Source organism: Mesorhizobium loti (genome assembly GCA_014189435.1).
Classification (GTDB): Bacteria; Pseudomonadota; Alphaproteobacteria; order Rhizobiales; family Rhizobiaceae; genus Mesorhizobium; species Mesorhizobium loti_G.
In genome coordinates this window covers 5,001-120,343 of the sequence record CP050293.1, presented here as the reverse complement: position 1 = coordinate 120,343, position 115,343 = coordinate 5,001, and the positions used below count along the sequence as shown (strand labels likewise).

General features: G+C 63.5%; 104 protein-coding genes, 1 tRNA gene, 2 rRNA genes and 3 pseudogenes (2 of these 110 cut by a window edge). 62 read left to right on the top strand and 48 right to left on the bottom strand.

All coding sequences use genetic code 11. The annotated features are described in order from the left end of the window. The 3 genes and pseudogenes from HB777_00575 to amrB form a co-directional block, all read left to right on the top strand. Positions 1–327: the final stretch of a hypothetical protein gene (locus tag HB777_00575; protein QND62547.1), read on the top strand. Its footprint begins 381 nt before the window's first position; the window shows 327 of its 708 coding nt (coding positions 382–708); the start codon falls outside the window, past its left edge; its stop codon occupies positions 325–327. A 26-nt stretch (positions 328–353) separates the two neighbouring features. After that, positions 354–3,356: a hypothetical protein gene (locus tag HB777_00570; GenBank protein QND68597.1), complete on the top strand. Its 3,003-nt coding sequence runs from the start codon at positions 354–356 to the stop codon at positions 3,354–3,356. Positions 3,357–3,511: 155 nt separating this feature from the next. Then, a pseudogene (gene amrB, locus HB777_00565) lies at positions 3,512–5,228 on the top strand (AmmeMemoRadiSam system protein B). A gap of 175 nt (positions 5,229–5,403) precedes the next feature. Here the strand turns inward: amrB and HB777_00560 are convergent. Both HB777_00560 and HB777_00555 read right to left on the bottom strand, forming a co-directional pair. After that, positions 5,404–7,236 carry a hypothetical protein gene (locus tag HB777_00560; GenBank protein ID QND62546.1) on the bottom strand — a complete coding sequence of 611 codons (1,833 nt, stop codon included), beginning with the start codon at positions 7,234–7,236 and terminating at the stop codon, positions 5,404–5,406. Positions 7,237–7,387: 151 nt separating this feature from the next. Next, positions 7,388–8,482 carry a serine protease gene (locus tag HB777_00555; protein QND62545.1) on the bottom strand — a complete coding sequence of 365 codons (1,095 nt, stop codon included), beginning with the start codon at positions 8,480–8,482 and terminating at the stop codon, positions 7,388–7,390. Between the two features lie 349 nt (positions 8,483–8,831). Here HB777_00555 and HB777_00550 point away from each other — a divergent pair, with 349 nt between their 5' ends. Beyond that, complete coding sequence (locus tag HB777_00550; protein ID QND62544.1) at positions 8,832–9,929, top strand: trypsin-like serine protease; 1,098 nt, start codon at positions 8,832–8,834, stop codon at positions 9,927–9,929. Positions 9,930–10,023: 94 nt separating this feature from the next. Here the strand turns inward: HB777_00550 and mgrA are convergent, their stop codons facing one another. The 7 genes from mgrA to HB777_00515 all read right to left on the bottom strand — a co-directional run bounded on the left by mgrA (position 10,024) and on the right by HB777_00515 (position 17,383). Further along, positions 10,024–11,070 (bottom strand): L-glyceraldehyde 3-phosphate reductase, encoded by a 1,047-nt coding sequence (gene mgrA, locus HB777_00545; GenBank protein ID QND62543.1) that lies wholly within the window; start codon positions 11,068–11,070, stop codon positions 10,024–10,026. A 114-nt stretch (positions 11,071–11,184) separates the two neighbouring features. After that, the gene (locus HB777_00540; protein QND62542.1) at positions 11,185–12,327 is read right to left on the bottom strand and encodes a Gfo/Idh/MocA family oxidoreductase; all 1,143 of its coding nucleotides are present in this window, start codon (positions 12,325–12,327) and stop codon (positions 11,185–11,187) included. 11 nt (positions 12,328–12,338) lie between these two features. Continuing rightward, positions 12,339–13,085: a sugar phosphate isomerase/epimerase gene (locus HB777_00535; protein ID QND62541.1), complete on the bottom strand. Its 747-nt coding sequence runs from the start codon at positions 13,083–13,085 to the stop codon at positions 12,339–12,341. 56 nt (positions 13,086–13,141) lie between these two features. Then, entirely contained in the window at positions 13,142–14,233 is a 1,092-nt protein-coding gene (gene ugpC, locus HB777_00530; GenBank protein QND62540.1) for a sn-glycerol-3-phosphate ABC transporter ATP-binding protein UgpC, read from the bottom strand. Between the two features lie 5 nt (positions 14,234–14,238). Further along, positions 14,239–15,171: a carbohydrate ABC transporter permease gene (locus tag HB777_00525; protein ID QND62539.1), complete on the bottom strand. Its 933-nt coding sequence runs from the start codon at positions 15,169–15,171 to the stop codon at positions 14,239–14,241. Next, positions 15,168–16,061: a sugar ABC transporter permease gene (locus HB777_00520; protein QND62538.1), complete on the bottom strand. Its 894-nt coding sequence runs from the start codon at positions 16,059–16,061 to the stop codon at positions 15,168–15,170. Before HB777_00520 ends, HB777_00525 begins: the two co-directional genes overlap by 4 nt. An 83-nt stretch (positions 16,062–16,144) precedes the next feature. Beyond that, positions 16,145–17,383: a carbohydrate ABC transporter substrate-binding protein gene (locus HB777_00515; protein QND62537.1), complete on the bottom strand. Its 1,239-nt coding sequence runs from the start codon at positions 17,381–17,383 to the stop codon at positions 16,145–16,147. 405 nt (positions 17,384–17,788) lie between these two features. Between HB777_00515 and HB777_00510 the strand changes: the two genes are divergently transcribed. Next, a complete protein-coding gene (locus HB777_00510) occupies positions 17,789–18,844 on the top strand; it encodes a substrate-binding domain-containing protein (protein QND62536.1) in 1,056 nt (351 codons plus the stop codon). 24 nt (positions 18,845–18,868) lie between these two features. On the opposite strand, the gene gndA is transcribed toward HB777_00510, so the two are convergent. The 6 genes from gndA to HB777_00480 form a co-directional block, all read right to left on the bottom strand. Then, positions 18,869–20,296, bottom strand: coding sequence for an NADP-dependent phosphogluconate dehydrogenase (gndA, locus tag HB777_00505; protein ID QND62535.1), 1,428 nt, complete (start codon positions 20,294–20,296; stop codon positions 18,869–18,871). Positions 20,297–20,439: 143 nt separating this feature from the next. After that, complete coding sequence (locus HB777_00500) at positions 20,440–22,077, bottom strand: copper resistance protein CopC (protein QND62534.1); 1,638 nt, start codon at positions 22,075–22,077, stop codon at positions 20,440–20,442. Positions 22,078–22,130: 53 nt separating this feature from the next. Continuing rightward, the gene (locus HB777_00495; GenBank protein ID QND62533.1) at positions 22,131–22,649 is read right to left on the bottom strand and encodes a YcnI family protein; all 519 of its coding nucleotides are present in this window, start codon (positions 22,647–22,649) and stop codon (positions 22,131–22,133) included. A gap of 40 nt (positions 22,650–22,689) precedes the next feature. Further along, positions 22,690–23,196: a copper chaperone PCu(A)C gene (locus tag HB777_00490; GenBank protein ID QND62532.1), complete on the bottom strand. Its 507-nt coding sequence runs from the start codon at positions 23,194–23,196 to the stop codon at positions 22,690–22,692. A 129-nt stretch (positions 23,197–23,325) separates the two neighbouring features. Continuing rightward, the gene (locus tag HB777_00485) at positions 23,326–23,682 is read right to left on the bottom strand and encodes a hypothetical protein (protein ID QND62531.1); all 357 of its coding nucleotides are present in this window, start codon (positions 23,680–23,682) and stop codon (positions 23,326–23,328) included. 196 nt (positions 23,683–23,878) lie between these two features. After that, positions 23,879–24,781, bottom strand: coding sequence for a GntR family transcriptional regulator (locus HB777_00480; GenBank protein QND62530.1), 903 nt, complete (start codon positions 24,779–24,781; stop codon positions 23,879–23,881). Between the two features lie 228 nt (positions 24,782–25,009). On the opposite strand from HB777_00480, the gene HB777_00475 reads away from it, so the two are divergent. The 6 genes from HB777_00475 (at position 25,010) to HB777_00450 (ending at position 32,665) form a co-directional block, all read left to right on the top strand. Then, a complete protein-coding gene (locus HB777_00475) occupies positions 25,010–26,515 on the top strand; it encodes an altronate dehydratase (GenBank protein QND62529.1) in 1,506 nt (501 codons plus the stop codon). 61 nt (positions 26,516–26,576) lie between these two features. Beyond that, positions 26,577–27,575, top strand: a complete 999-nt coding sequence (locus HB777_00470) for an aldo/keto reductase (protein ID QND62528.1) — start codon at positions 26,577–26,579, stop codon at positions 27,573–27,575. A 335-nt stretch (positions 27,576–27,910) separates the two neighbouring features. Further along, on the top strand, positions 27,911–28,903 hold the full coding sequence (locus HB777_00465; GenBank protein QND62527.1) for an ABC transporter substrate-binding protein: 993 nt from the start codon (positions 27,911–27,913) through the stop codon (positions 28,901–28,903). Between the two features lie 158 nt (positions 28,904–29,061). Beyond that, a complete protein-coding gene (locus tag HB777_00460; GenBank protein QND62526.1) occupies positions 29,062–30,615 on the top strand; it encodes a sugar ABC transporter ATP-binding protein in 1,554 nt (517 codons plus the stop codon). After that, complete coding sequence (locus HB777_00455) at positions 30,612–31,577, top strand: ABC transporter permease (protein QND62525.1); 966 nt, start codon at positions 30,612–30,614, stop codon at positions 31,575–31,577. The genes HB777_00460 and HB777_00455 overlap by 4 nt, the downstream gene beginning before the upstream one ends. A 68-nt stretch (positions 31,578–31,645) precedes the next feature. Further along, the gene (locus tag HB777_00450; protein ID QND62524.1) at positions 31,646–32,665 is read left to right on the top strand and encodes a zinc-binding alcohol dehydrogenase family protein; all 1,020 of its coding nucleotides are present in this window, start codon (positions 31,646–31,648) and stop codon (positions 32,663–32,665) included. 272 nt (positions 32,666–32,937) lie between these two features. Here HB777_00450 and phnF read toward each other — a convergent pair whose 3' ends face one another. Continuing rightward, positions 32,938–33,687 carry a phosphonate metabolism transcriptional regulator PhnF gene (gene phnF, locus HB777_00445; GenBank protein QND62523.1) on the bottom strand — a complete coding sequence of 250 codons (750 nt, stop codon included), beginning with the start codon at positions 33,685–33,687 and terminating at the stop codon, positions 32,938–32,940. A 120-nt stretch (positions 33,688–33,807) separates the two neighbouring features. Here phnF and phnG point away from each other — a divergent pair, with 120 nt between their 5' ends. From phnG to fosX, 4 genes are read left to right on the top strand one after another with little or no spacing between them, the layout of a single operon-like run. Then, positions 33,808–34,269, top strand: coding sequence for a phosphonate C-P lyase system protein PhnG (phnG, locus tag HB777_00440; protein ID QND62522.1), 462 nt, complete (start codon positions 33,808–33,810; stop codon positions 34,267–34,269). After that, entirely contained in the window at positions 34,269–34,880 is a 612-nt protein-coding gene (gene phnH, locus HB777_00435; GenBank protein QND62521.1) for a phosphonate C-P lyase system protein PhnH, read from the top strand. The genes phnG and phnH overlap by 1 nt, the downstream gene beginning before the upstream one ends. A gap of 2 nt (positions 34,881–34,882) precedes the next feature. Then, the gene (locus HB777_00430) at positions 34,883–35,995 is read left to right on the top strand and encodes a carbon-phosphorus lyase complex subunit PhnI (GenBank protein ID QND62520.1); all 1,113 of its coding nucleotides are present in this window, start codon (positions 34,883–34,885) and stop codon (positions 35,993–35,995) included. Beyond that, positions 35,992–36,411, top strand: a complete 420-nt coding sequence (fosX, locus tag HB777_00425; GenBank protein QND62519.1) for a FosX/FosE/FosI family fosfomycin resistance thiol transferase — start codon at positions 35,992–35,994, stop codon at positions 36,409–36,411. Before HB777_00430 ends, fosX begins: the two co-directional genes overlap by 4 nt. A 2-nt stretch (positions 36,412–36,413) precedes the next feature. On the opposite strand, the gene HB777_00420 is transcribed toward fosX, so the two are convergent. Then, positions 36,414–36,626 (bottom strand): hypothetical protein, encoded by a 213-nt coding sequence (locus HB777_00420; GenBank protein QND62518.1) that lies wholly within the window; start codon positions 36,624–36,626, stop codon positions 36,414–36,416. Positions 36,627–36,691: 65 nt separating this feature from the next. On the opposite strand from HB777_00420, the gene HB777_00415 reads away from it, so the two are divergent. The 9 genes from HB777_00415 (at position 36,692) to phnE (HB777_00375) (ending at position 44,843) form a co-directional block, all read left to right on the top strand. Further along, on the top strand, positions 36,692–37,591 hold the full coding sequence (locus tag HB777_00415; GenBank protein QND62517.1) for an alpha-D-ribose 1-methylphosphonate 5-phosphate C-P-lyase PhnJ: 900 nt from the start codon (positions 36,692–36,694) through the stop codon (positions 37,589–37,591). After that, the gene (phnK, locus tag HB777_00410) at positions 37,588–38,364 is read left to right on the top strand and encodes a phosphonate C-P lyase system protein PhnK (protein ID QND62516.1); all 777 of its coding nucleotides are present in this window, start codon (positions 37,588–37,590) and stop codon (positions 38,362–38,364) included. The genes HB777_00415 and phnK overlap by 4 nt, the downstream gene beginning before the upstream one ends. A 2-nt stretch (positions 38,365–38,366) precedes the next feature. Then, positions 38,367–39,074, top strand: coding sequence for a phosphonate C-P lyase system protein PhnL (phnL, locus tag HB777_00405; GenBank protein ID QND62515.1), 708 nt, complete (start codon positions 38,367–38,369; stop codon positions 39,072–39,074). Continuing rightward, complete coding sequence (locus tag HB777_00400) at positions 39,071–39,688, top strand: acetyltransferase (protein QND62514.1); 618 nt, start codon at positions 39,071–39,073, stop codon at positions 39,686–39,688. Before phnL ends, HB777_00400 begins: the two co-directional genes overlap by 4 nt. Before the next feature lie 86 nt (positions 39,689–39,774). Continuing rightward, positions 39,775–40,491, top strand: a complete 717-nt coding sequence (locus HB777_00395) for a DUF1868 domain-containing protein (protein ID QND62513.1) — start codon at positions 39,775–39,777, stop codon at positions 40,489–40,491. Between the two features lie 111 nt (positions 40,492–40,602). Continuing rightward, positions 40,603–41,460, top strand: coding sequence for a phosphonate ABC transporter ATP-binding protein (phnC, locus tag HB777_00390; protein QND62512.1), 858 nt, complete (start codon positions 40,603–40,605; stop codon positions 41,458–41,460). Between the two features lie 92 nt (positions 41,461–41,552). Then, entirely contained in the window at positions 41,553–42,461 is a 909-nt protein-coding gene (gene phnD, locus HB777_00385) for a phosphonate ABC transporter substrate-binding protein (protein ID QND62511.1), read from the top strand. A gap of 55 nt (positions 42,462–42,516) precedes the next feature. Continuing rightward, a complete protein-coding gene (gene phnE / locus HB777_00380; protein ID QND62510.1) occupies positions 42,517–43,473 on the top strand; it encodes a phosphonate ABC transporter, permease protein PhnE in 957 nt (318 codons plus the stop codon). 2 nt (positions 43,474–43,475) lie between these two features. Next, positions 43,476–44,843, top strand: coding sequence for a phosphonate ABC transporter, permease protein PhnE (gene phnE / locus HB777_00375; GenBank protein ID QND62509.1), 1,368 nt, complete (start codon positions 43,476–43,478; stop codon positions 44,841–44,843). 369 nt (positions 44,844–45,212) lie between these two features. Here phnE (HB777_00375) and HB777_00370 read toward each other — a convergent pair whose 3' ends face one another. The 3 genes from HB777_00370 to HB777_00360 all read right to left on the bottom strand — a co-directional run bounded on the left by HB777_00370 (position 45,213) and on the right by HB777_00360 (position 48,493). Next, positions 45,213–46,064 (bottom strand): sugar phosphate isomerase/epimerase, encoded by an 852-nt coding sequence (locus HB777_00370; GenBank protein ID QND62508.1) that lies wholly within the window; start codon positions 46,062–46,064, stop codon positions 45,213–45,215. A gap of 37 nt (positions 46,065–46,101) precedes the next feature. Next, on the bottom strand, positions 46,102–47,289 hold the full coding sequence (locus HB777_00365) for a Gfo/Idh/MocA family oxidoreductase (GenBank protein QND62507.1): 1,188 nt from the start codon (positions 47,287–47,289) through the stop codon (positions 46,102–46,104). A gap of 148 nt (positions 47,290–47,437) precedes the next feature. Continuing rightward, positions 47,438–48,493, bottom strand: a complete 1,056-nt coding sequence (locus HB777_00360; protein QND62506.1) for a sugar phosphate isomerase/epimerase — start codon at positions 48,491–48,493, stop codon at positions 47,438–47,440. A gap of 400 nt (positions 48,494–48,893) precedes the next feature. Between HB777_00360 and HB777_00355 the strand changes: the two genes are divergently transcribed. The 5 genes from HB777_00355 to HB777_00335 are packed head-to-tail and all read left to right on the top strand — an operon-like array spanning position 48,894 to position 53,144. Further along, a complete protein-coding gene (locus HB777_00355) occupies positions 48,894–49,781 on the top strand; it encodes a sugar phosphate isomerase/epimerase (GenBank protein ID QND62505.1) in 888 nt (295 codons plus the stop codon). Positions 49,782–49,840: 59 nt separating this feature from the next. Next, entirely contained in the window at positions 49,841–51,010 is a 1,170-nt protein-coding gene (locus HB777_00350) for a mandelate racemase/muconate lactonizing enzyme family protein (GenBank protein ID QND62504.1), read from the top strand. A gap of 2 nt (positions 51,011–51,012) precedes the next feature. Then, positions 51,013–51,729, top strand: a complete 717-nt coding sequence (locus tag HB777_00345) for a FadR family transcriptional regulator (GenBank protein ID QND62503.1) — start codon at positions 51,013–51,015, stop codon at positions 51,727–51,729. A gap of 5 nt (positions 51,730–51,734) precedes the next feature. Next, the gene (locus tag HB777_00340; protein ID QND62502.1) at positions 51,735–52,715 is read left to right on the top strand and encodes a hydroxyacid dehydrogenase; all 981 of its coding nucleotides are present in this window, start codon (positions 51,735–51,737) and stop codon (positions 52,713–52,715) included. Between the two features lie 42 nt (positions 52,716–52,757). Next, on the top strand, positions 52,758–53,144 hold the full coding sequence (locus HB777_00335; GenBank protein ID QND62501.1) for a hypothetical protein: 387 nt from the start codon (positions 52,758–52,760) through the stop codon (positions 53,142–53,144). A gap of 18 nt (positions 53,145–53,162) precedes the next feature. Here HB777_00335 and HB777_00330 read toward each other — a convergent pair whose 3' ends face one another. After that, a complete protein-coding gene (locus HB777_00330) occupies positions 53,163–54,458 on the bottom strand; it encodes an amidase (protein ID QND62500.1) in 1,296 nt (431 codons plus the stop codon). A 106-nt stretch (positions 54,459–54,564) separates the two neighbouring features. Here HB777_00330 and HB777_00325 point away from each other — a divergent pair, with 106 nt between their 5' ends. Next, the gene (locus tag HB777_00325; GenBank protein QND62499.1) at positions 54,565–54,912 is read left to right on the top strand and encodes a GFA family protein; all 348 of its coding nucleotides are present in this window, start codon (positions 54,565–54,567) and stop codon (positions 54,910–54,912) included. A gap of 97 nt (positions 54,913–55,009) precedes the next feature. Here HB777_00325 and HB777_00320 read toward each other — a convergent pair whose 3' ends face one another. Further along, the gene (locus HB777_00320; GenBank protein QND62498.1) at positions 55,010–56,221 is read right to left on the bottom strand and encodes an MFS transporter; all 1,212 of its coding nucleotides are present in this window, start codon (positions 56,219–56,221) and stop codon (positions 55,010–55,012) included. Positions 56,222–56,405: 184 nt separating this feature from the next. On the opposite strand from HB777_00320, the gene HB777_00315 reads away from it, so the two are divergent. From HB777_00315 to HB777_00305, 3 genes are all read left to right on the top strand, one after another. Further along, the gene (locus HB777_00315) at positions 56,406–57,392 is read left to right on the top strand and encodes an AraC family transcriptional regulator (protein ID QND62497.1); all 987 of its coding nucleotides are present in this window, start codon (positions 56,406–56,408) and stop codon (positions 57,390–57,392) included. A 46-nt stretch (positions 57,393–57,438) separates the two neighbouring features. Next, positions 57,439–58,410: an AraC family transcriptional regulator gene (locus tag HB777_00310; GenBank protein ID QND62496.1), complete on the top strand. Its 972-nt coding sequence runs from the start codon at positions 57,439–57,441 to the stop codon at positions 58,408–58,410. A gap of 154 nt (positions 58,411–58,564) precedes the next feature. After that, entirely contained in the window at positions 58,565–58,996 is a 432-nt protein-coding gene (locus tag HB777_00305) for a DUF4437 domain-containing protein (protein QND62495.1), read from the top strand. A gap of 72 nt (positions 58,997–59,068) precedes the next feature. Here the strand turns inward: HB777_00305 and HB777_00300 are convergent. From HB777_00300 to HB777_00270, 7 genes and pseudogenes are all read right to left on the bottom strand, one after another. Continuing rightward, positions 59,069–60,153 (bottom strand): annotated as a pseudogene (locus tag HB777_00300) (ABC transporter ATP-binding protein). 106 nt (positions 60,154–60,259) lie between these two features. Further along, entirely contained in the window at positions 60,260–61,363 is a 1,104-nt protein-coding gene (locus HB777_00295; protein ID QND62494.1) for an ABC transporter ATP-binding protein, read from the bottom strand. After that, positions 61,360–61,581: a hypothetical protein gene (locus HB777_00290; GenBank protein ID QND62493.1), complete on the bottom strand. Its 222-nt coding sequence runs from the start codon at positions 61,579–61,581 to the stop codon at positions 61,360–61,362. Before HB777_00290 ends, HB777_00295 begins: the two co-directional genes overlap by 4 nt. Beyond that, positions 61,578–62,537, bottom strand: a complete 960-nt coding sequence (locus HB777_00285) for a carbohydrate ABC transporter permease (protein QND62492.1) — start codon at positions 62,535–62,537, stop codon at positions 61,578–61,580. Before HB777_00285 ends, HB777_00290 begins: the two co-directional genes overlap by 4 nt. A 1-nt stretch (position 62,538) precedes the next feature. Continuing rightward, positions 62,539–63,444: a sugar ABC transporter permease gene (locus tag HB777_00280; protein ID QND62491.1), complete on the bottom strand. Its 906-nt coding sequence runs from the start codon at positions 63,442–63,444 to the stop codon at positions 62,539–62,541. A gap of 67 nt (positions 63,445–63,511) precedes the next feature. After that, positions 63,512–64,828 carry a carbohydrate ABC transporter substrate-binding protein gene (locus HB777_00275; protein ID QND62490.1) on the bottom strand — a complete coding sequence of 439 codons (1,317 nt, stop codon included), beginning with the start codon at positions 64,826–64,828 and terminating at the stop codon, positions 63,512–63,514. A 358-nt stretch (positions 64,829–65,186) separates the two neighbouring features. Further along, positions 65,187–65,883: pseudogene (locus HB777_00270) on the bottom strand (TetR/AcrR family transcriptional regulator). Positions 65,884–65,966: 83 nt separating this feature from the next. On the opposite strand from HB777_00270, the gene HB777_00265 reads away from it, so the two are divergent. From HB777_00265 to HB777_00255, 3 genes are read left to right on the top strand one after another with little or no spacing between them, the layout of a single operon-like run. Next, entirely contained in the window at positions 65,967–67,163 is a 1,197-nt protein-coding gene (locus HB777_00265) for a UPF0261 family protein (GenBank protein QND62489.1), read from the top strand. 12 nt (positions 67,164–67,175) lie between these two features. Beyond that, positions 67,176–68,039 (top strand): phosphoenolpyruvate hydrolase family protein, encoded by an 864-nt coding sequence (locus HB777_00260; GenBank protein ID QND62488.1) that lies wholly within the window; start codon positions 67,176–67,178, stop codon positions 68,037–68,039. Between the two features lie 6 nt (positions 68,040–68,045). After that, positions 68,046–68,462, top strand: a complete 417-nt coding sequence (locus HB777_00255) for a cupin domain-containing protein (GenBank protein QND62487.1) — start codon at positions 68,046–68,048, stop codon at positions 68,460–68,462. Between the two features lie 210 nt (positions 68,463–68,672). Here the strand turns inward: HB777_00255 and HB777_00250 are convergent, their stop codons facing one another. Beyond that, a complete protein-coding gene (locus tag HB777_00250) occupies positions 68,673–69,863 on the bottom strand; it encodes an aminopeptidase P family protein (protein ID QND62486.1) in 1,191 nt (396 codons plus the stop codon). Between the two features lie 370 nt (positions 69,864–70,233). Here HB777_00250 and HB777_00245 point away from each other — a divergent pair, with 370 nt between their 5' ends. The 6 genes from HB777_00245 (at position 70,234) to HB777_00220 (ending at position 76,028) form a co-directional block, all read left to right on the top strand. After that, entirely contained in the window at positions 70,234–71,844 is a 1,611-nt protein-coding gene (locus HB777_00245; GenBank protein ID QND62485.1) for an ABC transporter substrate-binding protein, read from the top strand. 246 nt (positions 71,845–72,090) lie between these two features. Next, positions 72,091–73,077: an ABC transporter permease gene (locus HB777_00240; protein ID QND62484.1), complete on the top strand. Its 987-nt coding sequence runs from the start codon at positions 72,091–72,093 to the stop codon at positions 73,075–73,077. Next, positions 73,074–73,901 (top strand): ABC transporter permease, encoded by an 828-nt coding sequence (locus HB777_00235; GenBank protein QND62483.1) that lies wholly within the window; start codon positions 73,074–73,076, stop codon positions 73,899–73,901. Before HB777_00240 ends, HB777_00235 begins: the two co-directional genes overlap by 4 nt. Then, on the top strand, positions 73,898–74,743 hold the full coding sequence (locus tag HB777_00230; protein QND62482.1) for an ABC transporter ATP-binding protein: 846 nt from the start codon (positions 73,898–73,900) through the stop codon (positions 74,741–74,743). Before HB777_00235 ends, HB777_00230 begins: the two co-directional genes overlap by 4 nt. After that, complete coding sequence (locus HB777_00225) at positions 74,740–75,525, top strand: ABC transporter ATP-binding protein (GenBank protein QND62481.1); 786 nt, start codon at positions 74,740–74,742, stop codon at positions 75,523–75,525. Before HB777_00230 ends, HB777_00225 begins: the two co-directional genes overlap by 4 nt. Beyond that, on the top strand, positions 75,522–76,028 hold the full coding sequence (locus tag HB777_00220; GenBank protein QND62480.1) for an L-2-amino-thiazoline-4-carboxylic acid hydrolase: 507 nt from the start codon (positions 75,522–75,524) through the stop codon (positions 76,026–76,028). Before HB777_00225 ends, HB777_00220 begins: the two co-directional genes overlap by 4 nt. A gap of 2 nt (positions 76,029–76,030) precedes the next feature. Here HB777_00220 and HB777_00215 read toward each other — a convergent pair whose 3' ends face one another. After that, positions 76,031–76,813 carry a DeoR/GlpR transcriptional regulator gene (locus tag HB777_00215; GenBank protein QND62479.1) on the bottom strand — a complete coding sequence of 261 codons (783 nt, stop codon included), beginning with the start codon at positions 76,811–76,813 and terminating at the stop codon, positions 76,031–76,033. A gap of 228 nt (positions 76,814–77,041) precedes the next feature. Between HB777_00215 and HB777_00210 the strand changes: the two genes are divergently transcribed. Next, a complete protein-coding gene (locus tag HB777_00210) occupies positions 77,042–77,824 on the top strand; it encodes a hypothetical protein (protein QND62478.1) in 783 nt (260 codons plus the stop codon). A gap of 25 nt (positions 77,825–77,849) precedes the next feature. Here HB777_00210 and HB777_00205 read toward each other — a convergent pair whose 3' ends face one another. Further along, entirely contained in the window at positions 77,850–78,461 is a 612-nt protein-coding gene (locus HB777_00205; protein ID QND62477.1) for an NAD(P)-dependent oxidoreductase, read from the bottom strand. Positions 78,462–78,505: 44 nt separating this feature from the next. Continuing rightward, entirely contained in the window at positions 78,506–79,141 is a 636-nt protein-coding gene (locus HB777_00200) for a DsbA family protein (protein QND62476.1), read from the bottom strand. Between the two features lie 132 nt (positions 79,142–79,273). Between HB777_00200 and HB777_00195 the strand changes: the two genes are divergently transcribed. Next, positions 79,274–80,191 carry a LysR family transcriptional regulator gene (locus HB777_00195; GenBank protein ID QND68596.1) on the top strand — a complete coding sequence of 306 codons (918 nt, stop codon included), beginning with the start codon at positions 79,274–79,276 and terminating at the stop codon, positions 80,189–80,191. Between the two features lie 12 nt (positions 80,192–80,203). Here HB777_00195 and HB777_00190 read toward each other — a convergent pair whose 3' ends face one another. The 10 genes from HB777_00190 to HB777_00145 form a co-directional block, all read right to left on the bottom strand. Beyond that, on the bottom strand, positions 80,204–81,820 hold the full coding sequence (locus HB777_00190; GenBank protein ID QND62475.1) for a GMC family oxidoreductase: 1,617 nt from the start codon (positions 81,818–81,820) through the stop codon (positions 80,204–80,206). Continuing rightward, the gene (locus HB777_00185; protein QND62474.1) at positions 81,817–83,331 is read right to left on the bottom strand and encodes a carbohydrate kinase; all 1,515 of its coding nucleotides are present in this window, start codon (positions 83,329–83,331) and stop codon (positions 81,817–81,819) included. Before HB777_00185 ends, HB777_00190 begins: the two co-directional genes overlap by 4 nt. A gap of 22 nt (positions 83,332–83,353) precedes the next feature. Continuing rightward, on the bottom strand, positions 83,354–84,196 hold the full coding sequence (locus tag HB777_00180; protein QND62473.1) for an aldolase: 843 nt from the start codon (positions 84,194–84,196) through the stop codon (positions 83,354–83,356). Continuing rightward, complete coding sequence (locus tag HB777_00175; GenBank protein QND62472.1) at positions 84,187–85,884, bottom strand: glycerol-3-phosphate dehydrogenase/oxidase; 1,698 nt, start codon at positions 85,882–85,884, stop codon at positions 84,187–84,189. Before HB777_00175 ends, HB777_00180 begins: the two co-directional genes overlap by 10 nt. 20 nt (positions 85,885–85,904) lie before the next feature. Continuing rightward, positions 85,905–86,900, bottom strand: coding sequence for an aldo/keto reductase (locus tag HB777_00170; protein ID QND62471.1), 996 nt, complete (start codon positions 86,898–86,900; stop codon positions 85,905–85,907). Next, entirely contained in the window at positions 86,897–87,877 is a 981-nt protein-coding gene (locus HB777_00165; GenBank protein ID QND62470.1) for a sugar-binding transcriptional regulator, read from the bottom strand. The genes HB777_00170 and HB777_00165 overlap by 4 nt, the downstream gene beginning before the upstream one ends. A 25-nt stretch (positions 87,878–87,902) precedes the next feature. Next, on the bottom strand, positions 87,903–88,883 hold the full coding sequence (locus HB777_00160; GenBank protein QND62469.1) for an ABC transporter permease: 981 nt from the start codon (positions 88,881–88,883) through the stop codon (positions 87,903–87,905). A gap of 19 nt (positions 88,884–88,902) precedes the next feature. After that, positions 88,903–90,438, bottom strand: a complete 1,536-nt coding sequence (locus HB777_00155; GenBank protein ID QND62468.1) for a sugar ABC transporter ATP-binding protein — start codon at positions 90,436–90,438, stop codon at positions 88,903–88,905. 94 nt (positions 90,439–90,532) lie between these two features. Continuing rightward, the gene (locus HB777_00150) at positions 90,533–91,564 is read right to left on the bottom strand and encodes a sugar ABC transporter substrate-binding protein (GenBank protein QND62467.1); all 1,032 of its coding nucleotides are present in this window, start codon (positions 91,562–91,564) and stop codon (positions 90,533–90,535) included. A gap of 303 nt (positions 91,565–91,867) precedes the next feature. Continuing rightward, positions 91,868–93,472 carry an FAD-dependent oxidoreductase gene (locus HB777_00145; protein ID QND62466.1) on the bottom strand — a complete coding sequence of 535 codons (1,605 nt, stop codon included), beginning with the start codon at positions 93,470–93,472 and terminating at the stop codon, positions 91,868–91,870. A 149-nt stretch (positions 93,473–93,621) separates the two neighbouring features. On the opposite strand from HB777_00145, the gene HB777_00140 reads away from it, so the two are divergent. From HB777_00140 to HB777_00125, 4 genes are read left to right on the top strand one after another with little or no spacing between them, the layout of a single operon-like run. Further along, the gene (locus HB777_00140; GenBank protein QND62465.1) at positions 93,622–94,158 is read left to right on the top strand and encodes a cupin domain-containing protein; all 537 of its coding nucleotides are present in this window, start codon (positions 93,622–93,624) and stop codon (positions 94,156–94,158) included. Positions 94,159–94,169: 11 nt separating this feature from the next. Further along, on the top strand, positions 94,170–94,946 hold the full coding sequence (locus tag HB777_00135; GenBank protein QND62464.1) for an aspartate dehydrogenase: 777 nt from the start codon (positions 94,170–94,172) through the stop codon (positions 94,944–94,946). Then, the gene (locus tag HB777_00130) at positions 94,946–95,758 is read left to right on the top strand and encodes an alpha/beta fold hydrolase (protein QND62463.1); all 813 of its coding nucleotides are present in this window, start codon (positions 94,946–94,948) and stop codon (positions 95,756–95,758) included. The genes HB777_00135 and HB777_00130 overlap by 1 nt, the downstream gene beginning before the upstream one ends. Then, a complete protein-coding gene (locus HB777_00125; protein QND62462.1) occupies positions 95,748–97,487 on the top strand; it encodes a hypothetical protein in 1,740 nt (579 codons plus the stop codon). The genes HB777_00130 and HB777_00125 overlap by 11 nt, the downstream gene beginning before the upstream one ends. Positions 97,488–97,527: 40 nt before the next feature. Here HB777_00125 and HB777_00120 read toward each other — a convergent pair whose 3' ends face one another. Next, entirely contained in the window at positions 97,528–98,274 is a 747-nt protein-coding gene (locus HB777_00120) for an SDR family oxidoreductase (GenBank protein ID QND62461.1), read from the bottom strand. A 103-nt stretch (positions 98,275–98,377) separates the two neighbouring features. Here HB777_00120 and HB777_00115 point away from each other — a divergent pair, with 103 nt between their 5' ends. The 7 genes from HB777_00115 to HB777_00085 all read left to right on the top strand — a co-directional run bounded on the left by HB777_00115 (position 98,378) and on the right by HB777_00085 (position 104,676). After that, positions 98,378–99,349 (top strand): thiamine pyrophosphate-dependent dehydrogenase E1 component subunit alpha, encoded by a 972-nt coding sequence (locus HB777_00115; protein QND62460.1) that lies wholly within the window; start codon positions 98,378–98,380, stop codon positions 99,347–99,349. 1 nt (position 99,350) lies between these two features. Continuing rightward, the gene (locus HB777_00110) at positions 99,351–100,325 is read left to right on the top strand and encodes an alpha-ketoacid dehydrogenase subunit beta (GenBank protein QND62459.1); all 975 of its coding nucleotides are present in this window, start codon (positions 99,351–99,353) and stop codon (positions 100,323–100,325) included. A gap of 14 nt (positions 100,326–100,339) precedes the next feature. Next, entirely contained in the window at positions 100,340–101,656 is a 1,317-nt protein-coding gene (locus HB777_00105; protein ID QND62458.1) for an acetoin dehydrogenase dihydrolipoyllysine-residue acetyltransferase subunit, read from the top strand. A 65-nt stretch (positions 101,657–101,721) separates the two neighbouring features. Continuing rightward, on the top strand, positions 101,722–102,045 hold the full coding sequence (locus tag HB777_00100; protein ID QND62457.1) for an NIPSNAP family protein: 324 nt from the start codon (positions 101,722–101,724) through the stop codon (positions 102,043–102,045). 1 nt (position 102,046) lies between these two features. Continuing rightward, positions 102,047–102,916: a hypothetical protein gene (locus HB777_00095; GenBank protein ID QND62456.1), complete on the top strand. Its 870-nt coding sequence runs from the start codon at positions 102,047–102,049 to the stop codon at positions 102,914–102,916. After that, positions 102,916–103,839, top strand: coding sequence for a 3-hydroxyacyl-CoA dehydrogenase (locus HB777_00090; GenBank protein QND62455.1), 924 nt, complete (start codon positions 102,916–102,918; stop codon positions 103,837–103,839). Before HB777_00095 ends, HB777_00090 begins: the two co-directional genes overlap by 1 nt. Positions 103,840–103,926: 87 nt before the next feature. Continuing rightward, positions 103,927–104,676 carry an SDR family oxidoreductase gene (locus HB777_00085; GenBank protein ID QND62454.1) on the top strand — a complete coding sequence of 250 codons (750 nt, stop codon included), beginning with the start codon at positions 103,927–103,929 and terminating at the stop codon, positions 104,674–104,676. Positions 104,677–104,695: 19 nt separating this feature from the next. Here the strand turns inward: HB777_00085 and HB777_00080 are convergent, their stop codons facing one another. Beyond that, complete coding sequence (locus HB777_00080) at positions 104,696–105,448, bottom strand: NAD(P)-binding domain-containing protein (protein QND62453.1); 753 nt, start codon at positions 105,446–105,448, stop codon at positions 104,696–104,698. Positions 105,449–105,558: 110 nt separating this feature from the next. Here HB777_00080 and HB777_00075 point away from each other — a divergent pair, with 110 nt between their 5' ends. The 7 genes from HB777_00075 to HB777_00045 all read left to right on the top strand — a co-directional run bounded on the left by HB777_00075 (position 105,559) and on the right by HB777_00045 (position 112,433). Then, positions 105,559–106,332 carry a GntR family transcriptional regulator gene (locus HB777_00075; GenBank protein ID QND62452.1) on the top strand — a complete coding sequence of 258 codons (774 nt, stop codon included), beginning with the start codon at positions 105,559–105,561 and terminating at the stop codon, positions 106,330–106,332. Positions 106,333–106,472: 140 nt separating this feature from the next. Continuing rightward, positions 106,473–107,585: a branched-chain amino acid ABC transporter substrate-binding protein gene (locus tag HB777_00070; protein ID QND62451.1), complete on the top strand. Its 1,113-nt coding sequence runs from the start codon at positions 106,473–106,475 to the stop codon at positions 107,583–107,585. A gap of 123 nt (positions 107,586–107,708) precedes the next feature. Further along, positions 107,709–108,656, top strand: a complete 948-nt coding sequence (locus HB777_00065) for a branched-chain amino acid ABC transporter permease (GenBank protein QND68595.1) — start codon at positions 107,709–107,711, stop codon at positions 108,654–108,656. Next, positions 108,656–109,651, top strand: coding sequence for a branched-chain amino acid ABC transporter permease (locus tag HB777_00060; GenBank protein QND62450.1), 996 nt, complete (start codon positions 108,656–108,658; stop codon positions 109,649–109,651). The genes HB777_00065 and HB777_00060 overlap by 1 nt, the downstream gene beginning before the upstream one ends. Further along, complete coding sequence (locus tag HB777_00055; GenBank protein ID QND62449.1) at positions 109,648–110,478, top strand: ABC transporter ATP-binding protein; 831 nt, start codon at positions 109,648–109,650, stop codon at positions 110,476–110,478. The genes HB777_00060 and HB777_00055 overlap by 4 nt, the downstream gene beginning before the upstream one ends. Further along, a complete protein-coding gene (locus tag HB777_00050; protein QND62448.1) occupies positions 110,402–111,151 on the top strand; it encodes an ABC transporter ATP-binding protein in 750 nt (249 codons plus the stop codon). Before HB777_00055 ends, HB777_00050 begins: the two co-directional genes overlap by 77 nt. Beyond that, positions 111,144–112,433, top strand: a complete 1,290-nt coding sequence (locus HB777_00045; GenBank protein ID QND62447.1) for an FAD-binding oxidoreductase — start codon at positions 111,144–111,146, stop codon at positions 112,431–112,433. Before HB777_00050 ends, HB777_00045 begins: the two co-directional genes overlap by 8 nt. A 99-nt stretch (positions 112,434–112,532) precedes the next feature. Here the strand turns inward: HB777_00045 and HB777_00040 are convergent. The 3 genes from HB777_00040 to HB777_00030 all read right to left on the bottom strand — a co-directional run. Continuing rightward, positions 112,533–112,609, bottom strand: a tRNA-Met gene (locus tag HB777_00040). A 197-nt stretch (positions 112,610–112,806) separates the two neighbouring features. Further along, positions 112,807–112,921: ribosomal RNA gene (rrf, locus tag HB777_00035) — 5S ribosomal RNA — on the bottom strand. 268 nt (positions 112,922–113,189) lie between these two features. Beyond that, positions 113,190–115,343, bottom strand: a 23S ribosomal RNA gene (locus HB777_00030); it runs 674 nt beyond the window's last position.

The window sequence follows — 115,343 nt, the reverse complement described above, 5'->3', positions numbered from 1 at the left end:
GCCAACCCCTCGCCGACCGAGGAGCAGGTGTTCCGGCAACGGATCGGCATCGAGGCGATGACCGCCTCCGGTGGTGACATGCCGCTCGCCGATTTCAACGAGAATTTCGACCGCATCGTCTATTTCCTCAACCGCCTGTCCTTCTGCGTCGACGGCGATTTGTGTTCGCGCAAAGTGACCGATGCCTATTTCCGCGACTATGCCGTCTCGTTCTGGAGCTATTTTGCCGGCTACATCGACAAGCAGCGCAAGGCGGGTTCGCCCACTTTCGCCACGGCAATCGAGACCTATGTGCGCAATGGGCCGCTCGCGGCCGAAGCCAAATAGCGATGGGAAAATCCAGCCTCCGCGTGATGCGCAGCTGTCGCTGGCTGGCCATGGCCGGTGCTTTGATTGCGAGTTCGGCTGCCCGTGCGGAAAACGCACCGGATTTCCACCTCGATCTCGACACCGGCGGCCATAGTGCACAGGTTACCGACCTCGCCTTCACGCCCGATGGCGAGGACATTGTCTCGGCATCGAACGACAAGACCATCCGCGTCTGGGACTGGCAGAGCGGAGTGACCCTGCGCACCATTCGCGGCTATCTCGGCAATGGCAGCGACGGCAAGATCTTCGCGGTTGCGGTCTCCCCCGACGGCAAGACGATCGCCGCCGGCGGCTATTTCGGCGCCAGCCTTGGCGACAAGCCACCCTATGGCGACATCAGGCTGTTCGACTTCGCCACCGGCAAGATGAAGGCGGTGCTGAAAGCCGCCGACTACGCGACCTACGATCTCGCCTTCTCTCCCGACGGCAAGACGCTGGCTGCCGGTGGCGCCGATGGCGTCGTCTATCTGTGGCGGCTGGACGACCAATCCGCGAGCGGCTGGACGCTGGACAAGAAGCTCGATGCCGATTCCTGGCACATCGACAAGCTCGCTTTCGCCGCCGCGGGAACAAGGCTGGCGGCGACCACCACCGACAACGGCATCCGGCTCTGGGACGTCGCCAACGGCGAAGAGATCGCACTGCCTGACGAAGCCGAACCGCTGCGGGACATCAGCGTGATGGCGCTGGCCGTTTCGCAGGACGGCAGCCTGTTTGCCACCGGCAGCAAGGACGGGCTGGTGCAGCTCTGGCGGGCTGCTGACGGCACGCTGGCGCGCGCCATGCCAAAGCAGGATTTCCTCATCGGCTCGCTGACCTTTGCCAAGGGGTCGCGGTTGGTCGCCTCCTGCGGCTATCGCTGCGCCGACAAGCACCGCTCCATCATCTGGAACACCGACACCGGCGAGCAGGTGCTCGACTACACCGGCCATGACGGTACGGTCTATGCCAGCGCCGCCAATGCCGATGGCTCGCTGGTGGCGACGGCCGGCGGCAGCCGCAATGCCATCCAGGTCTGGGACCCCGCGACCGGTGAGCGCAAGGCCCTGTTGCAAGGCGTGGGCGAACCGGTGACTGCAGTCGGCATCGATGCGGCCAACGACGTCGTCGCCTGGGGCAACACCAACCCGTGCCCTGAGCGCGTGGCCTGCCCCGAACAGCAGGGAGCGCTGGACAACACACTGGCGCTACCCACCGCCGAGCGTTTCTTCGAAGACCCGCAGCCGCTGACGGAGCCGGGCTCGTTTGCGCGCGCCGCGCTGGCCGATGGCCAGTGGTCGCTGCGCGCCGCGGCGGGCGGCAAGGACGCGCTGGAGAATGCGGTGCTGGAGATCGCCAATGACGGCAAGACGGTGCGCAGCATCGAGAACGACGCCACCAATGGCTTCGTCCATTCGGCCTACACGCTGATCGACAAGGGTCTTGGCCTGATCACCGGCGGCAATGACGGCACGCTGATCGAATACAGAACCGCGACCGCGAAAGTGTCGGGCGAGTTCACCGGCCATACCGGCGAGATCAACGCCATGGTCGCCTCGGAGAAGGCCGGCCTGCTGGTCACCGGCAGCGCCGACCAGACGCTCAGACTGTGGAACCTGAAGACGCACGAACTGATCGCCTCGATGTTCTTTGCCGGCTCGCAATGGATCGTCTGGATGCCGCAGGGCTACTACTATTCCTCCGACGAGGGCGACAAGCTGATCGGCTGGCAGGTCAACCAGGGCCGCGACCATGAAGGCCGCTTCATCCGCGCCGGCCAGTTGAAGAAATACCTCTGGAGCCCCGAAATGGTGCGACGCGCAATCATCCTGCGCAGCGCCAAACAGGCGGTCAAGGAGATGCGGCCTGGCGTCGACAACGAGTTGGAGAAGCTGCTGCAGCGCAAGCCGCCGGAGTTCGCCATCCGCGTGGCGGATGATCAGAGCAAGGTGCGCGACGGTTATGTCGCCGTCGAGATATCAGGGGCCAAGGAAGCTGGAACGGATGTCGCCGGCTTCTCGATCCTGTCGAACAGCCGCAATGTCGGCGACGTGACGGCCCGCTCGGTCGACGGCAACAGCAGCATTGTCGAGATCCCGGTCGAGAATGGCCAAAACACCATCCGCATCACCGGCACCAATGAATATGGCTATCTGACCGAGCGCAGCGTGACGGCGCTAGCGAGAAAGACCGAGAAGGCCGAGGCCAAGGGCAAGCTCTATGTCGCGGTCATCGGCGTCGACAAATATCCGTTCCTGACCGATGCCTGTTCGGGCCGCGCCTGCGACCTGCGCTACCCCGTCGATGACGCCACCGAGTTCCTCAAGGTGATCTCGCAGAAATCGGCGCCGTTGTTTTCATCGATGGAGACGCTGGTTCTGGTCAACCGCGAGGCGCTCGACGAGAGCCCTGAAAAGTCCAAGCAGACCTACGCCGTCGCCAGTGCCGACGCCATCATGGAGCCCGACTCCGACACGATCGACGACCAGCTCGCCGATTTCCTCGACAGGCCGGGCGAGCACGACACCACAATCATCTTCGTCGCCGGCCACGGCATCAACATCGACGAGGACTATTATTTCATCCCGACCGACGGCCGCAAACAGGATGCCGAGCGCTGGAAACGCTCGTCGCTTGTCGACTGGTCGGACATCCAGAAATCGGTCGAGCGGGCCAAGGGCATGCGCTTCATGCTGCTCGACACCTGCCATGCCGCCAACGCCTTCAATCCGCGTCTGGAAAAAGACGCGCAGGACGCGCGCATCGTGGTGTTTTCGGCGACCGCCGCCAACAACACCGCCGCCGAACTGCCGGAGCTCGGCCACGGCGTCTTCACCTATTCGATCCTCGAAGGCTTGCGCGGCAAGGCCAGGACGTCCGACGGCGGCGTCACGCTGTTCGGCCTTGCCGACTATATTTCACGCGAGGTGGTGCGGCTGACATCGTCGAAGCAGAAGCCGTTCTATTATGTCGGTGGCGTCGAGAACATCGTGCTCGCCGAGCCATGAGCGGGCGAGGCCTGCGCCAAGACACCCCCCTCTGTCCTGCCGGACATCTCCCCCCCAAGGGGGGAGATTGGCTGTCATCTTCGACCCCACCAATTATCGACCTTTCAAATCAAGAGCCGGCGACGAAGAGACCAATCTCCCCCCTTGAGGGGGAGATGTCCGGCAGGACAGAGGGGGGCCGTCTCGCGCAAATTTGGCCAGCAATAGCAATAATGCTATTCCTCCTCCTCCCCCCTCCCCAGCTTCGCCGCCCCCATAGTCTGCCCGCCTGGCACCGATAACTTCCCGCCCTTCTACGACGACGCCACTTTGTTCAAGGATGCCATCGCCAGCGTCGCCGATGTCGAGCCATCCAACCAGCGGCTGACCGGCATCACCGTGCCGCACCATCTGCTGGCCGCCGATCTGGTGGCGCTGGGATTCCGGGCGGCGTCCGGCTTCCGCTACAAGCGCATCGTCATCCTGTCACCGGACCACTTCCACAAGACGCACAGGTTCTACGCCACCTCATTGCGCGGCTTCGACACCGTGCTTGGCCCGGTCGCCGCCGACACCGATGCCATACGCTATCTCGAGACGAACAGCGGCATGGTCGAGGAGTCCTGCCTGTTCGACAAGGAGCATGGCGTGCGCGCCATGTTGCCTTTCTTGCATCACTATTTCCCCGAGGCGAAAATCGTGCCCGTGGCAATGTCGGTCAAGGCGCGCCGCGGCGACTGGGACAGGCTGGCCGAGGCTTTGAAGCCGATTGTCGACAAGGACACGCTGATCGTCGAATCCACCGACTTCTCGCACTATCTGCCCCAGCATGATTCCAGGCGCTTCGACCAGCAGTCCCTGAACATGCTGGCCGCCGGGTCGCTCGACGGCATAGCTGCACTTCGCCAGCCGGATCACGCCGATTCCGTCGGTGCGCTCTATATCCAGACCAGGCTGCAGCGGGAATTATTCGGCGCCCAGCCGCTGGTCGTCGCCAACGAAAACTCGCAGGAGCACACGTCGGACTATGTCGAGCGGACCACCAGCTATGTGGTGGCGCTGTTCGGCGCCTTCGGCCCCGGTTTCAACAATCCGGCGCGACCGAAGGACCGGATCTATTACCTCGCCGGCGACGTCAATTTCGGCCGCGCCATGAAGAAGATCCTGGTTCGCGACGGCGTTGCCGACCGGATCGTCGACAGCGTTCTGGCCCTGACCGGATCGCGGCCGCTGATCGTCAATCTCGAGGGCGTCATCCTGCCCAACGTGCCGGAAGCGCTCGACGACATGACGCTGGCGATGCCGGAGGGCCTCGCCGTCGACATGCTGAAGCGGCTGCATGTCGCCGGCGTCGGGCTCGCCAACAATCACGCCTATGATCTCGGACCGTCAGGCTATGCGGAGACACTGCGCGCCCTGGATGAAGCAGGCATCCCGCATTTCGGCCAGGGCGAGACGCTGGCGCTTGCCGATCTCGATCTTGTCGGCCTGACCGACATCGACACCAACGGCTCCAAGAACACCGACCTTATTACCCCTGCCCTGCTCGACCGGCTGCTGCACGAGGATGCCGGGCGGCCGGTGGTTGCCTTCGTCCATTGGGGCCGCGAGTACAAGACCGGACCATCGGAACGTGAAGACATGCTTGCCGACCAGATGCGGCTGCGCGGCGTCTCCGCCATCGTCGGCGGCCATCCGCATGTGTCCAGCGAAGCGATCGTCCCGCTGGCCGGCGGCGACGTGGCGGAGGTCTATTCGCTCGGCAATTTCCTGTTCGACCAGAGCGCGGAACGGTCGTCCGGATCGATGCTGGAACTGCGCGTCTTCGCCCAGGGCACAATTTTTGTGAGGCTCATTCCGCTTCCCAACTATTTCGAGATGGGTCGGAAATAAACGCTCCCAGGGTGTGTTGAGATTCAGGTCAGGCCGAGTCGAAAACGACTGACACCGAGAACCGGAGCGGAGCGTACTTTTCGTACGTGAGCACAGTTCTACCGCGACGCGGTAGAACGGGGAAGCGCAGGAAGCCGCCGTTTGCAGGCCGGCCTCACCTGAATATCTGCGCACCCTAACCGCAGCCGACCATATCGCGTGGCAGATAACAGGCCGCCGGCTCGGTCTTGGTCTCGAACAGCGACTGCTTCGGCCGGAAATAGAAGAAGGTGACCGGCTTGCTCTCGCGCACGCTGCCGTCGGCAAAATGCGCGGCAATGCTGAAGCTGTGGATCGACGACATTGACGACCACATTTTCAGCCGCGCCGTGTAGGCGCTGATCCTCTTGTTGCCGCGCACCGGCATGGCGATGGTGTAGTCATGCTTGCCGATCGGGAACTCGATGTTCTGGTAGCGCATCGCTTCCGGCGTGCCGCCGCCGCCGTCGCCGCATTCGGCCATCGATTCCGGCGTCTCGAAGACCGCCATGGTGATGGAGGCGCGGAACGGCTCGCTCTGCTGGTAGACGTGACCTTCGTCATCCGCCCAGGAATAGTCGAATTTGCCGATCGCGTTCAGCGTCATCGCCTGCTGCATGTTGCCGAGATAGTCGGCGACCTCGCCGAACTTGATCTTGTTGGTCAGCTGGCTGCGGCAGACATTGAGACTGTCCACCGAAGGACAGGGGAAACGGCCCGTTTCCAGGCTGGCGGTGTCGACGCCGGCTTCGGTGAACACGCTCTTGACCGACACGTCGACACCGTCGCCGAAACTGCCTATGTCCTTGCTGTACGTGCGGCTGGGCTCGCCGGTCGGGTTGCCCTCGTCGTCGACCGTGGTGAACTGGATCGACATCTTCATGTCCTTGGCGTCGCCCCAGCCATTGTTGACGATCGAGAAATCCGGCCGGAAGCCGACGCAGCCGAAATGCTCCGATATCGACAGCATCGGCTTGCGATAGGCATCGCTGGCGGCGACCTTCATCTCCAGGCTGTCGAGCTTGACCTTGGACTGGTCAGTGGTCTTGAGATCGACTTCGGCAAAGGCCGGCGCGCCCTCCCAGTCCATGCCTTCATAGACGTTGCCGGTGGCCACCTGGCCGGTGCCGTTCCAGCTGTCGTTATACTGGTCGGACTGCGGATAGATCGCGATGTCCTCGTCGCGCACCAGATGCTGGTACTGCATGTCGGACTGCTGGGTCATGCGCTGGTCGACCGCGATGCCGATCTCGACCTTGTCGGCATCGCCGCCGCCGGTCTGCGCCTTGAGGAGCCCGCCGACCCTGGCATCGGCCAGCACGTCGGGGCGCGAGCCGCCGACCTCCTTGCCCCGCACCCATTGCGAGTCGTAGACAGTCCCGCCGGCAAGCCGCGTGCGGCCCTTGCCATTCTTCAATCCATCGACAAATGAGCCGGCAAAAATCTCGCCGGTCTTTGACAGCAGTCGCCCCTCGCCATTCGGCACGCCGGCGACGAACCGACCCTCATAGCGGTTGCCGTCGGCATCGACGTGGGTGCCCTTTCCGCTGAGTTTCCCGGCAAGCCAATCCCCTTCGAAAACCTCGCCGGAGCGCAGGTCGAGCCGGCCTTGCCCTTCGGGTCGGCCGTTCCTGATCTCACCGAAATAGCTGGAATAGATGGTTTTGGGATCATAGCTCGCCGAGCCACGCACCCGCCACACCAGCCTGCCCTTGCCGTTGACGGTGCCGTCTTCGGCAATCGTCCTGTCAGGTGACTGGCCCGCCGCGGGCTCCCAGACGAAGTCGAGATTCTTTTCCGCATGGAAGTCCCACACCCGGACCATCCTGCGCAGCACCGATCGCGTGTCTGCCTTGTACAGGATCTGCACCCGTTCCGCCCAGGCGCCCCGGGCAGGGGCGGGTAGCGGATCGGCGAAGGCCGGCGAAAACATCAACGCGGCCAGCATCGATGCGGCCGCGATCCCGAACACTGCCTTTGCCCGCGCCATTCCAAAAACCCCTTTGGATGCCAACCCCTTGGCCCCACAAGCGTAGTCGGCGAGCCGGCCTCGTGCAAGAGAACCGCAAAGGAAGTGCCCGCCAAGAAAAAGGCGGCGGGATTGCTCCGCCGCCTCTGTCTCAACCGCGAATGCGCAGCGATTATTTATACAGGCTGTTGATCCACTGGACGTTGGCAGCGTTCAGGCGCACGGCGGTGTTCGCGTCGGGGCTTTCCGCCACGTTGACACCGGTGATGATGCGCTGCTTGGCCTTGTTGTCATAGGCATAGACCGAGCTGCCGCTCGACCCCGGGAACGTATCGCAGTCATACTGGAAATATTCCGGGGCGATGTTTTCGGCATGCACTTCGCAGGCTGCCTTCCACATCGTGCCCATCGGCTTGTCACCGGGATAGCCGACGAGGTTGGCGGTGAAGTCGCCGAGATCGTCATAGTTGGCATAGCCCAGCCAGCCAAGGTTGGTGCCAACGTCCTGCTTCAGCGTAACGATGCCGAGATCCCACAGGAGGACCGAACCGTAATAACCCTGGTAGTTGTCGATGAAGCCTTGCAGCACATAGGCGCTTTCAAAGGTGAAGGCGCCGAACGGTGCGTCGTCGGCTGTGCTGCCGTTGAGGCCTGGCACGAACAGATAGTCGGAGAGCCAGTCCTTGTCCTCATGGCTGTAGAGGCAATGCGCTGCGGTGAGCACCGTGCGCGGGCCGATCAGCGTTGCCGAACAGCTGCCGAAGCTGCCGGTCTTCGGCGACTTGGCTTCGAGATAGCCGATCGCCGAGAACGGATAGGTCTTGGTGTTCTTGACCTGCTCGCGATCGTCGGCGCCGAAAACCTGACGGCCGGCTTCGCCTTCGCCAAGATCCGGATCTTCGGTCTTGCGCTCAGCCCCGTCTTTTCCATCGGCCGGAGCGTTCAGTTGCTTGATGATAAGCTCCCGCAGCGCTGCGCTCGGCTCGATCTTGATCTCCTTGCCATCGGCGGAACGTCCGACGATGCCGTAGGATTTGACAGCCGTTGCCTCGTCAGCAAGCGGCGCGGCGCGGCTGTCTTCGTCAGTCAGCGTCGGCGGCGCGATTGGTTTTGCCCGCCCGGGCTTGTAGTCGCCTGAAGTCACGTCCCGCATGCTTTCGCCATTGCCGGCACTGGCGGAGCCAGGGTCGGCGGCGAAAACCGGGACCGCCCACATTGCGGTGGAAAGCAATGCGGACGCAATAAGTGCGTTTGTCAGTTTTGTCATGGTGAGACTCTCCCAAAAGTCAGCAAGGACTGGATCAAAATACAGAAATATTGTCGAGATCGTGGTGAAGCCGAAAAATGAGTTTGGTTACCGGCGCCTGAACATGATCATCACCCCATGCGGTCTGTCGAAGACCCCCGCCAAAGACATCCGCGCGGATATACTGCCTAAATTAATACAACATTGGAATGACAAATCGCTTCCACGTAGCCCGTGGGGGGCTATAGGGTTTTGAGTGGGTTCCGCACGGGAACGCGATCCGCGAAGCAACGCCTGCTTGCTGGCGACTGTTTCGTTGATCATGCGCCGGGGCTGGCTCGTTCGGGAACATGTCTCAGGAGGATTTCAGGTGCACATCATCCATCGGTTCAAGCCGATCGCCGCCGCGACTTTGCTCGGCATCGCCGCGGCCCTTGCGGCCGCCAACGCTGCCCAGGCGGACGAAGGCGCCGCCCGACCGGAGGCAGCGGTCTCGCCAATGAAGCGCGTGACGGAAGCCAGGGCGAAGGCCGCGGCGGAGAATCCCGACGGCGCCGATCGCGTCTATGGCGGCAACCAGGCCGAAAAGGGCGCCTATCCGTTCCAGGTCGCGCTGCTCACCACCGACAGGCTGGACGAGAATCCGGCCTCGCAGGCCAATGCCCAATTCTGCGGCGGCAGCCTGATCGCCCCGCAATGGGTGCTGACGGCAGCACACTGCCTCAACGACAAGGGCCAGCCGATTTCGCCGGAGAGCGTCACCGTGCTGACCGGCGCCACCGATCTCAGCGAGGGCAAACGCCACAAGGTGGTGGAGGTCATCGTCAACGAAGGCTACAGCGAGCAGACGCTCGACAATGATCTCGGCCTGCTCCGGCTTGCCGAGCCGGCCGATGCGCCGACCATCAAGGTCACCCATGATGCAACGCCCGACACCGGCAAGACGACGGTCACCGGCTGGGGCAAGATGCAGGATGGCACCTTCCCGACCACGCTGATGGTTGCCGACCTTGATCTGCAGCCGAACACCGCTTGCAACAGCGGCATCAAGGCCATCTATGCGCATGATCTGAAGGCAGCACTTGGCGATCTGTCCCACCGTATGCGCTATTCGGAAAAAGGCATCGACGCGGCCGCCAATGCGATTGCCGCCGACATGACCGACCCGCTGACCGGCAACATGATCTGCGCCGGCACCACCAGCGGCGTGCGCGATGCCTGCAACGGCGACAGTGGCGGCCCGCTGTTCATGACCGGCACGGACGGCCCGGTTCAGGTCGGCGTCGTCAGCTGGGGCGAAGGCCCGGCGGACGGCAGTGCGGCCTGTGGCCACAAGGACGCCTACGGCATCTACACGCGGCTGGCCAATTACACCGGCTGGATCGAGGCAAAGATGAAAACCTCTGCTCCAGCGCCTGCTAAACCCAAGCCGGGACTGGGCACGGCGCAGAAGCCGAAGACGCCCTGAACCACGGCCACTTCGCCTTCACATGAAAAACGGCGGGGGTGCCCGCCGTTTTTGTTTTGCCGGCTTATCAAGTTTGCCGGCTTATCAAGCGGGCTTATTTCCTTGGCGGGCCTTTGCGTTCAGCCGAAGCCGCCCACAGATTGATGTCGGATTCGCGCGCATAGGTATCGATCTCGGCGAGTTCGGCATCGCTGAAGTCGAGCACCTTGAGCGCACCTACACAGTCCTCGACCTGCTCCGGCCGGCTGGCGCCGATCAGCGCCGAGGTCACCCTGCCCTTGCGCAGCACCCAGGCAAGCGCCATCTGCGCCAGCGTCTGCCCGCGCTTGCCGGCGATGGCGTCGAGCGCCTTGATGTTGGCGATGGTCTTGTCGTTGATGAACGCTGTCTTCAGCGACTTGCCCTGGGAAGCACGGCTGCCATCGGGAATGCCGCCGAGATACTTGTTGGTCAGCATGCCTTGCGCCAGCGGCGAGAACACGATGGAGCCGACGCCGAGCCCTTCGAGCGTGTCGAGCAGGCCGTCTTCCTCGACCCAGCGGTTCAGCATCGAATAGCTCGGCTGGTGGATGACGCAAGGCGTGCCAAGCTGCTTCAATATATCGGCCGCCTCGCGCGTGCGCTGCGAATTGTAGGACGAGATACCGGCATAGAGCGCCTTGCCCGAGCGCACGGCATGGTCGAGCGCGCCCATGGTTTCTTCCAGCGGCGTGTCGGGATCGAAACGGTGCGAATAGAAGATGTCGACATAGTCGAGACCCATCCGCTTCAGGCTCTGATCGAGGCTGGCAAGCATGTATTTGCGCCCGCCCCATTCGCCGTAAGGGCCGGCCCACATCTCGTAGCCGGCCTTGGTCGAGATGATCAGCTCGTCGCGGTAGGCGGCGAAGTCGGTGCGCAGGATCTCGCCAAAAGCGGTCTCGGCCGAGCCGGGCGGCGGACCGTAATTGTTGGCGAGGTCGAAATGCGTGATGCCGAGGTCGAAGGCCTTGCGCGCGATCGCCTGCTTGGTCTTGTGCGGCGTGTCATTGCCGAAATTGTGCCACAACCCCAGCGAGATCGCCGGCAGCTTCAGGCCGGAGCGGCCACAGCGGTTGTAGATCATCTTTTCATAGCGGTTTTCGGCGGGGATGTAGGGCATCGGAAAATCCTCAAATAGAAGCGAGCCAGGCATCGCGGCAACGCGGCGAGTCGGCTCTGCCCCTCACCCTTACCCTCTCACCGTCGGAACGGGGAGAGGGTTGAGGTGCACGGACTACTTCTTCTTTGCCAAAAGCTCTTTGGCTTCCTTGACGCCCAGTGCGGCCGGCCGTTCGCAGGTGGTCTGCATGGCGACGAACTTGCCGGTTTCGCCGGAGCGCAGCAGGCCGGTCATCACATCGACGGCATGCAGCGCCAGTTCCATCGAGCAGCGGTGTGGCCGGCCTTCCGTGATCGCCACCGCCATGTCGGCGAGGCCTGATGTGCGGTAGTTGGCCATCATGCCTTGTCCATGCATTTCATTGGGGACACCGAACGGGTGCTTCCATTTCGGCAGCTTCTTGACCGGCTTGCTGTCTTGCGTGAAGCGCACGTCGCCGCCGAAGAAATTCGGATCCGGCACGAACACCGTGCCCGTCTCGCCATAGAGTTCCATCGGCGCGTGGCCATGGGCCCAGACGTCCCAGCTGGTGTTGAGCGTCACCACCGCACCGTTCTCGAACTCCAGCAGGCCGTGGATGGTCGTCGGCGTGTTGACCGGAATCTTCTCGCCCGCGCGCGGTTTTGATGAAATCGTGCGCTCCTTGGCCGGCGTCGTCGCGAAGGCCGCGACCTGTTTCACCGGCCCGATCAGCTGGATCAGGTTGGTGATGTAGTACGGTCCGATGTCGAGCACGGGGCCTGCGCCTGGCTGGAAGAAGAAGTCCGGATTCGGGTGCCAGTGCTCCATGCCGTGGCCCATCACGTGGCAGGTGCCGCTGGTGATCTTGCCAAGTTTTCCCTCGTCGATCAGCTCACGGACCAGTTGGTGCGCACCGCCGAGGAACGTGTCGGGCGCCGAGCCGATGCGCAGCCCCTTCTTCTCCGCCCGCGCCTTGAGATCCTGGCCTTCCCTAACCGACAGCACGAACGGCTTTTCCGAATAGACGTGCTTGCCGGCGTCGAGGATCTGCTTCGATACCTCGTAGTGCACCGCCGGGATGGTCAGGTTGACGACAATGTCGATGTCGTCGGCCTTGAGCAGGTCTTCGACGGTTTCGGCGCGCAGCTTGAACTCCTTCGCCCGCGCCTTGGCCGCCTCCATGTTGATGTCGGCGCAGGCACGCATCTCGATGCCGCGAAACAGCGGCGCCAGCGAGAAATATGCTTTCGAGATGTTGCCGCAGCCGATGACGCCGATGCCAAGTTTCTTTGCCATGCTGATTGCTCCTAATAGGTCTTGACGGCTGCGATCGAGCGGCGGGCGAAGCGCTCGATGTCGTTGGGGTTGTCCTGTTCCATGACGTAGTATTGGGCGGCACTCTTGGCGCGCAGCGCCTTGATCAGGCCAGCCCAGTCGATGGTGCCGTGGCCGACATCCGACCAGCCGTCCTCGTCCAGCCCCTCGCCCGGTTTGGCCATGTCCTTGACGTGGACGGCGCTGATGCGCTTGCCGTATTTCTCGATCCACGGCAGCGGATCGTCGCCGCCGCGCACCACCCAGGCGACGTCCATCTCCCAGCTGATGTCGGGCGCGGACGACAGGATGTGATCCTGCGGCACCGAGCCGTCGGCGAGCTTCTTGAACTCGAAATCATGGTTGTGCCAGGCAAAGCCGTGGCCGGCCTTCTTCGCGGTCTCGCCGACCTTGGCCAGGCGTTCGCCAAAACCACGCCAGCCGGCGGCATCGGATGGCCGCTGGTCGGGCATCAGAAAAGGACAGATCAGCAGGGTGATGCCGAGCGCGTCGGCGATCTTGCGCACGCCGTCGAAGTCGTTCTCGAGCGCGTCGATCGAGAAATGTCCGGTCGGCATGGCAAGGCCGTTCTTGTCGAGCTCGGTGCGGAAGGCCTTGGGATCATCGTAGACGCCGCCGAAGCCCTCGACATGAGTGTAGCCGAGCTTGCCGAGCGTGGCGAGCACGCCTTCCCAGGGCAGGAAATTGCGGGCGCTGTAAAGTTGGAATGACCAGTTCATCGTCTCTGTCCGTTTTGCTTGGGGGATTGTCTTTTGGGGGATGGAATTCTCAGGGGCTAGATGCGGTTGCCGGATTGGGTGTCGAAAAGCGAGGCGCGGGCAGGATCAAAGCCGATCCGGATCGGCTCGCCATTGCGCAGCGTTTTTTCCGCCTCGACACGGAAGGAAAAATTGTGGCCGCCGAGTTTCGTCCACACCAGCGTGTCGGAGCCCATCGGCTCGACGATCTCGACGGCGGCATCGATGGCAAAGGGCATGGTGCTTGCCGCCTCGCCAAAGGCAATGTGCTCTGGCCGGATGCCGAACACGCAAGGTCCGCTACTGTTGCCCCCTGCATCGAAATCATAGCGGTCGAGCGGTATGGAGACATTGCCGGTCTTGAAAGCAGCGCCGGCCTCCACCTGTCCGTCAAGGAAGTTCATTGCGGGCGAACCGAGGAAGCCGGCGACGAAGCGGTTGACCGGCCTGTTATAGATGGTCTGCGGCGCATCGAGCTGCTGGATGACGCCACCCTTCATCACCGCGATGCGATCGGCCAGCGTCATCGCCTCGATCTGGTCGTGGGTGACGTAGATCATGGTGTTCTGCAGCTTGCGATGCAGCAGCTTGATCTCGACACGCAGCTCGGCGCGCAGCTTGGCATCGAGATTGGAGAGCGGCTCGTCGAACAGGAACACGTCGACATCGCGCACCAGCGCCCGTCCGATCGCCACGCGCTGGCGCTGGCCGCCGGAAAGTGCTGCCGGCTTGCGCTGCAGCAGCGGCTCGATCTGCAGGATTTCGGCCGCCCGCGCGATCCGCTTGGCGATCTCGTCCCTTGGCGTGCCGGCGACACGCAGGCCGAAGGACAGGTTCTTCTCCACCGTCATTTGCGGGTAGAGTGCATAGGACTGGAACACCATGCCGATGCCGCGGTCCTTGGGCTCTTCCCAGGTGACGTTCTTGCCCTTGATGAAGATGCGGCCTTCGGAGACGTCGAGCAGGCCGGCAATGCAATTGAGCAGGGTCGACTTGCCGCAGCCGGATGGGCCGAGCAGCACGATGAACTCGCCCTCGGCGACATCGAGATTGAGCGTCTCCAGGACGGTCACCGAGCCGAAATTCAGCGACAGGTCCTGGATCGAAACGCTGGTACCATTCTGAGCCATCGCGGTTATCCCTTCACCGCGCCGGCGGCGATGCCACGCACGAACAATTTTCCGGAGATGAAATAGACGATCAGCGGCACCAGGCCGGTGATCAGCGTCGCCGCCATATTGACGTTGTATTCCTTCACGCCCTGCACCGAATTGACGATGTTGTTGAGCTGCACCGTCATCGGATAGGTGTCGGGCTTGGTGTAGATGACGCCGAACAGGAAGTCGTTCCAGATGCCGGTCACCTGCAGGATGATGGCAACGACGAAGATCGGCAGCGACATCGGCAGCATGATACGCAAATAGATGCCCCAGAAGCCGGCGCCGTCGACGCGTGCCGCGCGGAACAGCTCCTCCGGCATCGACGAGAAATAGTTGCGGAACAAAAGCGTCAGGATCGGCATGCCGAAGATCGAATGCACCAGCACCAGGCCCCAGATGGTGCCGTAGAGGCCTATCTCGCGCAGCACGATGACGATCGGATAGATCATCACCTGATAGGGAATGAAGGCGCCGACGATCAGGATGGTGAAGAACAGGTCGGCCCCCTTGAAGCGCCAGTTTGCCAGCGCGTAGCCGTTGACCGACGCAATCGCGATCGACAGGATCACCGACGGCACGGTGATGCGCACCGAATTCCAGAAACCGCGCGAAAGCCCATCGCAGTTGAGGCCGGTGCAGGCGGTCGACCACGCCTTGACCCATGGTTCGAAGGTGATCTCGAGCGGCGGCGAGAAGATGTTGCCGAGCCGGATCTCCGGCATGCCCTTGAGCGAGGTGACAACCATCACGTAGAGCGGCAGGAGATAGTAAGCCGCCACGACAAACAGCGTGCCATAAAGGAAGATGTTGCGGCGCGAAAACATCCGGCGCGGCTTTGGGCCGTAGGGTCCGGTGATGTCCTGGCGACCGGCGGCGGCTGTTGGAGCAGCGGTGATTGCCATGCTCATTTGCGCCGTCCGAATTCGAGGTAGGCCCATGGCACGATGACAATGATCACCGTAAGCAGCATCATGGTCGAGGCGGCAAAGCCCTGGCCGAGATTCTGGGCATGGAACATGTATTCATAGACATATTTCGCCGGCACTTCCGACGAGATGCCTGGCCCGCCGCTGGTCTGGGCGACCACGAGGTCGTAGACCTTGACGATGCCGGCGGCGATGATCACCAGCGTGGTGATCAGCACCGGTCGCATCATCGGGATGATGATGAAGAGGTAAGTTTTCCAGGTGGGTATCCCATCCACCCGCGCCGCCTTCCAGATGTCCTCGTCAATGCCGCGCAGACCGGCCAGCATCAGGCACATGACCAGCCCCGTGCCTTGCCAGAGCGCGGCGATCAGGATGCCGTAGATGACGATGGAGGAATCATAGAGCGGGTCGAAGGCGAAGTCCGTCCAGCCCAGCGACCGCACGACATGCTGGACACCGAAATTCGGGTTGAGGATCCACTGCCAGACCAGCCCGGTGACGATGAAGGACAGCGCGAAGGGGTAGAGGAAGATGGTGCGGAACGTATCCTCGAAGCGGATCTTCTGATCGAGCAGTGCTGCCAGCAGGAAACCGATGATCAGCGAGAAGACCAGCATGCAGGCGCCGTAGATGGCCAGGTTCTCGACCGCGACCAGCCAGCGCGGCGTCACCCACAGCCGGCGATACTGGTCGAGACCGACGAAATTCAGCCGCGGCAACAGCCTGGAATCGGTGAAGGAATAAACGATCGTCCAGATCGTGCCGCCGAGGAAGATGACCAGCGCATTGAGGATCATCGGGATCGACGCGATCTTCGCGTTGAGATTGCGAAACAATCGGCTGGGCCGTCTCGCTGTCTGTTCAGTCATGGGACGCGCCTCGCCGGATCGGATCGCGTTGGGCAACAGTCTCCGGCCCGACCAGGGGCCAGAGACCGATGCATGACATCAGCTCAATCGGCCTTGGAGACGATGTCGGCGAAGCGCTTCTGCGCATCTTCGGGCGTCATCGTCGGCGTGGCGAAGAACTCGGCGAACAGGTCATTGACCTGAGTCAGCGAATCCTCGGTCATCAGCTGGTTGGTGTCGGGAATGGTGTTGCCCTTGGCCAGGATGTCGAGGCCTTTCTTCATGCAGTCATTGGCGGCATTGAGATCGACGTCACCGCGCACCGGCAGCGAGCCTTTCTTCAGATTGAAGGCAACCTGCGTCGCCGGCGACAGCATGGTCGAGGCCAGCACTTCCTGTGCCTTCGACTTGTCGGCGTCCTTCAGCAGCGGGAAGTAGAAGGAATCGCCGCCGGTCTGGATGACGGCGTTGACGCCGAGGCCGGGCAGGCAGGTGTAGTCCTTGCCCGCCGTCTGGCCGGCAACCTGGAATTCGCCTTGCGCCCAGTCGCCCATGATCTGGCCGCCGGCCTGGCCGGTGATGACCAGATTGGTCGCCTGGTTCCAGTCCTGCACCTTGGACTTGGCCTGCATCTTGCGGGCGTCGTCAGCCGCCTTGAACACTTTGGCGACTTCCGGTCCGCCGGCAACCGCCGCATCCTTGTCGCCATAGACCTTCTTGAAGATGTCGGGGCCGCCGATCGCCACCATCAGCACCTGGAAGGCGCCGGAGGTCTGCCAGGCCTGCTGGCCGACGGCGAGCGGGATCTTGCCGGCCTTTTCGAGTGCGGGCGCTGCCGCGACAAATTCATCCCAGTTCTTCGGCACCGGCACGCCGGCATCCGCGAAGGCCTTGTTGGAGAGCCACAGCCACTGCCAGGAGTGGATATTCACGGGGATGCAATAGACCTTGCCGTCGACCGTGCACTCGTTGAGCAGGCTGGCTGGACGGATGACGTCCTTCCAATGCTCCTTCGTCGCGAGATCTGTCAGGTCGCGCATCAGGCCGGCCTTCACCAGTTCCTCGGCCTGGCGGCCGTGATTGAACTGGGTGGCGCCCATCGGATCGCCGCCGGTGATGCGGCTGATCATGATTGGCCGCGCCGTGTCGCCCGAGCCGGCGATGGCGCCGTCGACCCAGTGATTGCCGGTGGCGTCGAAAGCCTTGGCGAACTCGGCGACCGCCGCTGCCTCGCCGCCCGAAGTCCACCAATGGGTGACTTCCAGGTCCGTCGCGGCGGCCGGACCGGCAAATTGCAGCGCGGCCGTCGCTGCCAGCGCAGCAGTGATGAATTGGTATCGCATTTCGGTTCCTCCCAGAATCTGAAACGTTACAGATTTTCGATACGGGAATTGCGCGGACTGCGCAACCCCATGAACAACGAGGGTTCGACATTTTTTCGGGCCGCGAACAAATTCACATGGATAGTCACTCCATGTGCAGTGCAATATCAGCCCGCTGCATTGCAAAACACGGAAATGGCGCCCAAAAGCCGGCAAAAGACGACGGCCGGGGCGATTCCTTCTGGAATCCCAAGGGGTTTCGCAAAAGAGCCACCCACCCGGCCCGAGGGGATCGGTATCTCAATATGGCAATCTGTAACGTTTCAGTATATTGAGACTTTGCCGGGGCTGGAGCGCATATCGTATTGCAATGGCGGCGATTGCCGGCCCGGCCTGCGGCTGCTATGCGCCTGACGGGCGGGACGAATGGACAGACAGCGTACGGACAAGAACGAGGAGACCTCGGCACAAGGGCGGCCGACGTTGAAGACGCTCGCCTTCATGACCGGGCTCGGCGTCACCACCGTGTCGCGCGCCTTGAAGGATGCCCCGGAAATCGGCGCCGAAACCAGGCGTCGGGTGCAACTGGTGGCCAAGCAGATCGGCTACCGGCCGAACCGCGCCGGCGTGCGCCTGCGCACCGGCAGGACCAATGTCATCAGCTTGGTGCTCAACACCGATCGCGAGATCATGAGCTTCGTCTCGGACATCATCTACGGCGTTTCGGAAGTGCTCGCCGAAACGCCCTATCACCTGATTGTCACGCCCTATTCCCGCTCGCAGGATCCGATGGAGCCGATCCGCTATCTCGTCGAGACCGGCTCGGCCGACGGCGTCATCATCTCGCGCACTCAGCCCAACGACCCGCGTGCCCGCTACATGCTGGAGCACGGCATGCCTTTTGCCACGCACGGCCGCACCGATATGGGTCTCGTCCACCCCTACCATGACTTCGACAACCATGCTTTCGCGATGGAAGCCGTGCGCCGGCTGGCGAGCATGGGCCGGCGCAGGCTGGCGCTTCTGTCGCCACCGCCCGGGCTGACCTATTACGGCCATACGCTGAACGGCTTTGCCGATGCGCTGAGCGAGGTCGGCGCCAGCGAGATTCCGTTCAACACCGTTTCGATCGACCATACGATCGAGCAGATCAGGACGAGGACCGCGCAGGTGATGCGCCGCGACATCAGGCCGGACGGTTTCGTCTGCAGCGCTGCCGCCGCGACACTGGCCATTGTTGCCGGCATCGAGGATGCCGGTCTCAAGCTCGGCCGCGACGTCGATGTGGTGTCCAAGCAGTCGTCGGACCTGCTGCACCTGTTCCGGCCGGAATTGCTCGTCGTCAACGAGAACTTCCGCCTGGCCGGCTCCGATCTTGCCCGTTCCGTGCTGGGCTGGATCGGCGGCGCGGCGCCGGGCTCGTTGCAGAGCCTGGTCGTGGCCAGCGGCGTCCAGGCATTAAACCAGCCAGTACCCGCTTAAAGCGGGCTTTGTGGGCTGGCTTTGCTAGCCAGCCGCACCACTGCCCCACGGTCCGTGGAATGCACCGGGTCCGTCGATGCGTTCGAAACCGTGCGCGCCGAAGAAGTCGCGTTGCGCCTGGATCAGGTTCGAAGTGCCGCGGCCCTGGCGGTAGCTGTCGAAATAGGCAAGCGCGGAAGACAGCGCCGGTACCGGCGAGCCGGCCTCCGATGCCCTCGCCACGATGCGCCGCAGCGATGGGTGCGCCTCCTGCATCAACGCGATAAAGGCCGGCGCCATCAGAAGGTTGGTCGAGGCGCCGCCCTTGCTGAAGGCCTCCGCCATGGTGTCGAGCATCTGCGAGCGGATGATGCAGCCGGCGCGCCAGATCCTGGCGATGGTCGGCATCGGCAAGTTCCAGTTGAACTCCTTGGAGGCGCCGCTCATCACCGCAAAACCCTGGGCGTAGGCGGCGATCTTGCCGGCGAACAGTGCCAGTTCGAGATCCTTGAGCAGAGCGTCCCTGTCGCCGGAAATCTTCGTCACGCCGATGTTGCCATAGGCCTTTTCCGCCGCCAGCCGCTCATCCTTGATCGACGACAGAACGCGTGCCGCCACCGCCGCCTCGATCGCCGTCGCCGGAATGCCGAGTTGCTGCGCCTCGATGACAGACCATTTGCCGGTGCCCTTCTGGCCGGCGCGGTCGAGGATGATGTCGACCACCGGCTTGCCGGTCTTCGGATCGTCTGATGCCAGCACCTTGGCGGTGATCTCGATCAGGTAGGAGTTGAGCCGGCCCTTGTTCCAGTTGGAAAACACCGTGCCGATCTCCTTCGGCCCCATGCCGAGCCCGTCGCGCAGGATGCCGTAGATCTCGGCGATCATCTGCATGTCGGCATATTCGATGCCGTTGTGGATGGTCTTGACGAAATGGCCGGCGCCGTCGGTGCCGAGCCATGCCGCGCAGGGTTCGTCCTTGAATTTGGCGGAGATCGCGGTCAGCACTTTCTCGACACGCTTCCACGAGTCCTCCGTGCCGCCGACCATGATCGACGGCCCGTGGCGCGCGCCCTCTTCGCCACCGGATACGCCCATGCCGATGAAGGTGAGACCCGAGCCGGAAAGCTCGGAGAAGCGCCGCATCGTGTCGCGGAAATTGGCGTTGCCGGCGTCGATGACGATGTCGTTGGCCGACAGCACGCCGCGTAGCGCCGCGATCTGTTCATCGACCGGCTTGCCGGCCAACACCATGATGATGATCGGACGTGGTGGCCGGATCGCGGCGGCGAGCTCTTCCAGGCTGTAGCAGGGCACGACCATATCCCTGAGCGCGCCGGCATTTTCGACGAAAGCGTCAGTGCGCGCCCTGGTGCGGTTGAAGACGGCAATGCGATGCCCATGCTCGGCGATATTAAGCGCCAGGTTGGAGCCCATCGTGCCAAGGCCGATCAGCCCGATTTCGGCTTTTTCCATCGTTTTTTCCTACCTTCGGGTTTTCTTGATTGAGGCCCGCGATTTTGCCGGGATGATTGACGGGCCTTTCGGGCCGCGTCAACCGCCTCTCCGAATTGTGTTGCCGCAGACGATGATGAGTTCGGCATGGAAGCGCCCGGCGGTCACGGCCTGATGTCGACGGGCGCTTCGATCTTCACCATCTCGAAGTCCGTGACCAGGATGTCGATGCGTACCGTCCACCGGCCGGGCACCGGGATAACAAGGTTGTCGACACGCCAGCTGCCGTCGCCGGGCTTGGTCGCGGCGCGCTTCAGCGGCTCGATGCCGGAATCGGGCTTCGACAGCACCAGCGTCACCTCCTTGGCGTCGAGCGGGCCGAAGTCACCGCTCATGATGATCATCGAGGCGACAACCGGTCCGGCATGGCCAGGCGTGATGCTGAGATCCGCCATCGCCTGCAACGCGTGGATATGGACCGAGACCGGCTGCGCCGCGGCGATCGCCAGTGCCCGCGGCGGCGGTGTGAAGCGCCAGCCCGCGGCAACGCCGAAGATAGCCAGCACGATCAGCAGTTCGACGCCGATCGAGCGGGAGAGCCTGCGTTGCACCTCTGTCGATCCGGCCGCGGCCGACGCGGTTAGTTTCCAGCGGTTGACGGCGGCGAGCGTGAAGAGAAAGACCAGCAGTCCCAGCTTGATCAGCAGCAGCCGGCCATAGGCGGTGTTGACCAACGCCGTCGGCGTCTGCACCTGGATGACGGCAAGCACGATGCCGGCAGCGGCAAGCACGGCCACCACAGGCAGGATCAGGCGAGAAAACCGCCGCAGGAATGGCGCGGCCGCCGCCGATTGCCCTTTCAGCGCCAAGCCGAGCGGCACCAGCGCGCCGGCCCAGAAGGCGATGCCGACGCCGTGCAGGAACACCATCGGCCGTGTCAGCCATTGCGGTTCGGCGGCACTGGCGTGCCCGCTGGCGGCAAGGGCAATCCCCACCCCGGCCACCCCGGCCAGCGCCAATGGTTTGGCGGTGGCGCGGGGCCCGGCCAGCGACAGCAGGCCAAGCCCCAGCGCGATCAGGGCGACCAGGACCGTCCAACCGAAACTGGTGCCGAGCCCGGTCCGCCAGATGATCGGCTGCGCCAGATGCGAGAGCGGCGCCCCGAGCGCATCAAGCCCCTGTAAGCCAAGTGACAGCGGTGCCGCGATCAGCCCGCCCAGGATTGCGGCTGCAACGAAGCGCTGTCCGGCGCGGTCACCTCGGGTCAGCCAGGCAAGCGCGAAGGCGCCGCCAACGCCGAGGAAAAGCCCGATATAGAGGAAGATCTTGCCGACCCAGATCGCCGACCGCAACGGCCAGTCGACGGCTTCGGATACGGCTGGCGGTTCGCTTGGCGCGCCGATTGAAAACAGCAGCGATCCGCCGACGGGATGACCGTCGGCGGAGATGACACGCCAGCTCAAGACATGCGTGCCGGACTTGAGCGGCTGCGGATTGTCGATCTCGACGGTCTGGTCGCTGAGGCGGAAGGCGGTCAGCGGAACCGGCGTGCCGTCGGGTTTCACCAAGGTCAGCACCAGCGGCGACACCGGCTCGCTGAAGGTCAGCGAGAACTGTGCCGGCCCCTGTTCCAGCACCGCGCCGTCGGCCGGATCGGTCTTGATCAGCGCGGCATGGGCAAAGGCCTGATTTGGCACGGCAAGGCTGGCAAGAAACACGATCATGGCCAACAGGCCGACGACAAGCCGGCCGGCGCGTTTGCCGGTCATGCAAGCCGTTTGCAGGAAGGAGGTCGTGCTCATGTCACCGCCGTGAAAAATGGCGGCGCGCTCTTCAAAGCGCGCCGCTCGAACGATCATTTCTTCGGCAGCAGCTTGATGCCGGGTGCCGGGTTTTCCAGCGCGTCCTCGTCCTGACCGGCTGCCGGGATCTCGATCCAGCGATCAGCAGCGCCGTCGCATTCCTGCACCACCGGGAAGTAAAGTTTTTGGCCCAGCGGGAGATCGGCCGTCAGCGTCGCACGGAAGACGAACTCGTCGTAGAATTCATCCGGCAGGCTGCCACCGCTCCAGTCGACTTCCTTGACCCCATCGGTCACCGCCTGACCATAGAGCTGGTAGGATCTGTCGTATTTGCCTTTCTTGGTCTGCAGCGTCCAGCCAGGCTTCGGCATCGGCTTCACGGCGATCACGCCTTCCGGGATCTGCACACGCACGGCGGTCGTCGCCTTGCCGTCGCAGCCATGCGGCACGCGCAGGACGGCCTTGTAGGTCGAGCCGACGGCCGCTTCCTGGGTTTCGAGCGTGATATGCGCGAAGGCGGCACTGGTTCCCAGGACGAGAAACGCCCCGGCCGCCAAAAGATACTTATTCATGATGGTCCCTCGGATCTTCAAAATTGTCTAACTGGCCGGTTCAATTGGCGTGATCATCCATGGCGCCACCGCCCATGCCTTCGACGGCGAAATCGACGCTGACGGCGCCGGCCTTTTCGAAGGTCAGCGTGGCGGAAAACTTCTCGCCCTGCTTGGGTTGCCGCTTCAGGCCGATGAACATCAGATGATAGCCGCCGGGTGCAAGGGCGACCTTGCCGCCGGCCGGAATTTCCAGGCCGCCGGCAACCGGACGCATGGTCATGACGCCGTCCTTGACGCCCATCTCATGCAGCTCGGCCTTTTCGGAGACGTCCGAGGAAATCGACACCAACCGGTCCGGCGCAGTGCCGTTGTTGGTGATGGTGAAATAGCCGCCGGCCACCTTGGCACCGGCTGGTGTGGCACGCGACCAGGGGTGGCCGATCTCGAGATCGCCAAGCTTGAACTCATGCGCAAAGACGGACGGGGCGCCGACGAACGACAGCGCAAGAGCCAGCACGGCAATGCCGACACGCTCTTCGATGCTGCGTAGAATACTGCCGAGCACGGGACGCGCGGCGTCAGGGAAAAAAAGGACATGGTTGCTCCATGAAGTGATGGTCGCGCCGTTGCCGGTCGCGAGCAGTTTGATCTTTGGATGGGTACGCCCACGAAAAGTTCCGCCGGGCAAACAGGCTCAGGCCGTCGGCGGCGGCGCGCGCGGGTTCGACGGCGAGCGCTCACGCGCGAAGTCGAGATGGATGGCCGCCGGGAAGACAAAGGCGACTGCTTCAAAGGAAAGACTGCCCAGCGCCAGGCCGGCATCGGGCGGCGGCGCAAAGGCCGACGAAACCATGCTGCAGCCGAGCACGCAGCATGCGGGCAGATGGGATGGCGACTGGTTGCCGCCGGGCAGCTGGGTTGCGCCCTCATGGGTACAGATGACGTTGCCAAAGGCATCGAGCTGCGATGCATTGGGGCCGGCGCCGAAGGCGAATGCACCAAGCGTCGACTGGAGCAACAACAGATAGGCCGCGACAAGCGCGACCGGCATGCTCCATCGTCTCCTTGGTATGTTCAAAGCCCTGCCTCTTCGCAGCAACCCAACATACCTAGCACGCGGCCAGCGGGTGGAAAATCGCCAATTCGATGCTGCGGCAACGCGGCATATCAATGCATGTCGCCCAAAAGTGCGCAGCGGTTTTGGGACAACGACATGCATGAAACAAGACTCCGGGCCGCGACGCGGCTCAGGATTTTTGTGGCGACCGGCTCTCCGGGATCGAGGTCAGCAAGGTCTGGCGCGCCGACTTCAGGTGCTTGCGGCAGGCGGCATCGACCTTGCCGAGGTCGCGCGATTTCAGCGCCTCGATATAGGCCAGATGTTCACCGATCGCGACTGCGTTGCGCTCGCGTTCCTGCGCCTTGTTCCACTGGTAGTGGTAGTGGAAGATCATGGCGATGACATCGTAGAAATCGACGATGAAGCGGTTGTGCGATGCCCGGTGGATGAGCCGGTGGAAGCGCTCGTCCAGCTCGGAGAACTCGTTGAAGCGAGTGGCGATCTCGCTTGCCAGCTGGCGATGCTCATCTTCCAGGCGGTCGAGATCGACCCAGACCGCGCTGTCCTGCGGCAGTGCGGCAAAGGCGGCCGCCGAACGCAGTTCGAACATTTCGCGGATCTCGGTCAGCTCCAGCGCGAAGGCGCGCGTAAAACCCTTCAGCACCCAATGGCTGTTGCGGCGCTTCTCGATCAGGCCGAAACGGGAGAAGCGGATCAGGAACTCGCGCACGCTGGTGGTGCCGACGCCGATCTCACGCGCCAGTTCGAGTTCGTTGATCTGCATGCCGGCCTCGGCGCCGCCGGCGAGCAGCCTGCGCATGAACGACCGCTCGATGATCTCGGCCAGCGTGTCTGTTTCCTCCTCGGGGAAGAAATCATCCGGACGCGGTTCGCGCAGCACCGTCTTGGCGCGCTTGTTCCAGGCGATCAGCCCGGTCTCTTCCATGCGCGCAAGAATGGTGCGCACGGTGGTGCGGCTGACGCCAAGCAAGGTGCCCAGTTCCGGCTCCGAAGGCAGGCTGCGCGTTTCATCGAGCAGCCGCAGGCAGCGGTTGTAGGCATCCTTGTAGACGTTGTTGCTCTTCGACATCCCTGACCCGTTGCACGCCGTCGCTTGCAGCGCCCGGCTTGAAGCGCAATATGACGTTCCCATTACCCTGAAAAGCGAAATCGCTTTCCAAAACACCCAAGGACATGCGGAACTCCCCAGCGAAAAAACAATTGACGCAAAACTGTTTTTTCACGATAAAAGACATTAGCTTTAAACAGGCGCGTGTCAATCCGCCCGCGCAACCCAGGATCACCCAGGAAACCGCCCGTGAACGCCTCCAACTGCATTCTTCTGTCCCCCGCCGACAATGTCGCCGTCGCCAACGGCCGCATCGAGATCGGCACCGTGTTGCCAGGCGGCGCCGTCGCCAGTGTGTTGATCGAGCCCGGTCACAAGGTGGCGATCAAGCCGATCGCCGCCGGCGAGGCGGTGGTGAAATACGCCCAGGCGATCGGTCGCGCGACACAGGATATTGCAGCGGGCGAGCACGTTCATTCGCACAATCTGGTTTTCGAATCCGGCCGCTTGCCGGTCGTGCCGCCGAGCGAGGCCGAGCACGCGACGGAGGCCGACCGCGCCCGCACCTTCATGGGCTATCGCCGCGCCGATGGCCGCGCCGGCACGCGCAATTTCATCGGCATCGTTGCCAGCGTCAATTGCTCGGCCACCGTCTGCCATTCCATCGCCGACACCGCCAACCGGACCCTGCTGCCGAAATATCCCGGCATCGACGGCTTCGTGCCGATCGTCCATGGCCAGGGCTGCGGCATGAGCGGCACCGGCGATGGCATGATGGTGCTGCACCGCACATTGGCCGGTTATGCCCGCCACCCGAATTTCGGCGGCGTGCTGATGGTCGGCCTCGGCTGCGAGGTCAATCAACTCACCCTCTACGGCCAGAAGGGCGTCGCTGCCGGCAAACGCCACTTCAACATCCAGGACGCCGGCGGTTCGCGCAAATCGGTCGAAAAGGCGATGCTGGTGCTGGCCGAAATCGCCGAGGAAGTCGGCCAATTGAAGCGTGAGCCGATCCCGGTCAGCGAGATCGTCGTCGGCCTGCAATGCGGCGGTTCCGACGGCATGTCGGGCATCACGGCCAATCCGGCGCTGGGCGCCGCCGTCGACATCCTGGCCGGCGTCGGCGGCATCGGCATCCTCTCCGAGACCACGGAGATCTACGGCGCCGAGCATCTGCTCGCCTACCGCGCGGCAACGCCGGAGATCGCGCAGAAGCTCGACGGCTTCGTGAAGTGGTGGGAGGATCACGTCGCCAAGCATGGCGCCTCGATCGACAACAACCCCTCGCCCGGCAACAAGCGCGGCGGCCTCACCACCATCCTGGAAAAGTCGCTTGGCGCGGTCGCCAAGGGCGGCCAGACGCCGCTCAACGGTGTCTTCGGCTATGCCGAAAAAGTCACCGGCAGCGGCCTGGTCTTCATGGACACACCCGGCTACGACCCGGTTTCGGCCACTGGCCAGGTGGCGGGCGGCGCCAATGTCATCGTCTTCACCACCGGCCGCGGCTCCTGCTTCGGCTGCCGCCCGACGCCGTCGATCAAGGTCGCCACCAACTCGACCATGTATCACCAGATGGAAGAGGACATGGACGTCAACTGCGGCGTCATCGCCTCCGGTGAAAAGACCATCGCCGGCATGGGCCGCGAGATCTTCGAACTGATCGTCGAGACGGCTTCCGGCCGAAAGACCAAGAGCGAGGATTTCGGCTACGGCGACAACGAGTTCGTGCCCTGGCATCTTGGCGCAACACTTTAGATTGTACTGATATAAAGTAGACTGCCGCGCCGGTCAGTGGCGGGCAACGGGGAGGTTGTGCATGGAAAGACGCCGCATCGGTCAGACAGCTCTAGAGGTCACCGAGGTCAGCTTCGGCGGCGCCGCGCTTGGCGGTCTCTACCGCGCCTGTTCGCGCGAGGCGGCGATGGAGACGCTGCAAGGCGCCTGGGATGCCGGCCTGCGCTATTTCGACACCGCACCCTTCTACGGTTTCGGCCTGTCTGAGCGCCGCTTCGGCGACTTCTTGCGCTACAAGCCGCGCGATTCCTATGTGCTGTCCACCAAGGTCGGCCGTCTGTTTCGCCCGGTGCCGGAAGACCAGGTTCCGGATCACTCCTATGTCGATCCGCTGCCCTTCGCGCTCGACTACGACTATTCCTATGACGGCATCATGCGGTCGGTCGAATTCAGCTATGCGCGGCTTGGCCTGAACAGGATAGACATCCTGTTTGTCCACGACATCGGCGCCTACACCCATGGCGTCGAGAAGAACAAGCTGCACTTTCGCGAGCTGATGGATGGCGGCCTCAAGGCACTCGAGGAGCTGAAGCGATCCGGCGTCATTGCCGCCTATGGGCTTGGCGTCAACGAGGTGCAGATCTGTCTCGACGTGATGCGCGAGGCGCCACTCGACTGCATCCTGCTTGCCAGCCGCTATTCCCTGCTCGACCGCAGCGCCGAAGCGGAGTTGCTGCCGCTATGCCGGGCGCAACAGACGTCCTTGGTCATCGGCGGCGTGTTCAACTCCGGCATCCTGGCGACCGGACCGGTGCAAGGCGCGCATTTCGATTACCGCCCTGCCAGCCATGACGTGCTCGACCGCGTCGGAGCGATGGAAAGGATCGCCGCCGAGGGCGGCTATCCGCTGCCCGCCGCGGCGTTCCAGTTCCCCTTGCATGAACCCGCGGTCGCCACCGTGCTGACCGGCACCGCCAAGCTGGCAAATCTGGCGCGCAATCTCGACCTGCTCGACATCGACGTACCGGAGACGGAATACGCCAAATATCGCCCCTATACGCTGGTGCAGGAGCTGGCGTGAAACGCGTATCCACCCGCAGTGAACGGTGATCCGGGCTTCACATTCTTGCGATCCCACAGAAAGAATGAACATTCCATATTGACGAATATGTGGAATTAATATTCCATAGACTCGCGGAACGGAAACGGGAGCGTTTGACGACGGCAAGGGAGGAGCGGCGCGCAACCTGCCCCTGCCAGACCTCGGCAGACTGGCGTGAAACGCCGCTTGCATCGGCTGGACCGATGCACTATCAAAACATGGCAACTGTTTTTTATTGATAAAGTTCTGTTCGGGCCGCGCCTATCCGGACGGAGCTTCCGTAACGTTCACCGGGCGACTTAGGGAGGAACCTCATGAAATTCGTGACCAGCATTCTCAACCGCCGCGCCGTCATGGCGCTGGCAGCAGCTTCGATGCTCGCCGGCGTCATGCACTCGGCGCCGGTTTCGGCGGCCGACGTGACCATTCCGATCATCGTCAAGGACACCACGTCCTTCTACTGGCAGATCGTTCTGGCCGGCGCCCGCAAGGCCGGCAAGGATCTCGGCGTCAACGTGCCGGAACTCGGCGCCCAGGCTGAAACCGACGTCAACGGCCAGGTCTCGATCCTCGAGAACGCCGTTGCCAGCAACCCGGCGGCCATCGTCATTGCGCCGACCGAGTTCAAGGCGCTTGGCAAGCCGATCGATGAAGCCGCTGCCAAGGTCAAGGTTATCGGCATCGACTCCGGCGCCGACTCCAAGGCCTTCACCTCGTTCCTGACCACCGACAATGTGCAGGGCGGCCGCGTCGCTGCCGACGGCCTCGCAGCCGCCATCGGCGCCGCCAACGGCGGCAAGATCGAGGGCGACGTCGCCCTGATTACCAACGCACCGGGCGCCGGCTCGCTCGAACAGCGCAAGCAGGGCTTCACTGAACAGCTGGCCGCCAAATATCCGGGCCTCAAGCTGGTCGCCGACAAATATGCCGACGGCCAGGCCACCACCGGCCTCAACATCGCCACCGATCTGATCACCGCCAACCCGAACCTCAAGGGCATCTTCGCCTCCAACCTGATCATGGCGCAGGGCGTCGGTCAGGCTGTCGCCGAAAACAACCTTGGCGGCAAGCTGGCGCTGGTCGGTTTCGACAGCGACGAGAAGCTGATCAAGTTCCTCAATGACGGCGTCATTTCCGCCCTCGTCGTCCAGGATCCCTACCGGATGGGCTATGATGGCATCAAGACCGCGCTTGCCGCCTCGAAGGGCGAAAAGGTCGAGGCCAATGTCGACACCGGCGCCAATCTGGTGACCAAGGACAACATGAAGGACCCCAAGATCGACGCGCTGCTCAACCCGAAGCTCTAAGCCGTCGCATCCGAAATCGTCTCCGGGGCGCCGCGCCCCGGAGATATAAGCTGCCGGCACAAACGGCTTGGCAATCCACAAGCTTAAGCTAGGCTGTTTTCGAGGCATATCCTTGCCTCGCCGCGTGCCAATCGTGCGGCCAATCTGGGAGGATTGTCATGATTTCGACAGCGCAGGAACTGCATCCCGCACCCGTGCTGGAACCGGGGCGGACCATCCTCGAATTGCGCGGGCTGGAGAAGCGCTATCCCGGCACCCACGCGCTGAAGCCGGTCAATCTTGCTTTCAAATCCGGCGAGATCCACGCCATCGTCGGCGAGAACGGCGCCGGCAAATCCACGCTCATCAAACTTTTGACCGGCGTCATGCCGCGCACCTCCGGAGAGGTTATCTGGGAAGGCCAGCCGGCTGCCCTCGCGACACCGCATGAGGCGATGGCGCTCGGCATCAACGCCGTGCACCAGGAAGTCGTGCTGTGCCGTCACCTGACGGTGGCCGCCAACATGTTCCTCGGCGAGGAGAATTCGCGCTTCGGCATCCTGCAGCAGCGCGCCATGGTCAGGCAAGCGCAGAAGATCATCGACGATCTCGGCTTCGACCTGCCGGCGCATGTCACGCTGGGCGACCTCACCATCGGCCAGCAGCAGCTGATTGCAGCGGCCCGCGCCACCGTGCGCGGCACCAAGTTCCTGATCTTCGACGAGCCGACCGCCTACCTCACCCGCAAGGAGGCCGACCAGCTTTTCACCCTGATCCGCAGGCTGAAGGGCGAAGGCGTGACGATCATCTACATCAGCCACCGCATGGAGGAGGTGTTCGAACTGGCCGACCGAGTTTCCGTGCTGCGTGACGGCACGCTGGTCGGCACCCGCAACATCGCCGAGACCAACGATGCCGAGCTGGTCAAGATGATGATCAATCGCTCGATCGAGCAGGTTTATCACAAGGAGCATTTCACGCCGGGTGCCGCGATCATCGAGGCAAGAAACCTGTCGGGCAAGGGCTTCGAGGATGTCTCGATGACGGTTCGCGCCGGCGAGATCGTCGGACTCTATGGCCTGATCGGCGCCGGGCGCAGCGAATTCGTCACCACGCTTTACGGCCGCCACCGCAAGTCCGCCGGCCAGATCCTCTGGGAAGGCAAGGATGTCCAGGTCAAGTCCGAGCATGACGCGATCAAGCTCGGCATGGCGCTGGCGCCGGAAAGCCGCCGCGACCAGGGGCTTTGCCTCAACCTGCCGGTCGGCCTCAATCTCAACCTGCCGATCTACAAGCGCATTTCGAACAATTTGCTGATTTCGGGCGCGCAGGAGAAGACGCAGGCCGATCGCCAGATCGCCGATCTGCGCATCAAGACGCCGACGCGCGGCGCGCTGGCGTCCAGCCTGTCGGGCGGCAACCAGCAGAAGATCGTCATCGGCAAGTGGCTGGCGCATGGCGCCAAGCTGTTCATCTTCGACGAGCCGACGGTCGGTGTCGATGTCGGCACCAAGGCCGAGATCTACCGCCTGTTCGGCGCGCTGCTGTCGAAAGGCGCCGGCATCATCCTGATCTCGTCCTATCTGCCGGAAGTCTATGAGCTCGCCGACACGCTGCATGTGTTCCGGCGCGGCAAACTGGTGGCGACGCACGGTTTCCGCGCCGCCAGCCACGAGGACATTCTCACGCAGGCGCTCGCCGAGAAACAAGAAAAGCTGGGAGGACAGATATGAGCACCGAGGCGATTGCTGTCGAAAAACCGAAGCGCAACTATAACGTCCTGTTTGGGCTGACGCTTTTGGCGCTGCTGGTGCTGCTCTGGATCGTGCTTTCCGTGGCGACGCCGAGCTTCGCCTCGGGCAACAACATCGCCAATCTTTTGCGTCAGGGTTCGATGATCGCCATCATGGCGGTCGGCCAGACCTTCGTCATCATCACCGGCGGCATCGACCTGTCGGTCGGCGCCGTGGTCGGCTTCGCCACGGTCGTTGTCGCCATGATGATCAATGCCGGCTTCCCCATCTGGCTCGCCATCCTGGTGACGCTGCTGGTCGGTGTTGCCATCGGCATGTTCCACGGCTTCGGCATCGTCAAGATGGGCCTGCCGCCCTTCATCATCACGCTGGCGACGCTGACCTCGCTGCGTGGCATCGGCCTTTTGATGACCAACGGCAATTCGATCAACATCAACAGCGACACTTTCACCGCGTTCTCGCGCAATTCCTTTATCGGCATCCCCAATTTGTTCTGGATGGTGATCCTGGTCGGCATTCCGGCCTATGTCTTCCTGCATCACAGCCGCTGGGGCCGGTATCTGTTCTCGGTCGGCTCCAACGCCGAGGCCTCGCGCCTGTCCGGCGTCAATGTCCAGCGCACCATCTACATGGCCTACACGCTGTCGGGCCTCTGCGCGGCCTTCGTCGGCGTATTGCTGGCCGCCCGCATCGGCATCGGCAATCCGACCCAGGCCGAGGGCTGGGAATTGCAGGCGATCGCCTCGTCGGTCATCGGCGGCACCTCGCTGTTCGGCGCCGTCGGCTCGGTGCACGGACCATTGCTTGGCGCCTTCATCCTGGCCACCATCAACAACGGCGCCAACCTGCTCAACGTCAACTCGTTCTGGCAGCGCATCATCACCGGCGCGCTGATCATCATCATCGTCTATTTCGACGGGCTGCGCCGCCGCGGCAAGTGAGCCAACCCAATCAATCGCCGGCCGACATGACGCCGGGCTGGCGATTTCACTACAGACTGGATGGAAGCATGAAAGCCGTCGTCTGCCGCTCACCCGGCGACCTTGTCCTGGAAGACCGTCCCGCACCGGACTCACCGCCTCCCGGCTGGGCGCTGGTGGCGGTCAGCCATGTCGGCATCTGCGGCACCGACTACCACATCTTCGAGGGCAAGCACCCATTCCTCGCCTATCCCCGCATCATGGGCCATGAAGTATCGGGCACGATCGTCGAGACCGGCGAAGGCGTCGATCTTGCCGTTGGCGAGCCCGTCGTCATCAACCCCTATCTTTCCTGCGGCAAGTGCATCGCTTGCCGGCACGGCAAGCCGAATTGCTGCGTCAGGATCGAGGTGCTCGGCGTGCACCGCGACGGCGCCATGTGCGAACGCATCCTGGTGCCGGGACAAAATCTCTACCCGGCAAACGGCCTGTCGCTAGCCGACGCCGCCGCCGTTGAGTTCCTGGCGATTGGCGCGCATGCCGTGCGGCGCGCACGCGCCGATCCCGGCGCCCGCACGCTGGTCATCGGCGCTGGCCCGATCGGGCTCGGCACCGCCATCTTCGCCCGCATCGCCGGGCTCGACGTGACGCTGCTCGACATGAGCAGCGAAAGGCTGGACTTCGCTGCAGGCGAGCTTGGTTTCCAGACCCTCGACGGCTCGCATGGCGCGGTGTCCGATCTGGTCAGGGAGGCGACATCAGGCGAAGGCTTCGATGTGGTCTTCGACGCCACCGGCAACACCCAGTCGGTGCAGTCGGCCTTCGCCCATGTCGCGCATGGCGGGACACTGGTGCTGGTCTCCGTCGTCAAGGACGACATCAGCTTTTCCGATCCGGAATTCCACAAACGCGAGATGACGCTGATCGGCAGCCGCAACGCACTGCGCGCCGACTTCGATCACGTCGCCGCCTCGATCCGCAACGGCGCCGTGCCGCTGGCCAAGCTCGTCACCCACCGCACATCGCTTGCCGATACGCCGACCGATCTCGCCAGATGGGCGCATGAGAAGTCCGGCCTGATAAAGGCTGTGATCGAGGTGGGGTCATAACATCGCAGACGGTGAACCCGGCCCGAATTGACGACGCCTCGCGCAAGTCGACCCCCACTCCGTCTCGGCTTCGCCGAGCCACCTCTCCCCCGATCGACCGGGTAGAGGAAAGGTGCCAAGCTTTTTGCCGTCAACGCTCGTCCAGCAAAGCTCCCTTCCTTTCCCTCCGGAGGGGAAAGGTGGCGCTGCGAAGCAGCGACGGATTGGGGGAAGCCGCTCATCAATCGCGCCGCCGCTGACAAATGAGCGCGGCCGAGCTGGGCCGGCACTCCCTACAGCGCCGAAAGCTTCAGTTCCACCCGTTCGGCCGGAAAGCGCGACTCCGAAAACTGGATCGGCTGGCCGTCCGGCGTGACGTTGACGGCGACCGTGACCAACACGATGGCGCCTGGCTGCAGGTCGAGATCGGCAAGGTCCGCGGCATCGGCATGGCGCGCCGACAGCACGGTCGATTGCCTGAGATAATCGTCGATGCCGAAACGGGCCAGCGACGCGGTGATCGAGCCGGTCTCCGCCATCGCCGCATCGATGCCGGCAAAGCGCCTGGCATCGAACCAGCCGGCAGCGCGCGACACCGCTCGTCCATCGGCTTCGCCGCGCGTTTCCAGCCGGATCACATCGGCTCCCTTGAGAAGACCCAGCCCCTCGGCGACGCGCTGGCTGGCCGGCTCAACCGACGAGGCGAGCAGGACGATGTGCCTTTCCGTCGTCTGCCCTTGCAACCCTGTCGAAAACCGTGTGCGCGCGCCAATCGGATAGGACAGCCGCTTGCGCGACAACACGAAGGTCCCGCGCCCCTGCTCGGCCCGCAGCACGCCTTCCTGCACAAGCGCCGATATGGCGCTGCGCACCGTGTGGCGATTGACACCATAGCGCTCAGCCAGTGCCACCTCCGGCGGCAGCGCGGCATTCTCCGTGAAATCGCCGATGGCGATCGCATGCAGGATCTTGTCGGCGATCTGCCGCCAAAGCGAAACGCCGCTGCGCCGCTCGATGCTGTCCGCTGTCAGCCGCCCGACCATTGATTGCCCCCAACCTTTTAGCCCTGTCATCCACCCGTCATGGACTCGCGCTAGATAGTAGGTATAATTTGTATAGTTGTCTATATCAATAGACAAATTTAGCCACAAGGACTATTGCTCATGCGAGGACAGGAAGCCCGCGACCAGGCCGAGCGCAAGGCCGCCATGGCAACACTGGCGCAATCCAGCGGCGACGACATCGTGCGGCTCTGGACCGAGGCCGGGCTGCCTTCGGACGCCGAACTGCTGCGTGGCCCCGAGACCGGTCTCGTCACCCTGCGCGGCCGCATCGGCGGTGGCGGCGCGCCCTTCAATGTCGGCGAGGCGACCGTCACCCGCGCCACGGTCCGGCTGCCCTCCGGACAGGTCGGCCATTGCTATGCGCTTGGCCGCGACAAACAGAAGGCGAAGCTGGCGGCCATCGCCGACGCCCTTTGGCAGGACCCTGCCCGCCGCAATGAGGTCGAGACCAATCTGATAGCGCCTCTGCGGTCGGCTTTGACCACGGCGCATGAAAAACGCCGGGCCGAGACGGCGGCAACGAAGGTGGATTTCTTCACCATGGTTCGCGGAGAAGACTGATGGACATTGCAGCACAATCGATCGAAGGCGGTTTCGCCGATCCGGTCTTCAATGCCCAGACCGTGTTCCGCGCGGTCATGGACGCGATGGCGCGGCCAGGCAGCGTACAGCCGCTACCGACTCTCGCCCGCCCGCCGGCGCCGCTCTCGGCAAGCGCCGGCGCTATCGCGCTGGCGCTCTGCGACAACGACACCCCGCTGTGGCTCGACCCGGCTTTGCAGGCCTCCGCTGCCATCAGATCCTGGCTTGGTTTCCACACCGGCGCGCCATTGGCCAACACGCCGGCCGATGCGCATTTCGCTCTGATCGCCGCGCCGGCCGAGATGATGTCGCTGGACGGCTTTTCGCAGGGCACGCAGGACTATCCCGACCGTTCGACGACGCTGATCCTGCACGTCAGCGATCTCGTCTCCGGCACGCCGCTGCTGCTCGAAGGCCCCGGCATCGAAACCAGTGCCACGATCGCGCCGGCACAGATGCCGCGTCATTTCGTCGAACAGTGGAAGCAGAACATCAAGCGCTTTCCGCGCGGCGTCGACATCATCCTCGCCACCGCTGATGGCATTGCTTGCCTGCCGCGCACGACGCGCATCAAGACGATGGAGGCGTAAGAATGTATGTCGCGGTAAAAGGCGGCGAAGCCGCTATCGCCAACGCCCACAGCCTGCTTGCCGATCGCCGGCGCGGCGACCGTTCGGTGCCGGCCCTTCGCCTCGACCAGATCGTCGAGCAGCTGGCGCTCGGCGTCGACCGGGTGATGAGCGAGGGCTCGCTCTACGATCGTGAACTGGCGGCACTGGCAATCGTCCAGGCGCGCGGCGACATGATCGAGGCGATCTTCCTGGTGCGTGCCTATCGCACCACGCTGCCGCGCTTCGGCTACACCAAGCCCATCGACACCGCCAACATGCTGGTCGAGCGGCGCGTCTCGGCGACCTACAAGGACCTGCCCGGCGGGCAGTTGCTGGGGCCCACCTTCGACTACACGCACCGGCTGCTCGATCCCGAGCTTGCCGCCGGCGCCGATGTCGCCGAGCCGCTGCGGCGCGGGACCGAGGCGCAAGCCATGCCGCGCGTCTCGGCGATCCTCGCCCGCGAAGGCCTGATCGAGCCGGACGGCGACATGCCGCAGGATCATGTCCCCGGCGACATCACCCGCGAGCCGCTGGAATTCCCGATGGCGCGCGACATCCGCCTGCAGGCGCTGTCGCGCGGCGACGAGGGTTTCCTGTTGGCGCTCGGCTATTCCACGCAGCGTGGCTATGCCCGCAACCATCCCTTCGTCGGCGAGATCCGCATCGGCGAGGTCGAGCTGGAGCTCGACGTGCCCGAATTGCCCTTCGCCGTGCCGCTCGGCACCGTGCGGGTCACCGAGTGCCAGATGGTCAACCAGTTCAAAGGGTCGGCCAAGGCGCCGCCGCAATTCACCCGCGGCTACGGCCTGGTCTTCGGCCAGAGCGAGCGCAAGGCGATGGCCATGGCGCTCTGCGACCGGGCGCTGCGCGCAACCGAACTCGGCGAGGATGTCGTCGCTGCCGCCCAGGACGAGGAGTTCGTCATCTCGCATTCCGACAATGTCCAGGCGACCGGCTTCGTCGAGCATTTGAAGCTGCCGCACTATGTCGACTTCCAGGCCGAACTCGACCTCGTGCGCCGCATGCGCGCCGAATACGACGCCCGCGAAAACCCGGCGAAGGTCGAAGAGAAGCGGGAGGCCGCGGAATGATCGAAGGCCTGTCTCACATGACCTTCATCGTCCGCGATCTCGAACGGATGACCAAGATCCTCGAGGGCATATTCGACGCGCGCGAGGTCTATGCCAGCGATGCCGAGCAGTTCTCGCTGTCGCGCGAAAAATTCTTCCTGATCGGCGGTATCTGGATCGCCATCATGCAAGGCGAGCCACTGCCCGAGCGCAGCTACAACCACATCGCCTTCAAGATCGATGACGCCGATTTCGACCGCTACGCCGAGCGCGTCGGCAAGCTGGGGCTAGACATGCGCCCGCCGCGCCCGCGTGTCGAGGGCGAAGGCCGCTCGATCTATTTCTACGACGACGACAACCACATGTTCGAACTGCACACCGGCACGCTCAATGAGCGGCTGGCGCGCTACGCCAAGGGATTGGAGGCTGCGGAGTGAATTTAGTGCCCGACGCCCCCATGGCTGCCGCCGCCGTCGTGGGAATGACCGCCATAGCCGTCATACCCGGAGTAGCCACCACTGCCGACGCCCATGGACTCACCTTGAGAGCCCTCTTTTGGCGCGGGCAGAATCATGCGCCGAAGGAAAAAGAGAACGACGCCGGCGAAGACCACCAACAGAATTCCGAGATGCATCCATCCGGTCGAGGTCATCTGAATTCGCCCCTGTTTCCGCGTCCTGGACGCCAATTCAATAGCACAATGTGGATGTGATCGCCATGACCGACATCGCCACCTACAACTTCGCCTATCTCGACGAGCAGACCAAAAGGATGATCCGCCGGGCGATCCTGAAGGGCATCGCCATCCCCGGTTATCAGGTGCCGTTCGCCTCGCGCGAGATGCCGATGCCCTATGGCTGGGGCACCGGCGGCGTCCAGGTCACCGCTTCGATCATCGGCCCCGATGATGTGCTGAAGGTCATCGACCAGGGCGCCGACGACACCACCAACGCGGTCTCGATCCGCGCCTTCTTCAAGAAGGTCGCCAATGTCGCGGTGACCACCGATACCGCCAGCGCCACCATCATCCAGACCCGCCACCGCATCCCCGAGCATCCGCTGACGGCTGGCCAGGTGCTGGTCTACCAGGTGCCGATCCCGGAACCCTTGCGTTTCCTCGAGCCGCGCGAGACCGAAACACGCAAGATGCATGCGCTGGAAGAATACGGCCTCATGCATGTGAAGCTCTACGAGGACATTGCGAAGCACGGCCGCATCGCCACCACCTATGCCTACCCGGTCAAGGTCGAGGGCCGTTATGTGATGGACCCGTCGCCGACGCCGAAATTCGACAATCCCAAGATGCACCGCTCACCGGCCTTGCAGCTGTTCGGCGCCGGCCGTGAAAAGCGCATCTATGCGGTGCCGCCGTTTACCGAAGTGGTCAGCCTCGACTTCGAGGACCATCCGTTCGAGGTGCAAACCTTCGACCAGCCCTGCGCGCTGTGCGCGGCCGAGAATGTCTATCTCGACGAGGTCATCCTCGACGACCATGGCGGCCACATGTTCGTCTGCTCGGACACAGACCATTGCGAGAATCGGCGGGCGGACGGCCATCGCGGCCACCTTGCCCCGGAAAACCCTCTTGCCCCAGGAAACATGGAGCCGGCGCAATGACCGACGAACCGCTGCTGCGCGTCTCGGCGCTCTCCAAATTCTATGGCTCGCGCGTCGGCTGCGACAACGTCTCCTTCGACCTTTGGCCGGGTGAAGTCCTGGCTGTCGTCGGCGAGTCCGGCTCCGGCAAGACGACATTGCTCAACTGCCTGTCGACGCGTCTGCTGCCGAGCTCCGGCACTGCCAGCTACCGCATGCGCGACGGCCAGTTCCGCGAGCTCTACCGCATGAGCGAGGCCGAGCGCCGCTTCCTGATGCGCACAGACTGGGGTTTTGTCCACCAGAACCCGGCCGACGGCCTGCGCATGACGGTATCGGCCGGCGCCAATGTCGGCGAGCGGCTGATGGCGGTCGGCGACCGCCACTACGGCAAGATCCGCGCCACCGCCGTCGACTGGCTATCGCGCGTCGAGATCGACGAAGACCGCATCGACGACGAGCCGCGAGCCTTTTCCGGCGGCATGCGCCAGCGCCTGCAGATCGCCCGCAACCTTGTCACCGGTCCACGGCTCGTGTTCATGGACGAGCCCACCGGCGGCCTCGACGTCTCGGTCCAGGCGCGCTTGCTCGACCTGTTGCGCGGCCTAGTCACCGATCTTGGTCTCGCGGCCATCGTCGTCACCCATGATCTTGCCGTGGCGCGGCTGTTGTCGCAGCGCATGATGGTGATGAAGGACGGCCGTGTCGTCGAAAGCGGCCTCACCGACCGCGTGCTCGACGATCCACGCGCGCCCTATACCCAGCTCCTCGTCTCCTCCATTTTGCAGGTGTAACCATGCCGACCCCGCTCGTTGTCTCGGACGTCGCCAAGAGCTTCACCATGCATCTGCGCGACGGCATCAAGCTGCCTGTTATCGCCGGTGTCTCGTTCTCGATCAGGGCCGGCGAATGCACCGTGCTCGGCGGCCCGTCGGGTGCCGGCAAGAGTTCGATCCTGAAGATGCTCTACGGCAACTACGCCGTCGACGAAGGCCAGATCATCGTCACGCACGACGACGGGCTGATCGACCTCGCCACCGCCAGCCCGCGCACCGTGCTTGCCATACGCCGGCAAACGATCGGTTATGTCAGCCAGTTTCTGCGCACCGTGCCGCGCGTCTCGGCGCTCGATGTCGTCGCCGAACCGCTGGTCGAGCGTGGCGAGGATCGCGAGATCGCACGCGGCAGGGCACGCGCCTTGCTGGCGCAGCTCAACCTTCCGGAGAAACTTTGGGCATTGCCGCCGGCGACTTTCTCCGGCGGCGAGCAGCAGCGCGTCAACATCGCGCGCGGCTTCATCACCGAGCACCCGATCCTGCTGCTTGACGAACCAACCGCCTCGCTCGACGCCAAAAACCGCGACGTGGTGATCGAACTCATTGCCGCCAAGAAGGCGGCTGATGTCGCCCTGCTCGGCATCTTCCACGACCACGACGTGCGCGAGGCCGTTGCCGACCGCATCATCGACGTCACCGCTTTCGCGCCGGGAAAAATCGCCGCATGACGAGGAAATTGTCTGAGACACCGCTGGTCCACCCGACGGCGGACGTGCAGAACTCGACGCTCGGCCGCTGGACCGAGATCGCCGACCGCAGCCGGGTGTCGGAAAGCGAGCTCGGCGACTATTCCTACATGATGCAGGATTGCGCCGTCTGGTGCGCAACGATCGGCAAGTTTTCCAACATCGCCGCCAGCGTGCGCATCAACGCCACCAACCACCCGACCTGGCGGCCGACGCTGCATCACTTCACCTATCGCGCCTCCGACTACTGGGACGACGCCGAGCACGAGAGCGAATTCTTCGCCCAGCGCCGCGCCAAACGCGTCACCATCGGCCATGATACCTGGCTCGGCCATGGCTCGACCATCCTGCCCGGCGTCACTGTCGGCGATGGCGCCGCGGTCGGTGCCGGCGCAGTGGTCTCTAAAGATGTCGCCCCCTACACCATCGTCGGCGGCGTGCCGGCAAAGCCGATCCGTGAGCGCTTCGATCGCCACACCGCCGAACGCTACCAGGCGCTCGCCTGGTGGGACTGGGACCATGCCAGGCTGCGCGCTTCGCTCGAAGATTTTCGTTCGCTTGAGGCTGAGGCTTTTCTGGAAAAGCATGGCGGATAGTCTTCACATCATCGTCATGGGCGAACCGGTTTCATATCCCTGACACATCGCCCGGGCAGGACGCAGGCCTTTCCCTGGAGATCGCAATGTCCGTTTCTGTCAAACCGTCGCTTGCCGCATTCTTTGCCGGCTCAAATCCGAAGCCGCCGGTTCATCTCGGCACGCGCTACGACACCTCAGGGAGTTTCCTGACCGAGCCCGGCAACACGGTCGTCAGCCACCTCGTCAGCGGTTCGCCGTCGGAGACGGTGGTGCTTGCGGTGCGCGAGAAGATGCTGGCGATGCAAGACGCCGACCGGCTCGCCTTCACGCCCGTCTCCAGCCTGCACATGACGCTGTTCCAGGGCATCATCGAATATCGCCGCCGGCTTCCTTACTGGCCGCATGACGTGCCGCTCGACACCAGCATCGACGCCATGACCCGCCTCTATCTGGAACGGCTGAAGGGTTTTCAGGGCTTCGGCCCGTTCAACATCAAGGTCGTCGAAGTTCTGCCGACCGGCCTCACCGTTGCCGGCGCGACCGACGACGATTTGCGCATCATGCGCGCCTGGCGCGACGCACTGGCCGTGCCGTTCGGTTACCGGCATCCCGATCACGACGCCTACGTCTTCCACATCACCTTCGCCTACCAGATCCAGCGTCTTGCCGACGATCGGGCGGCCGCATGGCAGGACCTGTTCGATGATGGCCTGGCACTCTTCGAGCGGCAGGCGCCGGTGATCGAAATCAAGGCTCCGGCCTTCTGCAGCTTCAGGGACATGGAGCACTTCGAGGAACTGCTGGTCCTGGTCCGGCCATAACTCCACACCTGTGGACCGTAACAAAACTGACATCACCGCGACACGGCAGGTTCATGTGGCTGCGTTAGGCGAGAGCCTGACGATCAATGGTCCGGACTGGAACCTGCCCCCATGCCAGCAACCTCTGCCACGCTCGAAATTCGCGGTGTCACCCGACGATTTGGCAAGAATACCGCCGTCAGCGACATCAACATCGCAATCCCGCAGGGTCAGATGGTTGGCATTATCGGCCGTTCGGGCGCCGGCAAATCAACCCTTCTTCGCATGATCAACCGTCTCATCGATCCCAGCCAGGGGTCGATTTTTTTTGACGGCGCCGAGGTCTCCCAGTTGCGCGGCTCGCCGCTGCGGCGCTGGCAGCGTGACTGCGCCATGATCTTCCAGCAGTTCAACCTGGTGCCGCGCCTCGACGTGCTAACCAATGTGCTGCTCGGCAAGCTGAACCACCGTTCGACCATCACCAACCTGTTCGGCATGTTCTCTCGCGCCGAATGCGCAGAGGCGGTCGCGGCACTCGAGCGGCTCGACATCGCCCGCACCGCGCTGCAGCCCGCTGGCACCTTGTCGGGCGGCCAGCAGCAGCGCGTCGCCATTGCCCGCGCCATGATGCAGCAGCCCAGAGTGATCCTTGCCGACGAGCCGATCGCGTCGCTCGACCCACTCAACGCCAAGGTGGTGATGGATTCGCTGCAGGACATCAATTTGCGCGAAGGCATCACTGTCGTCACCAATCTGCACACGCTGGATACCGCCCGCACCTATTGCAACCGCATCATCGGCATGGCCGCCGGCAAGGTCGTCTTCGACGGCCCGCCGGAAGAGCTCAACCGCGAGGCCGTGCGTCTCGTCTATGGCGCCGACAGCAATGGCCAGGAAATCTCCGAGGCCATCACCTCGACCAGTGTTGCCTTCAAGCCAAAGTTCGCCGCATCCGCCGGACCGCTCGAGCCCGCATTCCCGGGATACTGAGAGCGGCCTGGATCGCCAGCCCGCGTCAAGGGCACCTGTCAAAATCGATAACGCTGCCGGCGCGGGGCCGGAACCTACAGGAGAGACAACAGATGTTCAGGAAGATGGTTTTCGGCGCCGTTTCGGTGCTCGCCATGGCGACCAGCATGGCGCATGCCGCCGATATGAAGGAATTTCGCGTCGGCATTCTCGGCGGTGAAAACGAAACCGACCGGCTGCGCAACTACCAGTGCCTCGCCGACCATTTGAAGGCCGAATTCGGCTTCGAGAAGGTCTCGCTGTTTCCCGCCGCCGACTATGACGGCGTCATCCAGGGCCTGCTCGGCGGCACGCTCGACTTCGCCGAACTCGGCGCTTCCGGCTATGCCAGCATCGCTCTCAAGGACCCGAAGGCGGTCACCCCGATCCTCACCACCCAGCAGACCGACGGCGCCACCGGCTATTATTCGATCGGCCTGGCGCTGAAATCCTCCGGCATCACCGACATCAAGTCGGCCAAGGGCAAGAAGCTCGGCTACGCCGATCCGGATTCAACCTCCGGCTATCTGATCCCGCTGACCCAGATCCCGAAGGACACCGGCGCTTCGAACGAAAAGTTCTTCGCCTCGACCCAGTTCAACGGCGGCCACGAGAACAACGTCCTGGCCGTGCGTGACGGCAAGGTCGATGTGGCGGTGGACGATTCCTCCGGCATCGGCGACTTCAAGGACGGCTACACCTCCGGCACCTTCCACAAGGAAGTCGCCAAGGGCGCCGTCGACCCCAACGACTTCGTCGAAGTCTGGCGCTCGGGCCTGATCCCGAACGGCCCGCTGGTCGTGCGCACCGCGCTCGGCGACGACATGACCGCCAAGCTCGCCAACTTCTTCACGCAGTTGCCGAAGAAGGACAAGGCCTGCTTCGAAGGCGTCGAAGGCGGCGATTTTACCGGCTACGTTCCGGTGAAGCCGGACTTCTACAACGTCATCGTCGAAGCCCGTAAGGCAGCCATCGGCGGCTAACGGCGAAATCAAAAAGGGCGGTGTTCAAGACACCGCCCTTTTTGCATCTCCGATCATGACCCTTTCCGTGACAGCTCATTCCGGCGCCACTCACCAGATGGCCGACGCCTGGCGTCGCCAGACGTCCTTGCGCCGGCTCTACACCGCCATCGGTGTCGGCCTGCTCATTGTCGCGCTCGGCAGCACCATGTGGTTCGCCGACGAGGCTAATGCCGGGCATTTCTTCGACCGCCTGCCGCATTTGCTGGATTTCCTGAGCTGGCTCGTCCCCAAGGACTGGAACGATGTCTGGCGGGCGATGTTCGACATCGCTTCCCCGCATGACACCGGTACCCAGGAATTCAACTTTCCGCTTGGCCGCGCCTATGTCTGGGGCAGCTTCTACGTCCCTGAATATTTCGAATTGATGCTGACCACGCTCAACGTGGCGCTGGTTTCGACCTTCATCGGCTTCGTCTTCGCCGTGCCGTTCTCCTTCATCGCGGCGCGCAATTTGACGCCGCATCCGGTGCTGCGGCTGATCGTCAAGCGCTTCATGGAATTGCTGCGCGCCTTTCCCGAGATCGTCATCGCCGGCCTGTTTGCGGCCATCGTCTCGATCGGCCCGATCGCCGCCATCATCGCCATCGGCCTGCATTCGATCGGCGCGCTGGGCAAGCTCTTCTACGAGATCAACGAGAACATCGACATGCGCGCCGAGGAAGGCCTGAGGGCCGTCGGCGCCAACTGGTTCGAGCGGGTACGCTTTGCCGGTCTGCCGCAGGTGCTGCCCAACTTCATGTCCTACACGCTGCTCCGCGTCGAGATAAACGTCCGCATTTCCACCATCATGGGCGCGGTCGGCGGCGGCGGCATCGGCGAGGAGCTGAAGCTGTCGATCTCGCGCGGCTTCGGCGCCAAGACGATAGCCTTGGTGCTGCTCCTGTTCACGACGATCTTCATCGTCGACCAGTTCTCCGCCTGGCTGCGCCGCAAGCTGGTCGGCGAACAGGCATTCGTGATGGGAGCATGACCATGACTGCCATGACGGCCGATGAAATCCAGTCTATCGAAGAGCGCTTCCCGCAGGTGTTCCAGCGGCCGTTCCAAAAACGCTTCGGGCCGCTGCTGCTGCTTGGCGGCATCTTTTTCTACCTGCTCTATGCGCTGTGGTTCTTCAACCTGCCGCAGGTCATGCGGGAATCGCACTGGGAGCGCCTGCCGCTGTTCCTGACCCAATGGATCAGCTACGACGTGCAGCCGATCTTCCGCCTCGACGAACCGCAGATCACGGCCAAATATCCACGCTTTTCGGTGCTCGGCCCAGATCCCAATCCGGACTGGGTCAAGACCAATGCCGACGGTTCGGTGACGATCCTGATCGACGGCACCGCCAAGTCGATCACCTTCAACAGGACGCAAGCCACGATCATTGCCAACGGTGAAACCGTTGCGGTCGGGCTAGGCACCGGCAAACCGCTGATCTCCGGACCGGTTCCCGGCTGGATCACCGCGCATGAAGATGAGGTTGTCGCCGACATGGGCTTTGCCGGCGAGGCCCGCGTCGCCGTTGACCGCGTCAGGATCCGCAAGCGTTTTCTCGGCTGGGCAAACTTCGTCTTCGACACCCGCTCGCCCTTCTTCGGCAAATCGGCAAGCGAAGTCGCCTCGCTGATCGTCTCCGGACCGGAACTGAAACCGGGCACGTCCAATCTGGCGCTGGCCGGCGACAACATCTGGAACAACGCGCAGTGGCAGCATGGCGATGTCTGGACGAAGCTGTTGCAGACCATCGTCATGGCCTTTCTCGGCACCATGCTGGGCGGCATCGTCGCTTTCCCGCTCGCCTTCTTCGCCGCCCGCAACATCACGCCCAGCCGGCTGGTCAACCAGGTGCTCAAGCGCTTCTTCGACTTCATGCGTTCCATCGATATGCTGATCTGGGCGCTGTTCTTCACCCGCGCCTTCGGGCCAGGTCCGCTGGCGGGCAGTGCCGCGATCTTCTTCACCGAGATCGGCACGCTCGGCAAAACCTATTCGGAGGCGCTGGAGAACATTGACGACAAGCCGCGCGAGGGTGTCACCTCGACCGGAGCCAACGGCCTCCTCGTGCAGCGCTACGGCGTGCTGCCGGAAGTGGTGCCGGTGTTCATCAGCCAGACGCTCTATCAGTGGGAATCCAACACGCGCGGCGCCACCATCATCGGCGCCGTCGGCGCCGGCGGCATCGGCCTGAAACTGTGGGAAGCGATGCGCACCAACTCCAACTGGGCCAACGTCTTCTACATGGTGCTGCTGATCCTGCTCGTCGTCTTCATTTTCGACAACATCTCCAATTTCCTGCGCCGCCGGCTGAGCCGGACCATCCACGATTACAACAGGATCCAGGCCGAGCAGGGTTAGCCCTGTGACGCAGAAGCGCACGCATCGCCTCGCCCGGCGCCAAAGGGTCGACCCCCACTCCGTCGAGCTTCGCTCGACACCTCTCCCCGATCGACGGGGTAGAGGAAAGGCGCAAGGCTGTCCGAGCCGGCGCCTGTCCTCCAAGGCCGAGGCTTTCTTCCTCTCCCCGCGCCACCAGGCTTCCTTTCCTCTCCCTCCGGAGGGGGAGAGGTGGCTCGGCGAAGCCGAGACGGAGTGGGGGAACCACCTTGCAACCGCCGCGAACGCAGATAGAAAATGGACCAGGCGCAATCATCATCGCGCCTCTCACCAAGGGTCGACCCGCACTTCGTCGCGCTGCGCTCGACAGGTCTTTGCGTCGATCAGATGCTAAGCCGCTTTCTTCCACCCGTTCTTGATATGCTTATACCCATCCCGGTACACCGCTTCCGGCGTTTCGGAAAAATCGCGCCACACCTTGGTCGCCGCCGCCAAATCCTTCAGCGAACGGCCGAACGCCTCGATCGTCAGCCAGTCGTCGTAGCCGCTCTTGCGGATGGCCGAGAATGTTTCCTTCCACGGAATGTTGCCGCGCCCGGGCACGCCGCGATCGTTCTCGGAGATGTGGATATGCACGACATTCCGACGGTGTTTCGTGTAGGCGCCGATCGGGTCAGCCTCCTCGATATTGGCGTGGAAAGTGTCGTACATCGCCTTGATGTGCGGCCGGTCGATCGCGTCGATATGCTCCGACAAATCCGCCATAGTGTTGAGGAGATAGCATTCGAAGCGGTTAAGCGCCTCGAGCCCGATGGTGACGTTCTTCTTGCCGGCATGGTCGCCGATGGCGCGTTGCGAGGCGACCGAGCGCTTTTTCTCGGCGGCCGTCGGCCCAGCGCCGGAAAAGGCGCCAAGCGTCGAATGCAGCGGGCCGCTCAGCGTGCTGACGCCAAGCGCATTGGCGCAGTCGATCGCCCATTTCATGTAGTCGACACCGGCCTTGCGCGTCGCCGCATCAGCCGCGATCAGGTTCATCGCCGGATCACCCATGGCTGAAACCGCGGTCCGCTCCAGCCCGATCCGGTCGAGCAGTTCGCCGAGCTTTTTATAGTCGTCCGGCGCGCCTGCGAAGATCGGTATTTCGACGCCATCGAAACCGGTCGCCTTGATGTCGCGCAGCAACGGCTCGTGTTTCTTCGACACCGCCGTCGTCCACAGGAACATACACATGCCGATTTTCATCGACGCCCCCTCCCCCTGGATCCCCCGGATTTCTATTTTAGAGCTTCGTCCACGCCCCATTCTTCTTCGACGACTTCACGCAAGCCTCGATGAAGGCCATGCCTTCGACGCCGTCGTGAATGGTCGGGAAGACGACGTCCTTGGCCGGCTTGCCGCCTTTGCGGCGCGCCGCCCGGATGGCGCGCGCGGCCTCCTGGTAGATGTTGGCGAAGCCTTCGAGATAGCCTTCGGGATGGCCTGACGGCACGCGGCTGACACGCCCTGCCACCGGCAGCGCCCCGGCGCCATTGCGGGTGATCAACTGCTTCGGCTGGCCGAACGGCGTGTACCAGAGATAGTTCGGGTCGGCCTGCACCCATTCCAGCCCGCCCTTCGAGCCATAGATGCGCAGCTTCAGCCCGTTCTCATGGCCGGGCGCCACCTGGCTTGCCCAGATCATGCCCTTGGCCGGATGCGTCTTGCCGGCAGGCTTGAAGCGCAGCATGACGTTGACATTGTCATCGAGCAGCCGTCCCGGCACGAAGGCGTCGAGATCGGCCGACAGGGAATCCAGCTCCAGTCCGGAGACGAAGCGGGCGAGGTTGTAGGCATGCGTGCCGATATCGCCGAGCGCGCCGCCCGCACCTGCCTGTTTCGGATCGCCGCGCCACGCCGCCTGTTTCTGGCCGGTAGCGGCGAGATCCTCGGTCAGCCAGTCCTGGGGATATTCGGACTGGACGATGCGGATGTCGCCGAGCACGCCCTTGGCGACCATCTCGCGCGCCTGCCGCACCATAGGATAGGCGGTGTAGTTGTGCGTCAGCACGAACACCTTGCCGGTCTTCTCGACTATCGCCGCCAGCTTCTTCGCCTCGGCCAGTGTGGTTGCCAGCGGCTTGTCGCAGATGACGTGGATGCCGGCCTCGAGGAATGCCTTTGCCGCCGGTACGTGCACATTGTTGGGCGTGACGATGGCCACCGCCTCGATACCGTCGGGACGCTTGGCTTCGGCCTTGGCCATCTCGGCATAGGACGCGTAGCTGCGGTCGGGGTCGAGCCCGAGCTCTACAGCCGAGGCCTTTGCACGCGCCGGGTCGGATGACAAAGCGCCGGCGACCAGCACGAAGTCGTTGTCCAGGCGCGCCGCGATCCGGTGCACCGCGCCGATGAAGGCGCCTTGCCCGCCGCCGACCATGCCGTAGCGGATCGGGCCGCCTCCCGTTTCCGACTTCGATGCGCCGACCATGTTTTTCTCCTTGGCTGTTGCTCACCTCCCCCTTTGAGGGGAGGTCGATCCGCGCAGCGGATCGGGTCATTGAGGCAGAGCTCGGCATGAACCGACCCCTCCCGGCCCTTCGGGCCACCCTCCCCCTCAAGAGGAAGGGAAAGTCGAGCTAGATACCCATCATGGCGCGCAGCACCTTCTTGTCTGTAGCGCCACCGGCGAAATCGTCGAATGCCTTTTCCGTGACCCGGATGATATGATGCTCGATGAACGGTGCGCCCTCGGCCGCGCCGTCTTCCGGATGCTTCAGGCAGCACTCCCACTCCAGCACCGCCCAGGAATCGTAATTGTACTGCGTCAGCTTGGAGAAGATGCCGCCGAAATCCACCTGTCCGTCGCCCAGCGACCGGAAGCGGCCGGCGCGGTTGGTCCAGCTCTGGTAGCCGGAATAGACGCCTTGCCGGCCGGTCGGATTGAACTCGGCGTCCTTGACGTGGAACGCCTTGATGCGCTCGTGGTAGATGTCGATGAATTCCAGATAGTCGAGCTGCTGCAGCAGGAAGTGCGACGGATCGTAGTTGATGTTGCAGCGCTTGTGGCCACCGACCGCGTCGAGGAACATCTCGAAAGTGGCGCCGTCGAACACGTCCTCGCCGGGATGGATTTCGTAGCCGATATCGACGCCATTGTCCTCATAGACATCGAGGATCGGCTTCCAGCGCTTGCCGAGTTCGGCAAACGCTTCCTCGATCAGCCCGGCCGGCCGCTGCGGCCACGGGTAGAGGTAAGGGAAGGCCAACGCTCCCGAGAAGCTCACCGAGGCCTTCAGGCCAAGGTTCTTCGACGCCTTGGCGCCGAACTTCATCTGTTCGACCGCCCATTTCTGCCGCGCTTTCGGATTGTTGTGCACCGAGGCCGGCGCAAAGCCGTCGAACTGCGCATCATAGGCCGGATGCACCGCCACCAATTGCCCCTGCAGATGCGTCGACAGTTCGGTGATCTCGACGCCGGCGTCCGCGCAGATGCCCTTCACTTCGTCGCAATAGGCCTTGGAAGAGGCCGCCTTCTTGAGATCGAACAACCGCGCGTCCCAGGTCGGGATCTGCACGCCCTTGTAGCCGAGACCGGCAGCCCATTTGGTGATCGACGCCAGCGAGTTGAACGGCGCGGCGTCGCCCGCGAACTGCGCCAGAAACAGTCCAGGGCCCTTCATTGTCGTCGGCATCGGCATCCTCCCTCATTGTTCTCGCGACCGAGCATAGCGCCGATTGGAAGCAGGGCCAGCCACTTTGGTCTTTTCTCAACGGGCGCTTGCAAGCACCACCATTCTGGTATTACCAAATATGGGAATTTGGTCAAGCCTCGCTAAGCGCCCTCAAGACCCTGAGTCTACACGAGAAATGGATATATATCTCAATATAATCAATGAAATAATTCGCGCAGAAAGTTGCGTCCCCGCACTTCTTGCCGTACCCGAGAATTTGCTGTAGACCTCCCTTCAGGCCCAATTGGTCGAACCAGTTTGCGAGAAAAGGCTGGGGATGCCTTGGGGAGGAACCCTTGCGTCGCCTTTTGGCGATGCATGTCGCAGGCGAACCATAAAGACGAATTGGGAAGGACAGACCATGCATCTTTCGACGCACAACTGGATGCGCGCGGAACCCTTGGAGACGACGCTCAAGCGCATCAAGAAATTCGGCTATGAGTCGATCGAGATTTCCGGCGAGCCCGAGCAGTACAAGACCAAGGAGACCCGGGCGCTGTTGAAGGAGCATGGCATCCGCTGCTGGGGCGCGGTGACGCTGATGCTGGGCGAGCGCAACCTCGCCGCCAAGAACCAGGGTCAGCGCGAGCGCTCCGTTCAGTATGTCAAGGACGTGCTGACCATGGTCAGCGAACTCGATGGCGAGATCATCACGCTTGTTCCGGCGACCGTCGGCAAGGTCGTGCCTGACGGCACCGAGGAGGAGGAGTGGAAGTGGGTTGTCGACGCGACCCGGGAATGCTTCACCCATGCCAAGAAGGTCGGCGTCAAGATCGCCGTCGAGCCGCTCAACCGCTTCGAGACCTATCTGTTCAATCGCGGCGCACAGGCGCTGGCACTGGCCGACGCGGTCAGCCCCGAATGCGGCGTCTGTCTCGATGCCTACCACATCCACATGGAAGAATTTAACGTCTATGACGCGATCCGGCAGGCCGGAAAGCGCCTGTTCGATTTCCACGTCGCCGACAACAACCGTTTCGCCGCCGGCCTCGGCCAGATCGACTGGCCGAAGATCGTCGCCACATTGCGGGAGATCGGCTACGACGGCGCGCTGACCAACGAATTCGTCGCGCCCGTCGACCGGACACCGGCGGCACCCTATCCCGACATGGTCGAGCGCAATCCGGTCGACATCTCGCCCGAACAACTGAAGTTCATCCAGGACCACGGCTCCAGCGTGCTCACGGAAAAATTCTACACCGACCAGATGCGCATTAACGCCGAAACGTTGCTGCCGCTGATCAAGTAGTCGACCGCCTCTGGGAAGTTTGCCCTTCCGCCCTGACCGGCGGCGGGCTGGGGAAGAATATGCGCATCAAGACCGTTCAAGCCTGGTGGGTCCGCATCCCGATCGAAGCCGCTCGGCAACACCGCAGCGACTTCGGCCAGGTGACGACCTTCGACGCCGCCATCCTGCGCATCGAGACCGATGACGGGCTGGTCGGCTGGGGCGAAGGCAAGAATGCCGCCGGCAGCGCCGGCAGCTACGGCGCCCTCGTCCACATGCTGAACCATGAGGTCGGGCCGCAATTGATCGGCCGCGATCCGGCCGACATCGGCGTCATCTGGGAGATGCTCTACAATGGCGTGCGCCATGACAGCGCCGCCCGCGCCGGCCATGCCATGCCGCAGCTGGCGCGGCGCGGCATGAGCATCGCGGCCATCAGCGCCGTCGACATCGCGTTGTGGGACATTCTCGGCAAATCGCTTGGCGTGCCCGTCTGGCGGCTGCTCGGTGGCCGCAAGCTCGATCGCATGCCGGCCTATGCGTCCGGCGGCTGGGCAGCCGCCGACGCCATCGGCGAGCAGTTGAAATCCTATATCGCCAAGGGCGGCTTCAAGGCGCTGAAGATGCGGGTCGGCGCCATGGACGGCGCGGCACACATTTCCGCCACCCGCGTGCGTGCCGCACGGCAGGCGCTCGGCCCTGATGTCGAGTTGATGGTCGACGCGCACGGCACCTATACGGTGGCCGAAGCCAAGCGCTTCATCCGCCTCGTCAACGATCTGGATCTCGCCTGGTTCGAGGAGCCTATCATCGCCGACGACAAATCAGGCATGGCTGAAGTGCGGGCATCCGGCGCCGTTCCTATCGCCACCGGCGAAAGCGAGGCGACACGCTATGCCTTCCGCGACCTCGCCGTGCTGAAAGCCGCCGACATCTTCCAGCCCGATCCCGCCTTCTGCGGCGGCATCAGCGAGGCGATGAAGATCGGCACCATCGCCAGCGCCTTCAACCTGCGCTTTGCGCCGCATCTGTGGGCCGGCGCGCCCTGCTTCTTCGCCGGCTTGCATGTCTGCGCCGCCTCGCCGTCGAGTTTTACCGTCGAATATTCGCTCGGCGCCAACCCGATGATCCACGATCTGATCGAAGAGACTGTCGAAGCCAAGGACGGTATGATAGCGATCCCGGAAAGACCGGGTCTGGGATTCACCATTTCGGAGCGGTTCCTGGAGGCGCACGCGCAACGCGATTGACGATGAAAGAAAAGAACCTCCTCGCGGAACTCGCCGCCTACCTGTTCTCCCATTCGGACAAGGAGACCGGCCGCACGCCGTCTGAGCGCGAACTGGCGGAGCATTTCGCCGTCAGCCGCGGCCAGATCCGCGAGGCGCTCGCCATCCTCGAAGCCATGCGCATCGTCGAGCGCCGGGCCAAGTCCGGCATCTACATCGACACCAAACAGGCCAGCGTCGAAGCGATGGCGCTTTTTGCCCGCGCGGGCCTGCCGCTCGACCCGATCCAGATCTACGAGACGGTCGAGCTGCGTAAGATCCACGAGATCAAGGCGGCCGAGCTCGCCTGTTCGCGCGCCACCGAGGAGAATTTCGAGCGGCTGCGCGAAATCCTGAAAGCTTCGGAAGAGCGCATCGCCGCAGGCGAAGGCCTGGCCAGGGAAGACCGCGAATTCCACCTGGAGATCGTGCGCGCCACCAAGAACAGCGTCTTCCACAATGTCTGTTCCGTCTACTACATGATGGGCGAGCAGCGCCTGCCGATCTATTTCAACGACCCCGAGCGCAACGTGCGCTCGCATGCCGAGCACATCCAGATTTATGAGGCGCTGCTGCGCCGCGACGGCAATCTCGCACAGGCGCTGATGAGCGCCCATCTGCAGGGTGCCGAGAGCTATTGGAAAGGCCTGATCGAGGGCCATGGCGAGGAGCCGCAAAGCTCGGCGCTCGAAAGCGCCTGATCGACATGGCCCGGATCCTCACGACCCACCCTCTACATCCGCGCGCCTCGGCTATGCTGGCCGGCGCCGGCGAGCTCGTCGTCGCCTCCGCCATCGATCCAGCCACACTGGCTGCGGAGGCAAGGAATGCCGACATCGTCATCGTGCGCGCGCCGCTGCCGCCACAGCTTTTCGACGACGCGAAGCAGCTGAGGGCGGCAATCCGCCATGGCGCCGGGCTCGACATGATCCCGATGGAAGCAGCAAGCGCCGCCGGCGTGCTGGTGGCGAACGTGCCGGCGGTCAATGCCCGCTCGGTTGCCGAGCATGTCATGTTCACCGCGCTTGCGTTGCTCCGGCAATTCCGCAGGGTCGACCGCGACCTGCGCGGCAAAGGCTGGCTTGCCGGCCGCGAGCACGCCAATGCCAACATCGAGCTTGCCGGCAAGACAATCGGCATCGTCGGCCTTGGTGCCGTCGGCCAGGCGGTCGGCCATATCGCCGCGCACGGCTTCGACCTGAAGGTGGTGGCAACGACGCGCAGCATGCAGCCGGCCCCCGACAAGGTCGGTTTCCTGTCGATCGACGCCCTGGTCGAGCAGAGCGACATCATCGTTCTATGCTGCCCGCTGACGCCGGAAACGCGCGGCCTGATCAGCCGTGAGCGGATCGCGCGCATGAAACCGCATGCGCTGCTGATCAACGTGTCGCGCGGGCCGGTCATCGATGACGACGCCCTGATCGAGGCCTTGCAGGAACGGCGCATCGGCGGCGCCGCGCTCGACGTGTTTGCGACGCAGCCGCTGCCGTCGAACCATCCCTATTTCGGCTTCGACAATGTCATCATCACGCCGCACATGGCCGGCATCACCGAGGAATCGATGATGCGCATGGGCGTCGGCGCGGCAGGCGAGGCGTTGCTGGTGCTGGCGGGCAAACTGCCGGTCAATCTGCGCAATCCCGAAGTGGTCGATCACTATCGGCGGCGGTTTCCGACGAGCGTGTAACACATCGCTGTTTCGCCCCAATTCTCCGCAACGTTGGGAGCCATGTACGGTCCTCGCCTCGCATTCCTGATAGTCGCCGGTTGTTCGCTCTGCGCCATGCCGTCATTCGCGGCCGAAAGCAGCTATGTCTATTGCGACAACGGACTGCGTTGCTTCAAGGCGCCGTGCCCGTCCAACAGCGCGCTCGACCTTGCCACCGGCACGGTCATCAAGGGCGTGTCGATCGACGCCAGCGGATTGCCGCAGGCCGACAAGGCGATAACGGATCATTCCGATGCGCTTTCTGCCGGAAAGATCGTCGTCAGGGGGACAATCGAACACCGCATCCAGACCATTACCGGCAAGGACTACAGCCTGCCCTGGCTGGTCGCGACCCGCATCGTGCGCACCGCCAAGGACAGCGAACGCAAGCACTGTTCGTCGCACTGATAGTCAGTCCAGCCCTGGTCACGCGCCAAGTAGCGATTCTATTTCAGCAGCAATCCGCAGCAGACGCCGGTCATGCCCGTTGCGCGCCACCAGCATCAATCCGGCCGGCAGCGCCGTGCTTGGCATCGGCAGCGAGATCGCGCAGAGGTCGAACTGGTTGGCGACCTGCGTGTTGCGCAGCAGCAGGCCTTCGGTGTGGTCGCGCAGCTCGGCATCTTCAGCCATCGAAACGATGGTCGGCGCTGTCACCGGTGTGGTCGGCAAGACCAGCACATCGACCGATGCCAGCCGCTCGTCCATGGCGGCGACGAGCGCTGTGCGACGGCGCATTGCCCTGATGTAGACAGGCGTCGGCAGCATGGCTGCCCGCGACAAAGGCCCGCTGACATGCGGGTCGACCGGCACCGGTGCCCCTGTCGCCAGCCAGTCGGCATGCACTTCGGCCCCTTCCATCGCAGCAATCGAACCACGCTTGGTGGCCGCGCGCATATCGGCAAGCAGATCGTCGATCGACACGTCTGCGATCCGCGCGCCCGTCTGCTCGATCTTGCCAAGGCAGCGGTCGAATGCAGTCACGACCTCGCCTTCCGTCTCTTCGAAAAGGACGCCGCGCGAGATGCCGATGCGAAGCTCACCAAGCGCAATCGGCGCCAGCGCGGTTGGCGCCTCGCCGGCCATCACAGCGTCGGCAGCGGCACACTGGGCGACGGTTCGGGCAAGCGGTCCGATCGAGTCCAGCGTGGCGGACAATGGGAAGGCGCCGGCAAGCGGCACCCGTCGCGCTGTCGGCTTGAAGCCGACAACGCCATTCAGTGAAGCCGGAATGCGTATCGAGCCGCCGGTGTCGGAACCGATCGATATCTCGCTCGTCCCCTCGCCGACGGAAACGCCGGCGCCCGAGGAAGAACCGCCCGGAATGCGACTGGCGTCCACGGCATTGCCGGGCGTGCCGAAATGCTGATTGTCGCCGATCGCCGTGAAGGCGAATTCGGTCATGTTGGTCTTGCCGATGATGACCCCGCCGGCCTGCCGTAGCCGGCTGACGACAGCGGCATCGTGCGAGGCGGGCGCGGCGGTCTTGCGCATCAGTGAACCGGCCGTGGTCGCCTCGCCGCTGACATCGAACAGATCCTTGATCGAGACAATGTTGCCGTCGAGCGGCCCGAGCTTCACACCTGCCCGCTGGCGCGCATCGCTGGCGTCAGCCGCCGCCCGCGCGGCTTCGGCATAAAGCTTCGTGAACGCGCGCTCTTCACTGGCACGGGCGGCAAGGCGCGCAAGGATGATTTCCAGTTGATCACGGACTGATTGCATTTTCGGTGTCGGACTCCAGACGCCTTGAACGTCCTTGGGGCATGGCTTGCCGAGACTTAACCCGGCGCAGGCGGTTTTGCACCCTGTCGAATACGAGGAAAATCCGATGCTTTACAAAGGCAGCTGCCACTGCGGCAAGGTCGCCTTCGAATTCAAGGCCGAACTGACCGGCGCCATCAGGTGCAATTGCTCGATCTGTTCGCGCAAGGGTGCTCTGTTGTGTGCCATCCCGCACGGGACCTTGCAGGTCCTGGCTTGGGGCGACGACCTCGGCACCTACACATTCGGCAACCATGCCATCGCGCACCGGTTCTGCCGGGCCTGCGGCATTCATCCCTTTGCGGAGGACGTTCGCGAGGGCAGCGAACGCAGTGCCTATGTCAACATCAACTGCGTGGCCGATCTCAACCCCTCGACCCTGTCGGTCTTCGATTTCGACGGGCGGTCGGCCTGAGTTCGTTCGTCCCTGCCATCACAATGGCAGCGGCCCGAAAACCGTGATGGTTCTCGGGCCGATGCGCAGCGTCAGGAAAGCCTGATCTGCGTCCAGGCTACTCGGCGCGCTTCGGGCCGCGCAGGAACACCACGACGGCCGCCAGCAGCGTCGCCGCGCCGCAATAGGCGAAGGCGCTGGCCACGCCGGCATGGTCGACCAGCAGGCCGCCGAAGACGGCGCCGAGCGCGATCGCCACCTGGAACGTCGCCACCATCAGTCCGCCGGCGCTTTCGGCCTGATCGGGCGCGGCCCGCACCAGCCAGCTCTGCAGCCCGACCGGCACGGCGCCGAAGGCAAAGCCCCAGACCGCAACAGCGGCGGCGGCGACCGTCGGCGAAGCGCCGAAAACCAGCATCGAGGCGGCGGCCAGCGCAATCAGCAGGGGCGCCAGCGCAACCGCTGCCTTGAGGCTGCGTTCGGCCAGGATGCCGCCCGCGACATTGCCGAAGAAGCCGCCTATGCCATAGGCCAGCAGCACCAGCGAGATCGTCTCGATGTCAAGCACGGGCACCTTCTCGAGGAAGGGGCGAACATAGGTGAAGCCGGCAAAGTGTCCCGAAGCGACCAGCAGCACGACCAGCAGGGCTATCCTGATCGACGGACGCTCCAGCACGTCGAGCAAGGTGCGGAAGCTCGCCACGCCCACGGGCGGCAATTTGGGAATGGTGGCCAGTTGTACCAGCAATGCCAGCGCGGCAACGACGGTGGCGATCATGAAGGCAGTGCGCCAGCCCCAGATGTCACCCACATAGGCGCCGACCGGCGCCGCGCAGACGGTCGCCAGCGAAACGCCGGTGAGAATGATCGACATGGCGCGCGGCATCAGCCGCATCGGCACCAGCCGCAGCGCCATGGCCGCCGACATCGCCCAGAAGCCGCCAAGTGCTACGCCGAGCACGACGCGGGCAAGCAGAAGCACGGGCAGCGATGAGGCAAAGGTGGCCAGAAGGTTGGACAGGATCAGGAACACCGTCAGCATCCACATCACCAGCCTGCGGTCCATGCGCCTGGTGATGATGGCCATGGTGGGTGCGGCAATGGCGCCAACGATCGCGGTGGCCGTCACCGCCTGTCCGGCCACGCCCTCGCTGACGCCGAGATCGCGCGCCATCGGCGTCAGCAGGCTGGCGGGCAGGAATTCAGCGGTGACCAGTCCAAACACCCCAAGCGCCAGGGATACAACGGCACCCCATGCCGGTTCGGTTCGCTCATCGGAATCTGCATTCACTAGTGTGGCGTCGATGACGCCTGTAGAAGGGTCGGCCATGGTCAGTCTCCGGTCTGTTTGCAGCGCCACGTAGGAAATGACCGGTCGGGAGTTCCACCCGTTACATGCCTTGCCCTCACGGTTTGGCACTATGGTCTGATTTCAGCTTGTTTGCGCTGCAGCATTTAGCTGCAGTGCAACATAGGGAGTGACCACCTGGAGTTTCCATGCTAGAAACCCCATCATGTTTGACCATTCGTCCAAAATTCCAGTCACCGGCGACCCGCTGACCGACATTTTGAGGGGCCTGCGCCTCGATGGCGTCGAATATGGCCGCTGCGAAATGAAGGAGCCCTGGGGCATCCAGTTCCCAGCCCAACCCGCGGCGCGGTTTCACTTCATCGGCCGCAGGGGTTGCTGGCTGAAGCAGCCGTCCGGCGAATGGGTGCAGCTCAATGCAGGCGATGCGATCCTGCTGCCGCGCGGCGGTGCCCATGTGCTTGCCAGCGAACCCGGCGCCCAGACCTGGCCAATCCACGGCTACGCGCTCGAGGAGGTCTGCAAGGACGTCTACTGCACGTCGAACGAAGAGATGTGCGGCAAGGACTGCAAACCGGGAACGCTGCTGTTCTGCGCCAGCATGTATTTCAATCTCGATGGCCTGCATCCCCTGCTCGGCATGATGCCGGACGTGATGCGCACGCATGAGCTGGAAGCCTACGAACCCGGCATTCCGCACCTGCTGGAGTCGATGGCGCGCGAAGTGACGATGGAGCGCGTCGGTTCCGGCGGCATCCTGGCGCGGCTGGCTGACGTGCTTGCCGCCACCGTCATCCGCTCATGGGTCGAGCGCGGCTGCGGCGACTCGTCCGGCTGGATCGCCGCCGTCAGGGACCGAGAAATCGGCCGCGTGCTGGCCGCCATCCATCTTGAACCGAACCATGACTGGACGGTCGAGTCGCTGGCCCGGATGATGGGCGCCTCACGATCGGGATTTGCCGAGCGCTTTGCCACCATCGTTGGCGAAACGCCGGCAAAATATGTCACCCAGGTCAGAATGCATCAGGCGCGACAGTGGCTGATCCGCGACAGGATGAAGATCTCCGTTGTTGCCGCGCGTCTCGGCTATGAATCGGATGCCGCCTTCAGCCGCGCCTTCAAGCGCGTCATCGGCTCGGCGCCCAGCCACCTGCGCGCCGAGGAACAGGCTGATATCCGTCAGGCCAACTAACGCATGGAGGCCGTGACGGACTGGTGATTCCAGGCTAGAAATCGGCATGGTTTTCACCCCATCCAGGACTGTCGTGCCGGCCCCAGGCGGTCCGCTGACCGACATGTTGCGCGGATTGCGGCTCGATGGCGTCGACTACGGCCGCTGCGAACTTGGTGAGCCGTGGGCCGTGTTGTTTCCAGCCCAGAAGGCGGCGCGGTTTCACTTCATCGGCCGCCGCGAATGCTGGCTGTTTTCGCCATCCGGGGAATGGATTGAACTGAAGGCCGGCGATGCATTGCTCTTGCCGCGCGGCGCCGAGCATGTCCTTGCCAGCGCGCCAGGCATCCATGCCGTGCCGATCGAAAGCTACAGTGTCGAGCCTTTGCAGGACAACGTCTTCAGCGTCTCGAACGGAGGCCAAGGCCCGAAAACCCTGCTGTTTTGCGGCAGCATGCACTTCAACCTGGACGGATCGCACCCCTTGCTGGGCATGATGCCGGACATGATGCGCGCCAAGGAATTGATGGCGGGCGAGCCCGGCATTCCGCACCTGCTGGAAGCCATGGCCGGTGAAGTCACCATGAACCGGCCCGGCTCCGGCGGCATGTTGGCGCGGCTGGCCGACGTGCTGGCTGCAAGCATCATCCGTTCATGGGTAGAGAACAGTGGCGGCGACACCAGCGGCTGGATCGCGGCGATCAAGGATCGCGACATCGGCCGTGTGCTGGCGGCCATTCATCTGCAGCCCGACAGGAACTGGACCGTCGAAGCGCTCGCCCGCGAAATGGGCGCCTCGCGTTCGGCCTTCGCCGAACGCTTCGCGGCCGTCGTCGGTGAGACGCCGGCAAGATATGTCGCCCGGGTACGCATGCATCAGGCACGGCAGTGGCTGATCGGCGATCGGATGCGGGTTTCCACAGTCGCCGCGAGGCTGGGCTACGATTCCGAAGCGTCGTTCAGCCGGGCGTTCAAGCGCATCGTCGGCATCGCGCCCAGCCATCTGCACGCCGTCGACGGCACCTCCGAAGACCGCTGAGGCCATCCCGCCCCCGGCTGCCGTGGATTGCCGGATCTGGATGAATTGCCAAGCCTTCCGGACGCAATGTCATGGCCGAGCCAACCACATGCAATAGCTTGCCATGGCCAAGCAGTAGGAGGCCGGCGGCAAGCCGGCCCGAAGAGGAGAACTTATGTCAAGACATCTGAAGGTCATCGCATTCACAGTCATGCTTGCGGTTCCCGGGCGCGCGCTTGCGCTTGAGGACAGCTACCTGCCGGCCGACAAGGTTCCCTATGTCGCGGAAGTCCCCGACCAGCCGCATCGCCTCGGCCCGTTATGGGGCGAACGGGCCAAGGGTCCGGCAGGCACGTTGCTGAAGGTTCCCGGCAACTGGCGTGCACCAGTCCATGCGCACACCGCGGACTATCGCGCGGTGGTCATAAAGGGGCTGTGGGCGCACTGGCAGATGGATGGCGGCGAGGCGACCAAGGTCGAGCTGCCTCCGGGATCCTACTGGACCCAGAAGGCCAATGAGATGCATGACGACGCCTGCGTCTCCGACACGGAATGCGTGATCCTGCTGATCAACGACACGCCCTACGAAACCTACTTTCAGAAATAGCCGGATCCACAGAGGCAGCGAGCTCTGCCCGTTGGCTGGCCGGCGGCATGGGCGTGCATGAAAGCCGATAACTCAGCTGGCGTGGCGAAGGCTAATCCCGCTGCCCTTGTCGAACAGCACCACCTTGTCCGGATTCCAGGCAAAGCGCACCGCCTGCTCGATGGCGACATCGGTCCTGGCTGGCACGGTGGCACGCAGCGTCGCGTCGCCGACACGCAGCGTCAGGATCTTTTCGACGCCATGGTTCTCGACATCGTGGACGCGTGCCTCCACCGGCGCGCCGCTCTCGAGATAGACATCCTCGGGACGAATGCCGAAGACGAGCGGGCGACCATCGATCGCCGCACTCGCCTTCGCACCCCCGAAAATGGCAGTTCGAAATTCAACGGCGCCATCACCGCGCGGCCATTCACAAGCTTGCCGTCGATGAGGTTCATCGGCGGCGAGCCGACGAAGCTCGCCACATAGGTGTCGCGCGGGTTGTTGTAGATCTCGTGCGGCGTGCCGGTCTGGACGATGCGGCCATGGTTGAGCACGCCGACCTTGTCGCCCATCGACATCGCTTCGATCTGATCGTGGGTGACGAACAGGAAAGTGGCGCCGAGCTGTATCTGCAGGTTCTTCAGTTCCGTGCGCAGGGCCTCGCGCAGTTTGGCGTCGAGCGCCGACAGCGGCTCGTCCATCAGGAACACGCGCGGCTTGCGTACGATGGCGCGGCCGATGGAGACGCGCTGCATCTCGCCGCCCGACAGCTTGTCGGTCTTGCGGTCGAGCAGATGCTCGATCCGCAGCGTGCGGGCGGCGCGGTCGACGCGATCCTTGATCTCGGCGTCGGGCAGCCGGCGGATCTTCGGCTTCAGCGGGAATTCGAGATTTTCGCGCACCGTATAGCGCGGATAGAGCGAGTATTGCTGCAGCACCAGCGCCACGTCGCGCTCGGCCGCACCCCAGTCGGCAACGTCGACGCCGTCGATGAAGACCTGGCCTTCGCTGGGCTTCTCCAGCCCGGCGATCAGCCGCAGCGTCGTCGTCTTGCCGGCGCCCGTCTCGCCCAGCAGCACGAAGAATTCGCCGTCGGCGATGTCGAGATCGAGCCCGGTCAAGGCGGTGTGGTTGCCGAAGGTCTTCGAGATGTTCTTGAGCTGGATATGGGCCATGTCTACCGTCTCAATTTCTTTTTCGAGGGCGTCTGCCCTCCGCTATGGCTGCGGGCGTTCGATTGTTCGAAAGGCCAAATCGTTGGCCTTTCGTGCCCTTTGGCCATCACAATCTCACTTCCAGCGACTTGCCGCTTGCCGTGTCGAAGAAATGCGCCTGGGCCGGATCGATCCTGGCGAACACCTTCTCGCCGGGACCGCCGACGAAGCCGCTCTTGGTGCGTGCCCGCAGCATCTTGGAGCCGACCTTGAGGTCGACGATATCGAAGGAGCCGAGCGGTTCGACGATCTGCGTCTCGACCGGCAGGAACCCGTCGGCCGCATCGTGGCGGATGAGGACGCCTTCCGGCCGGATGCCGAGCGCCAGCTGGCCGCCGGCATGACCGTTGAGTTTTGATAGCAGCGCCCGCGGGAACTCGAAGCCGGCGGCAGCGCCGCCGACCGTCACCGAGACCGAGGACGCTGTCTCGGCGACCGCCGCATCGGCGACATTCATCACCGGGCTGCCGACGAATTGCGCCACGAACAGGTTTGCCGGACGCGAATAGACCTCGTCCGGCGAACCGACCTGCTGCAGCACGCCTTCATGCATGATGACGATGCGGTCGGCGAGGCTCATCGCCTCGATCTGGTCGTGCGTGACATAGATGGTGGTCGAGCCCTGCTTGATGTGCAGCCGCTTGATCTCGGCCCGCATCTCCTCGCGCAGCTTGGCATCGAGCGCGCCGATCGGTTCGTCCATCAGCATCGCCTTCGGCCGCCGCACCAGCGCCCGGCCGATGGCCACGCGCTGCATGTCGCCGCCTGAAAGCGCCGACGGCTTCTTGTCGAGCAATTCGGTGATCTGCAGCGTCTTGGCGACCGAGCGCACTTCCTGTTCGATCTCGGCCTTGCTCTTGCGTGTGGCGCGCAAGGGGAAGGCGATGTTCTCGTAGACGCTCATATGCGGATAGAGCGAGAACGACTGGAAGACCATGGCGATGTCGCGGTCGGCGGCCTTCAGATGCTGGATCGGTTTGCCGTCGATGAGGATGTCGCCCTCGTCGATCGTCTCCAGTCCGGCGATGGCGCGCAGCGTCGTCGTCTTGCCGCAGCCCGACTGGCCGAGCAGGACGATGAACTCGTTGTCGCTGATCTTCAGGTTGAGGTCCTTGATGACCTGGACGGCGCCGAAGAATTTCTGGACGCCGCGAAGCTCGATCTGGGTCAATGCTGTGCTCCCGGATTTCGCACCTGGCCGGTGCCGGCCTTCTCCTCAGGCGCAATCTTCGAGGTGATGTTGAAGCCGATCAAGCCGATCAGGGTGATGGTCAGGCCGTAGGTGTGCAACAGCAGGTTCCAGGGCTGGCAGAGCGCGATGATGCCGAGCACCATCAGCACCTGCGAACCGGGCTCCAGATATTTCTGGTTGATGGCGCGAAAGCTCATTTGCGGATTGCTCCGAAGGACATGCCGCGCAACAGATGATTGCGAAGCAGGAAGGTGAAGATCGCGACCGGTAGCAGGAACAGGAAGGTTCCGGCGGCAATCACTGTCCAGTCCGGCAGGCCGGAGCCGACCTGGCTGGGGATGAACGGCGGCGCCGTCTGGGCGCGGCGGTTGGTCATGATCAGCGCGAAGGCATATTCGTTCCACGCCGTGATGAAGCAGAACACGGCGGTGGCGGCGATGCCGGTGGCGGCCTCGGGCAGCACGATCTTGAAGAAGGCCTCCATGCGCGTATAGCCGTCGACCAGGGCCGCCTCTTCATACTCCTTCGGGATCTCGTCCATGAAGCCCTTCATCAGCCACACCGAGAAGGACAGGTTGAAGGCTGTGTAGAGGATGATCAGGCCGATATGGGAATCGTTGAGGCCGACCGCCCGGTACATCAGGAACATCGGGATCGCCACCACGACCGGCGGCAGCATGCGTGTCGACAGGATGAAGAAGAGCAGGTCCGCCTCCCCCTTCACCTTGAAGCGCGAAAAGCCATAGGCGGTGAACGTTCCCATGCCGACCGCCAGCACCGTCGAGGTGATGGCGATGATCAGCGAGTTCAGGAAGCGGCTTGGATATCCCGACCACTGCACCTGGCCCTTGCCGTCGCGCACGATCTTCTCGCCGCCGTCGAAGACGACGCGCTCCCACCACGGGGCGGCGGCATACTCTTCCGGTGTCGGCGGGCTGCGCATTTGCGAGCGCTTGGTGAACAGCTTCACGAATGGCGATATTTCCGGCTGGAAGACGACCGTTGGCGGGATGGTGGTGGCGAGATTGCGCGGCTTGAACGCCGTCGATGCGATCCAGTAGATCGGCGCCAGGAAGATGATCGTCACCACCAGCACCGCGACGATGGCGACGCGATTGAGACCGATTTCGGAAGAAGTGCGGACGGCGGCCATCTCAGCGCTCCTTCACCTTGTTGAGGTATTTGACGTAGATGTTGGTGATGGCCAGCACCATGATCAGCACGATGTAGGCGAGCGCGCAGGAGCGCCCGGTCTGCCATTCCTGGAACGCCATCTTGTAGAGCCGGATCGAGATCAGCTCGGCTGTCGGCTGGCTGGTCAGGATGTAGGCAAGATCGAACGTCTTGAACGCTTCCATGGTACGGAAGATGACGGCGATCATCAGGATCGGCGCCACCAGTGGCAGCGTGATGCGGAAGAAGGTGTAGAACGGCCCGGCCCGATCGATCGCGGCGGCTTCGTAGAGATGCTTGGGCACCGCCGAGAGGCCGGCCAGCGACAGCAACATGACGAAGGGCGACCACATCCAGATGTCGGTGAGCGCGACCGCGTAGAGCGCCATCTTGGGGTCCGCGAGCCACTCGAAATTGCCAAGCCCGAGGAAATAATTGATGACCCCCCATGACGGGTCGTAGAGCAGTTTCCAAAACAGGCCGACAACGGCCATCGAGAGCATCATCGGCAGCAAAAGCAGCGTCGTCAGCAATCCCTTCAAGGGAATGTCACGGTTGAGCAGCATCGCCACACCGAAGCCGACGAACAACTGGCCGGCGACCGAGACGATGACGTATTTGGCGGTGATGGCGAAATTGTTCCACACGAACGGGTCGTTGAGCAGGTCGCGATAGTTCTGCAGCCCGACGAAATTCGCCGGCGCGTTGGTCGACGCTCGAAAATCGGTGAAGGAATAGCCGAGCGAATAGATCAGCGGAAAGATGTTGAAGACGATCAGGAACAGGACCGTCGGAATGATGAAAAGGTTGCGGATCGAGATGTCGCTGAGGCCGCGTGCGGCCGCTCTTGAAGACCTGTCCAGTGTGGTGATCATCGTGGTCGCCAAGACCCTGCTCCCGTTTGCAGAAAAAGAAACGGAGGAGGCACCAACGCCCCCTCCGTGAGACACGATATTATTGACCGCGGCCGTACTTCTTGAAGGTCGCGTTCCAGTCGGCTGCGAGTGCGTCCAGCGTTTCCTTGGCGGTGCCTTCGCCGCCGATCATGTAGGGATAGACGCGCTGGTTGAGCTGCTGCAGCAGTTCGGCATATTCCGGCACCGCCCAGAAATCCTTCACCTTGAACATGGTCTCGTAGAAGGCCTTGTTGTAGGGCGTGGCGTTCTGGAATTCAGGCGACTTCAGCACGGCCGCACTGCAGGTGTAGCCGCCAAGCGCCGCCCACTTCTTCTGGGTCTCGTCCTTGATGAACCATTCCAGGAACTTCGTCGCCTCTTCCTGCTTCTGCGAGTAGGAAACGATGGAGATGCCTTGCCCGCCGAGCGCGGCGAACTGATCGCCGTCCGGGCCGGGAGGATTGGCGAAGAAGCCGGTATTCTTGGCATTCGGATTCGACGCCTCGTTGATCAACGAGGGGAAGAACGCGAAGTAGTTCATGCTCATCGCGGCCAGGTTTTCGGTGATCGCCTGGTTGTCTTCGACGAAGAACGACTTGGCCCAGCCTGGAGGCGTGAACTTGTAGAGCTCCTTGTAGGCGTCGAGTGCCGCGACCGCCTTGTCGGAGTTGATGAAGCCATCGACTTTGTAAGTCGAGTAATCACCAAGTTCGCCGCCATAGGAGAACAGCGCGTTCTCGAAGCCCATCGCCATCGCATCATAGGAATTGTCGGTGTAGATGGCGATGCCGTAGCGCTTCTGATCCGGCCGGTAGAAGAATTCGGCGATGTCGCGCAGCGCCTTGAAATCCTTCGGCACGTCGAGGTCGTAGCCGTACTTGGCCTTGAACGCTTCCTTTTCCTTGGGATCCTCGAACCAGTCCTTGCGATAGGACCAGCCGACGGCGTCGCCTTCAAGCGGGATGGCCCAGTACTTGCTGCTGCCGCCCGGATATTCGGCGTAGTACTTCACCGTCGCCGGCGCCATCACCTCGCCGAGCTTATGCTTGTTGAAGAAGTCGGTGAGGTCGACATAGTGGCCGCCGGTCGAGCCGGCGCCGAGCCATTGCGAGTCGCCGACGACCATATCATAGGCATCGCCATGAGCGTTGAACTCGGTGAAGGCCTTGGTCTGGAAGTCGGACCACGGCGTGGTTTCCACCGTGATCTTGACGCCGGTTTCCTTCTCGTACTCGTTGCCGAGTTCCTGCAGATAGTTGGCCGGATCCCATTCCGCCCAGAAGATGGTGAGTGACTTTTCCTGCGCGTAAACGGACGTTCCGCAGGCAAGCGTTAAGCCGATACCAGCAAGTACGCTGGTCACTAACTTGCGCATAATGATTTCCTCCCTTGTGCGCATTCTACCTTGTCATGCGAGCCGGCAACGGGGCCGGCCCTGGTAGTTCCTCCCGTGATCGCACCTTTCCGGTTTCGAGCCTCCTCGCCCTGCCGGAAAATGGATCGCAGCCCTCACTTTCGATCCGCTTTTCTTCTCTGATCTGGTATTACCAATTCTGCATGCGCGTCAAGCCCTTTCTTGGCAGCTCGACTTGCCCATTGCTATCGGATTTCGGCTTTATCTGCCTGTTTTACCAAGATTTTCCTACTCAGTGATACGCACGGGTGTTGTCCGCTACCCCGCACTGCGGTTAAGATCGGTAGTCGGCATGCAAATCTGGTCGAACCAGATAGGGCTATTTCGTGACCGGCGCCGGATCGATGCTGTCACCGCCGCCGATCGATTCCGCGACCGCCGCACGCACCAGCGCCCCGGCCGCCCATTGCGCGACCGACATCGTCCGGCGACTGTCCAGCCCCCCATATATCCTTGAGCACGATCAGCACCTCGACGCCGAACATCAGCGACAGTGCCTGCGCCAGGCGCTTGAAGTCGCGCGGCGGCAAACGGCCCTTGAGGGGCGCGATCGCCTCTTTCAGCAAGTCGATGCGGTGACCGCGCGTGAAAGCCGGCTCACCACCCAGCGTGCCGGCCTGACGCCGCGCCCATTGATCGAGCGACAGCTTCAGCGCTGCCTTGAACGTGGCTTCGAAGGCTTCGATGCGCGGCATGGCCGTGTCGAACAGTTCTGCGACCCGGCGCTCGGCATCGGCGGAGGTCGATTGCCAGGTGAGGATTGGCCCCAGCCCCTCGTTGACCACCGCTTGCACGAGTGCCGCCTGGCTCGGGAAATAACGATAGGCGGTGGCACGGGAAACCTCGGCCGCCTCGGCGACCTCGCTGACCGACGGCGTGACACCCGCCTGCATCAGCCGCGTTGCCGTCTCCAGCATCAGCCGTTTCGTACGCGCGCGCGGCCCACGTTCCAACACCGGGCCACTTTCCCGTTCAGCGTCGTCGCCTGTCGTGGATTGTTGACGTGAGACATCCATATCAATACGATACGCGCGTCTCAAAAAATTGCAATGGCCTTCGCTTGCCGAACGGCCGGGCAAACAGCCGGCAGGGAAACGCGATGAAGCGCATCTATGTGGTGGGCACTGCCGACACCAAGGGCGAGGAGCTTGCCTTCCTGGCCGATGCGATCACTGCTGCGGGCGCAGCGGTGTGCCGCGTCGATGTCGGAACGCGCGACGCAACCATTCCCGCCGACATAACCGCAAAGGAAATTGCCGGCCATCACCCCGACGGCCGCGGCGCCGTGCTTGATATCGACGACCGCGGCACCGCGGTTGCCGCAATGGGCGTCGCCTTCGCCCGGTTCGTTCAATCGCGCAATGATATCGGCGGGATGATCGGCATTGGCGGCGGCGGCGGCACATCGATCATCACATCGGGCATGCGCACGCTATCGCTCGGCCTGCCCAAGATCATGGTCTCGACGCTCGCCTCCGGCGACACCGCTCCCTACGTCGATATCTCCGACATCATCATGATGCCATCGGTAACCGACATGGCCGGGCTGAACCGGCTTTCCCGCGTCGTGTTGCACAATGCCGCCCAGGCGATTTCTGGCATGGCGGCAAGACCGGCGCCGCCACCCGACGGCAAACCTTCGATCGGGCTCACTATGTTCGGCGTCACCACGCCTTGCGTGACCGCCATCGCCGACCAGCTCCGTTCGACCTATGACTGCATGGTCTTCCACGCCACCGGCACTGGCGGCCGCAGCATGGAGAAGCTGGCCGACAGCGGCCTGCTGTCCGGGATCATCGACATGACCACGACCGAAGTTTGCGACCTGCTGTTCGGCGGCGTGCTGCCGGCGACGGAAGACCGTTTCGGCGCGATCGCTCGCACCAGGCTGCCCTATGTCGGTTCCGTCGGCGCGCTCGACATGGTGAATTTCTGGGCGCCTTCGACCATCCCGGAACACCATCGCGGCCGGCTGTTCTACGAGCACAATCCCAACGTCACGCTGATGCGCACCACGGCGCAGGAATGCTGTGCGATCGGCGAGTGGATCGGCACCAGGCTCGCCCGCTGCGAGGGGCCAGTGCATTTTCTCATCCCGGAAAAGGGCGTCTCTGCGCTCGACATCGAGGGCGGCGCCTTCTTCGACCCCGAAGCCGACGCTGTTCTCTTCGAAGCCATCGAGCGTACGATCAAGCCGAACGGCAAGCGTCGCGTAACGCGCCTTCCGCTGCACATCAACGACCCGGAATTCGCCAAGGCTGCAACAGCGGCCTTCCTCGACATCGCCAGACAGTGAGAGATCCAAAAAATGCCCGCCATACCGCGCATGGACATATTGAAGAAATTCAGGGGAATGATCGACAAGGGTGTGCCGATCGTCGGCGGCGGCGCCGGCACCGGCCTGTCGGCCAAGGCCGAAGAGGCCGGCGGCATCGACCTCATCATCATCTACAATTCCGGCCGCTACCGCATGGCCGGGCGCGGCTCGGCCGCCGGCCTGCTCGCCTATGGCAATGCCAACGAGATCGTCAAGGAGATGGCCTACGAGGTGCTGCCGGTGGTCAAGAAGACGCCGGTGCTGGCCGGCGTCAACGGCACCGATCCCTTCGTCATCATGCCGCTGCTGCTGGCAGAGCTGAAGACAATGGGCTTTTCCGGCGTGCAGAACTTTCCCACCATCGGCCTGTTCGACGGCAGCATGCGGCAGAGTTTCGAGGAGACCGGCATGGGCTTCGGGCTCGAGGTCGACATGATCGCCGAGGCGCACAAGCTAGACCTTCTGACCACACCCTATGTCTTCAACCCGGATGAGGCCCGCGCCATGACCAAGGCCGGCGCCGACATCGTCGTCGCCCATATGGGCGTGACGACAGGCGGCTCGATCGGCGCCACCTCGGCCAAGTCGCTCGACGACTGCGTCGTCGAGATCGATGCCATTGCCAATGCGGCGCGCTCGGTGCGCAAGGACGTCATCCTGCTTTGCCATGGCGGGCCGATCTCGATGCCGGACGATGCCCGCTACATTCTCTCCCATGCCAAGGGCCTGCACGGCTTCTATGGCGCCAGCTCGATGGAACGGCTGCCGGCCGAGGCGGCGATCGCCAAGCAGACCGCCGATTTCAAGGCGGTGACGCTTGGCGGCGAAAAGACCACGAAGAAAACGAAGGGATGATGAGAGATGACCGACAAGAGCAAAATGTTCGTGTACCCAAAGGACGTCAGCGCCTTCGGTTTCGACTGGGGAAAATTGGCGCTGACGGTGGCGCCCGAGGTGAATGGCGCGACGCGCTTTTCCGGCGGCGTCGTCGACCTACCGTCGGGCAAGGGTCACACGCGCCACAACCATCCGGGTGCGGAAGAAATCATCTTCGTCATCTCAGGTCATGGCGAACAGATGGTCGAGGACGAGAAGGGCAATCCGGTGGTCGAGAAGGTCGGCCCCGGCTGCACCATCTATGTGCCGGAAAGCCGCTTTCACTCGACGCTCAACACCGGTGACGGGCCGATGCAGCTTTTCGTCGTCTATTCGCCGGCAGGACCTGAACTGGTCTTGCGAGAATTGCCGGATTTCAGGCTGATCCCGGCGGGGCAGTGATGAACTTATTATAGGGTGGCGCCGCCCCTCATTGTCCTGCCGGACATTTCTCCCCGTATAGTGACGGGGAGAAAGACGCAGTCATCGGCGCTTTCGCCAATTTTCAACGCCGCAAAATAGGTGCCGAGGGCGCGGCTGCCCTCTTCTCCCCGTCACTATACGGGGAGAAGGTGCCGGCAGGCGGATGAGGGGCGGCGCCAGCCTTGGGTCCTATGAAATCCCACCCCTGTTCCAGCCCCTGCCCCGATCACCGAACATCACATAGCCGCTCTCGGTCACCGCAAGCGTGTCCTCCAGCTTGATGAAACCGCGCGTCGGGTGGAGCATGGTTGTCTCCACCGACAGCACCATGTTCTTCTCCAGCGGCTTTGCCGCATAGGTGCCCTCATAGGTCACCGGGTGGTTGGTCATCAGGAACGGCGCTTCATGCGTGATCAGCCCCATGCCGTGGGCGAAAAAATCCGTGTAGGCCGCGACCTTCGAGGCCTTCAGCACGCCCTCGGCGTGCGAAATCATGTCGCCACCCAGCGTGCCCGCCCTGACCTTTGAGAAGGCCGCCTGCTGCACCGTCTCGACCTCGGCCAGCAAATCCTCGAGCTCGGCGTCCGGTTCGCCCAGAATGCCCATGCGGCAGAGGTCGCCGATATAGCCGTGATAATTGCCGCCGGAATCGATCGACAGAACCTCGCCCTTCTTCCACGCCTGTGGTGAGGCGGCGCGGTTGTGGCTGGAGCCCAGCGTCAGCAGACAATATTCAAAATGGATGCCGCGATTGGTTTCCTCGCGCCGCAGCTGTTCGATGATCTCGCTCTTGGTCGTGCCTTCGTGCGCCCAGGCAATGGTTGCCAGCATGGAATCGGTGATCAGTTCGGAAGCCGTGCGCAGCTTCTCCAGCTCGGCATCGGTCTTGATGGCGCGCATGCGCTCCAGCATGTCGGTCGCATCGATCAGTCTGGCATCCGGCAATGCCTTGCGGATCAGCGTATAGGCATCCGAAGGCAGGAAGCCGGGCTCGATGCCGATGCGGGCATTGCCCTTGCCGATCTTCTGCAGGTGCTCGACGGCGAGATTGGCGGCATCGAGCGTGCCCCAGCAGGCGGCGTGCAGCGTCGGCGTCCAGAACGGGTTGTTCTGATGCTCACCGCCCTCCATGCGGTTGCCGATATAGGCGGCATGGTCCGGCCCACCCTTTTCGTACACGACGATCGGCAAATAACGGCTATGGCCGATCGCATCCATGGCGGCAAAGAAGATGAACTTGTAGCCGCCCAGCAGATACTGCGTGTTGTGCTTGGAGGTGGCGAGCAGCACATCGATGCCGGCCTCCTCCATCAGCCGGTCGACCCTTGCCTGGTCGAACGGGATATTGCCGACGGCATTCTTGCCCGGAGCAATGTTCATCTCTCTCTCCCTGAATTGCCTGGGATCGCCGGCTGTTCTGCTCCCGATCCCTTGGCTATGGCTCAAATCTGCACCATTTTGCCCGCTCTGGTCCAGCCAGAAATGGGAAAAACAGCACCGTTCGACGTCACCATATCGTCATCCGTCGCATATCAGATCAATCTGGTCCTACCAGATTGATCGAATTGACCCGCTTCCTCCAAACTGGTCCAGCGGACGAAAATTTCAAAGCCAAGCGAGGATGCGCCAATTCCGTCTCTGGCGAAACCCTCGGCAAGGCTCATAATCGCCACCGCAAGATGCCGGCGGGCTTGCCGGCGTCTGAGGGGTAGCGCACCCGACCGGGTCGCGGAGAGGACGGAGTTCGATCATGTCAGGTTTCACGATTTCCAGACGCACGATGCTTGCCGGCTCGGCGATGCTGCTGGCCTCGACCGCCATGCCGACATCGGGTTGGGCGCAGACGCCGAAGAAGGGCGGCCGGCTGGTGCTGGCCGCCGATTCCGAACCACGCAACCTCAACCCGGCGATCGTCGCCTCCAATGGCGTGTTTTTCATCTCCAGCAAGATCGTTGAAACGCTGGCCGAAGCCTCCTTCGACGGCAAGGACGGGCTCGCGCCACGGCTGGCGCTGAGCTGGGAGGGGGCCGCCGACGGGCTCTCCGTGACGTTCAAACTGCGCGACGGCGTCAAATGGCATGACGGCAAGCCGTTCACCTCGGCCGACGTCGCCTTCTCGGCGCTGCAGATCTGGAAGCCGCTGCAGAATCTCGGCCGCACCGTGTTCAAGGATCTGGCCAGCGTCGACACGCCTGACGATCTCACCGCCGTGTTCAAATTCGCCAAGCCGACCCCATTCCAGCTGATCCGCAACGCGCTGCCGGCGCTGAGCAGCGTGGTGCCGAAGCACATCTACGAGGTGGGCAAGATCGAGGACAACCCGGCCAACAACGCGCCCATCGGCACGGGGCCGTTCAAATTCGGCGAGTACAAGGCCGGGCAATATTACCGGCTGACGAAGAACACGGATTACTGGGGCAAGGACGAGCCCTATCTCGACGAAATCATCTATCAGGTGCTGCCGGATCGCACGTCCGCGGCAAGCGCGCTGGAGGCCGAAGAGATCCAGCTGGCGGCCTTCTCCGCCGTGCCGCTGGCCGACCTCGACCGCATCTCCAAGGTGCCGGGCCTGAAGGTGATCTCCAAGGGCTATGAAGGGCTGACCTATCAGCTCGTCGTCGAGATCAACCATCGCCGCAAGGAACTGGCCGACGTGAAGGTGCGGCAGGCGATCGCACACGCCATCGACAAGGATTTCGTCGTCAAGACGGTGTTCCTCGGCTATGCCGCGACAGCCACCGGTCCGGTGCCGAAGAACGATCCGCAATTCTACACCGCCGACGTGCCGACCTATGCCTTCGACGTCGCCAAGGCCAACGCGCTGCTCGACGAGGCCGGCTACAAGAAAGGCGCCGACGGCAACCGCTTCTCGCTCAAGCTGCTGCCTGCGCCCTACTTCAACGAGACCAAGCAGTTCGGCGACTATCTGCGCCAGGCGCTCGCCGCCATCGGCATCGACGCCCGGCTGGTCAACAACGACTCGGCCGCGCACATCAAGGCGGTCTACACCGACCACGCCTTCGACCTCGCCGTCGGCCCGCCGGTGTTTCGCGGCGATCCGGCGATCTCGACCACCATCCTGGTGCAGAGTGGCATTCCGGACGGCGTGCCGTTCTCCAACCAGGGCGGCTACAAGAACGACGCACTCGATGCGCTCATCGCCAAGGCATCGGAGACGCTCGACACCACTGCCCGCACTGACCTCTACAAGGAGTTCCAGAAGGAGGTAGCCGCCGACCTGCCGCTGATCAACGTCGCCGAATGGAGTTTTATCAGCGTCGCCCGCGACACGGTCGGCAACATCGCCAACAACCCGCGCTGGGCGGTGTCGAACTGGGCGGACACGTATTTGGCAGGTTGAGCCCTTCCGACTTGCAGATCGTCTGTTCGGGTGCTCAGGTTCGATAGTGAGAGTTCCTTCGCGCCCCCCTCTGTCCTGCCGGACATCTCCAGCCTCACCCTCCCCCTTGTGGGGAGGGTCGACGAGTGGTTGCCGCGCAGCGGCAAGCGGTCGGCGGGGTGGGGGTACTCGCGCGAACCTGAAGACCCCCACCCCGCTCCGCTTCGCGGATCGACCCTCCCCACAAAGGGGGAGGGTAAAGCGGCCATGACGCGCGCCCTCACCCTGCTCCGCCGTCGCCTCGTCGGCAGCATCTTCGTGCTGCTGATCGTCGTCGTCGGCACCTTCCTGCTGCTCGAAGCCGCCCCCGGCGATGCGGTCGACGCCTATATCGTCTCGACCGGCGGCGACGCTGGCATGATCGAGCTGTTGCGCCATCGCTGGGGCCTCGACCAGTCGGAGCTGACGCGACTGGCCAACTATCTCTGGGCGCTGCTGCATCTCGATCTCGGCCAGTCGGTGACCTTCTCCCGACCGATCCGCGACGTCATCCTCGAACGCCTGCCCAACACGCTGCTGTTGATGGTCAGCGCCACCGCGCTCTCCTTCGGGCTTGGCTCGGCACTCGGCATCTATGCCGGCGCGCGGCCAGGCAGTTTCCGCGACCGCTTCCTGTCGATCGGCTCGCTGGCGCTCTATGCCGTGCCGGGTTTCTGGCTCGGACTGGTGCTGATCGTCGTCTTTGCCGTCGACCTGCGCTGGCTGCCGATCGGCGGCATTGAGTCTCTGGCATCCGACAAGAGCGGCCTTGATCGCGCAGCCGACATCGCCGTCCATCTCGTCCTGCCTGTTTCGGCCCTCGGCTTCATCTATCTGGCGCTCTATCTGCGCATGATGCGCGCCGGCATGGCCGAGGTCTGGCGCTTGGATTTCGTGCTGGCCGCCCGCGCCAGGGGATTGTCACGCCGCCGCATCGTGCTCGCCCATGTCGCCCGCAACGCACTGCTGCCACTGGTCACCATGCGTGGGCTGCAGTCGGCGCAGATGCTCGGCGGCAGCGTCGTCATCGAGAGCGTCTTTTCCGTGCCCGGCCTCGGCCGGCTGGCGCAGGAAGCGGTGGCCGCGCGGGACACCCCGTTGCTGCTCGGGATTATTCTCACCAGCGCCGTGCTGGTCATTGTCATCAATCTTGCCGTCGACATCGCCTATGCCTTCCTCGATCCGCGCGTCGGCGCTGGCGAGGCCGGCGCATGAGCCCACGCTTTCTGCGCACGCCCGAGGCGGTCGCCGGCGCCATCCTCCTGGCGGCGCTGATCGCCATGGCGCTGTCGGCGACGCTGCTGTTCCCCGGCGATCCGCAAGCCATCGCCGGGCCGGCACTGCTGCCGCCGTTCCAGGACTGGTCGCTGCCGCTCGGCACCGACCGGCTTGGCCGCAACGTGCTGGCCGAGCTTTTTCATGGCGCCCGCACATCGCTGGCCGTCGGGCTCGCCGCCGCGGCGGCGGCGGCGCTTGTCGTCGGCGCCGTGGTCGGCACATTGGCCGGCTTTGCCGGCGGCTTCGTCGACGAGGTGCTGATGCGCATCACCGACGCCTTCCAGACCGTGCCGAGCTTCCTGCTGGCGCTGGCTTTCGTCAGCGTCGTCGGACCGTCGCTCGGCATCGTCGTGATTGCCATCGCGCTCGGCACCTGGACGGGGCCTGCTCGGGTTGCCCGCGCGGAAGTCCTCTCCATTCGCGAACGCGATTATGTGGCCGGAGCCAGGGTCATCGGCATGCACCCGCTGGCGATCGCCTTTCGCGAGGTGCTGCCCAATGCCTTGCCGCCGGTGCTGGCGATGTCGTCGGTGATCGTCGCCGCCGCGATCCTCACCGAAGCGGCGTTGTCTTTCCTCGGCCTGGGAGATCCCAACCGGGTCACCTGGGGCGGCATGATATCAGAAGGCCGCGCTGTCCTGCGCACCGCACCCTTCCTGTCGATCGTCCCGGGCATCGCGCTGGTGCTGACCGTGCTCGGCGTCTATCTCGCCGGTGAAGGCATCGTCGAGACGACGGCGGTCAGGAGAGGCCTGTCGTGACCGCGCTCGCTACGATCCGCTACCTGACGGTGACCTACCGCCGCGACGGCAGCGAGTTGGCGGCGCTGAAGGGTATCAACCTCGACATAGTGGCTGGCGAGCGTCTGGCCGTCATAGGGGAAAGCGGCTCGGGCAAGAGCACTCTGGCGTTGGCGATTGCGGGGTTGTTGCCGGCTTCTTCGAGGATCGATGGGCGGATAGACTGGTTCTTACGTCCGCCGCCAAGGTTGGGCGCCGTAGAGCGCCAACCTTTTCATCTTCGCGATGGAGTGCCCCTCCTCGGCCGTAATATCGGCTTCGTCTTTCAGGATCCGTCCGCCAGCCTCGATCCGGTGATGACCATCGGCAAGCAAATCGCCGAAGTCGCGCGCACGCATCTCGGCCTCACCTGGTCCCAGTCCTATGCCAGGGCCAAAAGCCTGCTCGAGCGCGTCCGCCTGCCGGACCCGGACTCAGCCTTGCGCGCCTTCCCGCATCAGCTCTCCGGCGGCCAGAGGCAGCGTGTGGCGATCGCCGCAGCCATTGCGGCCGGTCCGAAATTGCTGATCGCCGACGAGGCGACCAGCGCGCTCGACACCATCGTGCAGGCTGAGATCGTCGCCTTGATCCGACGGTTGGTGACCGAGGACGGCATGACGCTGCTGTTCATCAGCCACGACATCGCGCTGGCGGCCGAGCTTGCCGAGCGCATCGCCGTTTTCCGTCATGGCCAACTGGTCGAGTTTGGCACCACGGCGCAGATTGTCGATGCGCCAACCCAGCCCTATACGCGCGCATTGCTCGACGCCCATATCGGCCTCGACGCCAAGCCATTGCTGAACCGGGCCGAGCTCCGCGCATGAGGCTGCTCACGGTGTCCAGCCTCACCAAGCGCTACCGTCGCGGCGACAAGACCATCGCTGCCGTAGACGATGTCTCTTTTCACATCGACCCCGGCGAAACGCTGGCGCTGGCCGGACCCTCCGGCAGCGGCAAATCGACGATCGCGCGGCTGGTGCTGCGATTGATCGAGCCGGACGCCGGACGCATCGAATTCGAAGGCGACGATTTCCTGGCCGTGCGCGGCGCAGCGCTGCGAGCACGCCGCGCACGCCTGCAGATGGTGTTCCAGGATCCGTTGGCCGCCTTCAACCCGCGCGCCACGGTGGCGCGTGTGCTCGACGATCCCTTGCGCATCCAAGGCATCGCCTCCCGCTCCGAGCGCCCGCGCCGCATCGCCGCCTTGCTGGAGCGCGTCGGGCTGACGGCGGAGCTCGCGCCGCGCGCGATCCATGAAATCTCCGGTGGCCAGCGGCAGCGCGTCGCCATTGCCCGCGCCGTCGCGACGAAGCCGTCGCTGATCGTGCTCGACGAGGCGGTGTCGGCGCTCGACGTTTCCGTGCGCGGACAGATCCTCGACCTTTTGCTCGACCTGCAACGGCAGGAACGGATCGCCTATCTCTTCATTTCACATGATCTCGGCGTCATCAGGGCGATCGCCCACCGCGTCGTCCTTCTCGATGCCGGGCGGATTGCCGAGAGTGGCGATGCCTGTGCCGTCATCGACGCGCCGCAATCGGCCATCGGCAAGGCGCTGGTGGCGGCCGCACCGAGATTGAACCGGACCACCCAGGACGCATCATGACCGACCCCGAAGCCAGAGCCGAGAAGCTGTCGCGCGAACTCGATTCCGCTTTTCGCAACCGAGCCGATCTATACCGCCTGTTCCTCGACGAACTGACCGGCGAGCTGGGTGCCGAAAAGGCCGAAGCGATCATGATCCGCGCCATCGAACAGCGCGGCAAGGAAGTCGCGGCAGTCGCTTTCGCCAGCTTCGGCGCCAACGACGCCGGCGCGATCGGCGAGGCCTTCCTGGCGGTCAGCCCGGATGGCGGCCTGATGTACCCGACCGATGTCGAACGCAGCGACGACCGCATCGCCTTCAAGGTGAAACGCTGCCCGCTGAAAGATGCCTGGGTCGAGGCCGGCGTTGGGGACGAAAAACTCGCCACGCTCTGCCGCATTGCCGGCGCCTTCGACCGCGGCCTGTTCGAGGCGACCGGCGTGCGTTTCGACAATGTCACCTGGACTCCGGACCATGGCTCCGGCTGCTGTCATATCGCGCTGACAAACCGGGATGCCGGATAGGCTCAGCCGCCGCCAAAGATGTGAAGTTCCGTTCCAGCCGCTTCGATGACGGCGCGCAGCGCCGGCTGCGGCTCGCGATCGGTGACGATGTCGGAAAGCTCGCCGATGCCGCACACGCGCTCGAGGCTGTTGCGGCCGAACTTGTCGTTGGTCACCACCAGCGCTGTCGACAGCGTTCGCGAGATCATCGCCCGCTTGACCGCCGCTGCTCCCGAGATCATGTCGCTGGGCCCATCCGCGGACAGGCTCGAGGCGCCGATGATGGCAATATCGGCATTGTAGCGCCTGATGAATTCGACCGTATCCTCGCCGAACACGCTGGCTTCGCGGCTGTCATAGGTGCCGGGGCACAGGACAACCCGGAAAGTCGGATTGGCGCCGGCTACCGAGGCCACGCCGATGGAGTTGGTGATGACGGTCAGGTCGCGCCTCAGCTGCGAGAGATTGCGCGCCACCTCGTAGGTTGTCGAGCCGCCGTCGATCATCACGATCTGGCCTTTCTTGACCAGCCCGGCCGCGCCACGCCCGATCCGGGTACGCTCCTCGACCATGGTCTGGCTACGCTCGGCAATCACCGGCTCGGATGTCACCAGCGAGATCGTCGCACCACCATAGGTTCGGTTGAGCAGCCCCGCGTCGCCAAGCTCGATGAGGTCGCGACGGATCGTCTCGCCGGCGACGCCCAGGCGTATGGCGAGCCTGGAGATACGGATCGAGGCCGACCGGCGCACTTCCGACAGGATGAGCTCATGCCGCTCCTTCTTCGACAGCCGGCTATGCTCCATGATCAATCCTCCGCGAGTCGAGGACATTAGAGCAATTCCAGGAAAAGTGTGAAGCGGTTTTCCGTCCGGAATTGTGCCAAAACAAAGAGTTAGAGCGATATGGGCACCGGTGGGGAAGGAGGGGGCCAAACCCGATATGGGCTGACAAGCGTGTTCATGGCTGGTTTGATGAAGCCTTGGCGAATCGGAAGCCTTGTCGAATCGAAAGACGGCCGTCAGGAGAGCCCAATGCATGTCGTGACATTGTTGAAAGCGAACATGTTCGATGTCGAGATCGGCGGCAAGCCCGCTTCGATCGCCGAGGCCTTGCCGGACTGGAACCCGCATGACCGTTTCGGCCTGGTGATCGACGACGCGCTTGGCGGCATCGGCGCGACCCATCTGCTGCAGATCGCCATCACCTCGTTCTACGACGTCAAGCCAAGCCGCCGCACCGAATTGACGGTCTATCCGGAAATCTATGCCTTCCGCATCGGCAAGGGCTATGGCGCGCATGCGCCCTATGATTTCTGGCCGGCCCGGCGCGAGGTCATCACCTCGCGCGATCACCGCGAGGTACTCGACGCCATCAACGATCGCGGCATCACCCGGCTTGCTGTCCCCGATCGCCAGCCGCGAGACGTCGTACACCGTCCGAAGGAAGTCGACGCGGCGCTCGACCGGATTGTCTCGGCATTCGTCTACAGCCCGTCGGGCCGGGTGTCGGATCCCGACCTCGTCATTTCGGGCAACGACAGGCGAACTGAATACAACCCCAACAGCGCCTTGCGGCCTCGCTATACCGACTACCGCCCGGCTTCGGTTTCGACAGCGGCCAAGCCGGTCAAGGAGGTCGATCCGTCCTACCAGGAATGGCTCCGCAAGCGAGAACACGACCTGACCGGCGAGGAACGCGCCTTTGTCGAACGCCGCCGCGAGGCGCTGAGACAGGACGGGCTCGTCACCGAGACCTACCGGCGTGCCGGCGTTCGCGAAGCGCTGATGCGGCTGGCGTCGGCCGGCCTCGATTGAGGCTAGGCCGCCGCCGCCCGTTCGATCAATAGCCGACGGTGAAGCGCTGCCTGATGTGGGCCGGCTTCTCGATCTCGTCGACCATGACGATGGCGTAGTCCTCGAAGGAAATGCTGCTGCCCTTGTCCGAGGCGAGAAGCGTGTCCTTGCCGAGGCGGAATTTGCCGGTGCGCTCGCCCGGCACGAACATGGCGGATGGCGACAGGAACGTCCAATCGAGGTCGTCGACCGTCTTCAATCTGTCCAGGAAGTCGGCGCCCTTCTGGGCCTCGGCCTTGTAGATCGCCGGAAATTCAGGGGTGTCGACCAGCCGCTTGCCGGGTGCGACTTCGAGACTGCCGGCGCCGCCGACGACGAGATAGCGCTTCACGCCGGAGGCGCGCACCGCGGCGATCAGCGTATCGGCATCGCTGTCCAGAAAATGCACCGCGCTGATCACAACATCATGGCCGCGGATCAGGCCGGCCAGACCCTTCTCGTCGAACAGATCGCCCTTCCTGGCCGTCACGCCGGGAAGCGCGGCGATCTTTTCCGGGTTGCGCGCGATGCCGGTGACGGTATGGCCGCGATCGGAGAGTTCCCTGAGAAGGCGCGAACCGACAGCACCCGATGCACCAATGAGAGCGACTTTTGCCATGTCTGTTTCCTTGTTCCTTGTTGGAGGTTTTCTGGAGGATGGGATCACGCCGCCGCGATATGGGCGACGAGATTGTCGAAGCTGCCGAACAGCGCGTTCGAACCGATGAGCCGGGGCGCGTCGTTGCGGATGACCGCCAGCGAAGGCACGCCATCGGCATGCAGGCGCTGGAACAGCGCGCGGCCGCGGCCGACCAGCTCGCGATGGGCCGTCAGCAATGCTTCGGTCGGCGCCTTGAGCAACCTGGCGGCGTCCGCCATGCCGGCGGCGGCGAGCACTTCGGCCACGCCGCCGATCGTCACGACATCGCGGCCATCCACATAGCGCGCCCGCTGGATCGTCTTCAGCGCGGCGAGGCGGCTGGGATCTTCCAGGCCGGCGGCGCTGATGCCAAGCGTGGCGGCATGCGAATCGAGCAGGGTCCCGCGGATATCGAGGACATTGTGCCGGTAGGCCGGCGTGAACATTTGTCCGGTCAGGCGCTCGATGCGCTGGTCGTTCGCCCAGGCGTGGGCGGCAAAACCTTCATCCATCGGACGCGCGCCGGCACCGGAGAACAGGCCGGTCGGCAGCAGCTCGACGCGCACGCCGGTGGCCGACAGCCTGTCGAGCATCGGGGTGGCGCCATAGCACCAGCCGCAGAGCGGATCAAAAAGATAGGTCACTTCTGAATTGCTCATGGTCGCTGCCATCCTTGGTCCATCCACCGGCTTCGTCGAATGCCTCTGCTCATATGTGGCAGTCAGGGGCCTTGCGATAAATGGCGCCTAATAATACAAACTGTCTGATTCAATCAGACAAAGGTTGCCGCCCTGGCTGAACTTCTGAACCTCAATCGGCTGGCCTACTTCACCACGGTGATGGAAACCGGCTCGTTCACCGCGGCGGCGGACCGGCTTGGCGTCGCCAAGGCCGTGGTCAGCCATCAGATCGGCAAGCTCGAGGAAGAACTGGGCGCAACGCTGCTGCAACGCACGACGCGGCGCGTCACGCCAACCGAAGAGGGCCGCCTCTTCTATGACCGCGCGATGATCATCCTGCGGGAAGCGGAGGCGGCCTATGGCGAAATCTCGCGCGGAGCCGTCGAACCGAGCGGAACGCTGAGACTGACCGCGCCGCTCGACTACGGCACCAAGATGGTGGCCCCGGTCATGGCGGCCTATCTCAGGACCTATCCGCATATGCACGTCGAGGCGATCTTCGACGACGCGGTCAGCAATCTGGTGGACGAGCAGATCGATCTCGGCATCCGTGTCGGCTGGCTCACCGATTCCTCCAACCAGGCGCGGCGCCTGGGTACAATCCGGCAAATCGTGGTGGCGAGCCCTGGCTTCGCGGCGAGCCTGCCGCCCGGCGTGACGCCGCGCCAGGCAAGATCGCTGGCCTGGGTCGGCAACGCCCAGCTGCGCGGCATCGGCCAATGGCTGTTTTCCAGGGACAATGAGACGGTGCTGACCGAGCTCAATCCGGTCGTCATGTGCGACAAGAGCCCGGCTGCCCTGGCTTGCGTGCTCGCCGGCATCGGGCTCGGCGTGTTTCCGGATTACAGTGTCAGCGACGATATCGCCGAAGGACGGCTGGTGCCGGTGTTTGCCGGCTGGACCTTGCCCACCGGCGGCATCCACGCCGTCTTTCCACCGGCCCGGTTCCGGCCCGCCAAGGTGCGCGCTTTCGTCGACCTGCTCGCGGCCGCCGAGAAGAGGCGATCGCGCGGCGTTGCCCTGGCTTGAAGCCGATGGCGGTCAGCGGGCCTCTTGCAGGATCATCTCGGCCGCCTTCTCCGCGATCATGACGACCGGCGAGTTGGTGTTGCCCGAAACGATTGTCGGCATGATCGAGGCATCGACAACGCGCAGTCCGGCAAGCCCGTGAACACGCAGGCCGTCGTCGACCACCGCCATCGAGTCCGACCCCATCTTGCAGGTGCCGACGGGGTGGAAGATCGTCGTGCCGATATCTCCGGCCTTGCGGATGAGGTCTTCGTCGCTGTCATACTGCGTGCCGGGAAGCATCTCTTCCGGCGCAAAACGCGCCACGGCGCGGGCCTTCATCAGACTGCGGACATGGCGCAACGACGCGATGGCCACGCTGCGGTCTCCCTCGGTGGAAAGATAGTTCGGTCGGATCTTCGCCGCCTCCCGCGCATCGGACGAACCCATATGTACGGTGCCCCGACTTTCCGGACGCAGATTGCAGACCGAGACGGTGACCGCGGGAAAGCGATGCAGCGGCTCGCCCAGCTTGTCGGTGCTCAGTGGCTGCACATGATATTCGAGGTCGGGCGTTGCAAGGCGCGGATCGCTCCTGGCGAAGATGCCGAGCTGGCTCGGCGCCATCGACAGCGGCCCGCTGCGCTTGAGCGCGTATTCCAGCCCCATCGACGCGCGGCTGACCAGATTGTGGTAGCGCTGGTTGAGCGTCGCGGCATTGGCGACCTTGAAGACGGTGCGGATCTGCAGATGGTCCTGCAGGTTTTCACCGACGCCCGGCAAGGCGTGACGGACATCCACGCCAATGCTCGAAAGCAGGTCGGGACGGCCGACGCCGGAGAGTTCGAGCAGCTTCGGCGAGTTGATGGCACCTGCGGCGAGAATGGTCTGGCCGGCTGACACGCGGTGCTGGACACCGTCTTTTCGGAAGACGAGTCCGGTGACGCGCCGGCCGTCGAATTCGAGCCGCTCGGTCTCCGCGCCGAGCACCACGCGCAGGTTCTTGCGCGCCGCAATGCCGCGCAGAAACGCCTTCGATGTGTTCCAGCGCACGCCCTTCCGCTGGTTGACCTCGAAATAGCCCGACCCTTCATTGGTGCCGGTGTTGAAGTCTTCGGTGCGGGGAATGCCGAGTTCCTCGGCCGCGTCCCGGAAAGCGTCGAGGATCGGCCATGACAGCCGCTGCCGTTCGACCCGCCACTCGCCGCCACTGCCGTGCATGGCGCTCTTGCCGCCATGGAAGTCTTCCGATTTGAGGAAGTAAGGCAGGACATCGTCCCAGCCCCAGCCGGCATTGCCGGCCTGACGCCAGCCATCATAGTCGGCTGCCTGGCCGCGCATGTAGATCATGCCGTTGATCGATGAACAGCCGCCAAGCACCTTGCCGCGCGGATAGTTGAGGCTGCGTCCGTTGAGACCGGCTTCCGGCTCGGTCTTCATCATCCAGTCGGTGCGCGGATTGCCCATGCAGAAGAGGTAGCCGATCGGGATATCGACCCAGTGGTAGCGGTCGCTGCCGCCAGCCTCGAGCAGCAGCACATTGTTGCGCGGATTGGCCGAAAGCCGGTTGGCGAGCACGCAGCCGGCGGAGCCGGCACCGACGATGACGTAGTCGTAACTGCCGAACGGGGACGGTGAAGCTTCAGTCACGTGTATGCCTGCTGTCCGGCGATGCGCTCCCACATCGGGGTCATCGCCTGGTTGATCTCGCCGTACAGTCGATACCGCCGTGCATAGGCGTCGGCAACCGCTTCGTTGGGTACAAAATGCCGGGCAGCCGCTGTCATGGCGGCCGCACCGGCGCTGTAGTCCGCGAAGATGCCGACGCCGGTGCCGGCAGCGATTGCCGCTCCCAGCGCGCCGGTCTCGCGGCTGCGCGCCACGGTGACAGGCACGCCGAGCACATCGGCGAAGATCTGCGGCCAGACCGTGCTGCGCGAGCCGCCGCCAGACAGCACCACCTGGTCGAAATCGGCGCCCGCTTTGTGCAAGGTCTCGACATGGCGCTTGTGCTCGAAGGCGACGCCCTCGAACAGCGCACGAAGCAGATGTGCCCGGCTGTGCCAGCCGGCGATCCCGTAGAAGCCGGCGCGCGCATGGCCGTTCTGCTGCGAGCCGTACAGGAAGGGATGATAGATCGGAATGTCGCTGTTCGGATCGACGGAAGCGACGAGTTCGCTGCACAATTCGAATGGCGACTTGCCGGCTTCGCCACCATGCTCGAGGAATTCGCGAACGATCCATTCGAGATTGGCGGCCGAGGTCGCGCTGGATTCGATCGCCAGATAGCGCTGGCGATCGAAGGTCGACAGCATGAAAATCGAGGGGTCGCGGATCGGTTCGTCGGTGATGACCTGGTTGATGCTCCAGGTTCCGGCGATGACCGAGGCGGCACCGGTTGTGGTCACGCCCGAACCGATCGCGCTGGCGACGACATCGAACAGCCCGGCCACGACGGGCGTGCCGGCGCGCAGTCCCGTCAGGGCTGCTACGTCCTCGCTGACATGGCCGGCAATGTCGGCCGATTCCAGCACTGGCGGCAGCAGGTCCGCGCAATCGCCGAGCCCGTAGGCGGCAAGCAGATCCGACTCGTAACGCCGATCCCGCATCTGCAGCAGGCCGCAGCCCGACATGTCTGATGTATCGCTGCTGCGCGCACCGGTCAGGCGGTTGACGACGAAATCCTTGCACAAGAACACAGTTCCGATGCTGGTGAACAAAGCCGGCGAAAAGCGCTTGAGCCAGGCAAGCAGGGTCGGCGTCTGCGCCGCCCACGGCCGTTGCAGGCAGTGTGCATAGGTGCGGTCGCCGACATTCTGCTCTGCCCATTCGGCAACGATGCCGACCGCGCGTGTGTCGAGCGACTGGATGCCGATCAGCGGGGCACCCGCGCGATCGAGCGCATAGAGCCCGTTGCCATGGCCGGCGCAGCCGATGGCGACAATCTCGCCGGCGTCGATGCCGGCTTCAGCGATGCATTGGCCGATGACCGAAACCGCATTGCGCCAGAGCTCGTTGAGGTCGCGCTCGACATGGCCGGGCTTTGGCATGGACGAGCGGCCGTCGCAGGCGGCAAGCGCCAGCTCGCGCCCCGACAGGTCGAAGAGGATAGCCTTGATGACGGTGTTGCCGGCATCGAGGCCAAGAATATACTTACCCATTGGCGCCTCCCGAGGCCGCGGCCTATGCTTGGTTGTACAGGTCCCAGGCCACGCCGCCATCGGCATCGTCATGAATGATCGCCATCAGCCCGCGCACGACAGCACTCGGGTTGGCATGCTGGTAGATGTTGCGGCCATAGACCATGCCAAGCGCACCCTGTGCCATCAAGGCAGCCGACTTGTCGAACACAGCGCGCAAATCCTCCTTGCCGCCGCCGCGCACCAGCACCGGGCAGCGCGCGGCCTCGACGACGCGGTGGAAGTCGTTGGGATCGGTGGTCGGATCAGCCTTGATGATATCGGCGCCCATCTCGCGGGCAAGCCGGGTCAAGGTGACGATCTTTTCGGCATCGCCGTCGACCATGTAGCCGCCATGCTCAGTGACCGGCAGCATGGCCAGCGGCTCGATCATCAGCGGCAGGCCGTATTTCTCGCAATCGGCGCGCACGCGCGCGATGTTCTGCACGCATTGCCGGAACAGGTCCGGCTCGTCGGGCAGCATGAACAGATTGACCACGACGCAAGCCGCATCCATCTCGATGGCCCCAAGCAAGGGCTCGGCTTCGTTCTGCAGCACCGCCCACATCGCTCGGTGGCGTGTCCTGTTGTAGGGATTGCCCATGTCGATGCGCATCACCAGCGCCGGCTTGTCCTTGCCCGGCACGGCCTGCAGCAGATCGGCCTGGCCGTAATTCATCTGGATGGCGTCGGGGCCCGCCTTGACCAGCTGGGTGACGACGCCGGCCATATCTTCGAGCCCGGCAAGGAAGCTCGGTTCGTTGCAGACACCATGATCGATGGCGACGTCGAGGCAGCGGCCACCGCCGAACAGCCGGTTCATGCGGACTTTCTTGTTTACGCGCATAGGGCGCTCCTTTGATGCGTCTGGAGGTCGATGCCGTGCCGGTCGGCCAGCAAGGCCAGGAAGGTCGAGCATTCGGCGGCAGCCTCGCTGGCGCTCCAGCCCTTGTGCGCCGCCAGCAGGTCGAGAACGGCGTTGACGAGGTCGAAGCTGAGGCCACCCGAAATGGCAATGGTGGTGCGGCGCAGGAACAGGTCCGCAAGGCATTGGACCTGCTCACGCTCGATGATGTAGCGGATCTCGCTTGCCGAGTAATCCGACCGGGGCAGCATCTGTTCGCCCGCCGGGTGCGAAACGAAATCCCTGGCCGACGTGCCATAGCGCTGCAGCAGCGTGTGCGCGCGCTCGACCGGCAGGCCGTGCTCGGCGGCGAATGATGCGCACCAGGCCTGCGGATCGGCCGGGAAGTCGCGACCGCCGCCGATGGCCATGTCCTGCGTGCCCATGCTGCGTGCGAGCCCCAGCCGCTTCAACGCCATATCGGCTGCCAGCGCCCCGAACGAGCGGAAGGTCGTCCACTTGCCGCCGATCATGCACAGTGTCGCCGGCAGGTGGCCGGCCGGTTCGACGAACTCGCAGAAATGATCGCGCGGTATTCGGCTCGTGAAACTGTCCTCGCTGGCGGGCAACGGGCGCACGCCGGCGAAGCGGAACACGATCTGGTCTTCGGTGACCTTGATCGAGGGAAAAACAAAGGCGAGCGACTGCAGGATGTAGCGCTGCTCGTCCTCCTCGCAACGGACCTGGTCCGGATCATCGACCCGGATGTCGGTCGAGCCGATCAGCACCTTGCCTAGATAGGGAAACAGGATGCAGATGCGACCGTCCTCGTTCTCGTAATAGACCATGTGGCCGCCGAGCGCGTCGAGGAGTTCTGCGTTGTCGACGATGAGATGCGAGCCCTTGGTGCCGCCCATCATTTTCTGCGCCGCCGCCCCAATGGCCTTGTTGGTCAGGTCGATCCAGCCGCCGGTGGCGTTGATGACCAGTTGCGCCCGCACCGGCAGTTCCTCGCCGGTCAACGTGTCGGTAATGGCAAGGCCGTCGCCGGTCGATGATATCAGCGCGTAGTTCAAGGCCCGGGCGTTCGCCGCGCTCGCCGTGGCATCCAGCAGCATCTCCAGGCCGAGACGTTCGGGCCGGCTCACCCAGGCGTCGTAATAGGTCGCCGAATTGCGGATCGCTGGATTGATCGCCGGCCATTTTTTCAAGGTCTCGGCGCGCCCCCTGAACCTGTGTGTCGGCATCAATCGCCGTGCGGCGGTGAACAGGTCGTACATGGCAAGCCCGGTCTTGATGACCAGCGCGCCACGCCGGCTAGGCCGCCGCGTCAGCCCCAGGAAACGCACCGCGCCGTTGGCGAGGCCGGAAAACATATCGAAGATCGGCACCGTCGTCGGCAACGGAGCCACGTAGTGCGGGGCATTCCGCAGCAGGCGGTCGCGTTCAAGCAGCGATTCGCGCACCAGTTTGAATTCACCGTTTTCGAGGTAGCGCAGGCCGCCATGCACCATGCGTGACAGGGCGGCACTGGCGCCGCTGCAATAGTCGCCCTTTTCCGCCAGCACGGCATCGACGCCTTGCAGGGCCAGCTCGCGAAAGACGCTGATGCCGTTGATGCCGCCACCGATGACGAGCACGGCAATATCAGGCCGGTCGCGCAGACCGGCTAACGTATGGCTACGGTTCATCGGGGCTGTTGCCTTTTTGCTCAGGCATCCATCGCGGTGAGATGCGCGGCTGCCGCGGCGTCGATGGCCGCAAGCTCGCTTGCCGCAAGCGTGATCTCGCCGGCCCGCGCATTGTCGAGCGCCTGTTCGGGATTGCGCGCGCCGCACAGGGCAAAAGTGATGCCCGGCTGGGCAAGCGTCCAGGCGATGACGATCTGCGCCATCGACGCCTGGTGGCTTTCGGCGATCGGAATGATTGCCTCTTTCAGCTTTGCCACCTTCAGACGGTTGGCCGTGGAGAAGCGTGGGTTGTCCTTGCGTTGGTCGTCGCCGCCGAATGTGCGCGCTGGGTCGACCGTGCCGGTGAGCAGGCCCAGCGCCAGCGAGGAGTAGCTGAGGGTGGCGATGTCATGTCGGCGGGTGATCGGCAGCAGGCTGCTCTCGATCTCGCGGTCGATCATCGAATAGCGCTCCTGGATCGCATCGAGCTGGCCGGCGTCGATATAGTGGCCAAGATCTTCGGCGCTGACATTGCTGGCGCCAATGGCGCGGATCTTGCCGGCTGCCTTGAGCTTTTCCAGCACCGCCACCGTCTCGGCGATGGGCGTCGTCGGGTCCTGCCAATGGGTGATGTAGAGATCGATATGATCGGTGCCGAGACGCCGCAGGCTCTGCTCGACTTCATAGGCGATGCCGTCGGCGCCGAGATAACGGTGAACCGGCTTGCCGTCCTGGTCGAAGAAATGGCCCCCTTTGCCGGAATGCCAGTTCAGCCCGCATTTGGTCGCGATCACCACTTTGTCGCGCTTGCCCTTGATGGCGGTGCCGACGATCGCCTCGCTGCGGCCGAGGCCGTAGGCCGGTGCGGTGTCGATCAGGCTGAGGCCGGCGTCGATCGAGGCTTCGATCGCCTTGACCGACTCCTTCTCGTCGGTGCCGCCCCACATCCAGCCGCCAATGGCCCAGGTGCCCAGGCCTACAGCCGACGCCGATATGCCGGACTTGCCGATCTGCCGCTGGATCTGTCGAGAATTCATGCTGCCTCCTGTTCGGCCAGTTCGAGGATATGGAGCCCCGTGGCCTCGTCCGTGACGATGGTGTCGAGATGGTTGCCGCGCATGGCGGCGAGGATCGGCGCGACCTTGCTGGGGCCGCTTGCGATGCCGATCGAGCGCGGGATGGTCGCGAACTCGTCAAGCGTCAACGAGACCAGCGAACGGTTGAGCGAGTAGTTGCAAAGCTTGCCCTGGCGATCGATGAGATGGGCGAGCAGCTCGCCTGTCGCCCCGGACTTCTCGATCGCCTGGCGATCGGCGTTCGAGGACGGATGCAGGTCGTAGTAGCTGGAATCGTCGGTCAGGATGGAGCCGACGCCCACCACCGCCACATCGGCCTCGCGCGCCTTGCGAAACACGTCGGCGACGGAGCTGATGCCCATCAGCATCTCGCGCTGCTGCGCGGTGTCGGCAAACAGCGGCGCATGGATCTGGTAGGCGCGTCCGCCGAGTTTGTCGGCCATCAGCGACGCGACGTGATTGACGTCGGTATAGTGCTTGCCTTGCACCAGCCCGGTGGCCGGAATGATTTCGACATCGTAGCGGCGCCCCGGCTTGAGACCGGCGACCAGCGCGCTGACGCCCTTGCCGCCGGTGATCGAAATCGTATCGCCATCCTTGATGGTGTCGAGCAGCAGCCCAGCCGCCGCCTCGCCGACCCGTTGCAGGGCGGTGTGCGGATTGTCGGAGACCGATGGCACCACCATCGCCCGCTCGATGCCGCCCAGCGCGACCAGCCGCGCCTCCAGGTCGACCAGATGGTCGATCGGTGACTTGATCTTGATCTCGACGAGGCCGAGCTGGTGGCCGCGCTTGATGAGCCGGTTGACGGTCGCGTGCGAGATGCCGAGTTCTCCGGCGATCTCTGCCTGGGTCTTGCCTTCGACATAATGCAGGACCAGCGCCTGGTGCATCTGGCGGACAGCGGCGATGTCGTCACGAGTGTTGGGAGGGGCCATGGTCTTGCTTCGCTGCCTTTGAGGTTCAGGGCTTCTTGCGGTGCAGGAAGTGATCGATCGACACCGCCGCCAGCAGGATGCATCCCTTGATCATGTCCTGCCAATAGACCGAGACATCGAGCAGGATAAGCGAGCTCGTCACCACCGACAGCAACGCCATGCCGAGGATCGCCCCGAAGATGGTGCCCGAGCCGCCATTCAGCGAGGCGCCGCCGATGACGGCCGCGGCGATGATGTTGAGCTCCATGCCAGCGCCGAAAGTCGGCGTCGCCGCGCCGAAGCGTGCCATGTAGATGACGCCGGCCAGTCCGGCGAGGGTCGAGCACAGCACCGTGACCCAGAACTTCACCTGATTGGTCCTGATGCCCGAGAACTGCGCGGCCTTCTCGTTGGAGCCGGTGTAGAAGACTTTTCGGAAGGCCGTGGCGCGACGCAGCAGGAAGTCGAAGATCGACACCACGACGACGAAGATCAGGATGACATAGGGGATGTTGTTGAAGCTGCCCTGGCCGATGGCCTTGAAGGCCGGCGGCAGGGTGAACAGCGACAGCGGCGTGCCCTTGGTGACGACCAGGCACATGCCGCGCACGACGACCATGGCCGCCAGCGACGTGATGAAATGATTGAGGCCTATCACCGTGACGAAGAAGCCCATCGCCGCGCCGATCAGCGCGCTGACGCCAATGCCGATCAGGCTTGCCGTCCAGGGATCGAGGCCGGCGAGGAACAGCGCGCCGGAGACCACCATCGAGAAACACACGACCGAGCCGACGGAAAGGTCGATGCCGCCCACGATGAGCAGGATGGTCATGCCGACGACGACGATGCCTTCGATGGAAAAGCTCATCAGCATGGCGCGGAAATTGCCCCATGTCAGGAAGTGCGGCGAGGCAAAGCTCATGGCGATGCACAGCGCCAGGATGATGACGATCAGCCCGGCCTCGCGCATCGAGGCGAGCTGAGCGAAATTGATCCGCCGCCCGGCGGCCTTGATCTCGGCGTGCACGAGCGCTTCTCCTGATTGCCTAGGCGACATTCTGGGCCTGCCTTTGAGTTGAACTGTTCTGGACGCCCGAGGCGAGCATGATGATGGCTTCCTCGCCGAGCTCGCCGGCGGAGAGTTCGCCGGCGATCCTGCCTTCGCGCACCACGAGAACGCGATCGCACAGACCGATCAGCTCTGGCAGTTCCGACGAGATGACGATGACGCCGACACCACTGCCGGCAAGCTGGCGCAACAGCCGGTGGATCTCCACCTTGGCGCCGACATCGATGCCGCGTGTCGGCTCGTCCATGATGATGACCTTGGGGTCTACGGACAGCTGCCTGGCGATGGCGACCTTCTGCTGGTTGCCGCCGCTTAGCGTCGAGACGGCGGCATCGATGCCGGCCATGCGCACGCCGAGCCTGCCGGTCAGCTCGCTCGCCTGACGATCCTCGGCCTTGCGGTCGAGCAGGCCGAGTGGCCCGGTAAGCCTGGCGAGGTCGAGCGCGGAGATGTTCGCCGCGATCGGCAGATCGAGGAACACGCCGGAGCCTTTGCGATCCTCGGAGAGATAGACCAGCCCCTCTTTGACCGCATCGCCATAGCCGCGCAGCCGGAGCTGCTTTCCGTCGAGCGCGACGGTTCCAGACGTCATTGGCCTGAGGCCGCAGACCGTTTGCGCGATCTCGCTGCGGCCAGCGCCGATGAGGCCGCCAACGCCGAGAATTTCGCCGGCGCGAAGCTGCAGATCGACGTCGGCGAAGCGGCGGCCATCGGAAAGCCCCTCGACCGAGAGGAGCAAGCGACCCGGCTCTTGCGGCGCCAGCTTATCGGGATAGAGCTGGGTGATTTCGCGGCCGACCATCTTGCGCACGACATCGTCCGGTGAAACGGCGGCGATCGGATCGGTCGCCACGTAGCGGCCGTCGCGGAAGACGGTGACGCGGTCGCACAGCGAAAAGATCTCGGCCATGCGGTGGCTGATATAGACCACCGAAATGCCGCGCTCCCTGAGCCCGCGCACGATTGAGAACAGGCGCTGCGCTTCGCTTTCGGTCAGCGCCGCGGTCGGCTCATCGAGCATCAGCACCTTGCAGTCGAGCGTCAGCGCCTTGGCGATCTCGACGAGCTGCTGGTTGGAAATCGAGAGATCCGCGACCCGAGTGCGCACCGGAATGGGCGCGAGCAGGTCCATGACCTTCTGGGCGTCAGCGTAGAGCTTCTGGAAATTCATCAGCGGCGCGCGCCGGCTGTTGATCGCGGCCATATAGATGTTTTCGGCAACCGTCGCGTCCTGACAGAGCGCAATCTCCTGGTGGACAAGCGCAATGCCGAGGCGTTGGGCGGCCGCGGGCGAGTGGATCGAAACACGCTCGCCATCGATCAGGATGTCGCCCTCGTCAGGCTGCAATACACCGGCGATCATGTTCATCAGCGTCGACTTGCCGGCGCCGTTCTCGCCGCACAGCGCATGGATTTCGCCGCGCCGCAGCTCGAACTGCACGTCGCTCAGCGCCTTGACCGCGCAGAACGCCTTGGACAGGCCGCGGATTTCAAGAATGGGCGCCTGGGTCACGCCATGCTCCTGCGATGCTTGCGGGGGAGGAAGGAGGCCGAAGCCTCCTTCCCGGTTGGTCCGGCCTTGCCGAGGCCGGGCGGCGAGATCGAGATTATTCCTCGATACCCTTGGTGCCGCGACGCTTGAGATACTTGTCCCAGTAGAAGTCGTCCGCATTGTCCTTGGAGACGATGGAGAAGCCATTGTCGACGAAGGGCACGCTCATCGGATTGAAGCCCGAACGCTTGGCATCGTTCATCGGATCGATCAGGCCGGGATGCTTGGCCATCCACAACAGCATGAAGCCCATATAGCCCTGCATGCCCTGGTTGGGATTGACCGAGCCGAAGATCTCGCCGGCCTTGATCATGTCGAGGATCTTGGCGTTGACGTCGGCGAGCATGACGCGGATCTTGCCGCCGCCTTCCTTGGCTGCCTGGGCGGCACCAATGGCCGAATTGGCCTCCGGCATGAACACGGCGCCGAGGTCAGGATGCGCCTGCGCCAGGCTCAGAACGGCCTGATAGGCCTTGGTCGGATCCTGGTTCGAAGCGGCGCGACCGACGAGCTTCATGTCCGGCCATTTGGCTTCCATGCGGGCGACGAAGGCGTTGACGCGCTTGTCGTGGTTGTCCTGACCGGGATTCTCCAGCACGGCATATTCGCCCTTGCCATCCATCGCCTTGGCAACGGCGTCGGCGGCATAGGTGCCTTCGGCATTGTTGTCGGAGGTGATGTAGGAGACGCGCTTGGAATTCGGCGAGTCGGCGGCGAAGGTCACCACCGCGGTGCCCTGTTCGATGGCGCGGTTGATCGGCTCGATGAACGGATCGGAGTTCATCGGATGTACCAATATGCCGGCCGGCTTCTGCGCCAGCGCCTGGTCGAAGGTGGCGATCTGCTTGTTGACGTCGTATTCCGGCGTACCCGTATAGGCGGTCTCGCAGCCGAACTGCTGGCCGGCCTGCTTGAACATTTCATAGACCGGGAACCAGTATTCGACACCCGAGACCATGACGTTCATGACGTATTTTTCACCCGGCTCGCATTTGAACGGGTTTGGGGTTTCGGCGCGTACCTGCATCGACCCAAAGCAGGTCGATGCAGCCGCCGCGATTGCGAGCGTGCTCAGAAATTTGCGCAAGTTTCCTCCCTTGGCCGAAGCCATCCTCAATGACCGTCGCAGGCGCCCAACGAGCGCTGCTGTATGGATTTGATGACGCCGACCTTCCTCCGAAAGCCGACGATCGGGACATTACAGCCGCGGCGCACGTTGTCAATATAATTCACATAGTGAAATATATTTCAGGATACGCTCCCAAGTGTCGCGAGCGCGAGCGTCATCGAGTCATGCCGCAGGGCCTGGAGACTTCCCGCCACTTTGGCCACGGGACATCAGCGGATCGTGGCGATGAGCGCGCGCCTTATGGTGCGCAAGGCCCCGCGATCACCGGTTTTGATGCAGGATCGTCTCGGCGGCGATGAAGCCCCATGTCAAATTGGGGCCTAGCGTCGTGCCGGCTCCTACGGCGCGCGTGCCGATGGGGTTGGCCATTGCAAGCCCTGCCGCATAGAGGCCGGGGATGATCGAACCGTCCGGCCTCAACACCTGCGCGCGCTCATTGGTGCGGGCGCCGCCCTTGGTGCCGAGGATCGAGCGATTGATCGTCATGCCGACATAGGGCGCTTTGTCGATCGGCTTCAGCCGATTCTCGGGGCCATGCGCCTTGTATGCCTCCCAACCATTGTCGCCGCGTTGGAAGTCCGCATCGTGCCCCTTCGCGCAAAAGCCGTTCCAGCGGGCGATTGTCTCATCAAGCGCCGCTGCCGGCAGTCCGAGCTTGGCGGCAAGGCCAGCGATCGTATCGGCCTTCTTGATCCAATCGCGCTCGTAGGAGGCATACCAGCGGAAAGGCAGCGACGTTTTCAGGAAACGATGATCGCCAACGAGATAGCAGGGCAGATGGATCGGCGCGCCGTCCGGCCCGCGCGCATCGATCGCCTCGCCGATGTTGAAGGCGTTTTCGCTGACAAAGCGCTTTGCGTCGCGATCGACCACGATCGAGTGCGGCTCGGCCTGGAAGGTCATAGGCAAGCCGTGCGATTTTCCCTGGTAGCGCGTCGGCAGGCAGGGATAGACGTTCGCCTGATCCATGCGGTCCAGCAGCGCGCCAACGGAAGCCGCAAGCTTCTGGCCGTCGCCCTCATTGCCGCGCGGACTGCCGATCCGGTCGAACGCACCTGGGAAGTGGCGTGCGCGCATCTCGGCGTCCCATTCGAAGCCGCCGGTGGCGATGACGACGCCGCGACGCGCGACGATCTTCGTGCGCTGGTCCTCGCGCTCCACTTCCGCGCCGGTGATGCGCGAATCCGGATCCTGAAGCAGGGTGACGGCGCGCGTTCCCGGCTGAAAGGTGACGCCGGCATCGAGACAGCCCTTGATGAGCCCGGTCATCAGGGCCGTGCCCTGGCCGCCGGAATTCGTCAGCCATCGCCATAGAAGCTTCGGCCAGACCTTGAACCCGGCGCGGATGGGATGGTGATAGAGATCGAGGTCGACGATCTCCTGGTAGGTGAAGCTGTGCGGCAAGGTGGAGCGGCGCAGGCTCCGTGCAAACTTGCCCAGGATACGGCGGCTGAGCGGCCTCGGCGAAAGCATGCGGCCGTAGAGCTTGCCGCCAGGTGCTTCGGCAAAGGGGTCCGGCTCGTTGATCAGGCGAAAATCGAGCGGCGTGTTGACGGACAGGAAGTGCAGCATATCCGGCGCGGCCTTGGCGAACGCGCCCCAGAGCGCATCTTCCTTCTGCTCCCACCCTTCGGGCGCGACCGCACGCAGATAGGCGAGCGCATCCTCGCGGCTGTCGGCGATGCCGGCCTCCGCTGCGACATGGTTGGCGGGTATCCAGACCCCGGCACCGGACATGGCCGAGGTGCCGCCCAGCCATTCGCTCTTTTCGATCACCAGAACCTTGAGGCCGCCCTTGGCGGCCCGCAGCGCCGCCGAGCAGGCCGCCGATCCCGAACCGATCACCAGAACGTCGTACTCGCCCATCGGCCTTCCCCTGCCATCATCACCACGGCACTATAGAGGCAGGAAATTTAATCTGTCTACTATTGTGTCGACACTTTTTGCGCTGTACCCTCTCTTGGTCAGCAGCGTGCCCCGCACGACCTTCGCAGCTCCTTTCGAGAGGCAGAGCCATGGACGACACCAGCCTTCAACCCGCTCCGTCAGGCATCCATGTTTCCGGATCCGAAACGCGCGAAAGCTACTGGCAGCCGGTGCCGGCAAACGGTCATATCGACATCGCGCTCGCGCCGCACATCGTCGGCATGGAGCACCCCTTCGCGCTGGGCACGCAATCGGTGGCGCCCGGCGGCTATGTGCGAGAACACACGCATGACCGCAACGAAGAGACTGTCTACGTCATCGAAGGCCATGGCCGCGCCGTCATCGACGGCAAGGAATATCCGCTGGAACCGGACAGCGTTGTGTTCCTGCCGAAGAATGTCCGGCACATGTTCATCAACGATGGCGACACGCGCCTGCGCTGGATCTGGTTGATCGTGCCGAACGGGCTCGAGGACTTCTTTCGCCTGATCGGCAAGCCGCGCAAGCCGGGCGACCGCGTGCCGTCCAATTTCCCGCGCCCGGAAAACGTCCTGGAGATCGAGCGCAAGACGGTGTTCGGGGCAGACCTCGCCGACAAGTTCGATCCCCTGAAGCAGAATCCCTGAAGAAGCCTCGGATGGTGACGCTCGGCCTCATCGGCTTCGGCACGATCGCGCGCGAGATCGTCTCCGCTTTCCCGCAGGACTCATGTCGCTGGGTAGCGCTGACGCGCGAGGGCGCCCGCCCCGCACTGCCGGCGAACGTCAGCACTGTCACGCGGCTGGATGCGCTGATCGATGCGCGCCCCAGGGCGGTGGTGGAGGCGGCAAGCCAGGAGGCGGTGGCCGCCTATGTGCCCGCGCTTCTCGACGCCGGCATCCCGACCATAGTCGCTTCGATCGGTGCGTTCTCCGATCCGATGCTTGCCGCCCGATTGACCGATGCTTCGCGCAACAGTGGCCCGTGCTTGGTCCTGCCGTCAGGCTCGTTGGGCGGCCTCGATTATCTCAGGGCGATAGCCGCCCTTCCCGATGCCAGGGTACGCTACACCTCGCGCAAACCACCGGCAGCCTGGGAAGCCGAGCTTGCCGCCCTTGGCCTGTCGGCCGAGCACGAGGCGGTATCCCTCTTCGAGGGCACGCCGGCGCAAGCGGCAAAACTCTATCCAAAAAACCTCAACGCCGCCTTCACCGTGGCGCTCGCTGTAGGCATCGACAAGGTCACCGTGAGCGTGGTTGCCGATCCGAAAGCTACCGGCAACACGCATGAAATCGAGGTCGAGAGTACCGCCGGCACCGCCTCCTTTCGCCTCGTCAACGCGCCCTCGCCCGGCAATCCCAAGACTTCGGTGCTGACCGCGCTCAGCCTCGTCGCGGCGCTTGGCGAGTTGCTCGACAGGGAGGGCCGTCACTGATGCCCTTCTTCACCGCCGCCGATGGCTGCCGCATCCACTACGAGACATCAGACGGCCATGGCCCGCGCCTCGTCCTCATCCCGGGGCTCGGCGGTGACGGAAGATTCTGGGCCGGTGTGGTACGCCTGCTTGCGGCCGACCATCGCATCATCGTCACCGATCATCGCGGCGCCGGTCGCAGCGATCGCCCGGAAAGCCCCTGCTCCATTCCCCTGATCGCCAGCGACATTGCCGGCCTGCTGGCGCAAACGGGCGGTCCCGCCCATATTGTCGGGCATTCCACCGGCGGCGCCATCGCGCAGGTGCTGGCGCTCGATCATGCGGAACTCGGCCTGGGCTATACGATCAGCAGCTCCTGGGCGCGAGCCGACAGCCGTTTCCGCATGCTCTTCAGCGCCCGCGCCGAACTGCTGGAGGCCGGCATGGCCGAAACCTATCAGCGCCTCGGCCATGTGCTCTGCCACGAGCCGTCCTACCTCGATACCCATGCCGGACAGCTCGAGGCAGCCGTCGCCGCCGCCCCTGACACCCTGGCGCCGTTGACGGTGAGCGCCGCACGCGTGCGCATGCTGCTCGACCATGATCGCCTCGCCGATCTGCCGCGCATCGATGCCCCGGTCCAGGTGATTGCGGCCACCGGCGACATCTTGACGCCCCCGGCCCTTTCAGAGGCGATCGCCGCTGCGATACCGGGTGCCCGGTTTGTTTCAGTTCCCGGTGCGCATTTTCATCCCCTCGCCGACCCCGAAGGTTTTGCCGCCGTCATTCGTCGTTTCATTGCCAAGGCCGACAGCCAATATCATGACCGCTGAAATCGCCCCCGCTCTCATCGACCCGCGCCTCAAGCCTGGCGCCGACCTCCTCGCCGAAGGACGCGCCATGGCGCGCGACTGGCGGCTCGGCAGTTGCCGTTTCCTCACCGAGACCGGAATGCCGTCCGAAGCCGCATGGAAGCGCAAGGCGGCAGCCGAAAAGCGCGTCATGCAGCACGCCCATATCGGTTTCAGAAGCGTCGACCGCACCGTGGTGGCAATCGGCGAGGTGCACGAGCAATGCCGCAAGGCAGGCGTGACAGTCGATCGTTTCGGCATCACCCTCGACTGGTCGATGGGGTATCCCCAGGCCATGCGCGCCAAGGCCGCACGCGGCACCGGCATCGTGCTCACCGGCCCAGAGGATTTCGCGCGCATCACCAATGCCGCGCCCGCCGCGGCGCATTTCGGCGACTTCATGCTCGGCCTGCCGGGCGCGGTGGAAAACACCCGCGCCGCGATCGCCGCCGGGGCAACGGCCATCGGCAATCTGGGGCAGTATTTCACCTTCCGCCTGCCCTATTGGGACGATGACGTGGCGACCACGGAAGCGACCGTCACCGCGCTCGGCCTGATCGCCGCGCAGGAGGCCGAAATCCTCGTCCATTCCAATCTCGACGACGGCTTCGCCGGATTGTTCATCGACATGGCTTGCGCGCTCGGCATGGTGCTGGTCGAAAAGCACATCGTCGAGGATCTGATCGGCGCGCGGCTCGGCCATTGCTACGGCCACCATTTCAGCGATCCGCTGTCGCGCGCTGCCTTCCATGCCGCGCTGGTGCGGGTCAGCGACACGCCGGGCACCATGATCTTCGGCAACACCGTTTCCTACCAGTCGACCCCGGCGGGCAATTACGCGAGCCTGGCGAGCTACCTCCTGGCAGACATACTCGCTGTCGGGCGATGGCCGTCCGGCCACGCGATCAATCCGGTGCCGGTGACCGAGAATCAGCGCATTCCCGATGTCGACGAGATTATCGATGCGCAGACCTTCGCACACCGGCTCACGCTGCACGCACCGTTCTATGATCCGGTTTTCAACTGGACCAAAGTGGAGGCAATGGCCGATGTGCTGGTCGAAGGCGGGCGCCGCTTTGCCGGTGCCGTCATGAAGGGGCTGGCCGAGCGGGGGGTGGATACCGAAGACCCGGCCGCGCTGATGTTCGCCATCCGCCGCATGGGGCCGAAGCGCATGGAGACGCTGTTCGGCCCGGGTGCCGACGGCGCGCGCGGGCGCACGCCGCTGATCCATGCCGAATGGGCACGCGAGCTCAACCACAAGGCGGTCGCCTGGGTCGCGACGCAAAAGCCGCTGGAAAGCCCTAGACCCCTGACCGTCTGCATCGGCACCACCGACGTGCATGAGCACGGCAAATATCTGGTCGAACAGGCGCTCGAAGGCCTGGGCATCGCCATCGCCGATGCCGGTGTGGCCGTCGACCCGGAAACGCTCGTCGCCCGCGCCGCCGAAACCGGGGCCGATGCCATTGCCGTCAGCACCTACAACGGCGTGGCGCTGCGTTATGCACAGGCGGTGAAAGCAGCAATGGCGGCACGCGGACTTGCCTTGCCGGTGCTCATCGGCGGACGATTGAACGAAGTGCCCAAGGAGTCCAATTCAGGCCTGCCGGTCGACGTGACCAAGGACATTGCGGACCTTGGCTGCCTGCCCTGCGCCGACCTCGACGAGATGCTGCGCGCCCTGCGTTCCATTCAGTCAGTTGCCTGAAGCGGCAGGTTTCGTTTTCCGCCATCGACAGGCGCGCGCCCTACCAGGCGCTCATGCCGCCATCGACTGTCAGGATCGAGCCGGTGGCGAAAGAGGATTCGTCGCTGGCGAGCCACAGGATTGCATTGGCGATTTCAACCGGTTGCGCGACGCGATTCATCGGCGAACGCGCATTCAATGCCGCGACAAACCCCTGAGGGTCGGGATGGGTTTCCAGCATGGTTTCGAAATAGCTCGACCAGGTCACACCCGGCGCCACGGCGTTGACGCGGATCTTGTCTGCGACATGGTCAAGCGCCATGGCACGCGTCAGCGCCGCGACGCCGCCCTTGGAGGCGACATAGGCCGCCCGATCGGCAAGTCCGACATGGGCCACGTTGGAAGCGGTGTTCACGATCACCCCGCCACCACCCGCGGTCATGACGGGAATGACATATTTGGAGCAGAGAAAGACGCCCTTGAGGTTCACGGCCATGAGCGCGTCCCAATCCGCCGCCGCAGTGGTGACGACCGAGCCGCGTATGCCGTAACCGGCATTGTTGACCAGGATGTCCACCCGGCCGAATGCCTCTTGCGCGCGGCGCACCATCGTCGCCACGGAGGCTTCGTCCGAGACGTCGGCCTCCGAGGCCAGCACTCCGGTCCTGCCGGCCACCTCGCTGGCCCGCGCGCCGTCGCGGTCGACGGCCAGAACGCGCGCGCCCTCCTTTACAAACAGTTCCGTGACGGCTGCGCCGATACCGGCGCCGGCTCCGGTGATGATGGCCGCTTTGCCCTCCAAACGCATGATCGATCCCCTTTTCACAAACTTGTTTTGCCCTATCTTGCAGAAGCGCTTGCAAAGTGTCGACACTTTTGTATTTAATTTCGGCACGAACTCGGGGATATCAGTGAAAAACACTCCTTCCGTCGAACAACATCTGGAAATCTATCGCCGGATGCTGCTGGTGCGGCATCTCGAAGAGGGCCTTGGGGCGCTTCACAAGGAAGGACGCACGCGCGGTCCGATCCATCGCTGCGACGGCCAGGAAGCCGTCGGTGTCGCCGCGACCGCCGTGCTGGAGGTCGGCGACAAGGTCGCCACCACCCATCGTGGCCACGCGGTCTATATCGGCAAGGGCATGGCCGTGCACCCGGTTGTGGCCGAGATCTTCGGGCGGGCCACCGGTGCCTGCGGCGGGCGCGCCGGCCACATGCTGGTGGCCGATGCCGAAAAGGGCGTGATCGGCGGCAACGCCATTGTCGGCGCAGGCATTCCAGCCGCCACCGGCATGGCGCTGTCGATGCAGATCCTCGGCACCGGCAATGTCGCCATGTGCGTCTTTGGCGACGGCGCCGCGCAAACCGGCATCTGTCACGAAGCCATGAACATGGCGGGGCTCTGGAAACTGCCGGTCGTCTTCGTGCTCGAACACAACCAGTTCGGCCTGACCGTTCCCTCCGAAGTCCAGTCGCCGGTCGAGGACCTGTCGATCCGTGCCGCCGGCTATGCGATGCCGGCCGAGATCGTCGACGGCAATGACGCGGTGGCCGTCTATCGCGCCGTGTCGGCCATGGTCGAGCGTGCCCGGCGCGGCGAAGGCCCCGGCATGGTCGAATGCAAGACCTACCGTATCGAGGGTTTTTCAACCTCCGACATGGGCGGCTACCAGAAGCCGGAGGATATTGCGGCCTGGAAAGAACGTGACCCCCTGCTGGTCTCGCGCAAGGCGCTTTTGGGCGACGTCGGCGAGGCGAAACTCGCGGCAGTCGAGGCGGCGGCCAAGGCTGAGGTGGGCGAGGCATTCGCTGCCGCCCTCTCCGACCCGATGCCAGAATTCTCGCTCGACGAAGCCTGCAACCCCTACAGCGAGGCACACTGACATGGCCATGATGCGGTATGCCGAAGCGCTCAATGCGGCACTGCGCGAAGAGATGCAGGCCGACCCTTCCGTCTTCGTCTTCGGCGAGGACATCGGCCGCTATGGCGGCGTCTTCAAGGTGACGAAAGGGCTGATGGAGGAATTCGGCGAAACGCGGGTGCGCGACACGCCGATCTCCGAACAGGCGCTGACCGCCATGGCGGTGACCGCCGCCATGACCGGCACACGGCCGGTGCTGGAAATCATGTATGCGGATTTCGTGCCGCTGACGCTCGATGCGCTGGTCAACCAGGCCTCGATCTACAACTACATCTGGAACGGCCAGGTGAAGATGCCGTTCGTCTTGCGCACACAGGGCGGCGGCGGCGCCGGTGCCGGCGCGCAGCACTCCAAGTCGCTCGATTCCATGCTTGCCCACATACCCGGCATCAAGGTCGTTGCCCCTTCGACGCCCGCCGACGCCAAGGGCATGCTGAAGGCCGCGATCCGCGACGACCAGCCGGTCGTCTTCCTCGAGCACAAGCTGCTCTACAACACTCGCGGCGAGGTTCCGGAAGGCGATGTGACCGTGCCGCTCGGCAAGGCGGCAACCCTGCGCGAGGGCAGCGATATCTCGATATTCGCCACCTCCAAGATGGTGGTCGAGGCGTTGAAGGCCGCGGAGCTTCTCGCGGCCGACGGCGTTTCGGCCGAGATTGTCGATCTCCGGTCGCTGCGCCCGCTCGACGTCAATGCCATCGTTGCCTCGATCGCCAAAACGCACCATGCCGTGGTGGTCAACGAGGGCTGGCGCTTCTGCGGTTATGCCGCCGAGCTTTCGGCAACGATCATGGACCACGCCTTCGACGAACTGGACGCGCCGGTCGCGCGCGTCACGCTGCCGGATATGCCGATCCCTTATTCCGAACCGCTGGAAACGGCGATGCTGCCAAGTGCCGAGAAGATCCGCACCGCCGCGCTGAAGACGCTGAAGTGACGGGGGCGGCGGCGATGGCGACCCACCCGATCAGCATCGACAGCGCCGGCGGCGAATATATGGAAACCGTGCTGGTGATCGCCTGGGCGGTGAAATCCGGCGATCCGGTCAAGGCCGGCGACCTTCTCGTCACCGTCGAGACTGCCAAGGCGGCGACCGAAATCGAAGCCGACCGTGACGGCTGGCTGGCGGAAATTTTCTTCGCCGAGGGACAGGAAGCGCCAGTGGGCGCCGTGCTCGGCACGATCTCCGATAAGAAACCGATAGTTGGCGAGAAGCCGATCGCTGGCCAATCCGCTTCGATCACGCCGGCCACTGCGACGGCTGCGGAACTCAATCCGAGCGAGCCTATGGCCAGCGACGCGCCTTCCTCCATCCGGTCGCCCGGCAGCCGTGCAATCGCAAGCCCGCTGGCCCGGCGGCTTGCCGCCGCGGCTGGGCTCGACCTTGCCGCCATTTCGGGAAGCGGTCCGCACGGGCGCATCAAGAAGCGCGACATCGATGCCACCCTGGCCGCCCGCGCGAACGAACAGGACGGTACAGGCCAGCGGGCGCCAGCTGCAGTCCAGGCATCGCCTGTCGCCGCGCCGGCGCTGGCCCGGCAGACGGTGCCGGTGGTCCTCATCCACGGCTTCGGGGCGGATCGCTCCGTGTGGCGGCAGGTTGTCCCGTTGCTCGGGCCGGGGATCGAGACGATCAGCCTCGACTTGCCCGGCCATGGTACGGAAGCGGCAAGACCTGCAAGCGTCATCGAGGAGATCGCCTTCCTCCTCTCCGACCGGCTGGAGGGGATGGGCGTCGGCAATGCCCATCTCGTCGGCCATTCCCTGGGCGGCGCGGCGGCTCTGGCGCTCGCCCGGCTGGGCCGTTTTACCGTACGCTCCGTGACGCTCCTTGCCCCAGGCGGGCTTGGCCCCGAGATCAATGCGGGCTTCATCGCCGGCCTTGCCCGTGCGACTACGGCGCGGGCCCTCGAACGGTGGCTGACGGTGATGGTCGGCGACCCCTCGGCCTTGCCGGCCGGCTATGCGCAGGCTGCGCTCAGGCAGATGGAAAAGGCCGGCAATCGTGACGCGCTTGCCGCGATGGCCGAAAGCCTGTTCCCGGACGGCACCCAAGCTTTCGATCTCGCGGGCGCGCTTGGCGAGCTTGCCGTGCCGACGCGGCTCATCTGGGGCAGGCTCGACCGCGTCATCCCGGCCGCTCATGCAGCCCGCGCGCCGGGCTTCACTGCTGTTCATCTTCTCGATGGCGTCGGCCATGTACCGCAGATTGAAGCGCCGGCGCTCACCGCCCGGCTGATCACCGAGACGGTGCGAAGCGCCGGCTGAGCCGACAAGACCATCACGCCGGCGCCGAAGGCACCGGATACAGAACGCCAGAAGGAGTGCTCGATATGATTTTCGACCATCGCACCTATACCGCCCGTCCGAATAAGCTGTCGCATTTCCTGAAACTCTACGAGGACGTCGGCCTGCCGATGCAGCAGCATTATCTGGGCGAGCCCTTCGGCTTCTTCCAGACGCATATCGGCGACCTCTCGCGCACCGTGCATCTGTGGAAATATGAAAGCCTTGCCGACCGGGAGGAGCGGCGCGACCGCATGGAGGCCGATCCCGAATGGCAGGCTTATCGGCGTAAGGTGATCGAGACCGACTATCTTCTCGACATGCGCAACCAGATCCTCAAACCCGTCTCGTTCTTCAATCCCGGAAAGTAAGATGGACCTGATTTTCTCGGCCGAGGGGCGCAGCTGGCCGCTGCGCCTGACCGGCGATGCCGAGCGCACGCGCCGTGCGCTGCTTTCGGCCCTGCCGATGCGCTTGCAGCTCCATACGCCCAAGATCGCCGGCAGCCACATCTATTGGCATGCCCCCTTCGTCGAGGATATCGAAGGTGCAACGCATGTGCTTTCCGCATCCGCCGGTGCCTTCATCTACTGGCCGGTGCGCCAATTCCTCGAAATCACCTTCGCGCCGCTTCAGGCGGAAAATGCCGAGATCACCGTTCTCGGCCATCTCGACGCCCCGGTGGAAGGCATTGCCGAGCTTGCCGCGACACTGAAGCGGGACCAGGGCCGCCGTATTCTGGAAGGCACGCTTGTCCGGTCGGATGGCGGCGTGTCCGAGCCTTCGCCGCCATCGTCGCTGCCGCAGGATATCATTGCCGCGCGCAAGGCGCTGTGGGCGACCTGTCCCGCCGACATCAGCCGGGTCACCGCGTCACGCGCCATCATGCACCCGGCAGGGCCTGTCTTCACCGCGGAATCGGAAGCGCGGGTGCTGCACGAATTCCTCTGGTGGGTCCGCGCTGGGCGCGGCAGGAAGGACGAATTGGTGCTGCGCCAGGCGGCGGCAATCGCGCTCGACAAGACAGCGACCCGCCTGCGCGACTTCTGCCACATGGAGGAAACGCCGGCCCTGCTTTTCCGGCTCAACGCGGCGATGGAAGAGGGCTATCCGTTCGATGCCCTGATCGACGAAGCGATCCTGATTGCAGGGCGGGTCGGCGCCTGGATCGATCTTCTCATCCCATGGAACGACCTCAACGAGGCCTTCCGCGCAGCGCTTGACGGCAGGAGGGCCGGGTGATGGAAAAACTGACCATCGGCATTGTCGGCTTCGGCGTCATCGGGCAGCGCTGGACGGCTTGCTTTGCCCATGCCGGCCACGCGGTGCGCGTGTTCGACCCGACGGAGCGGCGCGAAGCGGCTTTCAATGAGGTGCTGCCTGCACTCATGGCCGACCTCGATGCGTTGAAAGGATCCTCGGCCGCGCCCGGTGCGATCCGTCTTTTCCCGACGCTTGCCGAGACGCTCGAAGGCGTCGATTTCGTGCAGGAAAACGGTCCGGAAGACCTGGCCCTCAAGCGCCGGCTGCTCGCCGAGATCGAAGACCATGTCGGTGATGAGGTCGTCATTGCTTCGTCCTCCTCGGCCCTGCTGGTGTCCGACATGCAGGGCGAGTGCCGCCTGCCCGGCCGCGTCGTGCTCGGTCATCCCTTCAACCCGGCGCATCTGATGCCGCTGGTCGAGATCGTCGGCGGCAAGGCATCCGATCCACAAGCGATCGCCCGGGCACACGCCATCTATGAGGCCATCGGCAAGAAACCGGTGACGCTCAACCGGGAAGTGACCGGCCATATCGCCTTGCGCCTGATGGGCGCCATGTGGCGCGAAGCGATCGCGCTGGTGCGCGACGGCGTCGCCTCGGTCGAGGACGTGGATCGTGCCTTCATGTACGGACCGGGGGCGAAATGGACCCTGCAAGGTTCGTTCATTTCCAACAGCCTCAACGCCGATGGCATCGAGGACTTCCTGCACAAATATGGCCCGACCTATCAGGCGATCTGGGACACGCTGCTCGACGCAAGGCTCGACAGCGAGACCATCCGCGCGATCACGGCTTCGACAAATGCGGCGGTGGGCGGGCGCAGCCACGGGGACCTGAAGGCCGCACGCGAAGCTGGCCTGGTCGGCATTTTGAAAACAGTGGCCGAACGCGGCGCGCTCTAACTTTTTGTTTTGACGCAATTCCGGACGGAAAACCGGTTCACACTTTTCCTGGAATTGCTCTGATCGTCACGGTTCAGGAGAACGGCAATGGACTACCGCACTGCCCTCGTCACCGGCGCCTCGAAAGGCATCGGCGCAGCGATCGTCGAGAGCCTGGTCGCGGAAGGATTGACCGTCCATGCGCTGGCGCGCAACCATGGCGCGCTGCAGGTCCTGCAGGAGAGGCTCGGGCCGCGCGTAAAACCGCTTGTCGCCGATGTGCGCGACACCGAAGCGATCGCGTCCGCGCTCGGTGCGGCGGAAATCGATGTGCTGATCAACAATGCCGGCGGTCTGGCGACAGTGCGCCCTCTGCATGAGCAGAGCGCGGAGGAAACAGCCGAGGTGGTAGCGCTGAACCTCACCGCACCCTTGCAGCTCATCCGCATGTTGCTGCCGGGCATGATCGCCCGCAAGCGTGGCCATATCTTCAACCTGACCAGCACGGCGGCCAGTGGCGTCTTTCCCGGCACGGCGACCTATGGTGCGGCAAAGGCCGGCCTTTCCCAGGCCGGCCGCATCCTGCGCTATGATCTCGCGGGCACCGGCGTGCGGCTGACCGAGATCGCTCCCGGCCGCGTGGAAACGGATTTCTACCTGAAGGCCTTCGACGGCGACCGCGAGGGCTTGCGCAAGCGCATGTACTCGCAACAGCGGCCGCTCGGCCCGGCCGATATTGCCGCCGTGCTTGTTGCCGCGTTGCGGATGCCGGACCATGTCGACATCGCCGAATTGATCGTTGCACCAAGTGAACAGGCACCCGGCGGCCATACCTATCCGCCCGCGCCGCAACGGTGAGCGCGTGTGGCGCTGCGCCTCAGCAAGGGCTCGTCAGTTTGTCGAGCACGGCCGAGCAAGCCTCCTCCCAGGCGGCTGGCACACCGCGCGCCGAAAGCACCCGCAGGCCCCGCTCGGTGATGCCGCCCGGTGTCACCAGCTCCTCGAGCATCTGATCCATCGGCTGGTCCTTCTCCTCAATCAGCCGCCCGGCGGCCACGAACGTCATCGCCGTCAGCCGGCGGCCAATTGCCGGATCGAGACCTTGCGTGCTCGACCATTCAGTCGTTCTGCGGATCAGATCCTGCACCCAGCCATAGATGGCGGCATTGACCGTGGCCACTTCGAAGTCCGTTTCACTGGCCAGAGCGATTGAGGGGCCGAGCCGGTCGAGAACCGCCCGCGCTTTCTCGAGGTCGGGGAAATAGATTGTCGGACTGGCACAGATTTCGGAAGCGGTGAACGGCATGGCGCGCACCGCGCGCGCAGGCGCGACAGCGAACCGCGACAGCGCTACGCCGGCGCAAACCGAAACCACTATTTGATCCGTGCGCCATGGCAGGCCGGCGACCGCGTCCGGCGCATGCGCCGGACGCACGGCGACAATGACGACATCGGATCGTTCGACGAGATCGCGATTGTCGGTTGCCAATCGAAAACCGTGCCGGGCGGAAAGCGCAGCCGCCTTGCCACGCGGTGACAGCACGATCGCCGCGGGATCGAGCCCGGAACGCAGGAAACCAGCCAGCATGGACGCCGCCAGATGCCCGACGCCAAGAATGCCTACAATCATTGTTGTCCCCCGGATTTGAACCTGCTGCTTGCCATTCACGCGAAGTTGGGAAAGAAAGGCGCTCTACGAAGTGTAGACACAGCCTGCATACAAATCAGATGAGAATCGTCGTGACCGAACGAGCCGAGACCAGCGCCGATAGCGACCCGTCCCTTGCCAACGAGGCCGAAACGCGCCGCGCTGCCGATAGCAGCGAACGCGCCTACAACACCATCCGCAAGCTTCTCGTCGAGTTCAAGCTGAAGCCCGGCGAACGCATCAACGAAGTCCAGCTTTCGCGCAGCCTCGGCGTGTCGCGCACACCGATCCGCGAGGCGCTGAACCGGCTCGCCTCCGAGGGTTTCGTTTCGCTCACGCCCAATCGCGGCTTTTTCGTCAGGAGCCTCAGCACCGAGGGCCTGCTCGACCTCTACGAGTTCCGCTCGATCATCGAATGCGCCGCTTTCAAGCTGATGTGCGAACGCGCCGACGACGGCGAAATCGACCGGCTGCGGAGCTACTGGGAAGCGATCGTCGACGCCTACCAAAACCAGCCGCCGGACATCATCCTGGCCGAGGACGAAGGCTTCCATCTGCTTATCGCCGAACTGTCGGGAAATCCGGAACTCGTCGGCCAGCTCACCTCCATCAATGCGCGTATCCGCTTCATCCGCCGCATCCAGATCGAACATCCCTCGCATGACAGGACGCAGATCACCTCTCACTCGGCAATCGTCGATGCCGCCGTCAGGCGGGATGTCGAAAACGGCATGAAACTGTTGCGCGAACATATCGAGATGACCGTCTCCGCCACGCAGCAGGCGCTCAAGGATGCCCTGCTCAAGGTTTTCGCGCCCGACAATGGCGCCGATCTGAAGCGCCGGCGAAGGACCCGCGACGCATAATCGATATCTGAGCACAAAATTGAACGCAATAGTGTCGACACTTTCTTGACGGCAGTCTCTTTGTCTGCTTCGATGGCTTCCACGGGAGAAAAGACCGGAACGGCCGCTCCTGCTGTGACCAGTAGCCAAGGGGAACCATCATGAGAAAATTTATCGCCACGCTCCTTCTCGGAGCATCGCTGTTCGCGGGTCCGGCCATGGCCGAGCAGATCACGATTGGTCTATCCGCTCCACTTTCCGGCCCGCAGGCCTATTTCGGCACCACATGGCATAACGGCTTCAAGCTCTATGTCGACAAGTTGAACGCCGATGGTGGGGTCAATGGCGTGACCGTTGCCTATGACCAGCAAGACGACAAGGCGGATCCGCGCGAGGGAACGCTCGTGGCGCAAAAGTTCTGCGACAATGACAAGGTGGTTCTGGGCCTCGTCAACTTCAATTCCGGTGTCGCCCAGTCCACTCTGCCGATCTACGAGGATTGCTCGCTGCCGACAATGACCTTCGGCTCCAACCCTTCGCTCACCAAGCAGGGCTACAAGCTCATGGTGCGTCCGGTCGCGAACGATCTGGCGGGCGCGCTGCTGCCGGCTGAATACGCGCTCGGCAAGCTGAGCGCCAAGACGGCCCTGGTCGTCAACGACAAGCAGGTTTTCGGACAGGGAATCTCCGAAATCTTCGCCAAGAACTTCCAGGATGGCGGCGGCAAGGTCATCGACACGATTTCGGTCGCGCCAAGCGATGTGGACTTCGCCGCCGTGCTGGCGCAGATCAAGCCGAAGAAGCCCGACGTCATCTATCTCGGTGCCGTCATGCCGCAGCTGGCGCTCTTTGCAAAGCAGATGCATGAGCAAGGCATCACCGCCACGCTGATCGTGCCCGACGGCGGCTATACGCCGGACCTGATCAAGCAGGCCGGCGAGCCCAACGTCCAGGGCACGCTCGTCGCCATCCAGGTGCCGCCGATGGATGCCTCGCCGGAGATCGCCGAGTTCGCCAAACTCTACAAGGCCAAGTATGGCGAAGAAGCCGGCCCTTACTCGATCTATGGCTATGTTCAGGGCCAGATCCTCGAACAGGTGCTGAAGACGACCAAGGGCCTGACGCGCGAGGACATCAACACGGCGCTGCACGCGGTCAAGGTCAAGACCGCCGTGGGTGAACTGGAATTCGACGAAACGGGCGAACTTAAAGTTGCCCCATCGTACCTCTACAAGGTCGAGGGATCGAAGTTCCAGCTTGTCGGCTCGAAATAGCAGCCGGGCGCCGGAGCCGCCTGCCTTTTTAAAGGCGGCTCCCCTTGCCTGTCGACGGCCGCGCCCGACAAGAGTGCGACGGACCGTCGATCGGGAACCCATTGCACAGGACACCGGCCCATGCTGGGAAACCTCATTCAACAGACGGTCAACGCGTTGACCATCGGCTCGATTTACGCGCTGATCGCGCTCGGCTACACGATGGTCTACGGCGTGCTGCGCATGATCAATTTCGCCCATGGCGAGATGTTCATGCTCGGCGCCTATGTCGCCTTTCTGATCCTCTCCATGCTGGTCGGCGATGTCGGCATGGCGGGCGCGATCGCGCTTACCGTGGCCTTTGTCGTCGCTGTCTTCCTGGTCGGCTTCATCGGCGTCGGCATTGAACGCGTCGCCTACAAACCGTTGCGAAATTCCACCCGGCTTGCGCCGATGCTGTCCTCACTTGGCGTTTCGCTCTCACTGGTCACCGGCATGCAGATTCTTGCCGGCCCGCAGCCTGTCGCCTTTCCGAGCTTCTTCCCTGTCGTCCGCTATGAGGTGCTGGGTGGCACCATCACCTCGATGCAGATCGGCATCCTCGTCGCCGCCTTCGTGTTGATGTTCGGTCTGCATTTCCTCGTCAACCGCAGCCGCATCGGCATCATCGTGCGTGCAGTTTCGGAAAGCCGCCCCACCGCACAGCTTCTGGGCATCAACGTCAACGGCGCGATCTCGATGGTGTTCTTCGTCGGCCCGCTGCTCGGCGCGGCCGGTGGCATCCTCTATGCCAGCTATTACGGCATCATGTCGCCGACGATGGGCGCCGTCATTGGCCTGAAGGCCTTCACCGCGGCGATCCTCGGCGGCATCGGTTCCATTCCCGGCGCCATGCTTGGCGCCTTCATCCTGGCCTTCGTCGAAGTGGGCGGAACCGCGCTGCTGCCCGTCATCACCCATGGCGTGCTGGGCACCGAATATCGCGATGTGCTCACCTTCGCGATCCTCATACTCGTGCTTCTCGTTCGCCCCGCCGGCATATTGGGCGAGGCCGTGTCCGAGGAGAGCATCGTGTACAAGAGGGAGTTCTGATGTCGGTCGCCGAGAGCCTTACGGCTGCCAGGCCGCGCTCGAGCCGGGCCGTCGCGTTCCTTGTCTTCGCCATCGCGATCGCGCTGATCGCGGCGACGCCCTTCCTGCCCAACTACTACATCCGCGTCATCGACAGCCTGCTGATCTACATCCTGCTCGGCATCGGCCTGAACATCGTGATCGGCTATACCGGCCTGCTCGATCTCGGCTTCGTCGCCTTCTATGCAGTGGGCGCCTACAGCTATGCGCTGCTCGCCAGCCCCCAACTCGACCTGCATCTGCCCTTCCTGCTCATTCTGGTCGTAGCCGCCTGCCTCGGTGCGATCACCGGCATATTGCTCGGCATCCCGGTGTTGAGACTGCGCGGCGACTATCTTGCCATCGTTACACTGGGCTTCGGCGAGATCGTGCGCATCATCATCAACAATGTCGACTGGCTTACCGGTGGGCCGAAAGGCATCGCTCGCCTCGACAAGGCTTCGATCCTCGGCATCCAGATCGCCCGGCCCGTCGATTTCTTCTGGCTCCTGCTTGTCGTCGTGCTCCTGGCCGGGCTTCTGGCCCGGCGGCTGGAGCGGTCCATCCTTGGCAAGGCCTGGGCAGCGATCCGCGAAGACCAGGACGCCGCGCGCGGCATCGGCATCAACACGACCAACGCCAAACTTGCCGCCTTTGCGACCTCCGCGACGATCGGCTCGATCGCGGGAGCGATCTTCGGCGCCTCTCAGCGTTTCGTCAGCCCGGAGAGTTTCACGCTACAGGAATCCGTGCTGATCGTGCTGATGATCGTGGTCGGCGGCATCGGCAACATTCTCGGCATCGTCGCCGGTGCGGCAATCCTGATCCTGCTGCCGGAAGTGCTGCGCGAATTCGCCGAATGGCGCATTCTTTTCCTCGGGCTGTTGATGATCTTCCTGATCATTGTACGCCCGGCCGGCATCGTTCCGCGCAGCTTCGGACCAGACAAGCTTATCCGGAGACTGTTCGGCAAATGACCCTGGCCTTCGACAAATTGCGAAAGGAATATGGCCAGGTCGTCGCCATCGATGACGTGACCGCCTCCTTCGCCCCCGGGCTGATCCACGGCGTGATCGGCCCCAACGGCGCCGGCAAATCGACGCTCATCAACATGACCGCCGGCTCCTACACCGTCTCCTCCGGATCGATAGCGCTTGACGGCAAACGCCTCGACCGGCTGAAGAAATATCAGATCGCCAATTCAGGAGTCGCCCGCACCTACCAGAACATCCGTCTCTTCGATCAGATGACGGCGCTCGAAAACCTCGAGGTCTGCTTCTATCCGAGCGATGTCGGCGGCATCTGGAAAGAAGTGCTGTGGCCGCCCTATGCCTCGGCCCGGCGCGACCACCGGCGTGAAAAATGCATGGAGATCTTGCGGTTTTTCGATCTGCAAGGCCATGCCGACGCGGAAGCCGGCAGCCTGCCCTATGGCCGGCAACGCATGCTGGAAATCGCCCGCGCGCTGGTCTGCAATCCGCGCCTGCTGCTGCTTGACGAGCCCGCCGCCGGGCTGAACCATCACGAAACGGCGGAGTTGACCGCCAGGCTTGCCGCCCAGCGCGCGCCCGACCGGATCACGATCATCGTCGAGCACGACATGGATCTGGTGATGGCGCTTTGCGACAACATCATCGTCATGCATCACGGAAAGCTGCTTTTTCAGGGAACACCCGCCGAGGTGCAGGCCAGCACCGACGTCCAACTCGCCTATCTGGGAACCGCCAATGACATCGACGACATCCGAGCCGCTGCTCAGGATCGCCGGGCTCAGCTCGGGATACGGACGCGTCGGCGTTCTTGAAGACATATACGTCGACGTCGATCCGCACGAGATCGTCGTCGTTCTCGGCCCGAACGGTGCCGGCAAGACGACACTGCTCAACTCCATCTCCGGCGTTGCGCGTGCGACCGCCGGCAGCATCACCTTCGAAGGGCGCGACATTACCGGCCTGCGGCCGGAGCAGGTCGTGCGCCTGGGCATCACCCATTGCCCGGAAGGCCGCCAGATCTTCCAACGGCTGACCGTGGAAGAAAACCTGGTCGCCGCCCATGTCGGGCGCGGCGGCAAGAGTTTTGAGGCGCTGCGCGCCGAGGCCTTCGATCTCTTTCCGGTGCTGAAGGAGCGGCGCAACGGCATGGCGAGCCGCATGTCCGGCGGCCAGCAACAGATGCTTGCGATCGGTCGGGCGCTGATGGCCGAGCCGAAACTCCTGATGCTCGATGAACCGTCTCTCGGCCTCGCCCCGAAGATTGTTCATCAGATCTTCCGCATCATCCTTGACCTGTCGCGCAACGGCATTTCCATCCTCCTTGTCGAGCAGAACGTTCAGCTCGCGCTCGAATGCGGCGACTACGCCTATCTGCTGAACACCGGCAAGGTGAAGCTTCACGCCCCCGCACAGGAAATGGCCGAGCATTCAGCTTTGAGCGAGCACTATCTCGGCGGCGCCACCGTGGAAGTGCTTCATGTTTGAAGTCGACTGGAAGACGCCGCATCTGTGGCGCAAGACCGCGGATCTGCGCCAGACGGCGCCGGCGCTCCAGGGCGATTTGAAGACCGATGTGCTGGTCGTCGGTGGCGGCTTCACCGGCATGGCCGCGGCACTCGGCGCGCGCGACAGCGGCGTCGACGTCATCATCCTCGAAGGCAACGAGGTCGGCTCGGCGGCTTCCGGCCGCAACAACGGTCTCGTCATCTCCCACCATTCCAAGGCATCGCCTTCGGAATTCGAAGTGGCATATGGAAAGACCGTCGGCACCCGCTACAACCGCATGGTCGCCGATGCGGCCGGTGTGGCCTTCGGCCTGATGCAGCGCTTCAACATCGATGCGCACCAGGTGCAGGAAGGCTGGATCCAGCCTGCACACACCGAGGCGACGCTTGCCCGCACCCGCCAGTTCTACGAGGAGTGGAAAGCCTTCGGCGCCAATGTCTCGAGCCTTGACCGCGACGAAGCCACCGCGCGCATCGGCAGTCCCTATCTCGGCGGCTGGATGGTGCACAATTCGGGCCATATCAACCCGTTTGCCATGACCATCGGCCTTGCGGCGGCGCTGGAGCGCGAAGGCGTGACCATCTGCGAGAACTCCCGGGCAACGCGCATCGAGAAGGTGGAAGGTGGGTGGCGCGTTTTCACCGCATCAGGAAGCGTCACCGCACCGGAGGTGGTGCTGGCGACCAATGCGTTGACCGGCGACATCTGGCCAGGGCTCAAGAAGACGCTGGTGCCGCTCAAGGTGTTCCAGGCTGCGACCAACCCCCTGCCGGAGGAGGTGCGCGCGAAAATCCTCGTCGGCAATCCGGCCGTATCCGACATGCGCAACGACATCCGTTATTTCCACTATGACCGGGACAACCGGCTGGTCAGCGGCGGCACGCATACATTCTGGTTCGGCGAGGCCGATCGCGGCCGCACCAAGGTCTCGCGCATGCTGGGCAAAGCCTTCCCGGCCTTTGGCGGCGAACCGGAGATGGTGGAATATTGGCACGGGACGTTCGCGGTGGTGCCCGACCGCAGGCCGCGCCTCTATCGTCTGGCACCCGGTCTTGTGTTTGGCGGAGTCTATTCGGGTCGTGGCGTGGCACTCTCGATGTCGCTCGGCCAGGAAATCGGCCGCTGGGCGGCAGGGCGGCGCACGGATGAGCAGATGTCGCTCCCGGTCACCAACATGAAGCCGGTTCCTTTCCATCCGATCGCGGTGCAGGTGGCCAACCGCATGCACGCCTGGAACCGCTTTCAGGACAAAGGCTCCTAAAGCCTCCGAGATTGATCAACAATGGCGCCCTGCGGGGTGTTCGGAGAAGCAGTCCCCCAAAAGCAAAACGGCCCGCGATTAGCGGGCCGTTTTGATATTTGGTTGCGGGGACAGGATTTGAACCTGTGACCTTCAGGTTATGAGCCTGACGAGCTACCGGGCTGCTCCACCCCGCGTCACCTCTAGGCAAGCGTTTGCTTGCGTTCCTAGGCAAGCACTTGCTTGCTTTATTGGACGTAAGCCGAGGCCTACGAATAGGATGGCTTACAAATAGGTAGATGGCTCACCAAATGAAAGGGCCGCTTTCGCGGCCCGAGGTTTCCCGATTGGCGGGCCTTTTCGTAGAGAGAAGATTTCAACGTGCGTTTAGCAGACCTGGCAGCGACCTACTCTCCCGCGTCTTGAGACGAAGTACCATCAGCGCTGGAGCGTTTCACGGCCGAGTTCGGAATGGGATCGGGTGCAGCCGCTCCGCCATAACCACCAGGTCGGCAAAACGCACGTTGTTCGAGAAGCTGGGTTAGGGATTAGGCAGTAGGGAATAGTGAGTAGGAGATACCTGCTCGCTATAAGCTTGTGCCATTTGCCCGTCTTTCCGTGCCAAGGCGACGTTATCTACAGGGCGCTTCGGGCATAAGCCCGCAAGCGCGACTGCGCGTCGCCGGTTTTCCGGCGCCCTCGCGGAGCATAGGCCCCAGAGGGGCCGCTCATGCGTGAGCGCTGGTAAGACCATCGTGTTTCACGATGAGCATAAGGAATGAGAACGATCAAGCCGATCGAACTATTAGTACCGGTAAGCTTCAAGCGTTGCCGCTCTTCCACACCCGGCCTATCAACGTGGTCGTCTTCCACGGTTCTCAGGGAATACTCGTTTTAAGGTGGGTTTCCCGCTTAGATGCCTTCAGCGGTTATCCCGTCCGGATATAGCTACCCTGCTATGCGGCTGGCGCCACAACAGGTCCACCAGAGATCCGTCCATCCCGGTCCTCTCGTACTAGGGACAGATCCTTTCAATATTCCTACACCCACGGCAGATAGGGACCGAACTGTCTCACGACGTTCTGAACCCAACTCACGTACCGCTTTAAATGGCGAACAGCCATACCCTTGGGACCTGCTCCAGCCCCAGGATGCGATGAGTCGACATCGAGGTGCCAAACAACCCCGTCGATATGGACTCTTGGGGGTCATCAGCCTGTTATCCCCGGCGTACCTTTTATCCGTTGAGCGATGGCCCTTCCACGCGGGACCACCGGATCACTATGACCGACTTTCGTCTCTGCTCGACTTGTCAGTCTCGCAGTCAGGCAGGCTTATGCCATTGCACTCAGCGAACGATTTCCGACCGTTCTGAGCCCACCATCGCGCGCCTCCGTTACTCTTTAGGAGGCGACCGCCCCAGTCAAACTACCCACCATACATTGTCCCGGACCCGGATAACGGGCCGCGGTTAGACATCCATAGTAATAAGGGTGGTATTTCAAGGGTGGCTCCACCTGAGCTGGCGCCCAGGTTTCAAAGCCTACCACCTATCCTACACATGCCACTACGAATGCCAATGTAAAGCTATAGTAAAGGTGCACGGGGTCTTTCCGTCTAACCGCAGGAACCCCGCATCTTCACGGGGAATTCAATTTCACTGAGTCTATGCTGGAGACAGCGGGGAAGTCGTTACGCCATTCGTGCAGGTCGGAACTTACCCGACAAGGAATTTCGCTACCTTAGGACCGTTATAGTTACGGCCGCCGTTTACTGGGGCTTCGATTCAGAGCTTGCACCCCTCCTCTTAACCTTCCAGCACCGGGCAGGCGTCAGACCCTATACGTCGTCTTGCGACTTCGCAGAGCCCTGTGTTTTTGATAAACAGTCGCTACCCCCTGGTCTGTGCCACCCTCCTCTACTTGCGTAGAAAAGGGTCACGCTTCTTCCGAAGTTACGCGTGCAATTTGCCGAGTTCCTTCAGCATAGTTCTCTCAAGCGCCTTGGTATACTCTACCAGACCACCAGTGTCGGTTTCGGGTACGGTTTATAAGGAGGAGCTATTTCCTGGAACCACGCAGCAGCCCGTTCAATCCGATAAGATTGGACTACCTCAATGATCCGTCACTACCTCCAAGCCCACGAATATTAACGTGGTTCCCATCGACTACGCGTTTCCGCCTCGTCTTAGGGGCCGGCTAACCCTGCTCAGATTAGCTTTAAGCAGGAACCCTTGGTCTTTCGGCGGGGGAGTCTCTCACTCCCCTTACGTTACTCATGTCAGCATTCGCACTTCTGATACCTCCACCACCCCTCACGGGTATGGCTTCATCAGCTTACAGAACGCTCCGCTACCGCTTGGCCCTTGCGGACCAAACCCTAAGCTTCGGTGTATGGCTTTAGCCCCGTTACATTTTCGGCGCAAAGACCCTTATTTAGACCAGTGAGCTGTTACGCTTTCTTTAAATGATGGCTGCTTCTAAGCCAACATCCTGGTTGTTTTGGGATCCTCACATCCTTTCCCACTTAGCCATAACTTGGGGACCTTAGCTGTAGGTCAGGGTTGTTTCCCTTTTCACGACGGACGTTAGCACCCGCCGTGTGTCTGCCGACTAGTACTCCCAGGTATTCGGAGTTTGGTTAGGTTTGGTAATCCGGTGAGGACCCCTAGCCCATCCAGTGCTCTACCCCCTGGGGTATTCGGTCGACGCTCTACCTAAATAGATTTCGCGGAGAACCAGCTATTTCCGAGTTTGATTGGCCTTTCACCCCTAGCCACAAGTCATCCCGAACTATTGCAACAGTTATGGGTTCGGTCCTCCAGTAAGTGTTACCTTACCTTCAACCTGCTCATGGCTAGATCACTCGGTTTCGGGTCTAATGCGACGAACTGAACGCCCTATTCAGACTCGCTTTCGCTGCGCCTACACC

Excerpts from the sequence above, each read along its gene's own strand:
- HB777_00570 (QND68597.1), top strand. The coding sequence starts at position 354 with ATGCGCAGCTGTCGCTGGCTGGCCATGGCCGGTGCTTTGATTGCGAGT.
- HB777_00560 (QND62546.1), bottom strand. The coding sequence starts at position 7,236 with ATGGCGCGGGCAAAGGCAGTGTTCGGGATCGCGGCCGCATCGATGCTG.
- HB777_00555 (QND62545.1), bottom strand. The coding sequence starts at position 8,482 with ATGACAAAACTGACAAACGCACTTATTGCGTCCGCATTGCTTTCCACC.
- mgrA (QND62543.1), bottom strand. The coding sequence starts at position 11,070 with ATGCCCTACATCCCCGCCGAAAACCGCTATGAAAAGATGATCTACAAC.
- HB777_00540 (QND62542.1), bottom strand. The coding sequence starts at position 12,327 with ATGGCAAAGAAACTTGGCATCGGCGTCATCGGCTGCGGCAACATCTCG.
- HB777_00535 (QND62541.1), bottom strand. The coding sequence starts at position 13,085 with ATGAACTGGTCATTCCAACTTTACAGCGCCCGCAATTTCCTGCCCTGG.
- ugpC (QND62540.1), bottom strand. The coding sequence starts at position 14,233 with ATGGCTCAGAATGGTACCAGCGTTTCGATCCAGGACCTGTCGCTGAAT.
- HB777_00525 (QND62539.1), bottom strand. The coding sequence starts at position 15,171 with ATGAGCATGGCAATCACCGCTGCTCCAACAGCCGCCGCCGGTCGCCAG.
- HB777_00520 (QND62538.1), bottom strand. The coding sequence starts at position 16,061 with ATGACTGAACAGACAGCGAGACGGCCCAGCCGATTGTTTCGCAATCTC.
- HB777_00515 (QND62537.1), bottom strand. The coding sequence starts at position 17,383 with ATGCGATACCAATTCATCACTGCTGCGCTGGCAGCGACGGCCGCGCTG.
- HB777_00510 (QND62536.1), top strand. The coding sequence starts at position 17,789 with ATGGACAGACAGCGTACGGACAAGAACGAGGAGACCTCGGCACAAGGG.
- gndA (QND62535.1), bottom strand. The coding sequence starts at position 20,296 with ATGGAAAAAGCCGAAATCGGGCTGATCGGCCTTGGCACGATGGGCTCC.
- HB777_00500 (QND62534.1), bottom strand. The coding sequence starts at position 22,077 with ATGAGCACGACCTCCTTCCTGCAAACGGCTTGCATGACCGGCAAACGC.
- HB777_00495 (QND62533.1), bottom strand. The coding sequence starts at position 22,649 with ATGAATAAGTATCTTTTGGCGGCCGGGGCGTTTCTCGTCCTGGGAACC.
- HB777_00485 (QND62531.1), bottom strand. The coding sequence starts at position 23,682 with ATGCCGGTCGCGCTTGTCGCGGCCTATCTGTTGTTGCTCCAGTCGACG.
- HB777_00480 (QND62530.1), bottom strand. The coding sequence starts at position 24,781 with ATGTCGAAGAGCAACAACGTCTACAAGGATGCCTACAACCGCTGCCTG.
- HB777_00470 (QND62528.1), top strand. The coding sequence starts at position 26,577 with ATGGAAAGACGCCGCATCGGTCAGACAGCTCTAGAGGTCACCGAGGTC.
- HB777_00465 (QND62527.1), top strand. The coding sequence starts at position 27,911 with ATGAAATTCGTGACCAGCATTCTCAACCGCCGCGCCGTCATGGCGCTG.
- HB777_00460 (QND62526.1), top strand. The coding sequence starts at position 29,062 with ATGATTTCGACAGCGCAGGAACTGCATCCCGCACCCGTGCTGGAACCG.
- HB777_00455 (QND62525.1), top strand. The coding sequence starts at position 30,612 with ATGAGCACCGAGGCGATTGCTGTCGAAAAACCGAAGCGCAACTATAAC.
- HB777_00450 (QND62524.1), top strand. The coding sequence starts at position 31,646 with ATGAAAGCCGTCGTCTGCCGCTCACCCGGCGACCTTGTCCTGGAAGAC.
- phnF (QND62523.1), bottom strand. The coding sequence starts at position 33,687 with ATGGTCGGGCGGCTGACAGCGGACAGCATCGAGCGGCGCAGCGGCGTT.
- phnG (QND62522.1), top strand. The coding sequence starts at position 33,808 with ATGCGAGGACAGGAAGCCCGCGACCAGGCCGAGCGCAAGGCCGCCATG.
- phnH (QND62521.1), top strand. The coding sequence starts at position 34,269 with ATGGACATTGCAGCACAATCGATCGAAGGCGGTTTCGCCGATCCGGTC.
- HB777_00430 (QND62520.1), top strand. The coding sequence starts at position 34,883 with ATGTATGTCGCGGTAAAAGGCGGCGAAGCCGCTATCGCCAACGCCCAC.
- fosX (QND62519.1), top strand. The coding sequence starts at position 35,992 with ATGATCGAAGGCCTGTCTCACATGACCTTCATCGTCCGCGATCTCGAA.
- HB777_00420 (QND62518.1), bottom strand. The coding sequence starts at position 36,626 with ATGACCTCGACCGGATGGATGCATCTCGGAATTCTGTTGGTGGTCTTC.
- HB777_00415 (QND62517.1), top strand. The coding sequence starts at position 36,692 with ATGACCGACATCGCCACCTACAACTTCGCCTATCTCGACGAGCAGACC.
- phnK (QND62516.1), top strand. The coding sequence starts at position 37,588 with ATGACCGACGAACCGCTGCTGCGCGTCTCGGCGCTCTCCAAATTCTAT.
- phnL (QND62515.1), top strand. The coding sequence starts at position 38,367 with ATGCCGACCCCGCTCGTTGTCTCGGACGTCGCCAAGAGCTTCACCATG.
- HB777_00400 (QND62514.1), top strand. The coding sequence starts at position 39,071 with ATGACGAGGAAATTGTCTGAGACACCGCTGGTCCACCCGACGGCGGAC.
- HB777_00395 (QND62513.1), top strand. The coding sequence starts at position 39,775 with ATGTCCGTTTCTGTCAAACCGTCGCTTGCCGCATTCTTTGCCGGCTCA.
- phnC (QND62512.1), top strand. The coding sequence starts at position 40,603 with ATGCCAGCAACCTCTGCCACGCTCGAAATTCGCGGTGTCACCCGACGA.
- phnD (QND62511.1), top strand. The coding sequence starts at position 41,553 with ATGTTCAGGAAGATGGTTTTCGGCGCCGTTTCGGTGCTCGCCATGGCG.
- phnE (QND62510.1), top strand. The coding sequence starts at position 42,517 with ATGACCCTTTCCGTGACAGCTCATTCCGGCGCCACTCACCAGATGGCC.
- phnE (QND62509.1), top strand. The coding sequence starts at position 43,476 with ATGACTGCCATGACGGCCGATGAAATCCAGTCTATCGAAGAGCGCTTC.
- HB777_00370 (QND62508.1), bottom strand. The coding sequence starts at position 46,064 with ATGAAAATCGGCATGTGTATGTTCCTGTGGACGACGGCGGTGTCGAAG.
- HB777_00365 (QND62507.1), bottom strand. The coding sequence starts at position 47,289 with ATGGTCGGCGCATCGAAGTCGGAAACGGGAGGCGGCCCGATCCGCTAC.
- HB777_00360 (QND62506.1), bottom strand. The coding sequence starts at position 48,493 with ATGCCGACGACAATGAAGGGCCCTGGACTGTTTCTGGCGCAGTTCGCG.
- HB777_00355 (QND62505.1), top strand. The coding sequence starts at position 48,894 with ATGCATCTTTCGACGCACAACTGGATGCGCGCGGAACCCTTGGAGACG.
- HB777_00350 (QND62504.1), top strand. The coding sequence starts at position 49,841 with ATGCGCATCAAGACCGTTCAAGCCTGGTGGGTCCGCATCCCGATCGAA.
- HB777_00345 (QND62503.1), top strand. The coding sequence starts at position 51,013 with ATGAAAGAAAAGAACCTCCTCGCGGAACTCGCCGCCTACCTGTTCTCC.
- HB777_00340 (QND62502.1), top strand. The coding sequence starts at position 51,735 with ATGGCCCGGATCCTCACGACCCACCCTCTACATCCGCGCGCCTCGGCT.
- HB777_00335 (QND62501.1), top strand. The coding sequence starts at position 52,758 with ATGTACGGTCCTCGCCTCGCATTCCTGATAGTCGCCGGTTGTTCGCTC.
- HB777_00330 (QND62500.1), bottom strand. The coding sequence starts at position 54,458 with ATGCAATCAGTCCGTGATCAACTGGAAATCATCCTTGCGCGCCTTGCC.
- HB777_00325 (QND62499.1), top strand. The coding sequence starts at position 54,565 with ATGCTTTACAAAGGCAGCTGCCACTGCGGCAAGGTCGCCTTCGAATTC.
- HB777_00320 (QND62498.1), bottom strand. The coding sequence starts at position 56,221 with ATGGCCGACCCTTCTACAGGCGTCATCGACGCCACACTAGTGAATGCA.
- HB777_00315 (QND62497.1), top strand. The coding sequence starts at position 56,406 with ATGTTTGACCATTCGTCCAAAATTCCAGTCACCGGCGACCCGCTGACC.
- HB777_00310 (QND62496.1), top strand. The coding sequence starts at position 57,439 with ATGGTTTTCACCCCATCCAGGACTGTCGTGCCGGCCCCAGGCGGTCCG.
- HB777_00305 (QND62495.1), top strand. The coding sequence starts at position 58,565 with ATGTCAAGACATCTGAAGGTCATCGCATTCACAGTCATGCTTGCGGTT.
- HB777_00290 (QND62493.1), bottom strand. The coding sequence starts at position 61,581 with ATGAGCTTTCGCGCCATCAACCAGAAATATCTGGAGCCCGGTTCGCAG.
- HB777_00285 (QND62492.1), bottom strand. The coding sequence starts at position 62,537 with ATGGCCGCCGTCCGCACTTCTTCCGAAATCGGTCTCAATCGCGTCGCC.
- HB777_00275 (QND62490.1), bottom strand. The coding sequence starts at position 64,828 with ATGCGCAAGTTAGTGACCAGCGTACTTGCTGGTATCGGCTTAACGCTT.
- HB777_00265 (QND62489.1), top strand. The coding sequence starts at position 65,967 with ATGAAGCGCATCTATGTGGTGGGCACTGCCGACACCAAGGGCGAGGAG.
- HB777_00260 (QND62488.1), top strand. The coding sequence starts at position 67,176 with ATGCCCGCCATACCGCGCATGGACATATTGAAGAAATTCAGGGGAATG.
- HB777_00255 (QND62487.1), top strand. The coding sequence starts at position 68,046 with ATGACCGACAAGAGCAAAATGTTCGTGTACCCAAAGGACGTCAGCGCC.
- HB777_00250 (QND62486.1), bottom strand. The coding sequence starts at position 69,863 with ATGAACATTGCTCCGGGCAAGAATGCCGTCGGCAATATCCCGTTCGAC.
- HB777_00245 (QND62485.1), top strand. The coding sequence starts at position 70,234 with ATGTCAGGTTTCACGATTTCCAGACGCACGATGCTTGCCGGCTCGGCG.
- HB777_00240 (QND62484.1), top strand. The coding sequence starts at position 72,091 with ATGACGCGCGCCCTCACCCTGCTCCGCCGTCGCCTCGTCGGCAGCATC.
- HB777_00235 (QND62483.1), top strand. The coding sequence starts at position 73,074 with ATGAGCCCACGCTTTCTGCGCACGCCCGAGGCGGTCGCCGGCGCCATC.
- HB777_00225 (QND62481.1), top strand. The coding sequence starts at position 74,740 with ATGAGGCTGCTCACGGTGTCCAGCCTCACCAAGCGCTACCGTCGCGGC.
- HB777_00220 (QND62480.1), top strand. The coding sequence starts at position 75,522 with ATGACCGACCCCGAAGCCAGAGCCGAGAAGCTGTCGCGCGAACTCGAT.
- HB777_00215 (QND62479.1), bottom strand. The coding sequence starts at position 76,813 with ATGGAGCATAGCCGGCTGTCGAAGAAGGAGCGGCATGAGCTCATCCTG.
- HB777_00210 (QND62478.1), top strand. The coding sequence starts at position 77,042 with ATGCATGTCGTGACATTGTTGAAAGCGAACATGTTCGATGTCGAGATC.
- HB777_00205 (QND62477.1), bottom strand. The coding sequence starts at position 78,461 with ATGGCAAAAGTCGCTCTCATTGGTGCATCGGGTGCTGTCGGTTCGCGC.
- HB777_00200 (QND62476.1), bottom strand. The coding sequence starts at position 79,141 with ATGAGCAATTCAGAAGTGACCTATCTTTTTGATCCGCTCTGCGGCTGG.
- HB777_00185 (QND62474.1), bottom strand. The coding sequence starts at position 83,331 with ATGGGTAAGTATATTCTTGGCCTCGATGCCGGCAACACCGTCATCAAG.
- HB777_00180 (QND62473.1), bottom strand. The coding sequence starts at position 84,196 with ATGCGCGTAAACAAGAAAGTCCGCATGAACCGGCTGTTCGGCGGTGGC.
- HB777_00175 (QND62472.1), bottom strand. The coding sequence starts at position 85,884 with ATGAACCGTAGCCATACGTTAGCCGGTCTGCGCGACCGGCCTGATATT.
- HB777_00170 (QND62471.1), bottom strand. The coding sequence starts at position 86,900 with ATGAATTCTCGACAGATCCAGCGGCAGATCGGCAAGTCCGGCATATCG.
- HB777_00165 (QND62470.1), bottom strand. The coding sequence starts at position 87,877 with ATGGCCCCTCCCAACACTCGTGACGACATCGCCGCTGTCCGCCAGATG.
- HB777_00145 (QND62466.1), bottom strand. The coding sequence starts at position 93,472 with ATGGGCGAGTACGACGTTCTGGTGATCGGTTCGGGATCGGCGGCCTGC.
- HB777_00140 (QND62465.1), top strand. The coding sequence starts at position 93,622 with ATGGACGACACCAGCCTTCAACCCGCTCCGTCAGGCATCCATGTTTCC.
- HB777_00135 (QND62464.1), top strand. The coding sequence starts at position 94,170 with ATGGTGACGCTCGGCCTCATCGGCTTCGGCACGATCGCGCGCGAGATC.
- HB777_00130 (QND62463.1), top strand. The coding sequence starts at position 94,946 with ATGCCCTTCTTCACCGCCGCCGATGGCTGCCGCATCCACTACGAGACA.
- HB777_00125 (QND62462.1), top strand. The coding sequence starts at position 95,748 with ATGACCGCTGAAATCGCCCCCGCTCTCATCGACCCGCGCCTCAAGCCT.
- HB777_00120 (QND62461.1), bottom strand. The coding sequence starts at position 98,274 with ATGCGTTTGGAGGGCAAAGCGGCCATCATCACCGGAGCCGGCGCCGGT.
- HB777_00110 (QND62459.1), top strand. The coding sequence starts at position 99,351 with ATGGCCATGATGCGGTATGCCGAAGCGCTCAATGCGGCACTGCGCGAA.
- HB777_00105 (QND62458.1), top strand. The coding sequence starts at position 100,340 with ATGGCGACCCACCCGATCAGCATCGACAGCGCCGGCGGCGAATATATG.
- HB777_00100 (QND62457.1), top strand. The coding sequence starts at position 101,722 with ATGATTTTCGACCATCGCACCTATACCGCCCGTCCGAATAAGCTGTCG.
- HB777_00095 (QND62456.1), top strand. The coding sequence starts at position 102,047 with ATGGACCTGATTTTCTCGGCCGAGGGGCGCAGCTGGCCGCTGCGCCTG.
- HB777_00090 (QND62455.1), top strand. The coding sequence starts at position 102,916 with ATGGAAAAACTGACCATCGGCATTGTCGGCTTCGGCGTCATCGGGCAG.
- HB777_00085 (QND62454.1), top strand. The coding sequence starts at position 103,927 with ATGGACTACCGCACTGCCCTCGTCACCGGCGCCTCGAAAGGCATCGGC.
- HB777_00080 (QND62453.1), bottom strand. The coding sequence starts at position 105,448 with ATGATTGTAGGCATTCTTGGCGTCGGGCATCTGGCGGCGTCCATGCTG.
- HB777_00070 (QND62451.1), top strand. The coding sequence starts at position 106,473 with ATGAGAAAATTTATCGCCACGCTCCTTCTCGGAGCATCGCTGTTCGCG.
- HB777_00060 (QND62450.1), top strand. The coding sequence starts at position 108,656 with ATGTCGGTCGCCGAGAGCCTTACGGCTGCCAGGCCGCGCTCGAGCCGG.
- HB777_00055 (QND62449.1), top strand. The coding sequence starts at position 109,648 with ATGACCCTGGCCTTCGACAAATTGCGAAAGGAATATGGCCAGGTCGTC.
- HB777_00050 (QND62448.1), top strand. The coding sequence starts at position 110,402 with ATGACATCGACGACATCCGAGCCGCTGCTCAGGATCGCCGGGCTCAGC.
- HB777_00045 (QND62447.1), top strand. The coding sequence starts at position 111,144 with ATGTTTGAAGTCGACTGGAAGACGCCGCATCTGTGGCGCAAGACCGCG.